Below are 112,867 nucleotides of genomic sequence, written 5' to 3'. Positions count from 1 at the left end.
CGTCCCAGCCGCCCTCGTTGAGCGCGCCGACGATCCGGTCCCGCGCCTCGGCCTTGGCCAGCGGGGCGACCGCGTCCTCCAGGTCGAGGAAGAACTGGTCGACCGCCAGCCCGCGAGCCTTGTCGATCATCTTCGCGCTCGACCCCGGCACCGCCAGGCAGCTGCGCCGCGCACCTTCCACCATGCTCATGCCAGGTGTCTATCACGCCGTCCGGCGAGCCGGGCCGGTTGTGCCTAGCCTGATCGACATGGTGGCCGTAACCAGGGTCTTCGCCGCCCGGATGGCGGGACTGTCCGTGTTCGGTCCGGACGGCGAACCCATCGGGCGGGTCCGCGACGTGGTCGCCGCGCTCAGCGTCCGGCGGCAACCGCCGCGCGTCCTCGGGCTGGTCGTGGAACTGCCCACCCGACGGCGGATCTTCGTGCCGATGCTGCGGGTCACCCGCATCGAGGCCGCCGCGGTCACCCTCACCACCGGCTCGGTGAACCTGCGGGCCTTCACCAAGCGCCCCAACGAGATGCTGGTGCTCGGCGAACTGCTCGACGCCCAGGTGCGCATCGAGTCGGCCTCGGCGGTGCTGGTCGACTCCGCGCTGGAGCAGACCCGCACCCGCGACTGGCAGCTGACCAAGCTCGCGGTCCGCGAGCGCACCGGCCGGCTGGGCCGGCGCGGACCGACGAGGGTGCTGGACTGGGACCAGGTGGAGGGTCTGGAGTTCGCCGAGGTCACCGGCAGCCCGCAGGGCGTGCAGCAGCTGCTGTCGATGTTCGACACGATGCGCGCGGTCGACGTCGCGAGCACCTTGCACGAGCTGCCGAGCAAGCGGCGCTACGAGGTCGCCGAGGCGCTCGACGACGAGCGGCTGGCCGACATCGTGGAAGAGCTCCCCGAGGACGATCAGAAGGACCTGCTCGCCTACCTCGACGACGAGCGCGCCGCCGACGTCCTCGAAGCGATGAACCCCGACGACGCCGCCGACCTGCTCGCCGAACTGCCCGAGATCGACAAGGTCCGGTTGCTGGAGCTGATGGCCCCGGAGGAGTCCGAGCCGGTCAAGCGCCTGCTGGAGTTCTCCGCCGACACGGCGGGCGGGCTGATGACGCCGGAACCGCTCGTGGTCACGCCGGACGCCACCATCGCCGAGGCCCTGGCGATGGCCCGCAACCCGGACCTGCCGATCGCGGTGGCCAGCATGGTCTTCGTCTGCCGCGCGCCCAGCGCCACCCCGACCGGCCGCTACCTGGGGTGCGTGCACCTGCAGCGGCTGCTGCGCGAACCGCCGTCCACGCTGGTCGCCGGCGCGCTGGACACCGACCTCGCGAGTCTGCCGCCGCTGGCGCCGCTGTCGGAGCTCACCCGCTACTTCGCCGCCTACAACCTGGTGTGCGGGCCGGTGCTCGACGACGAGGAGCACCTCATCGGCGCGGTCACCGTCGACGACCTGCTCGACCACCTGCTCCCCGGTGGATGGCGGCAGAGCGGCCTGCCCGACCGGGAACCGGAGGAGCCGACGTCCCAGGAGGCCCGCTAATGCCCGAGCTGCTCACCCACCGCCGGCTGGACCAACCCCGCGCCGAACGCCGGTTGAACGTCTCGTTCGACCCGGAGATGTTCGGGCGGTTCTCCGAGCGCATCGCCCGATTCCTGGGGACCGGAAAGTTCCTGTTCTGGATGACGGTGCTGGTGATCAGCTGGATCGCGGTGAACCTGCTCGCGGTCGGATACGCCTGGGACCCCTACCCGTTCATCCTGCTGAACCTGTGCTTCTCCACCCAGGCGTCGTACGCGGCCCCGCTGATCCTGCTCGCCCAGAACCGGCAGGACGACCGCGACCGGGTCTCGCTGGAGGAGGACCGGGCGCGGGCGGCGCAGACCAAGGCCGACACCGACTACCTGGCGCGCGAACTCGCGGCGCTGCGGCTGGCCATCGGAGAGGTCGCCACCCGCGACTACATCCGCAGCGAGCTCGACCGCCTCCGCGAGGAGATCCCCGGCCTGGAGAGCCCGCAGGAGAAGCGCAGGGCCCGCACCGGCCGGGGGCACACGTCATAGCCCGGAGTCGAGATCGGCGAAGAGCTCGACGATCGCCGGAGCCGTGACGCGGTGCTCGGCGTACTCGGCGCGGGTGAACCAGCCGAGCTCGGCGATCTCCGCCGAGGCGACCGGTTCGCCGTCGACGGCGCCCGTGTAGCAGGCGAGATCGACCTGGACGCCGTCGCCGCGGCCGACCGCGTCGGTGCGGTAGCGGGCGAAGAACTCGGGTTCGCGCAGGACGACGCCGAGCTCTTCGGCGACCTCGCGGTGCAGCGCGTGCTGCTCGGTCTCGCCGGGTTCGATGGTGCCGCCGGGCAGGTAGAAGGCCACCTGGTCCTGGGAGCGCACCAGCAGCAACCGCTGGTCCACGTACCGCACCAGGCCGACCGCCTTGATCGGGGAGTTCACCCGCTCATGCTTGCGCACGCTGACCGGGAGGCGAGGGCACACCCCCGTCCGCGAGGCGTTCGCAGGCGCGCACCAGGGTCTCCAGCTCGCCGTCGGCGGCGTCGAGGAAGTAGCGCGCGACACCGTGCCGGTGGGTCGACGCGGCCATCCGCAGCCGTCCCTCACCTCGTTCGGTGATCACCGCCTGCACGCCGCGCCCGTCGGAGTCGACCCGCACGCGGCGGACGAGTCCGAGTCTTTCGAGCCGATCGACGAGTCGGGTCACCCCTGAGCGGGAGAGCAGCACGACATCAGCGAGTTCGGTCATCCGGAGCCGTTGCTCCGGCGCTTCGGTCAGCGCTTCCAGCACGTCGTAGGCGGCCAGCGTCAGCCTTTGCTCGGCGATCAGATCGCCTTCCAGGCAGCGCGTGACCCGGGCGTGCGCGCGCAGGAAACTGCGGTACGCCAGCAGTTCGTTTCGAGTCGGTAATCGGTCCAGAGCCGTCTCGGCCACGTGACGGATATTACTGTCCGCATCCCCTTGACTCCGCAGCGCCCCGGCCAAGAACACCGGGTGACGGTCCTACCGGCGGCGATGGTGTTGGCCGTCGTGGGCTACTCGTCCGTAACATGGGAATTGCCGATTGGGGGTGTGAGACCCTTTTCTGGTTCGGCGGGATTCGTTCCCGTCCCCACCACGTTCACCAACGCTTGTCGAGGTAACCGTGACCAGTACGCAGTCCGCACCGACCGAGGAAGCCGTCCGCCAGGCCCTCACGAAGGTCGAGGACCCGGAGATCCGCAAGCCGATCACCGACCTGGGCATGGTCAAGGGCGTGTCCATCGGCGACGGCGGGGCGGTCGAGGTCGGGGTCTACCTGACGGTCCAGGGCTGCCCGATGCGCGAGACGATCACGCAGCGGGTGACCGACGCCGTCTCCGCCGTCGACGGCGTGTCCTCGGTGCAGGTCGAGCTCGACGTGATGAGCGACGAGCAGCGCACCGAGCTGCGCCGCAGCCTGCGCGGCGACGCCGAGGAGCCGCGCATCCCCTTCGCCGAGCCGGGCTCGATGACCCGCGTGTACTGCGTGGCCTCCGGCAAGGGCGGCGTCGGCAAGTCCAGCGTCACGGTCAACCTGGCCGCCTCGATGGCCGCGCGCGGCCTGTCCGTCGGCGTCGTCGACGCCGACATCTACGGCCACTCGGTGCCGCGCATGCTGGGAGCCGGCGGCAAGCCCACCCAGGTCGAGAAGATGATCATGCCGCCGCAGTCGCACGGCGTGAAGGTCATCTCGATCGGCATGTTCACCCCGGGCAACACCCCGGTGGTCTGGCGCGGGCCGATGCTGCACCGCGCGCTGCAGCAGTTCCTCTCCGACGTCTTCTGGGGCGACCTGGACGTGCTGCTGCTCGACCTGCCGCCGGGCACCGGCGACGTCGCGCTGTCCACCGCCCAGCTGATCCCCAACGCCGAGATCCTGGTCGTCACCACCCCGCAGCAGGCGGCCGCCGAGGTCGCCGAGCGCGCCGGTGCGATCGCCATGCAGACCCGCCAGCGGCTGGCGGGCGTCGTGGAGAACATGTCCTGGATGGAGATGCCCGACGGCCAGCGCATGGAGGTCTTCGGTTCCGGCGGCGGCCAGATCGTGGCCGACTCGCTGAGCCGCGCGCTGGGCACCGAGGTGCCGCTGCTGGGCCAGATCCCGCTGGACCCGAGGCTGCGCGAGTGCGGCGACGCGGGTGAGCCGCTGGTGCTGCAGGAGCCGGACTCCCCGGCGGCTGCGGCGCTCAGCGACATCGCCAAGCGCCTCGGCACCCGCGCCCGCGGCCTGGCGGGCAAGCTCCTGTCGGTCTCGCCGGCCTAGGCTTTCCTTCCTTCGGCGAAGGCGGCAGCAGCCGCTGTCTCAGGTGTGGGACTCAGCTCGCACCGCCGCGGGTTCTCAGTGAAACGTCAGCGCTTCGCGACGGCGAGGAGACCTGGCCCGGTCGGCAACGTCACCGGGACCAGGTCCTCGTCGTCCTGCACGGCTTTGACCAGCGCGCGGACGGCCGCGGCCAGCGCGCTGCGGTTGTCGTGCTCGCCGCCGAGCTGGACCCCGGCGAACACGATGACCCCGCCGGGCCGCAGCAGCCGCGCGCCCAGCTCCAGGTAAGCGGGGTAGTCGGTGCTGGCGACGCCGACCGACACCAGGTCGTAGCCGCCTTCGGTCAAGCGCGGCAGCATCTCCACCGCGCGCCCGTTGATCAACCGCGTGCGCGCGGGCGCGATGCCCTCCTCGCGCAACGCGGCCCGGGCCGTGCGGTGGTTGGCCGGATCGCCGTCGATCGAGGTCAGCACGCCGTCGGGCAGCATCCCGCGGAGCAGCCAGCGGGCGCTCTCGCCGGATCCCGTGCCGATCTCGACGACGGCCTTGGCCCGCAGCGCGGCAGCGAGGAACCGCAGCACGTGCAGCGACGACGCACCGACCGGCTGGCCCTGCGGACCATCGCCGATCGGGCGGGCACGTGCCTGCTCACCCACCTCATCGCCGCTCATCGAGTAGCGGGCCACCGACCTCTCGGGTATCACAACGCGAAAGGTTATCGGCGTTCCGCCCGCAGATGATGTTTCCGGACGACATCGTTAGACGGCCGTTTCCATGTGCGACATTCCGTCACGCAGGGTGATCAACGGTGCAGGGCCGAGCGGGTGAGAGCAGCCTCACCCAAACTCTCAGGCCCTTCTCAGGCCGCTTTCATGCCGGTTTCACCAGGGAGGACGACAGTGGCGTCACAAACCGACACCCATCGGCGTCTCACCGGTGAACGGGGCGCGGGAACAAGGCTCCCGCCCCAGTCGTTCTGGTAGATGCAAGCCCACAGGAGGTGGCTTTTCGCCCGATGGCAACACAGCCGATGAGCGTGGCCCCCGGCACCGACCGGTCCCACGAGAAGAGCGTTACGCCGAGCACCGTCTCGCCCGGCGCGGAGGAAGCGGCCTGGACCCCGCCCAGCTGGGATGAAGTGGTTCGGCAGCACGCGGACCGGGTCTACCGGCTCGCCTACCGCCTGTCCGGAAACCAGCACGACGCCGAGGACCTCACCCAGGAGACGTTCATCCGGGTGTTCCGCTCCCTGGCGTCCTACAAGCCGGGCACGTTCGAGGGCTGGCTGCACCGGATCACGACCAACCTGTTCCTGGACATGGCCCGCCGCAGGTCCCGCCTGCGCATGGAGGGCCTGCCGGAGGACACCGACCGGTTGCCCGGTGGCGGTCCGACGCCGGAGCAGGTCTTCCACGACACCCACCTCGATCCCGACCTGCAGGCAGCGCTGGACCAGCTTCCGCCGGAGTTCCGCGCGGCCATCGTGCTCTGCGACGTCGAGGGCCTCTCCTACGAGGAGATCGGTACCACCCTGGGCGTGAAGCTGGGTACCGTGCGCAGCAGGATCCACCGCGGGCGCCAGATGCTGAAGTCCACGCTCGAAGCGCGTCGCGAACAAGCCGGGAGGATTGACGGATGACGGTTCTGCGGGGGTGGGGGCTGTCCGAGCAGCACCTCGCGCTGGACGCTCTCGTCGCTTTCGTCGACGGTGAGCTCAGCCCGAGCGCCCACGACCGCGCGGTGGCCCACCTGGCCGGATGCCCCGCGTGCACGGCGGACGCCGCCGCTCAGCGGCAGGCCCGCGCGGCGGTCCGCGCGGCCGACACCCCGTCGGTCTCGCCGGAGCTCCTGCAGGCGCTGCAGGCCATCCCCTCCAGCGCCGAACTCCCCGCACAGCCCGAGAACCTCGCTCTGACCGAGGACGGCCAGCTCGTCACCGTGTCCCGCCCGGAACGCCTGAAGCGCTTCGGCAGCGGTCCGGTGCTCGGGTCGTCCACGCCGCTCGGCGGCTCGCACCAGCCGCTGGGAACCAGCGTCACCTCCTACGACGACCCGCCTGAGGACTCCGCCGACCGGCGGGCCTCGCGGCGCACCAAGCAGGGCGCCGGCGTCGTGTTCTCCGGGCTGGTGCTCGGTGCTCTGGCGTTCATGAACCTGCCCATCACCGACGAGGACGGGCACCCGCTGCCGGGCGCTCCCGTACCGCTTCCCGGTGGTGCCTTCACCAACGCCGTCATCCCGGCCGCGGGCAACACCGCGCTGCCGTCGGAGAACGTCCCGGCGAGCTCGACCGCGCCACCGAAACCGCAGGTCGCAGCCGTTCAACCCGCACCACCCGCGTCCGCCCCACCCGCTGTCGCCTCCACCGCGCCGCCCAACGAGTAGCGGGCTGGCGATTTCGCGCCCACTCCACGCGGACTTCACCGAGCTGCGGGCAAGATGGGGTCGTCGGCACCATGCCGGTGAGGCGGGCCGTGCGCCCGTGTGATCCACTCGAAGCGACGAGCCCGATCGGACAGCCCGGGGAGCGATGAGCGACCAGCCAGGAACGCCCGCGCAGGGTCCCGACGAGCGCCGGGACGGCCCTGCACGAGGCCAGCAGGGGGCAGAGCCGGTGCACCCGTGGCAGGGCGGCGCCATGACGAGCCGCGGCGTGCCCGCGGACCAAATCGGTTCCGCTCCCGCCCGGTCCCACGACAGCAACGGGCGCACGCCCGATCGGCTCCAGCCGCGCCCCCTGGATCGGCCCGAGGTCGACCCGTCGCAGCGCAACGCCTTCGCCCGGCCTCATGGCGTGTCGGGCAGCTTCGATCCCCACGAACACGGTCTGCCCGCGCGCGGCATCGAACAGGCCCCTCCCCCGCCGGATGCGCTGGTGCAGGCGTTCGGCCGCCCGCCGCAGAGCAGCGACCCGCTGCAACGCGCGCCGGGCGAGCAGCCCATGACGGCGGAGACCGAGCCCGACCCGGTGCTGTGGAACTCCGGCGACCGGGACCCGTGGCGGGACCCGACGGCCGGCGCGATCCTCGGCCCGCCGGCGGTGTCCGAGGAGCAGCCCGACGACGACGGCGAACGCGAACGGGGGCCGCTGCTCAGCGCCCGAGAAGTGATCTTCGGCCATCGCGTGCACCCGCGCGCGCTGGCGATCCTCGGCGTGGTCGCGCTGCTCGTCGGCCTCGTGGGCGGTTTCCTCGGCCGGATCACGGCCGAGGAGGGGAACCCGCTGGTCAACCCTGATGTCACGCTCGCCGAGGTCGATCAGGGCTCCGGTGACCGGCCGCGCGGCGCGGTGTCCCAGGTGGCGCAGCGCGTGGTTCCTGCGGTGGTCTCCATCGAGGTCCGCATCGGTGGGCAGGGCGGTTCCGGTTCGGGCGTGGTCATCGACGGCAACGGCTACGTGGTCACCAACAACCACGTCGTCTCGATGGCCGCCGACACCCCGAACGCGCAGGTCTCGACGGTCTTCCACGACGGCACCCGGGCCCCGGCGAGGGTCGTGGGCCGGGACGTCAAGACCGACCTCGCGGTGCTCAAGGTCGAGGTCTCCAACCCGACCGTCGCTCAGCTCGGCGACTCGGACGAGCTGCGGGTCGGCGACGACGTCATCGCGATCGGCTCGCCGCTGGGCCTGGCGGGCACCGTCACCACCGGCATCGTCAGCTCGGTGCACCGGCCGGTCCGGCTGGCCGGGGAGGGCACCGACACCAATGCGGTCATCGACGCGATCCAGACCGACGCCGCCATCAACCCGGGCAACTCCGGTGGCGCGCTGGTCGACGGATCGGGCGCGGTGGTCGGCATCAACAGCGCGATCCGCACGCTCGGTTCGGGCGGCGAGGGCGGCTCGATCGGACTCGGGTTCGCGATCCCGATCGACGACGTCCGGCGCATCGCGCAGGAGCTCATCCGCACCGGCACCGTCCGGCACGCCGATCTCGGCGTCAACGTGAAGTCCGTCAGCGACGGGCTGGCCGACGGCGCTCAGGTGCAGAACGTGCAGGACGGCAGTTCCGCCGCAGGTGGCGGGATGGCCGAAGGCGACGTGATCATCAAGGTCGGCGACCGCAAGGTCGGTAGCGCCGACGAACTCATCGTGGCAGTGGACCGGCACCAGGTCGGCGACCGCGTTCCCGTGACCGTGGTCCGGCAGGGCCGCGAGCTGGTGCTCGACGTGACGCTGAAATGACCGATCACGAAGGCGTGAACGGCGAGCCACCGGGAGGACACGGCGTGAAGTTGCGCCAGTTCCCCCCTTCGACCGCCGTCACCCGGTCGGTACGCTGGCGATGTCGGCAGCTCGGCGTCGGTTCGCGAGCCACGAGGATCCCAGAGGAGTCGAGAGGTGTTCGATAGCGTCGGCTGGCCCGAGATCCTGATCCTCGCGCTGGTCGGGTTGTTCGTGCTCGGCCCGGAGCGGTTGCCCGAGGGCGCGGCGTGGCTGGGCAAGGCGGTCCGCCAGGTCAAGGAGTACGCGACCGGTGCCCGCGAGCAGATCCGCTCGGAGATCGGCCCGGAGTTCGACGAGCTGAAGAAGCCGCTCGACGAGCTCCGCAGCGTCCGCAACTTCAACCCGCGCACGGCGGTGACCAAGCACCTCCTGGACGGCGAGAACCCGTTCGAGGAGTTCAAGAAGAACTCCTCCCCCCTCAACGGCTCCGCCCCCACCAGCACCAACGGCAGCACCCCAGCGGCGGCCCCCAAACCGGTCGAACGCCCCCTCTCCCCGGGCGAACGCCCCCCGTACGACACAGACGCCACCTGACCAGGCGTTCTCCTCCGTCCCCAGCGGGCACGCCCGTCCCGTCGGACCGATTTCAATGGAAACCCGGGTCCCGATTTCAGTGGAAGTCCGGGGACCGGACTTCAGTGGAAACCCGGGGTCTGATTTCCACTGAAATCGGGTTAGCCGCGCGGGGCGGGGCCGGGGCGGGAGAACAGGACTGCGATTCCGGCCAGGGCGAGCCAGGCCGTGAGCAGGAGGGTCATGCCTGACCAGCCCCAGGTGCCGTAGGCGATGCCCCCGAGGACTCCGCCGATGCTGCTGCCGCCGTAGTAGGCGAGCTGGTAGAGGGCGGACGCCTGGCCTCGGGCCTGCTTGGAGGCCCTGGTCCCGACCCAGCCGTTCGCGACCGAGTGGGCGCCGAAGAAACCTCCGGTGAAGATCACCAACCCGACCAGGATCACCGGCACCGAGTCCGGCAACATCAGCAGGAGCCCGGCGACGGTGACCGCGAGACTGCTCAGCAGCACCCGCACGCGCCCCCAGCGATCGGCCGCGCGCCCGGCCACCGCCGAGGTGACGGTGCCCGCCGCGTAGGCGAGGAACGCCAGCGCGGCCAGCGCCGGGGGCAGCAGCAGCGGCGGTGCCGTGATGCGGAAGGCGAGGACGTTGTAGACCGTCACGAAGCTGCCCATGCCCAGCGCCGCGACCAGATACGGCGGGTGGAGCTCGGGGTCGCGCAGCGCCGCGCTCAGGCCGCCGAGCAGCGGTTTCCACCGCAGCGGTTGTCTCTGGTGGTGCAGTTCGGACGGGAGCAGGACGACGAACGCGACGGTGCACACCGCGGCGAGCAGGGCGACCGCCAGCACACCGCCGGACCAGCCCCAGAAGTCGCCGACGATGCCGCCGAGCAGCCGGCCGGTCATGCCGCCGATGGTGGTGCCCGCGACGTAGAGGCCGACGGTGGTGCCGAGCCGCACGCCGCCGGTCTCGTCCGCCAGGTAGGCGGTCGCGACGGCGGCGAGCCCGGCGATGGCCGCGCCCTGCACCAGCCGGAGCCCGACCATCAGCGGGAACGAGTGCACCCACGGCAGCACGAGGCCGAGGACTTCGGCGATGACCAGCGTCGTGATCATGGTGCGGCGGCGGCCGATCGCCTCGGACAGCGTGCCCAGCGGGATCGCCGAAACCGCCAGACCGAGCGTCGCGGCCGACACCAGCAGCGCGGCCGCACCCGGGCTCAGGCCGTACTCGTCCGCCAGCTGCGGCAGCACCGGCTGCGGTGCGTAGAGCAGGGCGAACAGTGCCAGCGCGCCGAGCAGCAGCGCGAACCGGATCCTCCGCAAACGTCCAGCCGACACCATGGTTTAGACGTTAAACACCAACGATCACCGACGCCCGCGAGCGTGCCGGTCATCACCGGTGGCGAGCGACTCAGGCCAGCGAAGCGGCCAGCTCCGCGAGGGTGCGAGCGGCGAAGCCGGTGCCACCGACGGTCACCTCGGAGTAGTCCTTGTCGGCCCGAGCGGGACCCGCGATGTCCAGGTGCGCCCAGCGGGCACCGCTGGTGAACTCGCGCAGGAACAGCGCGGCGGTGATGCCACCGGGACCCGCCGGGGTCTGCTTGACGTCGGAGAGCGAGCCCTCGACGGCGTCGGCGTGGTCCTCCAGCAGCGGCATCCGCCACCAGGTCTCGCCGACCCGGGCGCCGGCCTCGGTGATCCGCTCGGCCAGCTCGTCGTCGGTGGCCAGCAGGCCGCCGGTGCGCAGCCCGAGCGCGACCTTCATCGCCCCGGTCAGGGTCGCGACGTCCACCAGCAGATCGGGCTGGAGCTTGTCGACGGCGTAGGCCATGGCATCGGCCAGCACCATCCGCCCCTCGGCGTCGGTGTTGCCGACCTCGGTGGTCTTCCCGCCGTAGTGCCGCACGACGTCACCCGGCCGGTACGCGGACCCGGAGACGTGGTTCTCGGCGGAGGGCACCAGACCGGTCACCTTCACCGGCAGGCCGAGCCGGGCGATCGCCAGCAGCGCGCCGATGACCGCCGCGCCACCCGACATGTCGGTGCGCATCAGGTGCATGCCGTCGGCGGGCTTGAGCGAGATGCCGCCGGTGTCGAAGGTGATGCCCTTGCCGACCAGCACCAGGTGCGGTCCGGTCGCGTCCTGCGGCCGGTAGTCGAGCTGGAGCAGCCGCGGCGGGCGCGAGGAACCACCGCCGACCGCGAGGATGCCGCCGAAACCGTTGTCGGCCAGCCACTTCTCGTCCCGCACGGTCGCGGTCAGGTTCGGGACCGGACCCGCGAGCTCTGCGGCCAGCCCGGTGAACCATGCGGGGTCCTTGACGTTGGACGGAGCGTTGGCGAGGTCGCGGGCCAGCGCCGTGGCCGCCGCCAGTTCGCGCGCGCGGCGCACCGATTCGCGCAGCGCGTCGACGTCGGCGCCCTCCGGCGCGACCAGCAGGACCTTGCGCAGGCGCGGCGGCGCGGGATCAGCGGTCACCTTGAACCGGTAACCGCCGAGCGCCAGGCCGAGGGTCAGTTCGCCGACCAGCTCCTCGCCGGCGTCATCGGGCAGCCGGACCTGCAGGTAGTCGGCGTCGGACGCGTCGCCGAGATCACCGGGCTCGGAGTCGGCGTCGACAGCGCTGGAGAGGCGATCGCGCACCGAGCGGGCCAGCGCCGCACCAGCGGTGCGCCACTTCGCCGGCTCGCCGGAACCCACGCCGACGACCCAGCCGGTGCCGCCGGAGCGCAGCGGGAACGCCTTCGCGTCACCGGCCGACGCCGAGGCGCCGATCGCGGTGAGCACCTCGGCGTCCACAGAGAACGGTTCGGCCGCAGCGGCCAGGTCCGGGCCGGCCTCGCCGTCGAGGACCGCCGTCGCGCCAGGAACTCCGTCCCGCCACCGCTGCACCACGTCCACTTCGACCAGAGCGGTCGGGATCACGGGCAGCTCGGGCTCCACCCCGCGGGCGGGCTGGGCGGAACGGAACACGGAGGAACCGGGCACGAGTAGACCTTCCTGCACGGGACGGGCCGTGCGAACTCGAACTGGGGCCGACGAGAGCCCCGGCACCGCGCTCGGCACCGGGGCCCGACAGCGGCGAAGCGTTCTCACCACTCGTCGACGTGATCATGAGTTGTCGCCTCGGCCGGGAGGCGCCGTGACCGGGTCCGGCCGGCAGCGCGTCCCGGGCCGCCTGGCGGCCTCAGCCGGTAGCCGACTCCAGGGCGTCGCCCAGGTTCTTGGCCTCCTCGACCGACATCTCGACGACGAGCCGCCCACCACCCTCAAGCGGAACGCGCATCACGATGCCGCGTCCCTCCTTAGTCACCTCGAGGGGACCGTCACCGGTCCGGGGCTTCATGGCCGCCATAGCGTGCTCCCTCCGTGAAATCTTCCCCCGCTGGTCGCCACAACCAGTTCGGGTCCACGTCCATTCTCCCCTATCCCGAGGCATGGACGAAACCGAACCGATCAACTCGTGTCGCCCGTGCGCTGGTCGAATATCGCCGACGGCTGGCAGACTCACCGTTCGTGTGGGGTGTTTCGACGCCGTTCGGCACATCGCGGGAGGCCTCCGCGATCACCGTGAGGAGTCGTTTCGCTCCGGCGTGTCACCGATCTCGCGGCGGCCATCCCGTCGACCAGCGGGGACACCGTCCACCCGGGACGGCGCGCCGGCCGCGCGGTCCACAGTGGAAGTGCTCGCGCGACCCGCCACAACGGACGTCAAGGCAAGGAGCTTGGAGTGACCGACGTACTGCTGACCGAGGACACCGCGGGTGTGCGGCTGCTCACGTTGAACCGCCCTGAGTCGTTCAACTCGCTCAACATCGAGCTCAAGCAGGCGCTGCTGACGGCCCTGCGCGAGGCCGCGGCGGACGACTCGGTGCGAGCCCTGGTGATCACCGGCTCGGGCAAGGCGTTCTGCGCGGGACAGGACCTCAAGGAGCACATCGAGCTCCTGTCCACCGGCGACCCAAGCCCGCTGAAGACCGTCGAGGAGCACTACAACCCGATCACCAAGGCGCTGGCGACCATGCCCAAGCCCGTGATCGCCGCAGTGAACGGGACCGCCGCGGGCGCGGGCGCGTCGCTGGCCTACGCCAGCGACCTGCGGATCGCCGCGACCGGCTCGAAGTTCCTGATGGCCTTCGCCAACGTCGGCCTGTCGACCGACTCCGGCGCGTCCTGGACGCTGCCCCGGCTGATCGGCTACGGCCGGGCGATGGAGATGCTGCTGCTGGCGCAGCCGGTGCCCGCCGACGAGGCGCTGCGCATCGGCATGGTCAACCAGGTGGTCGACGACGCGCTGGCCGTCGCGATGGAGCTGGCGACCCGGATGGCGGCGGGCCCGACCTTCGCCTACGCGCGGATCAAGGAGGCCGTCCAGGCCGCCTCCGCCGAGGCCCTCGACGAAGCGCTGGCCGTCGAGGCGGGCGCCCAGAACGAGGCCGGCCTCACCGCCGACCACAAGGAAGCGGTCGCCGCCTTCGTCGAGAAGCGAACCCCGAACTTCACCGGTCGCTGACCCGCCGACTCACCGGTGGTGACGGATTTCCACTGAAGTCCGGAACCTGATCTCCACTGAAATCGGGGACCCGACTTCCACTGAAATCGCGTCACCGCCGGGGTCAGGCTCGCCAGCAGTTCTTGAGGTGGTCGTCGACCATGCCGGTGGCCTGCATGAGGGCGTAGCAGGTGGTGGGGCCGACGAAGACGAATCCGCTGCGCTTGAGCTCCTTGGCCATGGACTTGGACTCGTCGGTGATGGCGGGGACGTCGCCGAGCTTGACCGGGCGTTCGGCGTCCGGGCGCGGCGGCGGGGCGAACGACCAGAGGAGCTCGTCCAGAGGCCGGTCGAGCTCCAGGACGGCGCGGGCGTTGGTGATGGCGGCGTCGATCTTGGCCCGGTTCCGGACGATGGAGGCGTCGCCGAGCAGCCGCTGCCGATCGTCCTCGCCGAACCGGGCGACGGCGGCCGGGTCGAAGCCCGCGAACGCTTCCCGGAAGGCGGGCCGCTTGCGCAGGATCGTCAGCCAGGACAGGCCGGACTGGAACGACTCCAGGGTGATCCGCTCGTAGAGCTCCGGCTCACCGCGCAGCGGAACGCCCCACTCCTGGTCGTGGTAGGCGGCGTAGTCCGGCTGCCCGGCGCCCCACGGGCACCGCGCGCGACCGTCCTCGCCGACGACCGCCGCGCCGTCACTCATCCCCGGCACCGCCCTCGGTCACCGCGCTGCGGGCCTTGTCGAGCTCCTGCCCGGCGACGTCGAGCTGGCGCTCCAGGACCGCGACGCGGCCGTGCAGCTCGTCGAGCTCGCCGGCCAGCCGGTCTAGCACCCAGTCGACCTCGGTGACCTTGTAGCCCCGCAGGACCTGCTGGAACCGGACCGCGCGCACGTCGGAGCCTTCGACGTCGGCGGAGGGCAGCCGGGTGGGCGTGGAACCGGGCGGCAACGGCGCGAGCTGCTCGCCGCGTCCGAAGACCAGCGAAGCCAGCAGGTACACCACGGCCGCGACCGCCAGCACCACGAACAGGTAAATGAGCGCACTAGCCACGAACCAATCGTGGCACGGCCCACCGACCGTCCGTCACACAGCCGGAGCGCGAATGCGAGCAGCGCGGTCGACGTCCGCCGCGCGGGCGGCCGTCAGGTCTTGGCCGGGGCGGTCAGGACACCTTCGATGGCGTGGGTGAACTCCCGCCAGGCGCGGCGTTCGGCCCGGAGGGTGTGGGATCCCGCCTGGGTGAGCCGGTAGGTGCGCCGCTGGCGTCCGCCGACGGTGCTCCAGGAGCTCTGCACGAAACCGGCTCGCTCGAGTCTGCGCAGCGCCGGGTAGACCGTGCCGGTGGGCAGGTCGAGGGCGCCACCACTGCGATCCTGCAAAGCCTCGATGATCGCGTAACCGTGCAACGCCTTGCCGTCGAGGGTGGCCAGGAGCAGGGCGTCCAAGTGGCCGCGGAGCGCGTCAGCCTTCACAGGTAGTGACTCTACGGATATTTGCCTGCACTGTCACCGCCTCCACACAAGAGGACCAAGGTCCTTTCGCGATCACGACCCGCATGATGTGAATCACAACAACGTGAGTCGGCCGTTCGGGTGGCGCGAACCCGAACGGAGGCTCCCGATCGGCTGAACCGAGCACACTCGGAGATCGAGAAACGGAGACCCGCTCTCCCCGGCCGATCCGATCAGGAGCCGATACCCGTGGCCGACCGCGAAGCCGAAACGACCAACGGCGCCGGCCTGCTCGCCCGGAGCGCCCCGAACCGCCGGGACGACCCCGAGCACGCGGCCCAGCTGTCCGCGCTGGACCAGATCCGCGTCTACCTGAACTCCCTCGTCGAGGTCCTCGACCAGCACCCCGAGCCGGGCCTGGGCCTGGACGAGGCGAAGTGGCGGCTCGCCGAGCTCGTCGACGAGCTGGCCACCGAGCGTCCCAGCGCTCCCCGCGTCCAGTCGTTCTGGATCCGGCTCGCACCGGTGCTCGGCGAGGTCCGCCCGGACATCCCGCTGCCTGCGCTCACCCACCTGATCCGCACGGCGGTCGGGGCGTCCTGATCTCGCTCAGCCGACCAGGGCGTCCAGCGCCTCGTCGACGTCGGCGGTCACGGTCAGCACGTCCAGCGAGCTCTGCGAGGCGAATCCGCTGCGCACCATGCCGTTGAGCCAGTCCAGCAGGCCCTCGTAGTGCCCGTCGGGGTCCAGCAGCACCACCGGCTTGCTGTGCATGCCCAGGTAGCGGGCGGTCCAGATCTCGAAGAGCTCCTCGCAGGTCCCGATGCCGCCGGGCAGCGTCAGGAACGCGTTCGCGTGGGCGTCCATCAAGCCCTTGCGCTCGCGCATGGTGTCCACGACCAGCAGCTCGTCGGAGTCGGTGTCGCCGACCTCGCGGTCGACCAGCGCGCGCGGGATGACGCCGATGGTGCGACCGCCGTCGGCGCGGACCGCGCGGGCGATCTCACCCATCATCGAGACCTTGCCGCCACCGGAGACCAGGGTCCAGCCGCGCTTGGCGATCTTCCGGCCCACCTCGGCGGCCAGGTCCAGGTACTGCTGCGGCACCGGCCCGGACGCGCAGTAGACGCAGACCGAAACATCCGTGCTCAATGCGCCGCCTCCCACGCCTCGTACGCCTCCTGCACGATCGACACCGCGTCGTCGATGTCGTCGGTGACGTGCAGCAACGACATGTCCTGCTCGCCGATCTTGCCGCCTTCGAGCATCCGGTCGCGGATCCAGTCGTACAGGCCCTGCCAGTAGTCGCTGCCGAACAGCACGACCGGGAACTTGGTGACCTTCTTGGTCTGCACCAGGGTCAACGCCTCGAACAGCTCGTCCATGGTGCCGAAACCGCCTGGCAGGCAGATGAACGCCTGCGCGTACTTCATGAACATCGTCTTGCGGACGAAGAAGTACCGGAAGTTGACACCCAGGTCCACCCACGGGTTCAGGCCCTGCTCGAAGGGCAGCTCGATGCCCAGGCCGATCGACAGGCCACCGGCCTCCGAGGCGCCGCGGTTGACGGCCTCCATCGTGCCGGGGCCGCCGCCGGTGATGGCCGCGCAGCCGATGCCCGCGAGCGCCCGGCCCAGCTCCACGCCGGAGGCGTACTCGGGGTGCTCCCGCGGGGTGCGGGCGGAACCGAAGACGGTGACCGCGCGCGGCACCTCGGCCAGCGCGCCGAAGCCCTCGACGAACTCGGCCTGGATGCGCAGCACCCGCCACGGGTCGGTGTGCACCCAGTCGGAGGGACCTCTGGAGTCCAGCAGGCGCTGGTCGGTGGTGGTCGGCTCGCTCAGCCGCGAGCGGCGCAGCACCACGGGGCCGCGTTGCTTCTCGTGCGGACGTTCCGCACCGTTGGGTTCACCCCACTGGCCATCGACTGTCATGGCGTCGAGCCTACGCACGCACCGATCGTTCTCCGAACCGCCCCGCCGCTGGACAGCCCGGCGAAATGCCTGTTCACGGGGGATTCACAGGGCGGTCTCGCGGCGTACGATCGAAAGAAAAGATCTAGCGGCGCCGGCGACGCGAGCCGGGCGCGACACGCAGATCTGCTCCGCGATCTACGCAGGCGTTCGGGCGCCGTCGGGCCGTTCCTCCGCGAGCCCGGGAGCCGGTCATGCTCATCGAACTGCTCATCGCCATCCTCGTGGTCGGTGTCGTCTGCGTCGCCGCGAGCACCAAGGTCATCAAGCAGTACGAGCGGGGCGTGGTGCTCCGCTTCGGTCGGCTGCAGGAACGCACTCGCGGCCCTGGCATCACCATGATCATTCCCGGGGTGGACCGGCTGCGGAAGGTCAACCTGCAGATCGTCACGATGCCCGTGCCCGCGCAGGAGGGCATCACGCGCGACAACGTCACGGTCCGGGTGGACGCGGTGGTCTACTTCCGGGTCGAGGACGCGGCGCGCGCCGTGGTCAACGTCGAGGACTACCTGTTCGCGGTGGGGCAGGTCGCGCAGACCTCGCTGCGGTCGATCATCGGCAAGAGCGACCTCGACGACCTGCTGTCCAACCGCGAACGGCTCAACCAGGGCCTGGAGCTGATGATCGACAGCCCGGCGCTGGGCTGGGGCGTGCACATCGACCGGGTGGAGATCAAGGACGTCTCGCTGCCGGAGTCGATGAAGCGATCCATCGCCCGTCAGGCCGAAGCCGAGCGCGAGCGCCGCTCTCGGGTGATCTCCGCGGACGGCGAGTACCAGGCCTCCCGCAAGCTCTCCGACGCCGCGCACGTCATGGCCGACACCCCGGCCGCCCTGCAGCTGCGGCTCCTGGAGACGGTCGTGGAGGTGGCGGCCGAGAAGAACTCGACCCTGGTCCTGCCGTTCCCGGTGGAACTCCTGCAGTTCGTCGACCGCATCCACCAACCGGCCGGTGAGAAGCCCCGGATCCCCGCGGAGGAACCCGAAGAACCCGAGGCCCCGGAGCTCACCGAAGCCGAACGCCAAGTCGCCGAACTCCCGGAAGAACCCGCCCCAACACCGGCCCTCCCCAAGCAACGCGTCACCGAGGAACCCACCGAAACCGAGGTCCTGGGCACGGCCTGACCCGCTCACACCCCTTCGGTGACCTGAATACCCCGGTAATCAGGGCACCGATTACGGCGGTATTCGGGAACCAACCCGGATTACTCCGGTAATCGGGGACCTGAATACCGCCGTAATCCGGTTGCCCCTGGGGGTGTCGGGTTAGGAGAGGAAGCGGTGGAGGGTGGTGGTGCAGTGGCGGATCTCGGTGGTGCGGACGTGTTCTTGCTGGGTGTGGGCGAGGGTGGGGTTGCCGGGGCCGAAGTTGACCGCGGGGAGGCCGCGGGCGGCGAAGCGGGCGACGTCGGTCCAGCCGAGCTTGGCGACCGGCTCGGAGTTCGACGCCTCGACCAGCTGAGCGGCGGCCGGGGACGTGAGACCCGGGAGGGCACCCGCTGACAGGTCGGTGACCACGACCTCGTAGCCGGAGAACAGCTCCCGCAGCTCGGCCTCGGCCTGCTCGGCGGACTTGTCGGGGGCGAAGCGGTGGTTGACGGTGACCACGCAGGAGTCCGGGACGACGTTGCCCGCGATCCCACCGGTGATCTTCACGGCCTGCAGCCCCTCGCGGTACTGGAGCCCGTCGATCACCGGGTTGCGCGGCGTGTGGTCCACCAGCCGCTGCAGGATCGGCTGCGCCGCGTGGATGGCGTTCTCCCCCATCCACGCGCGGGCGGTGTGCGCGCGTGTGCCGGTCGTGCGGACCTCGACGCGGATGGTGCCCTGGCAGCCCGCCTCGATCGCCGCGTTCGACGGCTCGCACACCACCGCCAGATCGCCGTCGAGCCATTCCGGCAGCTCGCGCTCGATGCGGCCGAGACCGTTGCGCTCGGCCTCGATCTCCTCGCAGTCGTAGAACACGAAGGTCAGGTCGTGACGCGGTTCGGTGAGCGTGGCCGCGAGGTGCAGCATCACGGCGTCGCCGCTCTTCATGTCGGTCGTGCCGCAACCGTGCAGCAGCTCGTCGTCACCGGATCCGGTGCGCCGCGAAGGCAGGTTGTCGTTGATCGGCACGGTGTCGAGGTGCCCGGCCAGCACGACGCGGGTGTCGCGGCCGAGGTGGGTGCGGGCCAGCACGGCTTCGCCGTTGCGGACCACCTCCAGGTGCGGGGCCTGCGCGCGCAGCGCCTCCTCCACCGCGTCCGCGATGTTCTTCTCCGACCCGGAGACGCTGGGGATGTCCACCAGCGCGGCGGTCAGCTCGACGGGGTCCGACGTGAGGTCCAACGAAGCGGTCACGACCGGCAGGCTACCCCGCTGACCTGCGCGGGCCGCATCGGCGGGAACCGGATCGCCGGAACCCCCATCGAACCGATGATCAGCGGGCTAGGCTCCCGCATCGAACTGGTGGGCTCGCGGAGGCTGACATGGGGTTGAGGGCGGAACCGGAAGCGCTGCACCAGGCGGGGCGCAGCGCGGACCTCGCCGGTGAGCAGGCGGCGCGGATCAAGCTCGGCGAACCGGCGGCGGACATCGCCGAAGCTCTCCCCGGCGGGAAGAGCGAGGGCGCGGCGACCCGGGTCGCCCAGAGCTGGCAGCGCGCGCTCACGACGTGGAGCGAGAAGGCGACCGCGCACGGCGAATCGCTGGCGGCGTCCGCGAAGACCTACGAGCGCAGCGATTCCGACAACGCCCGCTCCATCGACGCGGCCGGGCGGTGAGCGGGATGGTCAGCTACGCCGACGTGCGGCGCTGGAACGCCGACCGCCTCGACGCGGTGCACGGCGATCTCGGCAAGCGCCGGGACGACCTGATCAACCTGCAGGACGAGCTCGACGGCGCCCGCAACCCCGACGGCTGGACCGGGGAAGCCGCCCAGCGCTCCGCCGAGCAGCACCGGCGGCTGCTGGAGGAGATGCGCTCGCTGGTCGCCGAGGTGGCGACGGTCCGGGCGGCGGTCGCCACCGCCGCCGACGACGTCGCCGCGCTCAAGCGCCGCGTCGACACCACCGACCACGAGGCCCAGGCCCACGGCTTCCAGATCACCGAGGACGGCGGCGTCCGCGACGTCGCCCCGCCCCAGGACGTTCCGGCCGACCAGCTGGAGCAGGTCAAGGCCGAGCGCACCCGCGTGCGCGACGACCTGGTCGCCGAGATCGAGAAGATCCTCGACCAGGCCGAAGCCATCGACGCCGCGCTCGCCAAGACCCTCACCGCAGCGGACGAGGACCAGATCAAGCCCGGCAAGGGCACATCACTGGCGGACGCGGCCGAGACGGACGAGCTGCAGGCGCTCGCCGCCTCCGCCGGAAAACCGCCGCACAACACCGCTCAGGCCAACGCCGACTGGTGGAAGTCGCTGTCCGACGAGCAGCGCTCGGCTCTGCGGGAGAACCCGCCCGCGTGGCTGGGCAACCGCGACGGCATCCCGGCGGTCGTGCGCGACGCGGCCAACCGCGCGAACCTCGACGACACCCGGGCGCAGCTGCGCGGCGAGCGGAACCGCTTGGCGCAGGGCGGGATCAGCGAGGACGAGCAGGAGAAGGCCGACCAGATCGACGCGAAGCTCAATGGCCTGGACGCCGTCGAGGACACCATCGCCCGCGACGACCGGCAGCTGCTGGTCCTCGACGCCGGCGGTGAGCGGCTGAAGACCGCCGTGGCCGTGGGCGACGTGGACACCGCAGACCACGTCTCGGTGTTCACCCCCGGGTACACCACCACCGTCGAGGGCAGCTTGAAGGGCGCCGACGCCGAAACCCAGGAACTGGTCGCCGAATCCCAGCGGGAGATGATGCGCTCCGGCAAGGAGGGCGAGGTCGCCGGTGTGTTCTGGCTCGGCTACGAGGCCCCGCAGGAGTCCGAGAACACCGACCTGCTGGGCGATTCCGTCGCCAGCTCGAAGTCGGCCGAGGAGGGCGGGGCGAAGCTCAACGAGTTCTACAAGGGCATCAACAGCTCTCGCGAGACCGACCCGCACCTGACCGCGATCGGGCACTCCTACGGCTCCTCCACGACCGGCTACGCGCTGCAGGGCGGTGGGCACGGCGTGGACGACGCGATCATCTACGGCTCCCCCGGAGTCGGCACCAACGACATCGAGGACCTGCACGTCCCGGAGGGTCACACCTACCGGCTGGAGGCCAAGAACGACCCGGTCGCCGACTTCGCCCGCTTCGGCGGCGACCCGTCGCACATGGACGGGTTCACCGATCTGTCGACCGAGAAGTCCGACGAGGGCGGGCAGGTCACCGGGCACAGCGATTACCTCGACCCGGACACCACCAGCCAGCACAACATCGCCTCGGTCGTCGGCGGCGTGCCGGAGAACGCGGTGGAGGGGAAGACCGACGGCGTGGGCGACGGTGTGTCGTACGTTCCGCACCAGGTCCAGGAAGGCGCTTCGGCCGTCCAGGACTGGGGCAGCGACCGGGTTTCGGACATCAAGGACCTGTTCTCATGAGGCGATTCGCCACACTGATCCTCAGCGCCGCGCTCCTCTCCGGGTGCGCGGTCGGCGGACCCGATGGGGGAAGCATGGAAGACCAGCTCAACGCACTGCGGCAGCGACCCAGCATGGAGGAGGTCGCGGCCGACTACGACCGGATGCAGCAGGAGCTGCGGGAACGGCTGGTCGCCGAGATCGGGCTGCCGGAGTTCACCGACGAGGGCAACACCGGTGAGTCGGCGTGCCCGGACTTCGCCGACGTGCGAGGTGCCGAGCAGCGCACCCTGGCCACGTGGATGCAGAAGGGCGGCATCCCGGACGAGCAGTGGGCGCGAGCTCTGCGGATCGCCACCGAGGTGGGTGCTTCTCGCGGGTTCACCGAGCTGCACGTGGTCACCGACCGGCCGGGCGACCACAAGATCGAGCTGCACAACCCCTACGGCGCCCGGTTGCAGCTCGGCGCCGCCGCCAACACGGTTCTGAGCGTGCGGACCGGGTGCCACCTGCTGCAGTCTGCGAAGGGGTGAGGTCGTGAGCGCGCCCGACACCAGCGGCCGCACGGCGGCGGTGGTCTTCGCCGTGCTGGCCACGCTCGCGGCGCTGCCGATCGCGGCCTTCACCGCGTTCATCGGCATCTGGAGCGCGGCCGTGCCCTGTCACCCGGGCGGGCAAGGCGGCTGCACGCCGGCTGGGGCCGTCACGGCGGTGTCCGTGCTCGTGCTGCTGGCCGGGCCGGTGTTCCTGTGGTTCCGGGTCCGGCGGCCGGGCTCGACGGGCACCGCGGTGGTCGTCGGGGTGGTGGGGCTGGTGGTCGGACCGCTGCTCGCGCTGGTGCTGATGAGCGTCGTGCTGAACCTGTTCGGTTGAGTGTCGAGGCTCACAGGGAACTCAGAGGGGTGCCGGGTCGGGCCAAGATCGACGATCCGGCATCATTTCTCTACGTCCGGATCTACGTCCGACCGTGACGGGGGTACCCGTGTTGGACCCGCGAAGTGCGCTCCAGCAGCGTCCGAGCATCGAGCAGATCAGCGCGCAGTACGAGCAGATGCAGCAGCGCCTGCGCGACCTGCTGGATCGCCTGGTCGGGCCGTTGCAGTGGACGGTGTCGTCTCCCGAGACGAAGGTGGGCTGCTCGGAGTTCGCCGGTGCCGACGCCGAGAGCCGGGTGTTGGAGTCCTGGCGGGCCGCGCAGCCGGTCGCCGACGTGGACTGGCCGAGCGCGGTGTCCATCGTCCGGTCGATCACCGCGGAGTACGGCTTCGGCGAACCGGAGATCATAGTCAACCGCACCGGCGACCACGAGATCACCGGCAACGACTCCTACGGCGGGGTCTACACCTTCGGCACCTCGCGCGGCACGATCCTGACGGTCACCACCGGGTGCCACCTCCCGAGTGCGCTGAAGAGCTGAACGCCCCACCCCGTGCGGGCCGAGCACCGCGTTGCCGATTACCGTTTTGGTCATGAGCGCGAACATCCCCGACCCGCAGACCACGGGTGCCCACGGCGTGGGCCTGGCGACCGTGACCGACGACGGCACGGTTCTCGACACCTGGTTCCCCACCGTCAAGCTGAACGAGTCGGGCCAGTCCGGCACGACCAAGCTGACCGCGGAGCAGGCCGCCGAGTCCCTCGGCGAGGCCGGTGTCGCGCTGCTCGGGCGGGATGACGCCCGCGGCGTCGAGGTCATCGCGGTCCGCGTCGACATCGCCAAGCTCGCCGACGCCCCGGCCGACGCGCACGACGTCTACCTGCGGCTCCACCTGCTGTCGCACCGCCTGGTGCACCCGCACGGGTTGAGCCTCGACGGCCAGTTCGGCCTGCTCGCCAACGTCGTGTGGACCAACCACGGGCCGTGCCCGGTGGAGGGCTTCGAGGCGACCCGGCTGCGGCTGCGTGCGCGCGGCCCGGTGACGGTCTACAGCATCGACAAGTTCCCCCGCATGGTCGACTACGTGGTGCCCTCCGGCGTGCGCATCGGCGACGCCGACCGGGTCCGGCTGGGTGCCCACCTGGCCAGCGGCACGACCGTGATGCACGAGGGCTTCGTGAACTTCAACGCCGGGACGCTGGGCGCGTCCATGGTGGAGGGCCGCATCTCGGCCGGTGTCGTGGTCGGCGACGGCTCGGACGTCGGCGGTGGCGCGTCGATCATGGGCACGCTGTCCGGCGGCGGCAAGGAGGTCATCTCCATCGGTGAGCGCTGCCTGATCGGCGCCAACGGCGGCATCGGCATCTCGCTGGGCGACGACTGCGTCGTCGAGGCGGGCCTCTACGTCACGGCCGGCACCAAGATCACGCTGCCGGACGGCACGCTCACCAAGGCAGCCGAGGTCTCCGGCAACGACGGCCTGCTGTTCCGCCGGAACTCCACCACCGGCGCCGTCGAGGTCACCGCCCGCTCCGGCGGCAAGGTGGAGCTCAACGCCGCCCTGCACGCGAACGACTGACCTCTGCCGCTGGTCGTCTTGCACAGCGGTGCGGGTAGCGGAACCTGAGACACCGCCATGCGCCGGATCCCGGACTGAGAAGGGCCCCTTCCACCGCAGGTGGGAGGGGCCCTTCCTGTTGAGTTTGGTCCGTTCGGAGCAGCCTGTCGGGCGAGTTGTCCGTTTTAGCATGGGGGATGGCTGTTTCCCGGCTTCTCGAGGACGTGCTCTCCGCTGAGCCCGTGGAGGTGGGGCGCGGGGCGTCGATCGCGGCTCACGTCCGCGCCGGGCTGGACGCGCGGTTGCGCGCGCTGCGGGCGCACGAGGCCGGGACGCGCGTCGGGGAGGATCCCGAGGAGCTGCACCAGATGAGGGTGTCGGTGCGGCGGATGCGCGCGATGCTGCGCTCGGCGCGGCCGTTCCTGGACCGCGACGAGTCCGAGCCGCTGCGCGCCGAGCTGGGCTGGCTGGGCAGGGCTCTCGGCCCGGTCCGGGACCTGGACGTGCTGCTGGAACGGCTCCGCTCGGAGTTCACCGGCCTCCCCGAGACCGAGCGCAGCGCCGCCGAGCAGCTGGTCTCCGGCCTCGACGCCGAGTACCTGCGGGCCAGGGACGACATGCTGGCAGCGCTGGACGGCGACCGCTACCAGGATCTTCTGGACCTGCTGGCCCGTGCCACGCGGGAACTTCCCGGCCGGGGCTCCGATGTGGACGCCGCGGCGCAGCTGCGCCGCCTCGTGCGGCGACAGTTCGGCAAGCTGCGCAAGGCCGTCGAACGGCTTCCGTACGAGCCCCCTGATGCCGAGCTGCACGCGCTGCGCATCGACGGCAAGAAGGTCCGCTACACCGCCGAGCTCGCCGAACCGCTGCTGGGCGCCCCGGTGAAGCGGTTGATCAAAGCCACCAAGGGCTTCCAGGACGTCCTCGGCGAGCACCAGGACGCCTGCGTCGCGGAGGAGCGGATCCGGGCGCTGCTCGACGGCTTCGGTCCGCGCCCGGATGCCGGAATCGCCTTCGCCGCAGGACGTCTCGTGGAACGCGAGGAGGTCCGCAAGGCCGACCGCCGCGCCCGGTGGCCGGAGGCCTGGAACACCCTCAGCGGAGCCGCGGCCGAGGTGTGAGACCGACCGGCGGTTCTGTTCCGAACCGACCGGGCACGAGGGACATGATCATGGGGCGGTTCGGACCAGAACCGCCCGATCAGGCATCCAAGCGCTTCGCCGCGGTGGCGATCCGCTCGTCGGTGGCCGTCATCGCGATGCGGACGTGGCGAGAGCCGTCAGGCCCGTAGAACGTGCCCGGCGCGGCCAGGATCCCTCGCTGCGCGAGCCACTCCACCGTCGCCCAGGCGTCCTCGCCCCGCGTCGACCACAGGTACAGCCCGGCCTGCGAGTGCTCGATGGTGAACCCGGCCGACTCCAGCGCGGGACGCAGCACCGCGCGGCGGGAGGCGTAGAGCTCGCGCTGAGCCGAGACGTGCTCGTCGTCGCGCAACGCGGCGGTGACCGCCTCCTGGACCGGGCGCGGAACGATCATCCCGGCGTGCTTGCGCAGCTCCAGGAGCCGCGCGACCAGCACCGGATCACCGGTGACGAACCCGGCCCGGTAGCCGGCCAGGTTCGACGACTTCGACAGCGAGTGCACGGCCAGCAGGCCGTCGCGCGCGGCGCCGACCGAGGGGTGCAGCACCGAGACCGGCTCGGCGTCCCAGCCCAGCGCCAGGTAGCACTCGTCGGAGGCCACCACGGCGCCCATGTCCTGCGCGGCGCGCACCATCCGGCCGAGCTCGTCGGCGGTGAGCACGCGTCCGGTCGGGTTGGACGGCGAGTTCAGCCACAGCAGCCTGGTGCCGGCGGGCGGCAGCTCGCCGGGGGCGAGCCGGACGACCTCGGCACCGGCGATCTTCGCGCCGACCTCGTAGGTCGGGTAGGCCAGGTCCGGGATGGCGACGACGTCGCCGGGCCGCACGCCCAGCAGCGTCGGCAGCCAGGCGACCAGTTCCTTGGAACCGATGGTCGGCAGCACCGCGTCCGGTTCCAGACCGGTGATGCCGTAGCGCCTGCGCAGCGACTCCACGGCCGCTTCGCGCAGGGCCGGTGTGCCGTGCGTGGCCGGGTAGCCCGGCACTTCCGCCACGGCCGACAGAGCTTCCTGGAGCTTCGCCGGAACCGGGTCGACCGGGGTGCCCACGGACAGATCGACGATGCCGTCCGGGTGGGCGTTGGCGGTCGCCTTGTGCGGTGCCAGCGAGTCCCAGGGGAAGTCAGGAAGCCGTGGCCCGGACGCGGCTGCGCCCGGGCCGGTCACGGAACTCATTCGCCCTGAGGCGGCAGGCTCGTGATGGGCTCGACGTCCTTGCTGACCTTGCCCACCTTCGCAGCTCCACCCGGCGAGCCGAGCTCGTCGAAGAAGTCCACGTTCGCCTTCGTGTAGGCGGCCCACTCGTCCGGCACGTCGTCTTCGTAGTAGATGGCCTCGACCGGGCAGACCGGCTCGCAGGCACCGCAGTCGACGCACTCATCGGGGTGGATGTAGAGCATCCGCCCGCCCTCGTAGATGCAGTCGACAGGGCACTCTTCGATGCATGCCTTGTCGAGCACGTCCACGCAGGGCTCGGCGATCACGTAGGTCACGGTTGCACTCCTGCTCGAAGCGTTGTCCAACGCACGCTCAGGCATCTCCTGGCGCGACTGCTGACAGTATCTCTCGGACCCCCCTGAGCGCGTAACTGGTCCCACAGCTCGGGAGTCCCATCGACTCTACGTCGCATGCGTTAACGGCGTAAACCGTTCTGGTGCAACCACTCCGCCCCCTTCCGGCCGATGCGCTTGAGGGACGAACGTTCCCCCAGGTAACCACCGACAACACCCACCACGGGGAGGTTCCCGAGGAGCTGGTGGTGCAGCCGTCCCTGGGGTCTCTTGTCGAGTTCGGAATCGAACTCCCACACCGCACGTGCCATGCGCCACACCGTGCGCACGACGGCCTTCACGGTCGCTTTACCATGCTTGCGCTTCGAGGCGTCGATGTCCTCGGTGAGCTCTTGCGTGCGCGCGTCGTCCTCGGCGGACCCCGCGGATCCTGCGGACCCGGAGGCCAGCTCGCGGCTGATCTTCCGGCCCAGCAGCACCTCGGCGATCAGCTGGACCTTGACGGCTGAATCGGTCACCCCGTGCTCGCCCGCGATCGCGCACAGCACCAGGCTCTGCCCGGTGATGCCCAGGGCGTTGCGCATCGGCAGCCGGGAGGTGATCGCCCCGCCGAACCGGGGCAGCCCGGCCGCCAGCGCCAGGAACCGGCCGACGCGCAGCGTCCACCAGTCGCAGCGCTCGTCGACGCTCATCGCGTCCCAGGTGGAGCTGCCGGGCAGCTGCATCGAGTCGAGCTGCCGCAGCAGCTTGTGGATCGCCCCGTCGCCCAGGGCGTCGATCTCCCGCCCGCGCAGCCGAACCGGGTCGGCTTCGCGCAGCGCGGCGAGCACGGGCGTCGCGGCCCGCACGAACGGCCGCAGCACGGCTGCGACGCGTTCATCGGTCAACACTTCGGCCATCGGTCCTCCCGGCTTCCATTCTGCCGAACCGAGGCCGACGACCGGGTGCGAGAACGCGGTGTTCGCCCACACGAAAACCGCCGTACTCCCCGGGGGGTCAGCGCGCGGGTTTGGCGAGGACGATGCCGAGCATCATGGCGCTGGGCAGGGCGCCTCCGGCGATGAGCAGCAGGGTGCGCCAGTCGCTGCCGAGCAGCACGACGTCACCGCCGGGCCCGAACACGCCGAAGACCAGCACCACCGCGAACCACAGCACCAGCGGTGCCCCAGCGACGCGGCGGCTCCGGGAGATCCGGCCGGCCTCGGCGACCAGCAGCGGAGTCGTCACGGCCGCCACGGCGGCGGTGATCGGGAACTGCACCGAGCCGATGTAGAGCGGCAGGTACAAGAGCTCCAGGATCGCCAGCAGGGCCGCGTCGAGCAGCAGGAAGCCGAACAGGATCATCTCCCGACGCGTCACCGGTCCCCCACCGGTTCGGTGCCGCTCACCCCGAGTCCGCCGAACAGGTCCGCCTCGCAGCCCTCGGACGGGCCGGTGGCCAGCACGTAGTGCTCGCTGCTCAGCACGGGGTGCGCCACGCCGTTGGACAGCGCGTAGGAGGCGACGCCGTCGCCGTTGCGCCACTGCTCGACCCAGACCTTGACCTGGGTGCCGTGCGCCCGCAGCGCGCTGATCTTGGCGGGCAGGTGCTCGGCGATGTCGATGACGGTGGTGATCGTCTCGTCGGCGACGCTGGCCAGCTCGTGCGGTTCGGGCAGGTCGAAGGGCAGATCTTCGGCGCGCGCGAGGTCGGCGAGACCCGCGGCCAGCGCATCGCGCGAGGGCACCGCGTAGAACAGCCTGTCCACGTCCGGGGCGCGGTCGACCGCGGCGCGCGTGATCTCGTGGGCGCGGACGTGGTCCGGGTGCCCGTAGCCGCCGTCCTCGGCGTAGGTCACGACGACCTGCGGCTTGACCTCGTCGAGGATGTCCGCCAGCGCCGCGACCTGCGGCTCGCGGTCGCCGATGGCGAAGGCGCGCGGATGGGCGTCGGGGCGGGAGGTCGCCTGACCGGGCTGCTCCCAGAGCATCCCGGAGTCGCGCCACCGGCCGACACCACCCAGGAACCGCTGGTCGGCGACCCGCAGCGCGGCGCAGGCCGAGCGGAGCTCACCGACCCGGTAGCCGCCGAGCTGGTCGGCCTGATCCGACACCAGCCCCTGCAAGCTCTCCGGGATGACCTCGCCTTCCTCGCCGAGGGTGCAGGTCACCACGTAGACCTGCACGCCGCGGGCGGCGTAGCGGGCGATCGTCCCGCCGGTCCACAGGGTCTCGTCGTCTGGATGCGCGTGTACCAGCAGCAACCGCGGTGGGGCCGTCAGCGTCACCGGTCCAGCCTAATCGGCACCCCTCAAGCGACCGCCAACGCCCACCCAACGTCAGGCAAGCACCGAAGGTGCTTCCTCAGTACCCCACCCGAGCAACCGGCACCGCCGCGGGTTCTGACACGTCTTCTGGGGAGGACAGCCGCAGCGCCGCGTATAGACATACTCAAGTCGCGGATCCCGGACCCAGAAGGCGTGTCAGGTTCCGCCACCCGCACCGCCCAGCAAAAAGGCCACGGCCTCTTCGAGAGAGAATTAATAGCCGTCGTTCTCAGCTGGTGTTCCGAGCCACTGGGCGGCCGTCGAGAACGGCCCGGCGAACCCGTTGCCCGCCTGGACGCCGGTGGCCTCGTTGCTCAGCGCCAGGACCTGCGCCTGCTGGTAGAGCGGCAACGCGATCGCGTCCCGCCACAGCACCGATTCGACGTTCGCCGACGCCTGCTGGAACGACATCCGGCCGGAGAGGGCCGCGTCGATCGTGGGCTGCAGGAGCTCGTCGCAGAAACCGGCCGCGTTGTAGGGCAGCGGCTGCTCGCTGTCCGGGTCCACACCCGGACAGCCGTAGGACGAGGTCATGGTGGCGGCCGGATCGCCGCCGGCCGGTCGCGGCGCCACCGCCATGTCGACGGTGCCCGAGGTGCCCGCCTCGGCGGAGTGCGGATCGGTGGCGAGCATGTCGCCGAAGAGCTGATCCCCGGTCGGCGTCACCACCGTGGCCTGGATGCCCTGCGCGCGGAGCTGCTGGGCGGAGGCTTCGGCGATGCTGATGTAGCCCTCGTGCTCGAAGGGCGCGGCGATCACCAGGTTCAGCGGACGTCCGTCGCGGATCCACGAACCGCCCGTGCGCTGGTACCCCGCCTCGGTCAGCAGCCGCTCGACCTGCGCCGGATCGGGACGCTTCGGCAGCGCCCCCGCCGGTTCGGTCGGCGTGTAGCCGTGCTCGGACGGCGCGAGGACCTGCGCGTGCGCCTGCAACTGCTCGCCGGGCCCGCCGCCGGTTCCCGCCTCGATCAGCGCGGGGCGGTCCAGCGCGGCCAGCACGGCCCGCCGGACCTTGACGTCGGCGAGCGCGCGGCTGTCCTGCCGCAGCAGCATCTCCATCGTCGCCGGGCGCGGAACGGTCATCATCTGCACCTGGTCGCCCAGGTCGCGCAGCGACCGCACGGTGCCGGCGTCGGCGCTGAACAGCGCCAGGTGGCTGTCTCCGCTGCGCAACGCCTCGACCTGGCGGGCCTTGTCGATGGCGCGCAGCACGATCCGATCGGACTGCGCGGGCGGACCCCAGTAGCGGTCGTTGCGCTCCAGGATGATCTCGCCGCGGTCCAGGTCGACCTGCCGGATCGCGAACGGCCCGCCCGAAGCCGGGTAGCCGTCGTCGAGGACGGTTCCCCAGCCGCGCGGCGCGGCGCGCAGCAGGTGCGCGGGCAGCAGGTTGTTGAACAGCGTCTGCCATCCCGCGAAGGGCTTGCTGAAGGTGACGTCGACGGTCTTGCCGCCCTGCCTGGAGGCGACGTCGTCGATCAGCCGGTAGCCGGCCGGGTCCGCCACTCCGGGCTGCGAACGGAGCTGTTCCCACAGGTAGACGAAGTCCTCGGCGGCGATCGGGGCGCCGTCGGACCAGCTGGCCTGCCGCTTGATCCGGTACCGGACGGTGAACTTCTCCGCGTCCGGGACGACCTCGGCGGACTCCATCAGGTTGGTGTCCAGCTGCAGCGCGCCGTCCTGGCCGGGCCGGAACACCGACGGCAGCATCAGCCCGGCGAGCGCGGAGCTCGTCGGCGACAGGTCGGCGAGCGTGTGCGGGTTGAAACCGCCCTCCAGCTCGTCGACGCCGACGACGACCTCGATCGGCATCGGCTGCGCAGGAGTGCTCGTGCTGGGTTCGCTGGTCGTCGGGCTCGGCTCCACCAATTGCGGTGGTGGAGCGTCCGTGCAGCCCGCGACCAGGCTGACGACGGTCACCAGCAGGGGAACCGCGCCCAGTGCGCGGCGTCGACCCTGGGTCACGCCGAACCTCCCCTCACATCGGCCGCCGGAGGATCACCCCGGGCCACGCGCCGCGGGTCCGGACGACACCGTCCGAACGCAGGACGCGCGAGAGCCCCCCATGGTTCCGCAAGCGATCCGATGATCGTCCCTGGGGTCCATCAGCGCCAGCCGCCACCACCATCTAGGCAGCGACAGCGCTGTCAGCCGAGCACAGAACCGTCAGGCAAGCGCCGAAGGCGCCCCTCCACCCCACCTGAGCAACTCGCACCGCCGGGGGTTCTGAGCGGCTTCGTGGCGAGCACGCCGCGACGCCGATGTCCACACCCCGGCTAAGCGGAATGCGTCAGGAGTGGCGCGCGGAGTCCACGAAGCCGCTCAGGTTCCCCCACCCGCACCGCTGAGCAACCCAGCCATGCGGGTCAGACAAAGATCAGCCGTTGTCGCGGGCCTTCTGGCGGGAGCGCTCGCGGCCTCGGGTGGTGCTGTCCAAGGTGATCTTCCGGACGCGGATGGCCTCCGGGCCGACCTCGACGCACTCGTCGCCGGAGCAGAACTCCAGGGCCTCCTCCAGCGAGAGGGTGCGCGGCTTGGCCAGCTTCTCCAGCTCATCGGCGGTCGAGGACCGCATGTTGGTGAGCTTCTTCTCCTTGGTGATGTTCACGTCGAGGTCCTCGGCGCGGGGGTTCTCGCCCACGACCATGCCCTCGTAGACCTCGCTGGTGGGCTGCACGAAGAACGAGCCGCGGTCGGCCAGCTGCAGCAGCGCGTAGTTGGTGGCCGGGCCGGACCGGTCGGCGACCAACGAGCCGCTGTGGCGGGTGCGCAGTTCGCCCACCCACGGGAAGTAGCCCTCGAAGACGTGGTTGGCGATGCCGGTGCCGCGCGTCTCGGTGAGGAACTCGGTGCGGAACCCGATCAGGCCGCGCGAGGGGATCACGTAGATCAGCTTGATGCGGCCGGTGCCGTGCCCGTCCATGGTCTCCATGCGGCCCTTGCGGCCGGCCAGCAGCTGCGTGACGGCGCCGAGGTGCTCCTCGGGGGCGTCGATGGTCAGCCGCTCGAACGGCTCGCACAGCTTGCCGTCGATGGTCTTGGTGACCACCTGCGGCTTGCCGACGGTGAGCTCGAAGCCCTCGCGGCGCATGTTCTCGACCAGGATGGCCAGCGCCAGCTCACCGCGGCCCTGGACCTCCCAGGCGTCGGGCTTCTCGGTCGGCAGCACCTTCATGCTGACGTTGCCGATCAGCTCGGCGTCCAGGCGCGCCTTGACCTGCCGGGCGGTGATCTTGGAGCCGCCGTTGCGACCGGTCAGCGGCGAGGTGTTGACGCCGATGGTCATCGAGATGGCCGGGTCGTCGACGGTGATCCGCGGCAGCGGCTTCGGGTTGTCCGGGTCGGTGAGGGTGTCACCGATGGTGATGTCCGGGACGCCGGCGATGGCCACCAGGTCACCCGCGGAGGCCTCCTCGGCGGGCACGCGGGTGAGGTTCTCGGTGATCAGCAGCTCGGTGAGGCGGACCTTCTCGACGCTGCCGTCCTCGCGGCACCAGCCGACGGTCTGGCCCTTGCGCATGGTGCCGGAGTGGATCCGGCACAGGCCGATGCGTCCCAGGAACGACGAGGCGTCGAGGTTGGTGACCAGGGCGCTCAGTGGCGAGTCGAAGTCGGCGACCGGTGCGGGCACGTGGTCCAGCAGGACCTTGAACAGCGAGTCCAGGTTCTCCTCGGCGGGCAGTTCGCCGTCGACGGGCTGCTCCATCGAGGCGCGGCCGGCGCGGGCGGAGGCGTAGACGACCGGCAGGTCGAGGATGGCCTCCATGTCCAGCTCGACCTCGCCGTCGAGCTCGCTGGCGAGCTCCAGCAGCAGGTCGTGGGCTTCTTCGACGACCTCGGCGCAGCGCGCGTCGGGGCGGTCGACCTTGTTGACGACCAGGATGACCGGCAGCTTCGCGGCCAGCGCCTTGCGCAGCACGAAGCGGGTCTGCGGCAGCGGGCCTTCGCTGGCGTCGACCAGCAGGGTCACGCCGTCGACCATCGACAGCGCGCGCTCCACCTCGCCGCCGAAGTCGGCGTGGCCGGGGGTGTCGACGACGTTGATGGTGACCGGACCGTCTTCGGTCTCGCGACGGATCGCGGTGTTCTTGGCCAGGATCGTGATGCCCTTCTCACGTTCCAGGTCGTTGGAGTCCATGACGCGGTCGACGAGCTCGGCGCGTTCGGAGAAGGCACCGGACTGGCGCAGCATCGCATCGACCAGGGTGGTCTTGCCGTGGTCGACGTGCGCGACGATGGCTACGTTGCGCAGATCACTGCGCGTGGGGGCGGCGACGCTGGTGGCGGACACGCGGGTACTCCATGGCTCGGCGCGGAAAGGTCGCGGCGGTTCGTCGATGTGATGCACCGCTGGGCGATGGCACCGGATGCGGATCTCCCCGCATGGCGCCTGCTGACTTCCAGGCACCGGCCGCGGCTCCACTGCGCCGCTGCTGCGGAGCTCATTTCGGGCGGCACCCCGCGGTTGCGGGGGCGCTACGTCGACACGCGGCCCCCTCCAGGGTAGTGCAAGCACATCGCGGACCGACGCGCACGTGCGCAGCGCAACAGCGAACAGTCGGCGAACATCAAGTTCGCCAGGTCGGGTTAGGTTCACCTACGCTCGGCCACAACCCCCGTCCCCAGCGCCGGAAAGAAGCACCGTGGGCAAAGGCACCATCAAGGTCAAGAAAAAATGTTGCCATTCGCAACCACCGTGCAAGAGCTGCCCCATCGTGGCTCTGCGCAAACTGCTCAAGGATCAGAAAGCGGCGGAGGTCAAAAAGGCTCAGAAGAAGGCCAAGAAAAAGGACGCGAAGTGACCCGGCCGCGGCGCCGGCGCCGCGGCCCGGGACAGGTCGGCCGCTACCGCTGAGCGACCGTGGTGAGCGGGTCCGCGTACGCGGCGAGCTCCGGGATCGTGCGCAGGGCCTGGAACTCGACGACCTCGTAGCGAACCAGCTTGTGCAGGGCGAACGGGTCGGTCGCCAGGATGGCGTCCAGCCTGCCGCGGGACATCGCACGAGCGATGATCACCGCCCCGTTGCGCGGGTGCCGGTGACCAGCGGCGATGAAGTCGCCTGCGTCGTAATGCTGGGTGACCCATTCGTAATGATCGACCAGTTGGGCGTCTATATCCGATTCTGGCGCGGTGTATTGCAGCAGCACTACAAACATTCTTTCAATGTAACTCCCCCACCTGGCGTTTGCCGATCAATTTCGCCCGTTGAATCCAACGAGAACAAGATCAAAAATCCGAAAATCGGACTCCCCGCCACACACCCCGCGAAACCCCTCACTCACTCAGCGCAACCACTTCCACGAAGGTCGGACCCGGGAACGGGTGGAACCCCTGGCGCCCGCTGATCACCACCGTGCAACTTGGCCGCATGGGTACTGTTGTGATGCACAGCGAAACCGAGTCCCAGGTCGTGAGGAGTGCCGCCGTGGCAGCACCGGCATTCGGCCCGGAAGGTCCGTTCGACCCGCTCGTCGACCTCGACGGGCTGTGGACGCCTGAGCTCGCCGACAGGTACCTGCCGATCCCGGGGATGCCCCCGGCCAAGTACGAGTGCCTGGACGGAAAGCTGATAGTGAGCCCCTACGAAGGTTCCGCGAACGTCTACGCGGCGGATGAGCTCCGCCTGCGGATGCGCGAACCCGCTCGCCAACTCGGCGGCGCTGCCTACACGACCTTGAACGTCGAGATGCCGTCGCTGTCGTCTCTGCGCTGGGTCCAACCGGGCTTTTCCGTGCTGCGGCGACCTGCCGCCGGACGCGTGTGGATCCCTGCCGAACAGGTGCTGCTCATCGGCGAGTGCGTGTCGAGGTCCAGTCGCCGCACCGACCACATCGACAAGCCTGCTGAGTACGGCAAGGTCGGCACCGTACTACATGAGAGTCAACATCTCCTACGAGCGCGAACGCGCTTGCGTAGAACTGCTGAAGCTGGTTGATGGCGAGTATCGCGATCACGCCAAAGCGCTCAACGGTCAGCGCTTCCAGACCGACCTGCCCTTCCCCCTGACCTTCGATCCCGCGGAACTACTCGAACTAGGCGCCGAGTAGTTCGCGCAAGGTGTGCAGGAGGACTCGGTCGGTTTCGAGCCAGTCGAGTGCGGGCAGCTCACCGGCGCTCACCCAGCGGACGTCGCGGTGCTCGACCGCCGTGGGCTGCTGGGCGGGGTCCTTGAGCTCCGCTGTGTGGATGCGCAGCAGCATGCCGTTGTCCAGGGGCACGTCGGTGCCGAGGCGGCCGGTGGGACGGACCTCGACGTCGAGCTCTTCGCGGCACTCGCGGACCACGGCGTCGGACTCGTCCTCGCCGGGTTCGACGCGCCCGCCCGGCAGCTCCCACTGACCGGCGTGCGAGGCCGGGTAGCCGCGCTGCTGAGCGAGCAAACGTCCCTCGTGCACGATCGCGGTCCCCACGACGATCTTCCGCACCGCCCAGGACTCCGCGAGTTCGCGGACGGCGCGGATGCGAGCGGCCAGCACGTCGAGCACCAACCGCCGGCCCACGGCCACGTCGCCGAGCCTGCCCAGCGGGCCGAACGGGCTCGTCCACCGCACCGAGTCGGTGAGCAGCGTGCGCGGGCCGACCTGGGCCAGGACCGCGTCGTGCCGCAGCTGTGCGAGCGGCCCGGCGACCAGCACCGAGCTCAACCGGTCGGCGTCGGCGCGAACGATGCGCGTGGTCAGGGTGAACGCGGAGAGCCGGAACGCGAGTTCATCGCCGGGCACCAGCAGCGAATCCGGGCTGGTCAGCGACCGGCCGCGAATGCCGAGGTCGGCCAACCCCGTCTCAGCCGTCCGGGTGTGCCGCAGCGCGGCCCCCACGGTGGCCAGTGGTGCCTCGATCAGACCGGTACTCCGCAGAACCGCCACGTTCACGAATCTTGCCCGACGTCAGCGCGCGGCCGGCCAGCGGACCTCGATGCGCGCACCGCCCGAGGGCGCCTCGCCGGCGCGCACCGATCCGCCGCGCCTGCGCACGGCCTCGGCCGCCAGCGCCAGGCCGAGCCCGGCACCGCCGGTGCTGCGGGCCCGGTCCGGTTCGACGCGGTAGAAGCGGTCGAACACGCGCGGCCGGTGCTCGGCCGGGATGCCGGGACCGTCGTCGTCGACCAGCAGTCGCACGCCCATTCCCGGCTCGGCCTGCACCGACACCCGCACCGACGTCCTGGTGTAGCGCTGGGCGTTGCCGATGATGTTCTCCAGCACCGTCGAGACCTCGGCGGGCGCGGCCAGCACGAGCACCGGGTCCTCGGGCACGTCCAGTTCGACGTCGCTGCCGAGCCGTTCGGCCGCCGTGCGCGCTGCCGCAGCCAGGTCCACCGGCCGGGTCGGTTCGACCTCGCGCTCCGCGCGGGCGAGCGCGAGCAGGCTCTCCACCAGAGTGGACAGCCGCTGCGCTTCGAGGGCGATGTCCTGCAGCGTCTCGTGGGCGATGTCCGGGTCGGGGTGCATGACCGCGACCTCGGCCTGGGCGCGGATGGAGGCGACGGGGTTGCGCAGCTCGTGGGCCGCGTCGCCGGTGAACCGGCGCAGCCGTTCGGTGTCGGCGTCGCGGCGGGCGAGCATCGCGTTGAGCTCTTCGGCCAGCGCCCGGATCTCGTCGGCGGCCTCGGGGACCGGGAGCCGCTCGCCTTCGGGCAGGCCGGCGGCGGCGCTGCGGATCCGGTCGACCGGCCGCAGCGACCGGTGCACGACCAGCCAGGTCGCGAAGCCGACCAGGGCCGCTGCCAGCACCGATCCGAAGCTGAGCAGCTTCCCGGTGCGCCCGGCGGTGTCGGCGAAGCCGACCAGGCGGGCTTCGGCGGCCACCAGCAGGTGCCGGCCGCCGGGGTCGGTGACCGGGACGCCTCGCCAGCGGTGCAGCTCGGCGGGTGCCTCGAAGTCGAGCACGCCGCTTCCCGCGCTCAGCTCGGCGATCTGCCACTCGCTCAGGTTGGCGCTGGGCAAGCCGTCGACCGGCTCCCCGTTCTCGCCGAGCACGCGCACGTCGGGCCGGCCGACGACGGGCGAACCGGCGGCGACGTGGCTCGCGGTGCCGCCCGCGATGCGCTTGAGGTCCGCGTCGACGGAGTCGATCAGCAGCCAGCTGACGATCCCTGCCCCGGCGTGCGCGACCACTCCGAGACCGATCAACGCGACGACTGTGGCCACGACGCTGGTGCGGAACTGGATGGTGCGGCGCTGCCACCAGCCGCGCAGCCTCCTGATCATGCTTCGGCGCACACGCGGTAGCCCTGCCCGCGCACGGTCTGCACCAGCTCCCCGGCCCCCACGGCGGTGAGCTTGCGGCGCAGGTAGCCGACGTAGACCTCGACGACGTTGCGGGTGACGAACTGCTCCTCGCCCCACACCATGCGCAGCAGGTCGTCCTTGGGCACCACCGACTCGGGGTGGCTGGCGAGCGCGACGAGCAGCCCGAACTCGCGCGGCGAGAGCGTGACGGGTTGGCCGTCCCAGTGCACCTCGCGGTTGCTGCGGTCGATCTCCAGCGCCCCGACCCGCAGGCACGCCTGCTGGCTCGCGTTGTCGCGCCGCCGCAGCAGCGCCCGCACCTGAGCCACGAGCACCAGGAAGGAGAAGGGCTTGACCAGGTAGCCGTCGGCTCCGAGATCGAGCCCGTCGGCCTGGTCGACCTCGCCGCTCTTGGCCGAGATCAGCAGCACCGGCGTGGTCACGTCCTGCTCGCGCATCCGCTCCAGCACCCGGTAACCGGACATGCCGGGCAGCATGACGTCGAGCAGCACGACGTCGAAGGCACCGGTCATGGCCAGGCGCAGCGCTTCGGGCCCGTCGGCGGCGACGCTGACCTCCATGCCTTCCGCGGACAACCCGCGGCGCAGCGCGGTCCGCACTCCCGGCTCGTCGTCGACCACCAGAACCCGAGGCAACATGGTGACCAGCATGCCGACCGCCACCCGCCGCGAGCATCCGGTCTCAGCGCCTTCTCACAGTGATCGGACCAATTCTCAGCTCGATCTCAGACTGGGCACGTCGCAGGCGGTCGATTCGCTCTCACTCGGGCACCATGAGGACATGACCGAACTCCTCACCGACGCGCAGATCGCCGAGGCGCTGGAACACCTGCCGGAGTGGCACCGGGACGGCGACAACATCGTCCGCGTGGTCGACTTCCCCGGGTTTCCGCAGGCCATCCAGGCTGTCATGCGCATCGCCGAGATCGCCGAGAACGAGAACCACCACCCCGACATCGACATCCGCTTCAACAAGGTGACGTTCTACCTGTCGACGCACTTCAAGGGCGGCATCACGAGCAACGACACGTCGCTGGCGCAGGAGATCGACAGCGTCGTGGAGCAGTTCGGGTAGGCCTGAACGGCCTGCCTAGCCCTCGACCAGGTCGGCGACTTCGAAGGCGCAGCCCCAGGACAGGCCGACGCCGCAGCCGGCGTGGCCGTAGTCGTGGATGATGCGGGCGCCCTCGTAGTGCTCGACGTCGACCCGCACCGAGTCGCGGCCCGGCCGCAGCCCGACGGTCTCCTCCAGCACCTCGGCGTCGGCGAGCCGCGGTTCGAGCTGGGCGACGCGGCGGCGGATCCGCGCGCTGACCTCGGCTCGCGGTGTCCGCCGCCAGTCGTGGTCCACGGCGATGCCGCCGAGCACCACCCGATCGCCGTGCGGCATCCACGACGTGAACTCGCCGCCCTCGCTGAGCTCGATGAAGTACTCGTCGATGCCGGGGTTGCGCACCACGACGTGCTGGCCGAGCACCGGGTGCACCCCGGGGTCGCCGACGAGTTCGTGCGCTCCGACGCCGGTGCAGTTGACGACGATGTCCGATTCGGCGGCGGCGTCGGCCAGCGACGGCACGGACGCCAGCAGGATCTCGCCACCGGCCGCCTGGAACCGGGCCAGGAGGTAGTCGAGGTAGCGGGGCATGTCGATCAGCGGGACCGTGCCCCGGTAGCCCCAGACGAAGCCCTCGGGCAGCTCCTGCTCGCCGCATCGATGCAGGTCGGGGATCAGCTTGGTTTCCGGCGGGACGACGTCGCCGAGATCGAACCGAGCAGCCATCCGGCCGGGGGCCAGGTGCACGCCGGAGTCCTCGTCGCGCGCCAGCGCGGTGAACTCGGCGTGCGAGAGGGTCGCCCAGTAGAGCACTCGTTCCGGTGGTTTGAGCCGCGCCGGGCCCCACATCGCCCCGGCGACCGCCGAGGTCGTCTCGCGGGGCCGCTCAGCGGTGCGGATCCGCACTTGCCGACCCGCTTCGGCCAGCACGACCCCGCAGGTCAGGCCGTGCACGCCCGCGCCGATCACGAGTACCGGACTCACCCGTCCGACGCTAGCAGTCCCGTGGTGGGACGGAACCCCGAAAGGCCCCGGGTTCACCCGGCCGCCGGTCAGCCGTCGTAGTCGCGGAGGTGGTCGGCCAGTTCGGTCAGCACGTCGGCCAGCCTGTGTCGTTCGCTCCGGGAGACCTCGCCCCTGGGCAGCCGGAAGGCCACCCGGTCGAGCTCCCACTGGGCTTCCCGCAGCACCACGGCGAAGTTCGCCGAACGGCACATCGGCCTGCCGATCCTCCGGTTCTCCTCGATCATCACCGCTCCCCACCCCAACGTCGGTCGTACCACGATGCTGCAGGTCAGCAGGGGTGCTGCGGCAGAGGTGAAGAACGTTCCCGCGCTGAGTAGATGTACGCCGAGCTCTCCCCCGATTCCGCCCAACCCGGACGGAGCAGAGCGGGCAGAGCCACGGTTTCGCCGCAGTCCGAGCCCGTGCTCATGGCTCAGCGGAGGCCGTGTTCGTGGAGGGTTTCGGTGAGGATGCGGATGGCTTTCGGGCCCACTCCGTGCAGTGCGAGGAGATCTTCGTCGGTCCAGGTGGCGAGCTGGGCGAGCGTGGTGACTCCGGCGCCGTGCAGGGCTCTCGTCGCGGGACGGCCGATCGACGTGGGCAGGTCCGAGTCGGCGGGATCAGCTTGCTGTGCCCGAACCAGGCTCTCGGGCGCGCGGCAACTCCAGGCCAGGCGGATCAGCTCGTTGAGGTCCTTGCCGTTGATCTCCGCCAGCGGCACGGCGATCCCGAACGGCTCGCCCGCCCGCGCCAACCGCTCCCCCGGAACCTTCGCCAGGAACGCCTCGGCGTCCTCGTCGGTGAGCCACACCTGAACGACGCCTTCTCCGGTCAGCGACGCGAAACCCTTGCCCCGCACCGAGAACGACAGCGTTCCGAGGTGGCTCCGCTCCTCCACCTGGGGCAACCCCAAGGCCGCCTTCCGCAACTGCGTCTTCGACGTCATCGCCCCTCCCGCGCTCCAAGCACGTCCTAGGAGAACACACCGCAGCAGCGGGAACGGCCGCCAGTGATCCCCCGTGCGGCGAGGGCCTGGCCAGGGCTTCAGGGTCGCTTCGGAGAGGACCCCGGGACCGCTGGAGCGGCGTGGCCGCCCCTCCCGGTGGCTCGGCAACGGGGTGACCTGCGGCTTCGCCTGGCCAGTGTGGTGCGCGCCGGTCTCGCATACTCGTGGGATGGGTCCACGACGGCGAGGACGGTTTTCCCTGCTGGGACGCCTCTACGCACTCGTCGGGGCACTGATGGTGGTGACCGTGGTGATCACCGGCGGGATGTTCGCCCTGCGACAGCGGGTCGAGGACTCGACGACGAAACTGATCACCAAGGTCGTGCCCGCGCAGAACGGCACCGCCAACCTGGTCACCACCTACGCCCAGCAGGAGAACCGCGTGCGGGCGTTCCTGCTGACCGATGACCCGGCCTTCCTCCAGGCGTACGCAGCCGACCAGGCCAACGCCGCCCAGTTCCACGACACCGTGGGGCGTCGACTCGCCGACGACCCCGAGGTGCAGGACCTGCTGAACCAGGTCGACGCGGCCGCGCAGGAATGGCGGCACGAATCCGTCGAGCCGCTGATCGCGCGAAGCCGCAGTCCGGGTCCGCTGAACCTCTCGACTCCCGAGAAGGAGTCCGAACAGCAGCACGCCGCCGTGCTGCGGGGCGAGCTGAAGGAGCTGAGCACCCGAGTCGACGCGATCGAAGCGGCGGAAGAAGCCCGAGCCGCGGCGGCGCGCACGGCCGCGAACTGGCTCACGCTGGCGCTCGCCCTGGTCGGCCTCATCTCCTGGGCGACGGCGATCCTGCTGCTCCGCAACTCGCTCACCCGCCCGCTGCGCACACTCGTGTCGCAGGTCAACCAGGTGTCGGAGGGCGATCTCGACCGCCCCGTCCACGAGGCCGGCCCGCCCGAGTTGACCGCGGTCGCGCGTGCGGTGGAGACGATGCGCGCGCGCATCCTGAGCGAAACCCGCCACATCGCGCGGATGCAGCAGGAGCTGGCTCGCCACGAGAAGGCGGAGCGGCACCGGGCGGAGCAGGACTTCTCGACGGTGGTCGACACGCTCGACGAAGGCGTCGTCGTGCTCGGCTCCGCGGGCATCATCGAGTCGGCCAACCCGGCTGCTCGACGCGTGCTCGGCGCACGCGAATCGGAGATCGTCGGTTCCGTGCTGGCCTCCTGGCGCCTGTACGACGAATCCGGGGCAGCGCTGCGGCTGGAGGGTCGCGTACCGGTGTTGAACTCCCAGGTGGTCCGCCTCGAACGAACCGACGGCCGCATCGCTTGGTTGGCGGTCACCTCTCGCTCGTTGAACACCGCGACGGGAACGCCTTCCAAGGTCGTCGTGTCGTTCACCGACATCACCGAGCGGCGCGCCGCCCAGAACCGCTTGGAGCACGAGGCCACCCACGATCCGCTGACCGGCCTGGCCAACCGCACGCTGGTGCTCCGGCACCTGGAGCAGGCGCGACACCAAGAGCAGCCGATGGCCGTGCTGTTCCTCGACCTGGACAACTTCAAGATCATCAACGACTCGCTCGGGCATGGCGTCGGCGACGCCGTCCTGGACCACGCCGGGCAGCGGCTGGTGCGCGCGACGCCTCCGAATGGCCTGGTCGGTCGACTAGGCGGCGACGAATTCGTGGTCCTCGTCAACGACGAGAGCGATCACCACGCGCTCGCCGAGCGCTGCACGCGCCTGCTCGACGCCCTGACCGAACCGATCCGAATGCAGGGCAGAGCGCTGCACGTCAACGGCAGCATCGGGATAGTCGTGGCCCTGCCCGGCGATGACCGATCCGGTGAGGACCTCCTGCGCGATGCCGACGTGGCCATGTACCAGGCCAAGACTCGGGGTGGCGGGCGCCACGCGTTCTTCGACGTGGTGCTCCGCAAGCGCGTGCAGCGGCACATGGATCTGGAGCAGGACCTCCGCCACGCCGCGGGACGGGACCAGCTCTGGGTGGCCTACCAGCCCGTCGCCGATCTGCGCACCGATCGCACCGTGGCCGCGGAGGGATTGCTGCGGTGGCGCCACCCGGTCCACGGCCCGATCTCACCCGCCGAGTTCATCCCGGTGGCCGAGGAGAGCAACCTGATCAACTCCATCGGCGCCCACATGCTGCGCTCGGCGACCCGCGAACTCGCCACCGAGCGCGAGCGACATCGACTCGACCTGACGCTCAACGCCAACCTCTCGCCGCGCCAGCTCGACGACCCCGGCCTGCCGAGCCTCGTGCAGCACGCCCTCGCGGATTCGGGCCTGCCCGCCCACGCCCTGTGCCTGGAGATCACCGAGGAGGCGATCATGCACGACCCGACCGCGGCAGCGCGCGTGCTGGAAACCTTGCGCGAGTTGGGCGTGACACTGGCGATCGACGACTTCGGCACCGGCTATTCGTCCTTGGCCCAGCTCCGCCGGCTCCCGCTGGACACCCTCAAGATCGACCGATCCTTCATCACCGACCTGAGCGACTCGGAGGAGCTCCAGGTCATCGTCACCAGCATCATCACCATGGCCCACGCGATCGGCCTCGACGTCGTGGCCGAAGGCGTCGAGACGGCGCAGCAGCTCGACTTCCTCCGCGACATCGGCTGCGACCACGTCCAGGGCTACTACCTCAGCAAACCCGTCTCCCTCGACGAACTGCTGACGTCCGCGCTCACACTCCCCACGGGCTGACGCCGACTCCACCAAGCCGCGAGGACGTGCGGGTGAGCGATCTCGACGTGGCAGGTCATGGCGTCGAGCCCCATCGTGTCGAGGTCGACGAGAACACGTCCGCAGCGAAGGCCACCGACCGGGCACATCCACCACTCGCGGTCGTCGAGAACCGTGAGCTCCAGGTCGATCATGAACCCGCCCACCGCGATAGCCGCCATGGCCGAATATTAGATAGCACTAGATAGCTACGGCTAGTATCGGCGCGGCCTAGTTAGCTCTATGGGATTAACGTCGCGGTATGAGTTGGGAGAGCCGCGCTGATCGTGTCGACCACGAGTCGCCCGAGTACGTCTGGCAGCAGATCGCCGACGACCTCCGCGCCGACATCGAGTCCGGTGAGCTGTCGGCCGGGTCCAGGCTCCCCAGCGGCCCCGAACTCGGCGAGATCTACGGCGTCGCCCGCCTGACCGCGATCAAAGCGGTGAACGCGCTCCGGGACGAAGGCCTGCTCAAGGTCCTCTCCGGAAAAGGGACGTTCGTCGTCCCGAAGAAGTCGTAGGCGATGAGCTCGACTCAGTCGCCGGTGTAGTTCTCCGGGCCGATCTCGGTGACGGCCGCATCCGCCGCAGCGTCGGTGGCGGTCTCCGTGTCGGGAGACGAGCTCAGGTTCACGTACAGGGCGACGGCGTGGACGACGTACCGGTGGTCGTAGCTGACGTAGCTCTCGGTCCGCGCCCGCTCGTAGCCGTCGCAGGCGTCGCTCCCGCGCCCCTCGTTCGGGCACCAGATGCCGAAGTCCCACGAGCCTCCGGCGACGATGCGCTCCTTGACCGCCTTGGCCGTCGAGGTGTCGTCGAAGCGGATGACCTGGACCGACACGAGCACGTCGGCGTCCTCCGAGACGTCGCCCGATTTCAGGTAGTTCCCGGTGACGGTCAGATCGCAGTCGTAGCCGCTCAGCACTCGCCGGACGTCGTCGGACATGTGAGAAGCGTCCGTGCAGCCGTGCACCCCCGATGCGACGCGGGTGTAGCCGACCCCGCGATCGTCCTCGAAGTCGTCGGGCAGCAGAGCAGCGGTCGTGAACGGGGTTTCGTCGGTTGCCTCCTCGTCCGGCGATGCGGTCTTCGTCGGCTCGGTCGTGTAGGTGCGCGTCGGCTCGTAGGTGGAGCTCGGCTCGTCGTCCTCGCTGGTCACCGAGGCTCTCGACGGCTCGGCGGACGAGGAGGGGCTACCGCCCAGAGCGTTGTCGAGCGCGTTGCCCAGCTGCCCGATGTTGGAGAACCCCAGGAAGCCGAGGAGGGCCACCACCGAGCCCACGGCTCCGATGATCGCGACCCACCTGGGCGTGTCAGAACCTTTCGATCCCGACCGCTCGCCGTCATCGCCCTCCGGCAACGCCCCGCACCCCCGCCCAGCCAAAACCGATGGCACACCGCCGTTCTCGGCAGGAGGCTAGAGCAACTCAGGGACGAAAACAGGCGTTTCCCCCAAGATCAGCCACTCGGAGGCTCCCACGACGCAGGACCGGACCGATCCGGCCTGAGCAACCTTCGTGCCGACATCGAGTCCGGTGAGCTGTCGGTCGGCTCCCGGCTGCCCAGCGACCCCGAACTCGGTGAGATCTACGGTGTCGCCCGCCTGACCGCGATCAAAGCGGTGAACGCGCTCCGCGGCGAAGGTCTGCTCAAGGTCCTCTCCGGGAAGGGAACGTTCGTCTCCCCGAAGAAGTCGTAGCCGCGCGGCCCTCGTTCGCGGACCTGGCACGGAGTCCGGCGTGATGCCCGACCAGAGCGAGCTATTCGGCCCTGGTGAACGTCCACAGCAGGAAGTAGACGATCACGCCGGCGCCCCCGGCACCGGCGGCCAGCACGAACAGGAGCCGCACCAAGCTCCTCGGCAGCCCTAGTCCGTCGGCGACCCCAGCGCACACGCCGACGATCCAGGAGCCCCGCTTGGGGCGGGTGAAGCGTTCAGCCATGCCCACACCATAGGGGGATGCCGCTGATCTCGATCACCACCCGCTCCAGAGCGGGGCGACCAGGGCAGAGCAGACGTTGAAGCGGAACTACTACCAGCGGATTCGCTACCAGCAACTTCAAGCTCGAACACTGTCTGACCTGGCAAGACGTTGCTCTTAACTTCTCGTCGTTTTGCGGCGGTTTTCGCTGCCCTGACGAACAACTGACGAATGGCACCGCTGCACCTGTGCCCGACGGCTAGGTGTACTGATCACGGAGGTTGTGAACGGGTAACACGGGGTCGGATGATCTTGGAATGAGCGAGGACCTCCGGGTTCGGTGTGGATCACCACATCACGCACCGAACAGCCAGGAGGTCCTCGTGCCCCACCGTAATGCCCCGCTGACGGAGACCGGCAGGCTACGCCTGGCCCGGTGTGTCGTGGATGATCGGTGGCCGCTGCGGCGGGCGGCCGAGCGTTTCCAGGTCTCGGTGGGTTGCGCGAAGCGGTGGGCGGATCGCTACCGGCGTGACGGCGAACCGGGCATGATCGATCGCTCCAGCCGCCCGCATCACAACCCACGGCGTGTTCCCACTCGAACCGAGCGGCGGATCATCAAAGTCCGGGTGCTTCGGCGGTGGGGCCCAGCCCGCATCGCCGGTCTGCTGCGGCTCAATCCCTCGACCGTGCACCGGGTGCTGGTGCGCTACCGGGTCAACCGGCTGGCGCATATGAACCGGGCCACCGGGCGCGTGATCCGCCGCTACGAATACCCACAGCCGGGTGGGCTGGTGCACGTCGACATCAAAAAGCTGGGCAACATCCCCGACGGAGGCGGCCACAAAGTCCACGGACGCGCCACCGGCGGCGGCACAACACCCGCAGCCGACCCATCGCCAACAACAGCACCAGCCCGCGGACGAAGCTGGGCTATACCTACCTGCACACCGCTCTGGACGACCACAGCAGGTTGGCCTACACCGAAATCCTGCCCGACGAAACGAAAACCACCGCCACAGCTTTCTGGAAACGAGCGCAAGCATGGTTCGCGGCAGCGGGCATCGATATCCAGCGAGTCCTGACCGACAACGGCGCCTGGTACCGATCCCACCCCTGGAAAGAAGCGCTGCACACGGCCGGAATCAGCCACAAGCGGACCCGCCCCTACCGGCCCCAGACCAACGGCAAAGTCGAGCGTTTCCACCGCACCCTGCTCGATAAATGGGCCTACGCCCAGCCCTACAGCACCGAGACCCAACGGCGCGCCGCCTTGCCCGGCTGGCTCCACGGCTACAACCATCACCACCTGCAAGGGAGGGCCTCTGTCCTCACCCCGTCGACCTGGCTTAGCCCTCATCAGCCCGTGTCAAGGGGGCAACCGGCGATGTCAGCGGGAGACGCCGGCACTCAAGCTCGCCCCCTTGACGCGGGCTGATAGCCCTCGTGGAGGTCGATGGGGTGAGGACAGAGCAGCCACGACCGAACCGCAGCCGATATGCCTGTCCCCTCACCCTGTTGGCCTGCCCGTCCGGCGAGGACATCTCTTTATGCGGCCCTCTTCGGCTTAATTTTCTGTTACTCCCGTGGCGGCAGCGTATGGGGTCAGCTGCCGGGCCAGCTCCTCGCGTATGGCCGGGCCGCGGAATGTGGAACGTTCCGGGGCTGGGCGGTGTCCGGACATCACGTCCCTGGCGAAGCGCGCCACGGTACGCGGCTCGGGAACCCGGTCATAACTGCCGAATTCGGCTATCATCTTCGGCGCTTCGGCCGGGTCGGTTTCGGCCATCACCGACCAACCCTGCTGTTCGCTCCAGACAAGCATTAGATCCTCCCTAGGCCGTTCCGCTGCGCGGTGAGCCAACCCGAGGTAGGCCGTAGCCGTGTCACTGATCTCAAAGCTCGTGGCCTCGATGGGAACCTCCAGCGCCGCGGCGACCGCCTGGACATATCCGTCCAAGCCTCGCTCTAATGCCCACGCTGTTTCTGATGGACTGACCATGGCTTCAGCTTAACTGTGTCAGTACATGGCAACTGGGGAGTGCGGCGCCCGTTGGCAGCTCCGCAGACTCAAGCTGGCAGCTGAGCGCGTTGCCCATCAAGGGCGGTCAGCGGCCCCTCCGCGGCGCCGGGCCCGCTTGCCTTCCGGTCTGGACGGCGCGCGGGGTGCCGGAGGCGGGCCCCCGGCGGGGCCCCGCTGCGCCGACCTCGGAAACTGCAGGCAGGCGGGCCTGCATGGCCCGCCCTTGATGAAGTAGAGAAGCTCTGAACACGCGTGCAGCGCATCAAGTGTGCTACTTCGCTTGAAGGGTAACACGCTGGCTTCAGATGACGGGTAACAGTGCCGACAGACCGATTGTGGCTGTCCGTATCGGCTCTACCGCCTGCGTCTGGTGGCGTGCGCCCTGGTCCTAGTGGTGTCTCACTAGCGGGTCCCTTTCCGGGGCATCGGTACATGCCAGGAAGCGATGGCTATTCCGGGCTCGGTGATGGCAGCAGTCGGAGGGCGGCTTGGCGAGCGCGGTGGAGGGGTTCGGCGCTTTGCCGTAGTGCTGCGGTCACCATGGCTCCCTCCAGCAGGAGGAACCACTCGTCGGCGACCTCCGCTGGATCGGTGCATCCTGCTTCGGTGGCGAAGGATTCGAGGTAACGCCGGATGCCCTCTTTGTGGTCGCTGATGATGGCGCGACCGGGATGGTCGGGGGTGGTGATCTCGGTGGCGGCGTTGACGAAGCCGCACCCACGGAACCCGCCTTCCAGTGCCCAGGCCTGGTATGCGTCGAACATCGCCTTCAGGCGTTCCTCTGCGCTCGTACGCCCGGCGAGGAACTCATGGAGCTCGGTCCACCACCGTTGGTCACGGGCGCGCAGATGCGCTGCCACAAGACCGTCTTTGGAGCCGAAGTGGGCGTAGAGGGTGACCTTGGTGACCGCTGCTTGCTCGGCGATCGTGTTGACCCCTGTCGCTCGGATGCCCCGCTCGTAGAACAACTGCGAAGCAGTGGCCAGAATCCGATCCCCCGCCGGGGACGTGCCCCCGGACCTTCGTTGTGTGGATGCCACCGCAGCTCCGTCCCGGCATCGTTTGGGAACTATACAAACCGGTATGTACTCTAACGTTCTGGAAGCTGACTCGCCAACCGAGGGAGGACTCGTGACCACTCGCCCGCACGCCGTTGCTTTCGATGTGCTCGAAACCCTGTTGAACCTGGACCCGCTGCGCGAACGGCTGGAGAAGATCGGCCAGCCTGCGCAGCTGTTGCAGCCGTGGTTCATGCGTTTCCAGCGCGACTCCATGGCGCTGACCCTCAGCGGGGATTTCGGGACGTTCGAGTCGGTGGCACGACAAGCGTTGCGCACCGACACCGAACACACCGCGACCGAGGCAGACATCGACTACGTCCTGGAGGGATTCGGTCAACTGCCCGCACACCCCGATGCCGAACCCGCGCTACGACTGCTGTCCGAAGCCGGACTGCGGGTCGGCTGCTTGACCGTCGGCAGCGCACAGAACACGGCACGGTTCCTGGAACAAGCGGGACTGGCGCGCCACGTGGATAAGATGATCACCGCAGAGCAGGCCGGCATCTGGAAACCCGCCCCTTCGATCTACCGCGTGACCGCCCACGAACTCGGAACATCACCGGACAACATGGCGCTGGTCGCGGTGCACGCCTGGGACTGCCACGGAGCCAAACGTGCCGGTTGCCTCGCTGGTTGGTGTGAGCGACTGGAAGGCCGCTATGGCGACGTCTTCACCGCGCCCGACGTAAGCGGTCCCGATCTTGTCCAGGTCGCTGAACGCCTCTTGCAACTCCCCGCAGCCTGAGCCCCACGTCAGGGGTTCCCCTCCCATGTACGAGAAGGGAAAACCCCAGTCCTCGATCCGGTCGACGACAGCATCGGGGTTCAGCGCCAACATGCGGTCGTGCTTGTGGGGCTTGTTCGCGTAGCCGATCGACATGGTTCCGGCGGTCTTTGCTGCCTGGATGTCGCTCAGGGAGTCGCCGATCATAACGCATTCGTTGGCGGGCCGGCCGAGGGTCGCGATCGCTTCGCGAAGCAACGGGGGGTTCGGCTTCATCCGGCCCGGATGGGCGTCACGGCGTGCACTGACCCCGAGCACGTGCTGATTCAGTCCGGCTCGGTGCAGGTACGCCTCCACGGCCGCGTGCGAGTTGTTCGAGACAATGACGGTGGCAAGCCCCGCCTCTGACAGATTGGCCAAGAGGTAACAGGCTCCGGGTATGCCGGGGGCGCTTGTGACAAGCTTCAAGTTCGAGCTCACGAAGTTGAACCTGCCGACCTCCGCTGAGGTCAGAACGCTCCTTGAGAGCTCCGAGTGGGTACCCGCCCCATCAGAACACCGTTGGCTACTGGTGGCGGAAGACCCGTAAGACAGCGAAGTGCGAGGACGTGCGGCTTCATGACCTACGTCACTTCTACGTCGCCGCTGGCTGCGATGTCGTGACGGTTCAGCGGGCTCTTGGCCATTCCAGCGCCACCATCACACTGAACACTTGCGCCCAGCTGTGGCCGAGCGCGGAGGACCGCACGCGAAATGCGGCGGCTGGACTGATCGGCGAAGTCCTGAGGAGCGAGCAGGCCACCGAGCGAGGTGACGAGGAGTCTCCTGATGGGATGCCAGTGCCCGCTTGAGCCACGGCTCGCAAGACGGCCCGGGCCCGACCTCCACGCCAGGAGTGCGGGCCCGGACTTCGTCGTTGGCAAGGTCGGGCTGATCGTACGCTGACGAACGACTGACGAACGCCGTCACACTAGATGGCCCTCACCTGCAAAAACGACTCAAACTAGACGTTGAAGCGGAACTCCACGACGTCTCCGTCGACCATGATGTAGTCCTTGCCCTCCATGCGGACCTTGCCCGCGGACTTGGCGTCGGCCATGGAGCCTGCGGCGATGAGGTCGTCGTAGGAGACGATCTCGGCCTTGATGAAGCCGCGCTCGAAGTCGGTGTGGATCACGCCTGCGGCCTGCGGGGCGGTCGCGCCCTGCGGGATCGTCCAGGCGCGGGCCTCCTTGGGGCCTGCCGTGAGGTAGGTCTGCAGGCCGAGCGTGTGGAAGCCCGCGCGGGCCAGGGCGCTCAGGCCCGGCTCCTCCTGGCCGATGGACTCCAGCAGCTCCCGCTGCGACTCCTCGTCGAGCTCCATGAGCTCCGCCTCGACCTTGGCGTCCAGGAATACCGCGTCAGCCGGGGCGACCAGCTCGCGCAGCTCCTTCTGCTTGGCCTCGTCCGACAGCACGCCCTCGTCCGCGTTGAACACGTACAGGAACGGCTTGGTCGTCAGCAGGTTGAGTTCCCGCAGGTCGGGGTCGTCCTTGCCGATGCCCGCGGCGAACAGCGTCTTGCCGTCCTCCAGGATCGTCTGCGCCTTCTTGACGGCCTCCAGCGCGGGACGCTTGTCCTTGTTCGTCCGCGCTTCCTTCTCCATCCGCGGCAGCGCCTTCTCCAGCGTCTGCATGTCGGCGATGATCAGCTCGGTGTTGATCGTCTCGATGTCGCTGGACGGGTCGACGCGGCCGTCGACGTGCACCACGTCGGGGTCGTCGAAGACGCGGATGACCTGGCAGATCGCGTCGGCCTCGCGGATGTTGGCGAGGAACTTGTTACCCAGGCCCTGCCCCTCCGAGGCACCCTTGACCAGGCCCGCGATGTCGACGAACGAGACGGTGGCGGGCACCGTCTTGGCGGAGCCGAACACCTCGGCCAGCTTGTCCAGCCGGGCGTCCGGCAACGGCACCACACCGACGTTGGGCTCGATGGTGGCGAACGGGTAGTTCGCCGCGAGCGCGTCGTTGCTGGTCAGCGCGTTGAACATGGTGGACTTGCCGACGTTGGGCAGACCGACGATTCCGAGGGTGAGACTCACGCCTTGGGAGTTTAGGCGTTCCGCTCCCGGACCATCGGGCCCGGTCGTCCCCGCCGTGTCCGATTCCCGCTAGTAACCGCTCCCCCGCGCTGGGAACATCGAGGTCGTGCTGGTGGAAACAGAGGATGCGTTCAGGGCCGTGGCCGCGCGTGACGCGCGGTTCGACGGCTGCTTCATCCACGCCGTGCGGTCGACCGGGATCTACTGCCGACCGTCCTGCCCGGCTCGCACGCCCAAGCGCAGCAACAGCGAGTTCTACCCGACCGCCGCTGCCGCGCAGGCCGCCGGGTACCGGGCGTGCCGCCGCTGCCTGCCCGACGCGGTTCCCGGATCCCCCGAGTGGGATCTGCGTGCCGACCTCGCCGGGCGCGCGATGCGGCTGATCAGCGACGGAGTCGTCGACCGCTGCGGGGTGCAGGGGCTGGCCGACAAGCTCGGCTACTCCGAGCGGCACCTGACCAGGGTGCTCACCTCGGAGCTCGGCGCGGGCCCGCTGGGGCTGGCGCGGGCGAACCGGGCGCACTCGGCGCGGGTGCTGATCGAGACGACCGACATCTCGTTCAGCGACGTCGCGTTCGCGGCCGGCTTCGCGAGCCTGCGGCAGTTCAACGACACGATGCGGGAGATCTTCGGCCGCACGCCCACCGAACTGCGCGGGCAGAAGCGCGGTGCGCCCAGCGGGGCGGGGACCGTGCGGCTGCGGCTGCCGTTCCGCGCGCCGTGCGACATCGCCGGTGCGCTGCGGTTCCTGGCCCGCCGGGCGCTGACCGGGATGGAGGAGTCCGGTGACGGCTGCTACTCGCGGTCGCTGCGACTCCCGCACGGCACCGGCATCGCCACGCTGCGCGCTGCCGACAAGCACGTCGCCTGCACCCTGCGGCTGTCCGACCTGCGGGATCTGGGTAGCGCGGTGGCCAGACTGCGCCGGTTGCTGGACCTCGACGCAGATCCGGTCGCGATCGGCGAGGTGCTCGGCTCCGACCCGCTGCTGCGGGAATCCCTCCACCGCTCCCCCGGCATCCGGGTGCCCGGGGCGGTGGACGGGCTGGAGATCGTGGTGCGGGCGGTGATCGGCCAGCAGATCTCGGTCGCCGCCGCGCGCTCGACCACTGAACGGCTCGTCACCGAGCTCGGCGATGAGCTGCCGCACCCCGAAGGCGGGGTGACCAGGCTGTTCCCCACCGCCGAGGTGCTCGCCGAGCACGCGGCCGCAGCGCTGCCGGGCCCCCGGCGACGTGCGGAAACCGTGCGGGACGTGGCCGCCGCCGTCGCCGAGGGGCGGCTCGCGCTGCACCCCGGGCGCGACGAGGCGGAACTGCGCGAAGACCTGGAGCGCATCCGGGGCGTGGGCCCGTGGACGTCGAGCTACGTGGTGATGCGGGTGCTCGGGACCCCCGATGTGCTTCTTTCCGGCGATCTGGCCCTGAGGCGGGGTGCGGGGCTGCTAGGAATCCCCGAAGAACCCGCCGATCTGTCCGCGCACGCCAGGCGTTGGAGCCCGTGGCGCTCCTACGCCGGTGTGCTGCTGTGGGAGGCCGCGACCAACGGCCCCGCGACACGGCAGAAACCTTTCGAGAACTGGGAGAAATCGTGATCAAGTGGTCCACTGTGGAAACTCCGGCGGGACCGTTCTGCGCGGTGGTCGACACCGACGGCGTCGTGCTCGCCTCCGGCTGGACGGCCTGGACCGATGACCTGCTACCGCAGGTCGCGCCGTCGCTGATGTTCGAGGAGCTGGTGCAGGTCGACGACCTCGGCCCGGTGACCAAGGCGATCACCGCTTACCACGAGGGTGATCTGCAGGCCATCGACGACATCCCGGTCAGCCAGCACTCCGGTCCCTACCTGCAGCACGCGTGGAAGGTGCTGCGCACCGTCACCCCCGGAAAGCTCTTCAGCTACTCCGAATTCGCCGGTCTCACCGGAAAGCCCCGCGCGGTCCGGGCCGCGGCGACGGCGTGCTCGCGCAACGCCGCAGCGCTGTTCGTGCCCTGCCACCGCATCGTCCGCAGCGACGGATCGGTGGGCGAGTTCCGCTGGGGCTCCGACCGCAAGAAGTGGCTGCTCGAACACGAGCGCCGCAACTCCTGAGAACTGTTGAAATGCGGCGTAGCCGTTGCCTCAGGTGTGGGACTCAGCTCGCACCGCCGCGGGTTCTCAGCGGTTCTCTGGGGCCGGGCGCCGCGACGCCGTGTATTGGCGTACATCAGGAGTGGCGCCCGGTTCCAGGGGGCCGCTGAGGTTCCGCCACCTGCACCGCTGATCAAGCGCTGCCCTAACCATTAGCCGACAGTTCCAGGCTTGAGCCGTGGCGGGACTTGCGGACCCTGAGGCGAACGGCGATGCGCTGGCGCATCTCCTCGACGTGGGAGACGAGGCCGACGACCCTGCCACCTGCGCGGAGTTCGTCGAGGGTGTCCATGACCAGGTCCAGCGTGTCCGCGTCGAGCGTGCCGAAGCCCTCGTCGATGAACAGCGTGTCCAGCAGCGCGCCACCGGTCTCGGCCGCGACGACGTCGGCCAGGCCCAGCGCCAGTGACAGCGAGGCCAGGAACGATTCGCCGCCGGAGAGGGTCTTGGCCGGACGGATCTTGCCCGAGTAGTCGTCGAGGACGTCCAGGCCCAGACCGCCGCGCGTGCCGCGAGCACCGGCCGCGTCGGAGTGCACGAACGAGTAGCGGCCGTCGCTCATCCGCTGCAGGCGACGGGTCGCCGCGACCGCGACCTCCTCCAGCCGGGCCGCCAGGACGTAGGCGCGCAGCGACATCTTGCGCGCGTTCTGGCCGCGCCCGTTGACCACGTCCGCCAGGGCCTCCAGCTCGGCGTGCTCGGCCATCGCCGGCCCCAGCTGCGCCCACGCCGAGCGGAGCCGTCCGCCGAGATCGGCGAGCTCGGCGTGCCGCTGCTCGGAGCGGTGGGCCAGCGCCGCCGCGCGCTCGGCGGCTTCGCGGGCCACGGTCGCCGCTTCCGACGCCCGCTCCAGGCCGACCTCGGTGTCCGGGTCCACGCCGAACAGCTCGGCGCTGGCGAGCGCGTCCCGGGCGCCCGCTGCGCGGCGGTCGACCTCGGCCAGCGACTCGTCCAGTTCGGTGAGGCGCCGGTCGTCGCGCTCGGCGGCCAGGGCTTCGTCGACGTTCGCGAAATCCGCTGCGGTGGCGGCTTCGGCGAGCGCGGTGCGTGCTTCGGCTAGGCGCAGCTCGGCGTCGTCGCGGGCCGTGCGGGCGGCGATGAGCCGTTCCAGCCTGTCGGCGACGTCGAGCAGGTGCGCGCGGCGGTCGGCGATGCTGTCGAAATCGCCTCGCCCGTCCCGCAACCGGGCCTCGCGCTCCTGGATCGCCTTGGTGAGCGTGCTGTTCTCGCTGCGCGACGCGGCGATCTTGGTTCGCAGCGCGGAGATCTGCTCGCCGAGCTCGTCGGTCGCCGATTCCAGCTTGGTCAGCTCGGCCTCGCGCCGGGCGATGTCGGCGGCGGTCTCGCTCAGCCGGTTCTGCTCGGCGCGCAGCTGCTCCAGCTCGTCGGCCAGCTCGGACTCGGTGTGCTCGCCGAGGCGTTCGCCCAGGTTGGCGAGCTGCTGCTCGGCCTGCTGGGCGGCGGTCGTGGCGCGTTCCCGATCGGTCTGCGCTCGCTGCTCTGCGGCCTGGGCGGCGTCTTCGTCCTCGGCGCGAACCTGGTCGTCGACCGGGAGCTTCGGGTCGGGATGTTCCGCCGAGCCGCAGACCGGGCACGGTTCGCCGTCGGCGAGCCGGGTGGCGAGTTCGGCGGCCATGCCCGCCAAGCGCCGGGAACGCAGGTCCTGCAACCTGTCGCGGGCCTGCTGGTGGGCGTCGACGGCCTGCTGCGCGCGGGTCTTCGCCGATTCGAGTTCCCGCTGCGCAGCGGGGATCTCGCGCGCGGTGGTCAGCAGGGCGGTGACCTCGGTGCCCCGGGTGCGCACGGTTTCCAGACGGACTTCGGCGTGCTTGGCCTCGTCGACGCGCTTGCGGGCCTCGGTGATGCGGTCGGGCAGACCGTCGCGCTGGGCGACGAGTTCGGTCTCACGCTTCTCGTCCGCCGTGATCGCGGCGGCGAGTTCGGCGAGCTTGCGCTGGTCGGATTCCTGTTGCTGCGCTTCGGGAATCAGCTGCGCCAAGGCGCCGGCCCGCTCGCGCTCGGCGCCCGCGCGGGTGCGCAGCTCGTCGAGCGGCGTCGCGGGGTCGACCTCGCAGCGGTCGGCCCAGGTGGTGACCTCGGCGTGCGCGCGGTCGCGCTCCTGCTCGGATCGATCGGCGGCACGGCGCGAGGAGATCACCGGGACCGCGCGGGTGGCGGCGGCGCGCTCGGCCCGCCAGGCGTCGTGCTCGGCCTGCTTGGCGTCGATGTCGGCGAGCGTGGCGTTGGCCTGGCGGACGCGGCGGACCTTCTCCGCGAGCTCGCGGCGCTCGGTCAGCGCCGCTTCGGCCTGGTCGCGTTCGCGGCGGAGCCGGGTGTGCTCGGCGCCGGTGTTCTCCAGGTCGCGCAGGGCCTGCTTCTCGATGTCCTCCAGCCAGTTCTCGTCGCCCACCTCGGAGGTCTGCGGAGCGCCGGACACCTGCGAGATGCGGGCGTTGAGCTCGCGGACCTGCTGCGACTGCGCTTCGACCTCGCGACGGCGCTCGCGGCGGCGCTCGGTGAACCAGTTCTCGACCTGGCCGAACCGCTCGGTGCCGAACAGCCGCTCCAGCAGCTTCTCGCGTTCACCGGTGTCGGCGCGCAGGAACTTCGCGAACTCGCCCTGCGGCAGCATCACGACCTGGAAGAACTGCTCGACGCTCATGCCGAGCAGCCGCTGCACCGTGCGGCCGACCTCGTCGATGCGGGTCAGGCCCTCCGGCGGCTGCGCGTCCGGCGTCCCGCCGATCCAGATCAGCGACGCCTTCGCCTGCTGGGTCGTGTAGCCCTCGCCGCGCTTCTTCGGGCGCTGGTACTCCGGGCTGCGTTCCAGCCGCAACCGCTGGCCCTGGATCGTCAGCTCCAGCACGACGCTGGTGTTGACCTCGTCGGCGGCGGTGTCGCAGCGCAGTCGCTTGGCGTCGTTGCGCGCACCTGGAACGGCGCCGTAGAGGGCGAAGGCGATGGCGTCGAGCAGCGTGGTCTTGCCCGCGCCGGTGTCGCCGTGCAGCAGGAACAGCCCGTCGGCGCCGAGCTGGTCGAAGTCCACGACCTGGTGGTCGCGGTACGGGCCGAAGGCGGTGACTTCCAGGCTGTGCAGCCTCATTCGGCCCCCTCGGCGTTGGTGACCGCGTGCAGCGCCTGGTCGAGCAGCGCGCGCTCGGAAGAGTTGGGTTCGGCTCCCCGGCAGTCCTCGACGAACCGGGCGGCCAGCGAGTTGTCGTCGCGGCCCCGGACGATCTCGGCGTAGCGCAGCGGCGCGGTGGCCTTGCCCGCCGCCGGTCGCCACTCCAGGTGCACCGCGTGCGGGAAGCGTTCCTGCAGGCGGCGCATGGCTTCCAGCGGGCGGACCTCGTCGGTCAGCGTCGCCGAGACGTAGCAGTCCTCGACCTCGGCGTGCTCGGGGTCGGCCAGCAGGTCGTCGAGCTCTCCTTCGATGGTGGCCAATCGGCGCGGGACCGGCAGCTCGCGGCGTCGCACCTCGGTGAGCCCGTCGGCGCCGAGGTCGACCAGCCACACCGACTTGTGGTGCCTGGCCTCGGAGAACGAGTAGGCCAGCGGGCTGCCCGAGTAGCGCACGTGCTCGGCGAGGGTCTGCGGACCGTGCAGGTGGCCGAGCGCGACGTAGTCGACGCCGTCGAACACCGAGCCCGGCACCTGCTCGACGCCGCCGACGGCGATGGTGCGCTCGGACTCGCTGCCCTCGCCACCGGTGACGAAGGCGTGCGCCAGCACCACCGAACGAGTCCCCTGTGGACGGTCGCCGAGGTCGGCGCGGATGCGGTTCATCGCCTCGGTGAGAACCGCGGTGTGGCCGCGGCTTTCGATCTCGGCGCTCGCGCCGGGCGCGTCGGCGCTGGCCTTCAGCGCGTGCTTGGCGGGGTCGGGTTCGAGGTACGGGATGCCGTAGAAGGCGACCGGGCCGTGCTCGTCGTCGATCAGCACCGGCTCGTGCAGCCGGTCGATGCGGGTGCGCAGGTGCAGGCCGCCCGCGGCGGCGAACTCGGCGAACGCGCCGACCCGGGGCGCGGAATCGTGGTTGCCGGAGGTGATCACCAGCTGCGCGCCGGTCTCGCGCAGGCGCGAGAGCACGCGCACGCAGGTCTGCACCGCCTCGCCGGAGGGCACCGCCCGGTCGTAGAGATCACCGGCGACCACCACGACGTCGACCTGCTCCTCGGTCACCAGCTCGGCCAGTCCGCCGAGCACGGCTTCTTGATCTCCGAGCAGGTCACGGCCGTGGAAAGTCCGGCCCACGTGCCAGTCCGAGGTGTGCAGTACCCGCATGGCACCCAAGCTAGCGGCGCCGCGATCAACGACGCTCGACCCCCCAGGCCACTTCGGCGTGTCGCACCACAGCGTGATCCGATGTTCACCAGACGCGATCAGATCCCACCCGCCAGGGTGAGCCATTCGAATTTCGCGCGAAATTGGAAGGCCAAAGCTCGGACTCGAATTTCGCGCGAAATTCGAATGGCCTGCGCGCCTCGGGTGATCTTGTCGGAGGCGTCTTGGATGATGCGGGGAACGTCTCACGGATGGAGGTCGTGTGGGGACTGGGGTTCTGGTCGGGTTCGTCGTCGTGCTGATCCTGCTGGTCGCGGCGGCGTTGTTGCTGATCTGGCGGCTCTACAGCGACAGCGCGCGCCGTGCCGACGAGGCGATGCGGATGGTCGAAGCCGAACGGGCCCGCAGCACCGCGCAGCAAGCGGCGCTGCGCCGCTACGAGGTCGCGTTCGCCTCCATCACCGGCCGCGGTGAGCTGGGAGAACAGGTCCTGGTGGAGACCGCGCGGTCGCTGGGACTGCGGGAGGGCATCCACTTCACGCTGCAGACCGACCTGGCGGGCGGCGGCGCGGCACGCCCGGACATGGTGCTCGAAGTCGGCGGCGGCCGGCAGGTGCCGGTGGACTCCAAGGCCAGCCTCGCGGTGTGGGCGGAGGCGATGGAGACCGACAACGCCGAGGAGCGCGCCGACGCCCTGCGGGTGCACGTGCGCAACATCCGCTCCCGGGCCACCGAGCTGGCGAGCAAGGGGTACCAGCGCTGGGCTGACGCGATCTACGGCTCGATCATGTTCGTGCCCTCCGACGCCGCCGTCGTCGCGGCGCTGGACACCGACCCGCAGCTGCTGTCGTGGCTGCTCGGCAAGCGGGTCTTCCTGTGCGGCCCCACGGGTTTCGCGGTGCTGGCCTCGGCGGCGATGTTCGCCTCGACCGAACGCACCCTCGCCGAGGACATCGAGCAGGTCCGCAGCCAGGCGGTCCGTTCGCAGCGCGCGGCCTCCAGCGCGGTGGACGCGGTCAACCTCTCCAGCACCCACCTGCAGCGCTTCGTCTCGGCCCGGCGCCGGGAGCTCGACGCCCTGGAGACGTTCCGGAACTCGGTGCAGCCGCTCGCCGAGACCGCGGGGTCGGGCGACATCGCCGAGATCCGCCGGGAGGACGACGCCTCCCTCAACGGGGCCGACGTCACCCAGAACTGAGTCGCTCGTCCTCCGGGAAGCGGGCGATTTTGCTTCTTGCCCGGTCAGTTCGGACCAAAACCGCCCGTGGGCTACACGTGCGTGCGCACGAAGGCGTCGAGGGTGTCGACGATGAGCGCGGTCTGCGGACCTTTGCCGAAGCCGTGGTCGAGGCCCTGGTAGGGGTGCATCTCGGCGGTGACGCCGCGGCTGCGCAGCGCCGCGGCGAAGTCGAGGCTCTGGTCCAGCGGCACCAGCGAGTCCGCGGTTCCCTGCTGGATCAGGAACGGAGGTTCGTCGCCGGAGATGTTGCGCCCCGGGCTGGCCGCGTCGGCGACGTCGGGGCAGTCGACCGGCATGCAGCCGAGCAACCCGGTGATCGCGCGGCGCGCGTAGTCCTGCAGCTGCGGATGTTCGTGCTGCGCCTCGGCGCTGAGATCGCTGGGGCCGAACCAGTCGACCACCGCCCGGACTCCCGTCAAGCCGCCGCCGGGCTTGGCCGGGTCCCCGGCCACCGCCCCGAGCTGCGCGACCAGGTGTCCCCCGGCCGAGGCTCCCCACAGGCCGACCCGGTTCCGGTCGATCCCCCACCGCGAGGAGTTCTCCTGCAACCAGCGCACCGCATCGGCGACGTCGACGAACTGCGCGGGCGACCTCGCGACCCCGGTCAGCCGGTAGTCCACCGTGGCCACGGCGTAGCCGCGCTTTAGAAGCCGTTGCGCCGCTAAGGATTCCGGCGCGGACGGATCGGCGTCGAGGGTGCGGACGCCCGCGTCCCAGCCGCCCCCGTGCACGTAGACGACCAACGGTGTCGCGACCCCCGCGCGCGGCGGCAGGTACAGGTCCAGGCGCAGCGCCCCGGTGTCGCGCTGGGCGTAGACCTGGTGCCGGAACACCTGGTGCGCACCCAGGTCACGGACCGGCAAGGCAGGCGAGACACCGGCTTCAGACCGCGAACACCCGGCAACCACCAGCGCAACCAGCGCCAACCCGGCCGCGAGAACACGCCGTGCCACCGCGACCTCCCACGATCTCGCACCGCATCACCCAGACGAGTGAGCTTAACAAGATCTCACGCCCCGCACCCCCAACCCCGAAAACCGCCGTAATCAGACCCCCGATTACTGCGGTATTCCGGTCCCCGATTACCGGGGTAATCCGGGCAGGAACCGGTTGGGTGCGGGTTTGTCGATCTTGTTGGGACCGAGGGTGAGGTGGTCGGAGAACTCGTGGGGGATCTGGAGGACGGTCGGTGCGGGTCAGGGGTGTTGGTCGGCTGCGTGTTGTTCTGCGGCCAGGAAGTGGGCGATTCGGGTCGTTGAGTCGTACAGGTCGCGGTAGTGGCGGTAGTAGTTCTCGTAGCGCTCGGTGTTGTCCGGGTTGGGCCGAACGGTGTCCACGATCGGGTTCCAGGCGTCCGGGTCCACCGCCGTGCCGGTACCGACACCGGCCAGCAGGGCGTTCCCGTAGGCAGCCCCCACGGTCTCGGCGGGGATCTGCTGCTCCTTGCCGGTGATGTCGGAGACGATCTGCGTCCACAACCCGCCCTGCGTGCCACCGCCGACCGCAACCAGCCGCCGCGCGGAACCACCCGCCTGCCCCATCGCCTCCAGGTTGTGCCGGACGCCGAAGGAGATCCCCTCCAACGCCGCCCGGTACAGCTCGGCACGACCGTGCTCCAAGGTCAGCCCGGCGAGCACGCCGCGCGCCGACGGGTCGAAGATCGGCGTGCGCTCCCCGGCGAAGTACGGCAGCAGCAGCAGGCCTCGCGAGCCCGCCGGGACCATCGCGGCCTCCGAGACGAGCTGCGCGAAGTCGCCGTCGACGAGCCCGCGCAGCCAGTCGGTGACCGCACCGGAGGTCGCCATGCCGGCGGCCAGCGTGTAGGTGTCGGGGAAGGCTCCGCAGGTGCCCCACAGCGCCGGGTGCGGCGTGACCTCGTCGAGGACCTCGACGAAGAACATCGTGGTCCCGTACATCAGCATCACGTCACCCGGAGCGCGCACGCCGACGCTGGTCGCCTCGGCCCAGGCGTCCACCGTGCCCGCGGTGACCGGGAGTCCCTCCGGCAGACCGGTTTCGGCCGCGGCCTCCGCCCCGACGCGACCGACGACCTCGGTCGGCCAGGCCAGTTCCGGCAGCGGCAGGTCGGGTGCGACGCGGGCGGCCCAGTCGGCGGACCAGTCCCGGGCGCGCAGGTCGTAGATCGGGTCGCACTGGCTGGCCGAGTGGTGGTCGAGCACGTACCGCCCGGTCAGCCGGTGCACCAGGTACGAGCTGCACATCAGCAGCATCTCGGTGCGCCGGTAGACCTCCGGCTCGTGCTCGGCCAGCCACCGGATCTTCGGCCCCACGGCCTGGCTGGACAGCGCCGAACCACCGCGCCGCAGGATCTCCTCGGCGCCGAGTTCGGCGGTGAGCTCGTCGATCTCGTCGGTGGCGCGGGTGTCGACGCCGTAGAGGATCGCCGGGCGCAGCGGTTTTCCGCTGCCGTCAGCGGGCAGCAGCACCGGCCCGATGCCGCTGACGCCCAGGCCGGCGAGCTCGTAGCCCTCGGCGGCGGGCAGCAGTTCCCTGGTCAGCTCCAGGAAGTCCGCCCACCACACCGATTCCGCGTCGTGCTCCACCCAACCGGGGTGCGGGTGCGAGGTCTGGTGCGGTCGGCTCGCACGCGCGACGATCTTGCCGGTGGCGTCGACCAGCACCCCCTTCGAGCTGGAGGTGCCGATGTCGATGCCGAGCAGGACCGCCTGTGAGTGCTGAAGCCGGTCCGCACCGGCTTCAGCACTCACGACCCCGACCCCCGGCTCCACTCGTCCAGGCGGATGTCCAGCTGTTCGGCCACGGCCCGCAGCGCGGCCCGGTGATCACCGGGCACGGCGTGGATGTGGTTCGCCCCGAACTTCGACAGGAACACCTCGCCCGGCGCGTCCAGCCGCGCGAACGCGTGCGGCCACTCCGGTGTGGACTGGTCGACGAGGGTCTTGTTCGTCGCCTCGTCGTAGTTCTCGAACTCGCCGAGCATCAGCTGGAGTCGGTACTCGCCGTTCTCCCTGGTCAGACGGCCGAGCGTCATCTCTCCCGGGGCCGCGATGTGCTGCACCGAGGCGCCGCCCGCGGGGAAGAAGAACACCTCCGGGTAGAAGTTGACCTTCGACAGGTTCTCGGCCGGGTCGTCGCTGCGCGCGGCGTACCAGGTGGCGTGCTGGCCAGAGTTGCACAGGTCCCAGATGTCGCGGTCGGCGTGGTAGTGCCGGACGTCGGCGAACAGCACCGGAGTCCCGGAGATCGCCTTGAACAGCTGCATCGTCAGGGCGCCGTCCATGTCGGCCTCGGTGGCGCACACGTGCGGCTGCTTGGGGCCGTTCCAATCGTAGGGGTCGTTGAGGAACGCCTCGGTGACGTCCATCGTCGCGAAGTTCTCGGTCAGCTCGGGCTGCGCCTTGATCCCGGAGAAGTCCAGCGCGCGCTCGTCGATGATGTCCCGGATCGCCAGGTAGGAGCGGATCTGGCGTTCGAGCAGCTCGGGGGTCAGCTTGTCGCCGTCGTAGTGCACCCCGGCCGCGTGCTGCTCGATCCACTCGCGGGCCTTCTTCGCTTCGGCGCCGTCGGCCTGCTCGGCGCGCAGCACCAGCTCGTACTGGTCGATCTCCTCGACGTCGACGCCGAACTTGCGCATCCACTGGTCGGTGTTGGCGACGGCGGTGTTCATGCCCATCGGACGCCCGCCGAAGCGGCCGAAGGTGGAGCCGTGCAGCGAGCTCACCGCGGCCGACGCCTGCGCGTGCACGCCGATCTTGGCGGCCAGGTCGCCGTCGTCGGGGGCTCCCCAGGCGCGGGTGTGCTTGCGGCCGATCTGGTCCAGCGCGCCACCCGCGGCGAACATCCCTACCAGGCCGGGCTCGGTGGGGTCGGTGCTGGCCACCAGCACCAGCGGGCTTCGGGTGGCGTCCGCGGCCAGCATCGTGAAGTGCGGGAACGACCAGACCGCGTAGTAGAAGACGGTGACGTCCACGTCGGCCGCCGCGACCTCGCGGGCGACGGAGACGGCCAGGGAGTTGGTGGCGACCAGATCGCCGCCGACGACGACCTCGTGGCCGGCCGCGCGCAGCGAGGCCACCAGAGCGTCCTGTTTGGACTGGATGAACTCGGCGTTGCGGGCGTGCACGTGACCACGCCCGTCCGAGATGCTGACGACACCGATGCGAGCCACAAGTTCCTCCAAGTTCGCTTCACAGACGGCGTTGACTGCTGCTGAACCGGCGGTGCGCAGATGCTCGGCCGAATCACCTGGAAGACCTTGCGAACCAGCGCGAGCAATCGTTTTCTCGGACGCTATTCTGGCCTAATACGGGCTGTCAAGGCGGGTGGCGCACCGTCACTCGCCCAGCGGTGAGGGAGGAAGTCGTGGCGACGATCAGCGACGTGGCGACCCGCGCGGGAGTGTCCACGGCCACCGTCTCCCGGGCGCTCAACGGCAAGGAGACGGTCGATCCGGAGCTCGCCGGGAGGGTGCTCGCCGCAGCCGAAGAGCTCGGGTACCGGCCCAACGGACCCGCCCGCAACCTGCGGAAACAGGAAACCGCGGTGCTCGCGTTGATCATCTCCGACGTGGAGAACCCGTTCTTCACCGCGATCGCGCGAGGCGTCGAGGACGTCGCGCACGAGGCCGGTTACTCGCTGGTGCTGTGCAACTCCGACGACACCCCGGACAAGGAGCGCGAGTACGTCGACGTCGCGCTGCAGGAGCGCGTGGCCGGGGTGCTGCTCTCGCCCACCGGCAGTACGGGCACGGCCGAGCTGCTGGCCAGGCACAGCACGCCGGTGGTGGCGGTGGACCGACCGCTTCCGGACCGCGCGAGCGACACGGTGCTGGTCGACAACCGGCTGGCGGCCAAGCACGCGACGCTGCACCTGGCCGGGCAGGGCTACGGCCGCATCGGCTGCCTGACCGGCCCCAGCGGCGTGCCCACGGCCGACGACCGGCTGGCCGGCTACCGCGACGGGCTGCGCGCGGCGAAGCTGCCCGGCTCCACCTCGCTGGTGCGGCGGTCGAGCTTCAAGGCCGACGGCGCGCAGCAGGCCGCGCACGCGCTGCTCAGGCAGAACGACCCGCCGGACGCGCTGCTGGTCGGCAACAGCGCGATGGCCGTCGGCGTGCTGGAAGCCTTAGCGGCGCTGAAGCTCAAGCCGGGCCGCGACGTCGGAGTCGTCGCCTTCGACGACGCCCCCTGGACCACGCTGCTCGACCCTCCGCTGTCGGTCGTCGCCCAGCCCGCCTACGACATCGGCGCGCTGGCCGCCCGCCTCGTGCTCGACCGCATCTCGGGTGACCGCGAGGAAACCTCCACCACGACCCTGTCCGCCCACCTCGTCGTGCGCGGCAGCTCCTCCCGCTGACCGGCGGTTCTGCTCCGAACCGACCGGAGATCGGTACCCGGGTCTGGGAGCCGGGTACCGAACTCGCCGATGATCAGTTCGAGCTCGACAGGAGACCGTCGTTCTCGCTGGTCGACGGCTCACTCGTACCCGGCTCCCGTGGTGCCGAATCCGTGGGCGTTGGTTCCGCGGAGGTCGGTTCGCCCGGGTCCTGCGGGGCCGTCGGAGCAGGCTGCGACGGGGGCTGGCTCGGGGCCTGTGGCTCCGGCGGGAGGGCCGGCGGGACCTCCGGTGGCGGCGGGCCCGTCGGCAGGCTGCGCCCGGCCGGAGCCCCGTACCAGTAGGCCGTGGAGCTGTAGTCGCCCGGTTCGTCGTTGGCCGGGCCGTGCTCGATGCCCGCGACCAGCCCGTTCCGGAAGGACACCGCGTCACCCATCATCAAGCGGTAGGCGCCGGTGCAGTCGAACTGGCAGCCGTCCTGGTTCACCTCGTGTCCGGGGTTGCCCGCCTGCGGCATCGAGAACGTCGTGCCGAACCGGAAGTACCAGCCCGACTCGTAGAAGTCCTCGCTCCCGGTCCCGTGCCACGCGGGTTCCTGGGCTCCGTCCACGTAGAACCGCTCGTCGCCCTCCAGGTAGTTGCGCGGGTTGGACGCCGTCTGCCTTGTGGAGTGTGGCAGCACGCTGTCCTTGGTCTCGTTGAGCGGGATCTGGCCGCGCATGGTGTGGGTGACCCCGTAGAACGTGCCCGCCCCACCGGGATCGAGGAAGTTCCAGTCCTGCCCGGGAGTCGTGGCGCCGCGCTTGTGCGTGGCGTGGAAGTGGCCGCTGCCCTCGTCGACGCCGCCGGGCCCGGTGACGACCTCGGCCGCGGCCCCCTCGATCGGGATCCCGCCGGCGTTGACGATCTCGACCTTGGCGCTCTCGTTGAACGGCATCGGCCACCACGACGTGTACCAGCCGTCCTGCCCGGGATCGACCGAACTCATCATGGTGCGCACGTCGTACTCGCCGAGTCCGGTGCCGAAGAACTCGCCGATCGGCGCGTCCACAGTGGTCTCGCCGTCGAAGGTGATGCGCAGACGCGCGGAGGACAGCACCTCGTCGGAGGCCGCGACCTGCTCGGGCGGGGTCGTGTACCGCCCGAACAGCTGCGAGCGCTCGAAGACGGGGTTGTCGATCTGGTAGTCGTGCGCGCTCTCCTCGCCCGGGTGACCGGGGCCGAGGTCGAGCACGTCGGTGCGCACCCACTCGCCGTTGACCAGGCTCTGCACGTCGTAGCGGAACTCGTTGACGTCCAACGAGGACGAGACGAACCGGTTGTCGACCTCGATCGAGGACTCCCCGGCGGTGACGTCCGAGGGCACGTCGATCGACTGCACGCCCCACTGGCCGGGAGCGGCCGCACCGCTGCGCCACTCGCCCACCACCTCGCCGTTGACGGCCATGCTCGCGGCCTGGTCGGCGACCTGCGGGTCGAACCGCCGGATCACGCGGACGCCCTCGTTGTTCGGGTCCACGCGCATCCGGAACCGGCTGCCGCCGCCCTGCCCGAAGGCCATGCCGTCGTCGACGACCTGAGGCGCCGCCACCACCTGCGGCAAGCGCACCCGCAGCTGGTTGATCCGCGCCGGTCCGCTCACCTCGGCGACGGTGTGCGCACCGCCGGGTGCCAGGCCGAAGTCGCTGCGCACCGGCGTTCCGGCGGTGGCGTTCTTCGGGTCGGCCACGCCGAAGCCCTGCATCTTCGTCAGCACGTCGGTGGCCGGGTCCGAGGGATCGAAGGTCTCCACGCCTTCCGCGTCGGGGAAGGTCCGGTAGTTCACGTGGTAGAAGTGCGGGTTGTTGCGCACGGTCACGCGCATCGATTCGCGGAACGGCATCGGCACCTTGCTGACCACACCGCCTGCCGCGTCGTCGGCGTTGCCCACCAGCGGCCACACGAACGGCGCTCCGATCTTGCCGCTGACCACGTCGGCGAACGGCGCGTCGAGCACCGTGCGGCCGTCGAGCTCGACGACGATGTTGCCGGTGGCCGTCACATCGCCCATCGGCTCGCGGGTGCTCCACAGGCCGGAGATCTCACCCGGCCCGGTGTGCTCGGCGATCACGCATCCCTGCGCCGATTCGCGCAAGCAGGAGTAGGTGCCCTCGAATCCGTCGTCGTTGCCGCCGGACCGGTCGTAGCTGGAGAACTGCATGGACTGCTCGGCGCCGCGCAGCCGCGGCATCCCGTCGAGGTCTCGGTAGGAGTCCCAGCCGACCTGGCCCTTGCTCGGCGGAGCAGGTTGCTGGGCGTGGGCTCGGACGCTCGCGAACCCGGCGTCGGCGACCACCGCGGCAGCGGCGAGCGAGAAGACACCCAGGTAGGCGGCAAGCCGGCGGGCCCGCCGGCGGGCGTCGCTTCGCGACGGTGCGGAGCGTTCTGTCATCGTGCTCGCCCTCCCCATGCGGACAGCGCTGTCCACCGCAGACAGTTCTGCCGCTGATTCCGGTTCCGGTGAATCGTGATGCGCTCTAACTCAGTGGTTTCCAACCGACTCGGACCCGGCAAGATCTCAAAGCGCGATCTAGCGCAGCGTAAGAAATGGCCTCCCGGACGGCAACCAAACAACAGGCACGGAATAGTCATCGATACGCGAATTCACTCAATAAGATGGTCTCTGGTGTGTCGTACTCACGACAGCCGCCAACCAGGTGTTTCTGTTGCCGGGCAGTGGAATTCGGTGTATCGAACCAGTGCTCCGGATTCCGCGGCGCGAAAAGGCCGCAGCACTCGAAACGAGCGCTGCGGCCTGTTTTCGGCCCCGCATGGCGCGACCCTTTACGCGCCTACTCCTAAAACCCGAAAAATTTCGCGTCCGCTTCGGGCTCTAACCCTGGTTGAGTCGGCCGTACACCTCGGCCGCGTTGTCCTTCGTGATCAGTTCCGTTCCCAGGGTCTGGGTCTTGGGCACCTGCTGGCAGTCGACCAAGATCTTCTTGGCCGCCTCGACCGCCTCCGCGCCACCCGTCGGGTAGAGGTTCGTGGCCTGCAGCCGGCCCTCCTCCACCGCCTTGATGCCGCCGGAGGGGATCGGCAGGCCGTCGATGCCCACGAACTTCAGGTCCGGGCGGTTGGCGGCCTGCGCGGCCAGCCAGGCGCCCTCGGCCATCGGATCGTTCTGCGAGTACACGGCCTGGATGTCCGGGTTGGCCTTGAGCAGCGCGTCCATCTTCTGCTGGCCGACCGAGCGCTCCCACTCGCCGTCGGCGGTAGCCACGACCTCGATCTTGGAGCCCGCGATGCCCTGCTTGAAGCCCTCTTCCCGCTCAGCGGCCGGGGTCGAGCCGGACAGGCCCTTGATCTGCACGATCTTGCCCCCCTGCGGCAGCAGCGTGGTCTTGAAGAACTCGCCCGCCTGCTTGCCGATGGCGACGTTGTCCGCGCCGATGTAGGTCGTGTACGCCTCGCCGTCGACCTTGCGGTCCAGCACCACGACCGGGATGCCCTGGTTGTAGGCCTTGCGCACCACGTCGGTCAGCGGTGCCGCCTCGTTCGGCGAGATCATCAGCAGGTCGACCTGCTTGGTCATGAAGTTCTCGACGTCGGTGACCTGCTTGGAGTTGTCCTTCGCGGCGTCGGAGAACTGCACCTCCTCGAACTGCGGGACCTTCTCCGCGGCCTTGCGGATGTCGTCGTCCATCCGCACCCGGTAGGGCTCGGCCAGGTTCGCCTGGCTCATCCCGATCGTGTACTTGCCGTTGGCGCCCTGGCAGTTCTTCGTCGGGTCCTGGGCCTGGACCTGCCCGGTGTTCTCGCTGGTCGTCCCGCAACCGGCGGCGGCGAACGCGACCGCGGCGCACGTGATTGCGACCAAGGACTTCGTTGTCTTGCGCATCGTGCTCCCTTCGGTAGATCTGCCTCAGGCCGTGGGGCGCAGGCGCTGCAGCGCCGCCGCCGCGACGATCACCAGACCCTTGATCAGCAGTTGCAGATCGGTGTTGACGCTGTTCAGGCTCAGGATGTTGTTGAGGATGCCGAGCAGCAGAGCACCGGCGATGGTGCCGATCACCGAACCCCGGCCGCCGGCCAGGCTGGTGCCGCCGACGACCACCGCGGCGATTCCGTCGAGCTCGTAGGCGGTTCCGTCGTTGGGGCTGCCCGCGTTGAGCTGACCGGCGTGCACGATGCCGGCCAGCGCGGCGCAGAACCCCGCGATGACGAAAGCGACGATCTTGACCCGGTTCACCGGCACGCCCGAAAGCCGAGCCGCCTTCTCGTTTCCGCCGATCGCGTACAGGTGCCGGGAGTAGGCGCTGGAGCGCAGGAACAGGATCGCGATTACGGCCACCGCGGCGAAGATCAGCGCCGGGATCGGCACCACACCACCGAAGGTCCGCTCCCCCAGCAGCGAGAACAGCATCGGGGCCTGCCCCGGGCCGTCGCCGTAGGAGATCTGCACGGTCTCGCCGCCGGACCACATGCGCGCCAGGCCGCGCGCGATCTGCAATCCGGCCAGGGTGACGATGAACGCCTGCACCCCCAGCAGCGCCACCGCGGCACCCTGCAGGAAACCGAAGACGATTCCGGCCAACAGCACGACGAGCACCGTGGCCCACACGCCGTAGCCGCTGTTGACCATGAGCACCGCGGAACCGACCGCCGCCAGCCCCAGCACCGACCCGACCGACAGGTCGATGCCGCCGATGAGGATCACGAAGGTCAGCCCGATCGCGATGATCCCGATCTCGGAGACCGCGCGCACGATGTTGAACAGGTTGTCGCTGCTCAGGAACAGGATCTGGCCGTCGTTGCGGGGTGAGAAGATCACCGCCGCGATGAACACCGCGACCAGACCGAAGAAACTCTGGAACTTGAACAGGGTCTCGACGGTGTCGGTCCGCTTGGAACGCTGGGCGGGCAGGTCTCCGGGCACGGGCCGCTGCTCCGTCTGATTGCTCAATTCGCACCTCCCCCGGTGCTCTGCCCGGTGCCGACCGCCGGCCCCGGTGGATTCCCGTTCCGATCGCCCATCGCGGCTGCCAGCAGGTCGGCCTCCCCGGCATGAGCGGTGTCGAACTCGGCGACGCTGCGCCCGGCGCGCAGCACGACCACCCGGTGGCAGACCCCCACCAGCTCGGGGAGTTCCGAGGAAGCCAGCAGCACGCCGATGCCACGACCCGCGATGTCCGAGAGCAACTGGTAGATCTCCGCCTTCGCGCCGATGTCCACGCCCCGCGTCGGGTCGTCGAGCAGCAGCAGTCGGGGCTCGGTGAGCAGCATGCGCCCGAAGACGACCTTCTGCTGGTTGCCGCCGGAGAGGGTGCCGACCGCGTCGGAGATCTGGCCGAGCTTGACCTTGAGCTGGTCGACGCTGCGCCGGGTCGCGTCGAGTTCGGACCTGCGGCGCACCATTCCGGCGACACCCAGCCTGTCCAGCACCGACAGCACGGTGTTGGCGGTGACCGAGTGCCCGAGCACCAGCCCGGAGCTGCGCCGGTCCTCCGGCACGAAGGCGATCCCCGAGCGCAGCGCCTGCCTCGGCCCTGCCGGGCGCACCGGCTTCCCGTCGAGCGAGACCTCACCCTCCCAGGTCCCGGACGAGCCCGCGCCGTAGAGCGATTCGAGCAGTTCGGTCCGCCCGGCTCCGAGCAGTCCGCACAGCCCGACGATCTCGCCGCTGCGGACGGTCAGATCGATGCCGTCGGGCTCCCTCCTGCCGACCCGCGCGCGGCGGGGGTGGACGACGAAGCCCTTGACGCTGAGCAGTTCTTCACCGATGTCGACGGTCTGCGAGCGGAAGCGGGTCTGCACCGTGCGGCCGACCATCGCTTCGGCGGCTTCCTCGGCGGTCATCGCCTGCGCGTCGAACTCGGCGACCTTGCGGCCGTTGCGCAGCACGGTGGCGCGGTCGGCGACCTGACCGATCTCGTCCATCCGGTGCGAGATGTAGACGATGCCTGTGCCGGTGCGGCGCAGCTCGCCGATGACGCCGAAGAGCCGGCCGACCTCCGTTGTGGACAGTGCCGAGGTCGGCTCGTCCATGATCAGCACCTTGGCGTCCAGCGACAGCGCGCGGGCGATGGTGACCAGCTGCTGCTCGCCGACCCGCAGTTCGCCGACCGGCCGGTTCGGGTCGAGGTCGATTCCGGTGCGCCGCAACAACTCCCGGGTGCGCTCGGACATCGCGCGCCGGTCCACGGTGCCCAGCCGGGTGCGCGGTTCGCGCCCCAGGTGGAGGTTCTCGGCGACGCTCAGGGCCGGGACGAGGTCGAGCTCCTGGTGGATCATCGCGACCCCGGCGTGTTGGGCGTCCGCGGGTTTTCCGAACTGGACCGGGTGACCCTCGATGGTGATCCCACCGGCGTGGTCGGTGATGTCACCGGAGAGGACCTTCATCAGGGTGCTCTTGCCCGCCCCGTTCTCGCCGAGCAGAGCGTGCACCTCGCCGCCGCGAACCGTGAGGTCAACCCCATCGCAGGCGAGCACACCGCCGTAACGCTTGGTGATGCCGGTCAGCTCGACCAGCGGTGGCGCCGTGTTCATTCCGACCCCCGTCTCGTCACTCACGCAGGCGAGAAAACGATTGCTCGGACGCTAAGATGGCCGCACTCCCTGTGTCAAGGCTCACAAGCTCGACCGAGGGATACGGCATCCATTTGGCTGCACGAAGATCACGTGACGATCACGCCGCGTCGTGTCGAAACCATCACCCGACGTGGGCTAATGCGCCCGTTCCCAGAGAGGGCTCTCGCGGTGAGGTACTGGACCGTTACCGTTGGGGATTGTGACCGCGATCCGCGAGAGCCAGAGCGCTTCAACTTCCGGTAATGGCGCGCCCGAATGGGGTGCGCGCTCCGCGTTCAGCACCAACGGGGTGCCGCTGTGGGGCGCCGTGCTGCTGGCTGCCGTCCCGACCGCGATCGGCACCGTGCTGGACACCCTGATCTGGAAACAGCCCGGATTCATCTTCAAGACCTGCTTCTTCCTCGGTTGTCTGGCTGCGGTGCTGCTGGTGCAGCGGCGAAGCGTGTTCGGTCCGATGGTGCAGCCACCGCTCGTTCTCGGCATCGTGATGCCCGTGCTGGTGCTGATCGCCGGAGCCGGGAGCACGTCGGGCGCGGGCATCATGGGCAAGGCGCTGTCGGTCGCGCGCCCGCTGATCACCAGCTTCCCGATCATGGCCGGGGCCACCGCGGTCGCGCTCGGCATCGGGCTGCTCCGGATGTTCGTCACGCAGAAGGTCGAGACCGACGAAGACTTCGACCTCGGCGTCGACCCCGACGCCAAGACGAAGAAGGCCAGACCCGTTCCGCCGCCCAAGAAGTCCGCGCGGGACGAGGCACCGCGCAAGCGCCCGGCTTCGGATCGAGACCGCAAACCCCGCGGCGACCAGCGCAAACCCCGCGACGAGGGCCGCGGTGGCGACCGCCGTGCCGAGCCCCGGCAGCCCCGGGGCACCGGGCCGCGCGAGACCCAGGGACGCCCGAAGGGCGACGCCCCGCGCCGCGGCGACGTGCCCGGACGTCCTCGCCCCAACGACCCGCGCGCGGGAGGACCCCGTCCGCCCCGCCAGGGCGGCCCAGGACGCCCGCGCCCGCCGGAACCGCCACCCGGGGGCCGCCCCCGGCGTCCCGGCCCGTAGAGACGCGAAAAAGCCGCCCGGCTCCAGGAACTCGGAGCCGGGCGGCTTTTCGCGTGAGGTCAGCTCAGCGGACGCTCCGGGGGTTGTCCTTGTTCTCGTCGAGGTCCTTGCGGAGCTCGCGGGGCAGCGCGAAGGTGACCTTCTCGTTGGCGGTCGTGACCTCTTCAACGTCGCCCCAGCCGCGCTCGGCGAGGTGGTCCAGGACCTGCAGCACCAGCACGTCCGGGACGGACGCACCGCTGGTGACGCCGACCGTGGTCACCCCGTCCAGCCAGGCGTCGTCGATCTGCGACGCGTAGTCGATCAGGTGCGAGTCCGACGCTCCGGCCTGCAGCGCGACCTCGACCAGCCGCTTGGAGTTCGAGGAGTTCTGCGAGCCCACCACGATCACCAGGTCGCACTGCGGGGCCATCACCTTGACCGCCTGCTGGCGGTTGGAGGTGGCGTAGCAGATGTCGTCGCTGGGCGGGGCCTGCAAGGTCGGGTACTTCTCGGTGAGCTGGTCCACCCGCTCCATCGTCTCGTCGACGCTGAGGGTGGTCTGCGACAGCCAGACGACCTTGCTCGGGTCGCGGACCTGCACCTTGTCGATGTCCTCGGGCTTGTCCACCAGCTGCACGCGATCGGGCGCCTCACCGGCGGTGCCCTCGACCTCCTCGTGGCCCTCGTGGCCGATCAGCAGGATGTCGTAGTCGTCGCGCGCGAAGCGGTTGACCTCCTTGTGCACCTTCGTCACCAGCGGGCAGGTGGCGTCGATCGTGCGGAGCTTGCGCTCCTCGGCCTCCTGGTGGACGGCCGGGGACACGCCGTGCGCGGAGAACACCACGAGCGCGCCCTCGGGCACCTCGTCGGTCTCCTCCACGAAGATCACGCCGCGCTCGGTCAGGGTGTCCACGACGTGCCGGTTGTGCACGATCTCCTTGCGGACGTAGACGGGCGGGCCGTAGGTTTCCAACGCCTTCTCGACGGTGATGACTGCGCGGTCGACACCTGCGCAGTAACCACGGGGCTTGGCCAGCAGGACCCGCTTGGTCCGGCCGGCGTCGTCAACGGGGTCGGGTTCGAGGTCGCGGGCCTCAGGCGTGGTCGTCATGCCATCAAGGGTACGGATCCGCGCCTGCCCGCTCTGCCTCCGGTCGGTGCTCACTGTCACTCCATCGAGGGGTCTCTCGCGGTTCTGCCGGGCGTCGGTCCTCGGTCACATTCCGGCGTTGAACCGATGGTCTGGCGGCCACTTCTGCGGCAGGCTGGGCGCATGTCAGTGTTCCCCTTCCCGGTGCGGGTGGCGGCCGGTCTCGCGGCGACCGCCGTCGAGCAGGCCCGCGCGCTCCCGGCCACCCTCCTCGGCATGCCCGTGACCGTCGCCAGCCAGGCGTTGCAGGCGTCGATGCGGGTGCAGCAGCACATCACCGAGCTCGCGATCAAGGGCGACGAGGCGCTGTCGGGCCTGCGCACGCCGGAGGAAGAACCGTCGTGGGCGACGTTCGACGAGGACATCGCCGCGGGACCGGAGGTGGTCGTCGAGCCCGAGGGCGAGGAGAACTCGCTGCTCGCCGACTACGACGCGCTGAGCCTCCCCCAGCTGCGCGGTCGCCTGCGCTCGTTCACCGAAGACGACCTCGCCGAACTGCTCGCCCACGAGGAGCGCAACCAGCAACGCCCGGACTACCTCCGGATGCTGCGCAACCGCCTCACCCGCCTAAGAGATCAGTAGACAAGCACCGAAGGTGCTTTCTCCTTCACCACCTGAGCAGCCGGCACCGCCGGGGGTTCTGAGCGGTTGCGTGGCGAGCACGCCGCGACGCCGCGTATCGACATACTCAAGGAGTGGCGCGCGGAGTCCACGGAGCCGCTCAGGTTCCCCCGCCCGCACCGCCAAGCAGAATGAGCCGGAACCACCACCGAAAGAGGAGGAACGCTGAGTTCGCCTACTAGTGCTGAGGAACCTTGGCCGGTGCGGACGGTGGCCCGCAAGATCGCCGACTGGATCAACCGGCTCGGACAGATCTGGGTCGAGGGGCAGATCACCCAGATCTCGATGCGGTCCGGCGCGCAGACGGCGTTCCTGACGCTCCGCGATCCCTCCGCGGACGTGTCGCTGACCTTGACCTGCTCGTCGTCGCTGCTGCGCAAGATGGACCCGCCGCTGACCGATGGCAGCCGGGTCGTGGTGCACGGCAAGCCGACCTTCTTCGTCGGTCGCGGCACGCTGAGCCTGCGGGTCGACGAGATCCGGGCCGTGGGCATCGGCGAGCTGCTCGCCCGCATCGAACGGCTCCGCCAGCTGCTCAAGGCCGAGGGCCTGTTCGACCCTGCCCGCAAGCGGCCGCTGCCGTTCCTGCCCAACCGGGTCGGCCTGATCACCGGCCGCGCCTCGGCCGCCGAGCACGACGTGCTGACCAACGCGCAGCTGCGCTGGCCGGCCGTGCAGTTCGAGATCCGCAACGTCGCCGTGCAGGGCACCAGCGCGGTGCCGCAGATCCTGCCCGCGCTGGAGGAGCTCGACCGGATGCCCGAGGTCGACGTGATCGTGCTGGCGCGCGGTGGCGGCAGCGTCGAGGACCTGCTGCCGTTCTCCGACGAGGCGCTGTGCCGGGCGGTGTCGGCCTGCAAGACCCCGGTGGTCAGCGCGATCGGGCACGAACCGGACTCGCCGCTGCTCGACCACGTCGCCGATGTGCGCTGTTCCACACCGACGGGTGCGGGCAAGCGCGTGGTGCCCGACGTGGCCGAGGAGGGCCAGCGCATCCGGCAGCTGCGCGACCGGGCTCGGCGGGCGCTGCACGGATGGGTGGATCGGGAGCGCAGGCTGCTCGACCAGCTGCGCAGCAGGCCCGCGCTGGCCGACCCGCACCGCCCGCTGCAGCAGCGCTCCGAGCAGGTCGCGATGCTGCGCGAACGCTCCCGGCGGGCGATGAGCACGGTGCTCACCGCGGAGGGGCACGCGTTGAGCGCTACTCGATCACGCTTGACGACCCTGGGCCCTGCGGCCACTCTGACTCGTGGATACGCGATCGTGCAGCGCATCGAGGAGACCGACGAGGTCGACGGGGTGCTGCGCTCCGTCGATGACGCGCCTCCGGGCACCCGGCTGCGGGTGCGGGTCGCCGACGGCGCGGTCCACGCCGTCGTGCCGGACTGACCAAGGAATTCCACGTGCACCCGAAGCAGGAGCCCTCGTTCCTCCCCCTCACCGTGGGCGCGGCGCGCAGCGCGGAGCGGGCGGGCGAGGTCCGGCGCTGCGCCGAGGCCGCCGAGGTCACGGCGGAGGGGACCTGGGCTGCGCTCCTCGGCGGGTGCGATTCGGCCGAGCGCAAGGACCTGCCCGGCAGGCTGCGGGCCTTGATCGACGCGACCTCGGGGTACGTGGGCCCCACCTGGTGGGCTGCGTCGGCCCACCGACGTAGGGTCGCGGAGGCCCAGCTGCGCATCAACGACGCGGTGCGCGAAGGTGACGGCGCGGAGTTCGCCGAGGCCTTCGTCGGCTACGACCAGGCGATCGCCACCGCGGTGGTGTCCGTGCGAGCGAATGTGGAGAGCCCCACCCCGTGACCGAGAACCAGCAGGACGAGCACTTCGACCCGGTCGCCGAGCACCCGGAGGTCGCCGAGCTCGGCTACGAGGACGCCCGCGACCAGCTGGCCGAGGTCGTCAAGCAGCTGGAGGCCGGCGGGCTGTCCCTGGAGGACTCGCTGGCCCTCTGGGAGAAGGGCGAAGCGCTGGCGGCGGTCTGCGAACGCCACCTCGCCGGTGCCCGCGAACGCGTCGAACGCGCCCTCGCCGCGGTCGAAGACGACTCCTGAGGCACCCTCACCAGGCCTTTTCGAATTTCGCGCGAAATTCGAAATGAGTCACCCGGCCGCGTGACTTCGCAGGGGCGGAGTCGTTTCAGCTGATCCCCGGCGCCGTCAGCGCCGCTTCGGCCAGGGTGCGGAACTCCGCTTCGCCGGCGTTGCCGGTGATCAGCAGGCGGACTCCGTCGCGCTCGGACACCCACGCCTGCTCGTCGCGAACGCCCTGGTAGCGGATCCACTGGCGGCCACCGGCCTCGACGGTGCCGAGCGCCTGCGGTGCCCGCCGCGTCTCGCCCGCGACCAGCTCCTCCTCGGTGGCGTTGGACTGGGCCAGGCGCAGGTACTGCGCGTCGCCGGTCAGCCAGCCGACCCGGACGACCTCGGTGTGCGAGGGCAGCGTGGTGCTGCTGCTGGAGTTGGCCCGCCAGCTTGCGGGCAGCTTCGGATCGACCACCGGGAAGTCCACTCCGGCGGCGGCGTCTTGAAGCTCGGCCTGAACGTTCACCGTGGGCACCGATCCGTTGTCGACCGTCGGGCCGGTGGGAGTGAACGAGCACTGCGTGAACAGGCCTGCGATGCCGAACGAGACCAGCACCAACGGCAGGATGGCGAAGAGCATCGCCGACATCGTCCGCGGCGGGCGGGACGGAGCCGGTTGCTGGTTGCGGGGTTCAGCCACGGCACCCATGCTCTCACCGGCAGCACCGCAGCTCAGCGGGCAGGGGCAGAGGGAGTGGGCTGCCCCACGCGAGTGATCCCCGAACCCCGATGATCTGGGAAGATCGCAGCCAACAAGCCTGAGCGCGGGGCGTTTTCCCGCCGGACTCGGGCGGTACCGACGATGCCTCACAACGGGGAGGGCGCGATGACGCAACGACACCCGGAAGCACCCGATCGCAACTTGGCGATGGAACTCGTCCGCGTGACCGAAGCCGCGGCGATGGCCGGTGGTCGCTGGGTCGGCCGCGGCGACAAGAACGCGGGTGACGGAGCCGCGGTGGACGCCATGCGCAAACTCATCGGCACCGTGTCGATGCGCGGCACGGTGGTCATCGGCGAGGGCGAGAAGGACGAAGCGCCGATGCTCTACAACGGCGAGGAGGTCGGCAACGGGGAAGGCCCGGAGGTCGACGTCGCCGTGGACCCGATCGACGGTACGACGCTGCTCAGCAAGGGCATGCCGAACGCGCTGGCGGTGCTGGCGGTGTCCGAGCGCGGCACCATGTTCGACCCGTCCGCGGTGTTCTACATGGAGAAGATGGCCGTCGGCCCGGAGGCCGCGGGGGTCATCGACATCAGCGCCCCGATCTCGGAGAACGTCCGCCGGGTCGCCAAGGCCAAGCACGTCGACGTATCCGACGTGACGGTGTGCGTGCTGGACCGGCCGCGGCACGAGCAGCTGGTCAAGGAGGTCCGCGAGTCCGGTGCCCGCGTGCAGTTCATCTCCGACGGCGACGTGGCGGGCGCGATCGCGGCGGCTCGCCCGAACAGCGGCGTGGACATGCTGCTGGGCATCGGCGGCACCCCGGAGGGCATCATCACCGCGTGCGCGCTGAAGTGCCTCGACGGTGAGATCCAGGGCCGGTTGTGGCCGCGCGACGACGAGGAGCGGGCGAAGCTGCGCGAGGCCGGGCACGACCCGAACCAGGTGCTGACCACTTCGGACCTGGTGCGCGGCGACAACATGTTCTTCGTGGCGACCGGCATCACCGATGGCGCGCTGCTGCGCGGCGTGCACTACCGCGCCGACCGGTGCACCACGCAGTCGATCGTGATGCGGTCGAAGTCGGGCACGACGCGCGTCGTGGACGCCTCGCACAAGCTCACCAAGCTGCGCGAGTACGCCGACGTGGACCTGGGTGAGAGCGACGAGTAGTCACCCTTATCGGGAATCCGGGAAAAACCGGCTCAACCGGTCTTGATCAAGGTGGTGGCCTGCGGATTGTCCGCGGGCCACCACTCTTTCGGTCCGCCTCCTACGACCTTCGTCGGTACGCCAGGAGTCGGGGGCGCCGTTAGCGTCAGCGGCCAGCCGGCCTTCGGAGCCGGGATACCCGGAGGATTCGACACACATGCGCATTCGTTCGGCTCTCATCTCCGCGGTCGCCGCGGTCAGCGCAGTGGGCGCGCTGAGCATGCCCGCCGTCGCCGCCGGTGACGACGTCGACCCGATGATCATCGGTGGTCACGACGCGACCGAGACCTACTCGTTCATGGTTTCGCTGCAGCAGCAGGGCAGCCACGTCTGCGGCGGCGCGCTGATCAAGCCGGACTGGGTGGTGACGGCCGCGCACTGCGTTCAGAGCGGCGGTGACTTCACGGTCCGCGTGGGCAGCAACGACAACACCACCGGTGGCGAGGAAGCCGCCGTGACCAAGACCCAGGTGCACGACACCGCCGACCTCGCGGTGCTGCAGCTGGACAAGCAGCTGTCCGCCGCGCCGATCTCGATCGCCGCTGAGTCGGGTCCGGCCGGCACCCCGAGCCGCATCATCGGCTGGGGCCAGACCTGCCCGGAGACCGGCTGCGGTGAGGTTCCGTCGAACCTGCAGGAGCTCGACACCAGCATCGTCGACGACGCCGGCTGCACCGGCATCGACGGCGCGGGCGAGATCTGCACCGACAACCCCGGCGGCAACTCCGGCGCCTGCTACGGCGACTCGGGCGGCCCGCAGATCAAGGGCACCCAGGGCAGCTGGGAGCTGATCGGCGCCACGAGCCGCTCCGGCAACGGCGACTCCACCTGCGCCACCGGCCCGTCGATCTACACCGACGTGACCGCCTTCGCCGACTGGATCAACCAGAACACCGGCGGCTGACCCGTTCAGCAACCCTGACGCGGCACCCGGGACGTCGTTCCCGGGTGCCGTTTCCACGTTCGGGGCCCAGACGGCGTTCTGCCACGAAGGACGAGCAGAGCCCTCAACCGAGGTTCGAGGAGTGCCCGGGGAAGAGGTGGGCGTCGGGGTTGAGCTCGACGGCGATGTTGTTGACCGCAGTGGCGGCTTCGCCGAAGCCGGTGGCGATGAGCTTGACCTTCCCCGGGTAGGCGGCGACGTCGCCTGCGGCGTAGACGCGGGCGCGGCTGGTGCGCATCGTCGTGTCGACCAGGATCGAGCGCTTCTCCAGGTCCAGGCCCCAGGATTCGATCGGGCCGAGATCGGCGGTGAAACCCAGTGCCGCGACGACGGTTTGCGCGGGCAGGACGCGTCGTTTCCCGTCGACGTCGATGGCCACCTCGATCAGTCCGCCCGCGTCGCCGCGGATTTCGGCGACCTCGGCCGGGACGATCAGCGGAACGCCCAGCTGCTCGACCTTGGTGATCAGGCCCTCGTGGGCGCGGAAGCGGGTCCGCCGGTGCACCAGCGTCACGCTGCGTGCCACGGGTTGCAGCGCCAGCGCCCAGTCGAACGCCGAGTCACCACCGCCGACGACGACCACGTCGTGCCCGGCGTGCGCGGACAGCTCGGGGATGAAGTGCACGACGCCCTTGCCGATCCACTCGCCGCCCGCGGGAAGCGGTCTCGGGGTGAACTCGCCGATCCCGGCCGTGACCAGCACCGCCCCGGCCCGGACCTGCTCGCCCTCGCCGACGTCGACCAGCAAGCCGCCGTCCACATCGGACAACGAGACGGCTGGGCGCCCGAGCAGGTAGCGCGGGCCGTACTGGTCTGCCTGCTCGACCAGCGCGGCGATCAGGTCGCGCCCTCGGATCTCCGGGAAACCCGCCACGTCGAAGATCATCTTCTCCGGGTACATCGCGGTCACCTGGCCACCCGGCTCCGGCAGCGCGTCGACCAGCGCCACCGACATCCCGCGAAACCCGGCGTAGTAGGCGGCGAAAAGCCCGGTCGGACCGGCACCCACCACCAGCAGATCGACCTCGTGCGCCATCTCGGCATCCCGTCGCAGGCCTTGTGATACGGATCTCAGGCTAGTCGGATCCGGCCGATGTGTCCGCCCTTCGCCGATGCTGGTCCGATCAGCGCAATTCGCTGCAGCGTGCGGCGGTACCTGGCCCTCCACCCCACCCCTAACTTCCGGGGGAAGGGGATCACGTCGGGGAGGGAAAGCTCTGTGAAGAAATCATCCGCGCTGCTCAGCGGCATCGCCGCGCTGGCGCTCAGCGCCGGCTTCGCGCCTGCGGCGCAGGCCATCGACAACCCGGGGGCGCTGATCGTCGGCGGTCACGACGCCACCGAGTCCTACGAATGGATGTCCTCGCTGCAACGATCGGGGTCGCACAGCTGCGGCGCCTCGCTGATCGACGAGCAGTGGGTGCTCACCGCGGCGCACTGCGTCGCCGACGCGGCACCGGCCGACCTCGGCCTGCGGATCGGCAGCCCGACCTGGAGCAGCGGCGGAACCGAAGCCGGTGTGTCCGAGGTCGTCGTGCACCCGGACTACGAGACCAACAACCCCAACGGCGACATCGCACTGCTCAAGCTCAACAAGGCGGTGTCCGAGACGCCGATCGACATCGCCGACGCCTCCGGCGCCGACGGCACGCCGTCGCGGATCATCGGCTGGGGCGTGACCTGCCCGGTGCGCGGCTGCGGCGAACCGCCGGAACAGCTGCAGGAGCTGGAGACCCAGGTCGCGCCTGACGCGGGCTGCACGCTCAGCTCCATCGACGGCCCCACCGAGATCTGCACCTCCAGCCAGGAGCCCCTGGCCAACGCCTGCTTCGGCGACTCCGGCGGCCCGCAGCTGGAGGGCACTCCCGGCGACTGGAAGCTGACCGGCGTGACGAGCCGTCTCGGCAGCCCGGTCCCGGTCTGCGGCACGGCTCCTTCGGTCTACACCGACGCCACCGCCTACAAGGACTGGATCTCCTCCACCATCGGTTGATCCCCGCGGCGAAGCCCGCTCCCGATCTCCGGGGGCGGGCTTTGTCAGATCTGCCACCTAGATCGTTCCAGATCGGTCATTTCCTGAGGGAACGCCCGGCCCGTGGGGCGTGCCACGCTGACCCGGCCGGTTGATCGGCGGGACACTTCGAACATGGCTGAATCCCAGTACCGGATCGAACACGACACGATGGGCGAGGTTCGGGTGCCCGCCGACGCCCTCTACCGGGCGCAGACGCAGCGGGCCGTGGAGAACTTCCCGATCTCCGGCCGGGGCCTGGAGCGCGCGCAGATCCGCGCGCTCGGCCTGCTCAAAGCCGCCACCGCCCGGGTCAACGGCCGGTTGGGGGTGCTCGACGCCGACATCGCCGAGGCCATCGCCCGCGCCGCCGACGAGGTCGCCGAGGGCGCGCACGACGAGCACTTCCCGATCGACGTCTTCCAGACCGGCTCCGGCACGTCGTCGAACATGAACGCCAACGAGGTCATCGCGACCCTGGCCACCCGCGCTCTCGGCCGCGACGTGCACCCGAACGACGACGTCAACGCCTCGCAGTCGTCCAACGACACGTTCCCGACGACCATCCACGTCGCCGCCACCGAGGCCGTGCTCGCCGACGTCATCCCGGCCCTGGAGCACCTGGCCACGACGATCGAGGGCCGCGCAGCCGGGTGGACCGAGGTCGTCAAGTCCGGCCGCACGCACCTGATGGACGCCGTGCCGATCACCCTCGCCCAGGAGGCGGGCGCGTGGGCGTCGCAGGTCCGCTACGGCGTCGAGCGGCTGCGGACCGGCCTGCCCCGGCTGGGCGAGCTGCCCATCGGCGGCACCGCCGTGGGCTCCGGGCTCAACGCGCCGGAGGGCTTCGGCCGGGCCGTCGCCGAGGAGCTCGCCCGGGTGACCGGTCTGCCGCTGACCGAGGCCCGCGACCACTTCGAGGCGCAGGCCGCGCAGGACTCCGTGGTGGAGACCTCCGGTCACCTGCGCACGGTGGCGGTCAGCCTCACCAAGATCGCCAACGACCTTCGCTGGCTGGGTTCCGGCCCGCGCACCGGCCTCGGCGAGCTGGCCCTGCCGGACCTGCAGCCCGGGTCGTCGATCATGCCGGGCAAGGTCAACCCGGTGATCCCGGAAGCGACGCTGCAGGTCGTCGCCCAGGTCATCGGCAACGACGCGGCGGTGGCCTTCGCCGGATCGCAGGGCAACTTCCAGCTCAACGTGATGCTGCCGGTCATCGCCCGCAACGTGCTGGAATCGTCCCGGCTGCTGGCGGCGGTGTCGCGGCAGCTGGCCGACAAGGTCTTCGCCGACGTGCAGGTCAACACCGAGCAGGCCCGCGCCTACGCCGAGGGCTCGCCGTCGATCGTCACGCCCCTCAACCGCTACATCGGCTACGAGGAGGCCGCCGCGGTCGCCAAGCAGGCGCTCAAGGAGCGCAAGCCCATCCGCGAGGTCGTCCTCGAACGCGGTCACGTCGAGTCCGGCAAGCTCACGATCGAGCAGCTCGACGAAGCCCTGGACGTCCTCCGCATGGCCCACGGCGGCTGACGACGCGCTGGTGCTTCCGCGAATTGTCGGAGCGGTGCGCACCATGGAGGCGTGGTGCTGCTCTCGGACGTCGTCGCGGCCTCCGCCGAGGTCGCGGCGACGTCCTCGCGCAAGGCGAAGACATCGGCGATCGCCGCGCTGCTGCGGCAGCTGGAGCCCGCGGAGGTCGCCGCGGCCACGGCGCTGCTGGCGGGCGAGCTCCCCGGCGGCCGGGCCGGAGTCGGCTGGTCGACGCTGTCCGCGTTGCAGGTCCCGCCTGCGACCGAACCCGGGTTGACCATCGGCGAGGTCGAAGCGGCGGTCGGCGAAGTGCGGACGATCAGCGGCTCGGGGTCAGGGCGACGACGGGCCGACGCGCTGAGCGCGCTGCTCGGGCGTTCTACCGAGGCGGAGCAGTCGTTCCTGCTGCGCCTGCTGGGCGGCGAGCTCCGGCAGGGCGCGCTGGAAGGCGTGATGGTCGAGGCCATCGCCGCGGCGGCCGAGGTGCGCACCGAGGCCGTGCGACGCGCGTTCATGCTCTCCGGCAGGCTCCCCGCGACCGCCGAGGCGGCGCTGATCGGCGGCGAGTCCGCGCTCGCCGAGTTCCACCTGGAGCTCGGCCGCCCGATCCGCCCGATGCTGGCATCACCAGCGGAAACCCTGGACGCCGCGCTGGCCGAGCTCGGTGGGTGCAGCGTCGAGCACAAGCTCGACGGCGCCCGCATCCAGGTCCACCGCGACGGCGACGAGGTGCACGTCTACACCCGCACGCTGCGCGAGATCACCAGCAACGTCGCCGAGCTGGTGGAGCTGGTGCGGGGCCTGGACTGCCGCTCGGTGGTGCTCGACGGCGAGACGCTGGCCCTCGACGACGCCGGACGTCCCCGCCCGTTCCAGGAGACGATGGCCCGCTTCGGCGCCCAGGAGCAGCGGGCCGAGCTGCTGCACCCGTACTTCTTCGACTGCCTGCACCTGGACGGGTCGGACCTGCTCGACCGGCCGCTGGCCGACCGGCTGAAGGCGTTGGAGCAGGTCGCGGGCGACCACCGGATCCCGGGCGTCCTGTCGCCCACCCCGGAGGACGCCGCCGCGCTGTTCGACGACGCGCTGGCGCACGGCCACGAGGGCGTGGTGGTCAAGGAGCTCGACTCGCCGTACGCGGCGGGCCGGCGCGGCAAGGCGTGGCGCAAGGTCAAGCCCGAGCACACCCTCGACCTGGTCGTGCTGGCCGCCGAGTGGGGCCACGGCCGCCGCCGCGGCTACCTGTCCAACCTGCACCTGGGCGCCCGCGACACCGACGGCGGCCCGCCGATCATGGTCGGCAAGACCTTCAAGGGCCTCACCGACGAGCTGCTGGCCTGGCAGACCGCCGAGTTCCAGCAGCGGGCCACCGGAGGCGACGACTGGACGGTGCGCGTCGTCCCGGAGCTGGTGGTGGAGGTCGAGCTCGACGGGGTGCAGACCAGCAGCCGGTATCCCGGTGGAGTCGCGCTGCGCTTCGCCCGGGTGCTGCGCTACCGGCCGGACAAGGACGCGGCCGAGGCGGACACCATCGAGGCGGTTCGCGGGATGCTCCGCGGCGGGTGAGATCCTGGGGGCATGAGCAGCGAGGACTTCGACGCCGTCGGTTCGATCGACATCGGACCGGGAACCATCGACCCGCGTGACTTCCAGCAGCGCGAGTCATCGGTCGAGCTCGACCACTACGTCGCCGTGCTCCTGCTGGAGGCCACCAGCGAGGCGACCGGCCACAAGCCGCTCTTCGAGGAGTCGTTCGTCCTGCTCACCGCCGAGTCCGAGGACGAGGCCGCCGAGAAGGCCAGGGAGTACGGCAAGCAGCAGGAGACCAGCTACCAGAACGAGAACCACGACGTGGTCAACTGGAAGCTCAAGCAGATCGTCGAGGTCAAGCCCCTCGAGGACGCCACGTTCGACGACGGCTCCGAGCTCTACAGCCGCTTCTTCCGCAACTACGACGCCTACCGGTCCTTCGAACCCCTCACCGAAGAGGACGTCTGAGGGCACCGCTCATGGGGCCGTGACCTCGAACGCCCCTTGATCAGGTGATCTGGAGGGCCCGGTGGCCGCTCGGGGCACGTATCGTGGTGCGACGTGCAGTTCTTGAACGGGCAACAGCCCTCTACCGACCTGACCTACGACGACGTCTTCCTGGCGCCCCGGCGCTCCGGAGTCGAGTCGCGCTTCGACGTCGACCTGGCGACCTGCGACGGCACCGGCGCGACCTTGCCGATCGTGGTCGCGAACATGACCGCCGTGGCCGGCAGGCGCATGGCCGAGACCGTCGCGCGACGCGGTGGCCTGGTGATCCTCCCGCAGGACGTCGACCCGAGCGCGGTCGCCGAGATCGTGTCCTGGGTCAAGACCAGGCACCCGCTGTGGGACACGCCGCTGGCGTTGCACACCGACGACGCGGTCGCCGACGCCCTGAACCTGCTGCCCAAGCGCGCCCACGGCGCCCTGGTGGTGGTCGACGACGAGGACAAGCCGCTCGGCGTCGTCGACGAGGCCGCCTGCACCGGTGTGGACCGCTTCGCGCGGGTCGGCGAGGTCGCCGACGCCCACCCCGTGGTGCTGCCGCTGGAGACGGACTCGCGCGAGGTCTTCGAGCAGCTGCACAAGCAGGGCCGCAACGTCGCGATCGCGGTCGACGCCGAAGGCCGGCTCTCCGGGATCATGACCAAGAAGGGCGCCCTGCGCGCCGCCATCTACACCCCCGCTCTCGACGCCGAGGGCCGCCTGCGGGTGGCCGCCGCGATCGGCGTGAACGGTGACGTCGCCGCCAAGGCGTCCGCGCTGCTGGCGGCCGGGGTGGACACGCTGGTCGTGGACACCGCGCACGGTCACCAGGAGAAGATGATCGCCGCGCTCAAGGCCGTCCGGTCCGCGAGCCCCACCGTCCCGGTCGTCGCCGGCAACGTGGTGACCGCCGAGGGCGTGCGCGACCTGGTCGAGGCCGGGGCGGACGTCATCAAGGTCGGCGTCGGGCCGGGCGCGATGTGCACGACCCGGATGATGACCGGTGTCGGCCGCCCGCAGTTCTCCGCCGTCGCCGAGTGCGCCGCGGAAGCCCGCAGGCTCGGCAAGCACGTGTGGGCCGACGGCGGCATCCGCCACCCGCGCGACGTGGCGCTGGCGCTGGCCGCCGGAGCCTCGTCGGTGATGGTCGGATCGTGGTTCGCCGGGACCTACGAGTCCCCCGGTGACCTGCAGCGCGACGAGCACGGCAGGGCTTACAAGGAGTCCTTCGGCATGGCCTCCAAGCGCGCCGTGTCGGCCCGGACCCGCACCGACAGCGCCTACGACCAGGCCCGCAAGGGCCTGTTCGAGGAGGGCATCTCCAGCTCCCGGATGCGCATCGACCCGCAGAACCCGGGCGTCGAGGACCTCCTGGACCAGATCACCTCGGGTGTCCGCTCGTCCTGCACCTACGCGGGCGCGCACACCCTGGAGGAGTTCCACGAGCGCGCCCTGGTCGGCATCCAGTCGGCCGCCGGCTTCGCCGAAGGCCGCCCGCTGCCGTCGGGCTGGTGACGATCTCGCGCGAGGTTCGACCCCGACCGGCGGACTCGAACCTCGCGCGAACGTCGACCGCGTGACGTGGGGAGGGCGCCTTTGGCGGAGGCGTCCTCCCCACGACCGCGTCAGGGCGTGTGGTCCCCTTCCAGCAGCTCGGTGACCAGGGCCGCGATCGGGCTCCGTTCCGATCGGGTCAGCGTCACGTGGGCGAACAGCGGGTGGCCCTTGAGCTTCTCGATGACCGCCGCGACGCCGTCGTGGCGGCCCACTCTCAGGTTGTCCCGCTGCGCGACGTCGTGGGTGAGCACCACCCGCGAGTTCGCGCCGAGCCGCGACAGGACCGTCAGCAGCACGTTGCGCTCCAGCGACTGGGCCTCGTCGACGATGACGAAGGAGTCGTGCAGCGAACGGCCGCGGATGTGGGTCAGCGGCAGCACCTCGAGCATGCCGCGATCCATGATCTCTTCCAGCACGTTCTCGCTGGCGTGCGCGCCGAGCGTGTCGAAGACGGCCTGCGCCCAGGGCGCCATCTTCTCGCCCTCGGAGCCCGGCAGGTAACCGAGCTCCTGCCCGCCGACGGCGTAGACCGGCCGGAACACCACGACCTTGCGGTGCTGCTGGCGTTCCAGGACCGATTCCAGGCCCGCGCACAGCGCCAGCGCCGACTTGCCGGTACCGGCGCGGCCGCCGAGCGAGATGATCCCGACGTCGGGATCCATCAGCAGCTCCAGCGCGATCCGCTGCTCCGCCGAACGACCGTGCAGCCCGAAGACCTCGCGGTCGCCGCGCACCAGCCGGACCTGCTTGTCCGCGGTGATCCGGCCCAGCGCGCTCTGCTGTCCGGCGAGCATCCGCACACCGGTGTTCGGCGGCAGGTCCCGCGCCTCCTCCAGATCGGCGACGCCGTCCTTGAACAGCGAGTCCACCGAGTCCGAACCGACGTCGATGTCCGCCATGCCGCTCCAGCCCGACGACACGACGTCCTGCGCGCGGTACTCCTCGGCGGCCAGGTTCACCGACGCGGCCTTGACCCGCAGTGGCATGTCCTTGGTGACCAGCACGACCTCACGGCCTTCGGCGGCGAGGTTGAGCGAGCAGGCAAGGATGCGGGAGTCGTTGGAGTCCGTGCGGAAGCCCGGCGGGAGCACCGACGGGTCGGAGTGGTTCAACTCCACGTGGACGTTGCCGCCCTCAGGGTTGACCAGCACCGGGTGGTCCAGTCTGCCGTGCTTGATCCGGAGATCGTCGAGCACGCGCAGCGCCTCGCGGGCGAACCAGCCGAGTTCGGGGTGGTGGCGCTTCCCCTCCAGCTCGGAGATGACCACCACCGGGAGCACCACGTCGTGCTCGGCGAACCGGGCCATCGCCCACGGATCGGACAGCAGGACCGAAGTGTCCAGGACGTAGGTGCGGACCTCGGAGTCACCGCCAGGTGCGGTGTGCGCGGGCGCGTCGCTGCGGACGGCTTCGTGCGCCTGAGGCTGGGAACGTCGTGCGGTCACGGCTACTCCCTCGCGGACGTGCCGAACACGCCCGCTCGTCGGTGGGCCGGGCCTGCCCCCGTCGTGCTCCCGCTGGACCGTCCGGTCCACCGACGCCACGCGAGGGCCGGGCACCGACCCCCTCCGCGACCAAGGTGGACGTGTGAACGTCCGCTCCAGCCAACAGCCACGATCAGGGCCTCCCGGACGGGCCGCGTTCGGACGTGCAAGAGAAGAACGGCCCGTCACCAGCGAACGCTACCTTCGAGATCGCTCTTCAGCAGACAGCCACTTAGGTGATTCGAATCATTCCCGCGCTCACCGCGCGCTACTAGCCTGTTTCCGCAGGTCAGAAGGTAAATAGAAGGTTTCCAGACGATTCGTCAGCAGGTCAGGAGGCGTCCCTCGGCCGCGACGAGAACGAACTCAATTCAACACTCCCGGTTAGCTTCGCTGCTCTTTTCGGGTGAAATTCAGGACCGCGCGCGTGCCGCGATCTCCGCGCGGAGGACCTCTGGTACAAGCGCCTCGTCAAGCAATCGTCGGTAACGATCGGCGCTCGATGTGCCGTCCGGGTGGTCCGACAGCCACCGCCGCAGCAGGCGGAACCCCTCGACGTAGGTCGTGGTGTAGGACCGCCACAGCGGGTCGCGCATGAACCTCACCAGGTGCCGCGCCCGGCCTTCCGGCATCAGCAGCCAGCGGCGCAGGTGATCGACCGCGTCCTGCTCCGGCCTCCCCCGCGCGTGCAGCATCAGCATCGCGTCCTGCCGCACCGGCAGCAGCCGGATCAGCACCGCCTCCAGCCGCTCGGCGAGCTCTCCGTCCACCGCGATGCCCAGGTCGGCGAAGATCTCCGCCGTCCACGAACCCCAGCCCTCCCCCACCGCCGCGCGCAGGCCCAGGTCGGCGAGACCTTCGGCGAGCACGCACTGCGGGGTGTTGACCAGGAAGATCGCCTGCTCCGGCTGGGTGCGCGCGATCCCGGCGGCCTTGCGGCAGTGCTCGGTGTGGTGACCCGGGTAGGACTCGTGGGCGATCAGCTGCGGCAAGGTCGACGCGCGGTGACCGATGTCGGCGTTGACCGACACCCGCGACCGGAATCCGCCGAGGTACTCGTTGAACCCGCTCCACGGTCGATCGGTGACGATCCGGTACCGCACCAGCTCCTGCACCGGCAGCCCGAATCGGGCGCGCACCCGGGAGCGCAGCGCACCGGACACCGCTTCCAGGCAGACCTCCAGGCGCTCGCGCGGCAGCCGGTCGCGGCGCCGGACGGCCGCGAGCCGATCGGCCAGCGCCCCGGTCCCCGGCAGCAACGCGTCGAGTTCGCGGTGGGCCTCCCGGTACTCGTCGGGATCGCCGAGCTCCGGGCTGACCTGGAAGCACGCCCGCACTTCCGCCGGGAACGACATCTCCTGACCGGCGATCCGCAGACCGATCGCCTCCAGCGCGGTGAGCTGAGCGTCGAGGAACCGCCGCCGGGGTTCGGCCAGCCCGCAACCGCCCAGCTCGTCGCGAAGCTCGCGGGCTCGCGCGACGAGCCGCAGCGGGTCCGGACGAGGTTCGTGGCGCACCCGCAGCCGCAGCCCCGGGTCTCCCGCGTAGGAGTCGACCAGGCCCGGTTCGAGCCGGTCGAACCGCAACCCGAGCCGGACGTAGTCGGACACCAACCGCGCTGAGTCCACGCCTGGACGGTACGCGGTCGGACGCGCGCCCGATTTCACCGAATTCATCGCCCCTGAAGAGTGCTGGGCTTTTTCGGCGAATACTCGCGAGTACATTAGCCCTGGAAGGGATAGTACACACAATAGTGGTATCCAAGTATCGCGTTCCGCAACCCCTGGTTACGTTTCAAGCCAGGTGCTTCACTCGCTCCGGAGTTCACTCTTTCCGGACAGAAGCACGCACTTGCTCAACTCATCTCATCAAGGAGCAAAGCTGTGCTGAAGAAAGCAGTGATTGTCGCCGGTGCCGTCGCCGGCCTGCTGGCCCTGGCCCCCGTCGCCAACGCCGACAGCGAGGACAACGACGGCATCAACGTCCTGAACGACAACAACGTCAGCGTTCTGCCGGTGCAGGCCTGCGGCAACAACGTTGGCGTCCTGGGCGCCGCCATCCCGATCGGCTCGCCGCAGAACGTGGAATGCGTCAACGCCCCGATCCTGGACCACCCGAGCGCGGGCTGACGGCTTCGCCGACGAGGAAGGAGCGCCGGAACCAGCCGGCGCTCCTTTTTCGTGCGCGCGCATTCCGCGTCTACCAGCGATTCATGGATCCGGATTCACACAATGGTGTTACGGAATTTGGGCAACGGGCATGTTCGCTGTAGTTTGCGTCCGGAACACACCACGCTCTGTCTCCCAACAGGGATTTGGACAGAGTCCGTTGGTGTGAACTCCGAATCCCGCGGAATTCCTAAAGGAGAGTGACCCAAGTGCTGAAGAAGGCAGCGATTGTCGCCGGTGCCGCCGCTGGTCTGCTGGTCCTGGCGCCCGTCGCCAACGCCGACAGCGAGGACAACGACGGCGTGAACGTCCTCAACGACAACAACCTCAGCGTCCTGCCGGTGCAGGCCTGCGGCAACAACGTTGCGGTGCTGGGCGCGGTCGTTCCGATCCTGTCCCCGCAGACTGCGGAATGCGTCAACGCCCCGGTTCTGGACCACCCGTCCGCCGGCTGAGCGAGCTGATCGCAACGGAAAGGCCAGGTCGTCACCGACCTGGCCTTTCCGCTCGCTCGAGGTCAGCGGCCCAGGCGGCGGTGGCGCACCGCGTAGTCGCGCAACGCCCGCAGGAAGTCGATGCGGCGGAACTCCGGCCAGTACGCCTCGGTGAACCAGAACTCCGAGTGCGCCGACTGCCAGAGCATGAAGCCCGACAACCGCTGCTCGCCCGAGGTGCGGATGAGCAGGTCCGGATCCGGCTGGCCGGAGGTGTAGAGGTGCTCGGCGATGTGGTCGACCGTGAGCACCTCGGCGAGCTCTTCGATCGTGGTCCCGGCCTCGGCGTGCTGCTGCAGCAGCTTGCGGACCGCGTCGGCGATCTCCCGCCTGCCGCCGTAGCCGACCGCGACGTTGACCTGCATCCCCGTCCGGCCCTCGGTCCGCAGCGCACCCGCGGTCAGCCTGGCGGCGGTCTCGGTGGGCAGCACGTCCAGCGCACCCACGATCCGCACCCGCCACGACTGGCCCGGACTCGTGAGCTCGTCGACCACCCCGGCGATGATCTCCATCAGGGCGTTGAGCTCGGCTTCGCTGCGGTTGAGGTTGTCGGTGGACAGCAGCCACAGGGTGGCCACCTCGACCTGCGCCTCCTCGCACCAGCCGAGCATCTCCGCGATCTTGAGCGCGCCCGCCCGGTGCCCGTGCGCCGCGTCCAGACCGGCTTCCTTGGCCCATCTGCGGTTGCCGTCCAGGATGACGCCGACGTGCCTGGGATGCTGCAGGCCATCGAGCTTCCGGCTGAGCCGTCGCTCGTAGACCGAGTACATGAGTTCTTTCAACCGAACCTTGAGCGTCACGCCAGATGAGACTACGCGGATGCGGATGACCATCGGCGCCGAGCCCAAGCGGCGCAGCCGCTTTCTCCTCTCACCACCTGAGAGTCCGCACGGCCACTGGTTCGAGGTCTCGACCGGTCGCACCGGACGCCGTGAGACGACCCCGGAAGCCTGGTTTGCAACAGAGGTCACAGCGAACCAAACCTACGGTCCCGTAACCTTTGTGGCGTGAGCAACGCCGTATCTTCCCGAGTCCCGCACGCGATCGTCAAGCCGCGCATGCGCGGCTGGATCCACTTCTGGTCGCTGCTGGCGTTCTTCGCCGCCGGCGCGACGCTCATCTCGCTGGCCGCCTCGACCGTGTCGGCTGAGGCAGCGCTGGGCACATCCATCTACTCGGCGACCGTGCTCGGCCTGTTCGGCGTGAGCGCGCTGTACCACCGCAAGACCTGGAACTCGGTCGGCGCGCGCACCTGGATGCGACGCCTCGACCACTCGATGATCTTCCTGTTCATCGCAGGCACCTACACGCCGCTGGCGATGATCGCGCTGCAGCCGACGACCGGCGCCATCGTGCTCGCCGTGGTGTGGGCGGGCGCGCTCGGCGGCGTGATCCTCAAGCTGGCCTGGCCCAACGCGCCGCGCTGGGTCGGCGTCCCGGTCTACATCGCGCTGGGCTGGGTGGCCGTGTTCGTGCTGCCGGACCTGCTGGAGAACGCGGGCGCGGCGGTGCTGGTGCTGCTCATCGTCGGCGGCGCGCTCTACACGGTCGGCGCGATCTTCTACGCCACCCGCTGGCCGGACCCGTGGCCGAAGACCTTCGGCTACCACGAGTTCTTCCACTCGACGGTCACCGCGGCGGCCGTCTGCCACCACGTCGCCATCTGGCTCGCGCTCTACGCCTGAGCGAGCTTGTCCGCCAGTTCGACGGAGGTCGTGACGGGGCGGTCGCACACGTAGCCGTGGCAGACGTAGGCGGCCGCGGCACCGTCGACCAGGGGCCGGTCGGCCAGGAGGGGAACTCCGGCAGCTTCCGGCGTCGAGGCGACCACGACCGTGCCGCCCGGGCCCCGGTGGTGGGCCGTCGCGAGGAGTTCGGCCCGCGAAGACGCGTCCGGCCCCACGACGGCGACCTGCATCGGGCCCTGGGCGCGGGCCTCGGCGACCGCCAGCCAGTGGCCCGCGAAGCGGGGCGCGCGCTGGGCCAGCAGTCCCGCCCGCGACAGGGCCTGCTCGGCGGCGGTGCGGTAGCGGCCGGTGGACTCCGGTCCGACCAGGGCCGATGCCGTCAGCAGCGCCGAGGTCAGCGCCGCGGCGCCGGACGGGCTGGCGTTGTCGGTCGGATCCGAGGGCCTGCGCACCAGCGCCTCCGCATCGGCGGCGGTGTCGTGGAACGTGCCCGGGTGGTCGGCGTCGGCGAACTGCTCCAGCGCGACGTCGAGGAGCTCGCACGCCGTGGTCAGCCAGCGCGGATCGGCGGTGGCCTGGTGCAGCGACAGCAGCCCGTCGGCGAAGCAGCCGTAGTCCTCCAGCACCCCGGCGGCCGTGCCCGCGACTCCGTGCCGAGAGGTGCGCAGCAACCTGCCGTCGACCAGGTGCTTCGACAGCAGCAGCTCGGCGGCAGCTGCGGCGGCCTCGATCCAGGACGGTTCTTCCAGCGCGGTCGCGGCTTCCACCAGCGCGGTGATCGCCAAGCCGTTCCAAGCGGTGACGACCTTGTCGTCCTCACCCGGCTGGGGGCGCTGCTCCCTCGCGGCCAGCAGGCTCTGCCGCACCCGCGCCCAGCGGGCCCGGTCATCGGGGTCGCTGGGCAGCTGGAGCGTCGACGTGCCCTCCTCGAAGGTGCCCTCCGGGGTCACCAGGAACAGCGACGCCGCCCAGTCGCCGTCGGACTCGCCGAGCACCTCCCGCAGCTGCTCCGGCGTCCACACGTAGGTCAGTCCCTCGACGCCCTCGGTGTCGGCGTCCAGCGACGCCGCGAACCCGCCCTCCGGCGTGCGCAGGTCGCGCAGCAGGAACCCGGCGGTCTCCCTGGCCACGCGCGCCGCCAGGTCGTCGCCGAGCCTTCCCAGGTGCGCGTACGCGCGCAGCAGCAGGGCGTTGTCGTAGAGCATCTTCTCGAAGTGCGGCACCACCCAGGCGGCGTCGACGCTGTAGCGGGCGAAACCGCCGGCCAGCTGGTCGTAGATGCCTCCGCGCGCCATCGCCGCGCAGCAGTCGCGGGCCAGTTCCAGCGCCTGCTCGGACCCGGTGCGCTCGTGGTGGCGCAGCAGGAACTCCAGCACCATCGACGGCGGGAACTTCGGCGCGTCGCCGAAGCCGCCGCGCTCGTGATCGGATTCGGTGCGCAACCGGCCGACGGCGCCGGTCAGCACCTCGTCGTCCAAGATCGACTCCGGCAGCGGTGAGCGCTGCGCGTTGAGCTGCTCCACGATGCGGCTCGCGGCCTGGCGAACCTCCTCGCCTCGCCCTTCCCACGCCTCCGCGACCGCCGAGAGCAGCTGCTGGAACGACGGCATCCCGGGCATCGGCGACGCCGGGTAGTAGGTGCCGCAGTGGAACGGTTCGCCGTCGGGCGTGAGGAAGCAGGTCATCGGCCACCCGCCCTGGCCGGTCATGGCCTGGGTGGCCTCCATGTAGACGGCGTCGATGTCGGGGCGTTCCTCGCGGTCCACCTTCACGTTGACGAAGCGCTCGTTCATCAGCCGCGCGGTCTCGTCGCCCTCGAACGACTCGTGCGCCATGACGTGGCACCAGTGGCAGGCCGCGTACCCGACCGACAGCAGCACCGGGACGTCCCGGCGGCGGGCCTCGGCGAACGCCTCCGGACACCACGGCCACCAGTCGACCGGGTTGTCAGCGTGCTGGAGGAGGTACGGACTCGTCGCGTCCGCAAGCCGATTCGCCATACGCCCACCTTCCCATCTCGATCTTCCGAACGCACTGGTGAGGGTGGTGCCGACCGGAATACCGCAGCAATCCGCCCGCGGAATACCCCGGTAATCAGATCCCCGAACACGGCGGTGTTCCGGTCAACAGGTGCAGAACGGGGCCACCCGGTTTCCCAGGTGGCCCCGTTCGGAATCGGGTCTCAGTCGGTTTTCGCCTGCGAGGGGTTGGAGGGGGTCTCCTCGGGCGCCGGGGTCTCGGTGGCCTCGGACTCCTCCGCCCGCTTCGCCGCTTCGGCTTCGGCCCGTTTGACGTGGGCCGGGGCCGCGGCGTTGGCCTTCTCCTCGTCGAAGACGACCGGCAGCTTCTTCAAGTGCTTGGTCATCGAGCGGATCAAGAACACCACCGCGATGGCGAACACGATCAGCAGCACCAGGCCGAGCGGCGAGGACTTGCCGAAGTCCTCACCCTGCCCGCCCGGGTCCTGCGGCGGCACCGGCGCCTGGGCCAGCACCAGTGCGACGGTCTCCTGGGCACTCATGCGCACACCTTCTCCTGCACGCCGGCGAACAGGTCGTCCTCCGGCAACGTGGTGTCGACCAGCGAGCGCACCAGCTCGTAGTCCTCGGTCGGCCACAGCTCGCGCTGCACGTCGCACGAGACCGCGAACCAGCGGCTCGTCGGGTCGATCTGGGTCGCGTGGGCGCGCAACGCGTCGTCCCGCTGCTCGAAGTATTCCCCGCACGGCACGCGCGTGGTGACCCGGTCGTCCGGGTCGGGCCGGTCCTGGGAGTCCCAGCGCGCCAGCCAGTCGGTGTAGGGCGATTCCTTGCCGTCGGACAGCAGCGACTCGTGGAACAGCTGCATGCGCTTGCGGGAGAAACCGTGCGAGTAGTACAGCTTCAGCGGCTGCCACGGCTCGCCCTGGCCCTCGTAGAGGTCGGGGTCACCGGCGGCGTCGAAGGCCGCGACGGAGACCTCGTGGCACCGGATGTGGTCCGGGTGCGGGTATCCGCCGTTCTCGTCGTAGGTGATCACCACGTGCGGGCGGAACTCCCGCATCACCTTCACCAGCTCGCGGGTGGACTCCTCGATGGGCACCGTGGCGAACACGCCCTCCGGCAGCGCCGGCAGCGGGTCGCCCTCCGGCAGCCCGGAGTCGACGTAGCCGAGCCAGCGGTGCTCGACGCCGAGGATCTCGGCGGCCTTGGCCATCTCCTCCCGGCGCACGTCGGTCAGGTTCTCCACGACCTCGGGCCGATCCATAGCCGGGTTGAGGATGCTGCCCGCTTCACCTCCCGTGCAGGTGACCACCATCACGTCGTGGCCCTCGGCCACGTAGCGCGCGGTGGTCGCGGCCCCCTTGCTGGACTCGTCGTCCGGGTGCGCGTGCACCGTCATCAGTCGCAGCTTGTCCGCCATCGCCCGCTTGTTCCTCCCGCTAGTAGCAGCATCCGCCCTGTGCACGGCTCCTCCGCGTCGACGGCCCCGCCGTCTCCTCCGCTGGGCGCTCCAGGGATACTCAACGTGGATGTCGTCCTCCATTGTTCCCGGTGGAGCCGACATCCCGGCCGTCACCCCTTGTGGTTCCGGCCGCAGATCCACCGCCCGCGTCGAAAGGCCGCCGTGACGCAGCAGCAGGTCCCGCAGGACCGGTACGGCTCGCGCGCTCGCAGCGCGCGCACTCGTCCCGTCCTCCGCTGGGCTCTGCTCGCCGTCGTGCTGCTGGCTCTCGTGGCCGTCTCGCTCATCGGCTACCGCAACCTCGGCTCTGCTCCGATCGAAGGCAAGCAGGTCGCCTTCGAGGTGATCGACGATCACTCCGTTCGGGTCACCCTGGAGGTCCAGCGGGACGACCCGCAGCGGCCCGCCGACTGCGTGGTGCGGGGTCGCGCCGAATCCGGCGAGGAGGTCGGCAGGCGCGAAGTCCTGATCCATCCGGCGAACGGCGTGAGTCGGCAGGACACTGTGCTTCGTACATCCACCCGAGCGACCATCGGGGAGGTGTACGGCTGCACTTACAACGTTCCTGAATATTTGTCCACTCACACGCGGCCAACCGGGTGAAGCGCCCCGCTGCACGTCGGGCGCGAGGAGAATCCGGTCCCTTTGCGTGCTGATTCGTGCTATCGTCGAGCGCAGCACGGCCCCCGCTGAGGGCCGTGTTTTTCCGTTACTTGGCATTGGCTGAGAAAAGGACGGAATTGCAATTTGGCCCGTTGTGAGTGCGGGCCGGAAGTCGACGAGGAGTGGTGACCGTGAGCGAGACCCAGGTGACCTGGCTGACCCAGGATGCTTACGACCGGCTCAAGGGTGAGCTGGACGAGCTCGTGGCCAACCGCCCGGTGATCGCCGCGAAGATCAACGAAGCCCGCGAGGAGGGCGACCTGCGGGAGAACGGCGGGTACCACGCCGCTCGCGAAGAGCAGGGTCAGATCGAGTCTCGCATCCGCCAGCTGCAGGAGCTGCTGCGCACCGCGCAGGTCGGCGACGTGCCCACCGAATCCGGCATCGCCAAGCCCGGTTCGGTGCTGACCGTCCGCTACGACGGCGAGGACGAGACCGAGCAGTTCCTGCTCGCCAACCGCGAAGAGGGCGCGCACGGCGACCTCGAGGTCTACTCACCCAGTTCCCCGCTGGGCAAGGCTCTGCTGGACGCCAAGGAGGGCGAGAGCCGGGAGTACGAGCTGCCCAACGGCGGCAACATGAAGGTCACGCTCGTCAAGGCCGAGCCCTTCAACGGCTGATCTTTCATTCCGGACTTCTTTCGCGCGCAGCCGCTGGAGTTGCCGCGCGCCTTTGTTGATCTGGCTTCACCTGGCATTGCGGGTGAAACCGTTCCGACGGTTTCACCGCAATTAAGAATCGATACCGGGCTTGTGCGCTCGGTCCGCGGGCGTTCCGGATTCCGGGACGCCCGCTCGCTTTTCCCCGGAAAGTCGGTGCAGCAGCGGACGCACTCTCGGCGGCACGGGCGTGGACAAGGCGATGGACGTCGAAGTGCGCCGAACACCGGGCACTCCGACGACCTCGTCGATCACGCGCTGCAGGTCGTCGTTGGACCGGGCGACCATGCGCACGAACAGGTCTCCCTGACCGGTGGTGGCGTGCACCTCGCAGACCTCGTCGATGGCGGCCAGCTGCTCGGCGACACTCCCGCGATGCCCCTGCGCGATCTCCAGGACCGCGAAGGCCGTCAGCCCGTAGCCCATCGCCGCCAGGTCCAGTTCGGGCGGGAACCCCTGCAGGACGCCGCGCTCGACGAGCCGGTCCAGCCGGGCCTGGACGGTGCCGCGCGCGACACCGAGCCGGCGCGAGCACTCCAGCACGCCCAGCCGCGGCTCGTCGGAGAGCAGCAGCAGCAACCGGGCGTCCAGTTCGTCGGGACCGCTGGTGGCAGCCACGTGAGCGCTCCTCTCAGCGACGGGCGAGGATCGTGTGCCCGGCTACTTCGAGCTGGGCGACGACGTACTCGCGGTGCTCCTGACCTCGGGTTTCCAGCGAGACCTCGACGTCGACCTCGCCGAGCGCGAGCGCACCGGAGATGCGCGAGTGCTCGATGTCGATGACGTTGGCGTTGAGCTCGCCGAGCTTGGCGAGCAGGCCCGCCAGCGACCCGGGCCGGTCGGGCAGCCGGACGCTCAGCGACAGGTAGCGACCCGCCGAGGTCATCCCGTGCTGGATGAGCTGGAGCAGCAGCAGCGGGTCGATGTTGCCGCCGGAGACCACCGCGGCGGTCGGTGAGACGACCTGCTCGGGGTGTTCCAGCAGGGCCGCGACGGCGGCGACCCCGGCGGGCTCGACGACGAGCTTGGCCCGCTCCAGGCACAGCAGCAGCGCGCGGGACAGCGACTCCTCGCTGACCGTGAGGACCCCGTCGACCAGCTCCGACACGTGCGCGAACGGCACCGCGCCCGGTTCGCCCACGGCGATCCCGTCGGCCATCGTCTGGGTGTCGGTCAACGGCACGGGTTTGCCCGCGGCCAGCGAGGGCGGCCACGCGGCGGCCTGCTCGGCCTGCACGGCCAGGACCTTCACCTCGGGGCGGATCGCCTTCACCGCGGCGGCCACGCCCGCGACCAGCCCTCCCCCGCCGGTGGGCACGAGGATCGTGCGCACCTCGGGCAGCTGCTCCAGGATCTCCAGACCAACTGTGCCCTGACCTGCGACGATGTCCGGGTGGTCGAAGGGGTGGATGAACTCGGCGCCGGTCCGCTCGGCGTGCTCCTTGGCCGCAGCGAGGGTTTCGGCGAGCACGGCGCCGTGCAGCGTGACGTGGGCGCCGTAGGACTTGGTCGCGGCCAGCTTCGGCAGCGGTGCGCGTTCGGGCATGTAGACGGTGGCGGGGATGCCCAGCAGCTGCGCCGCGAGCGCGACGCCCTGGGCGTGATTGCCCGCGCTGGCGGCCACCACACCGGCCGCGCGGCGCTCGGCGTCGAGCCCGAGCAGCCGGACGTAGGCGCCCCTGAGCTTGAACGAGCCGGTGCGCTGGAGGTTCTCGCACTTGAGGTGGACTTCGCCGCCGGTGTGCTCGCCGAGCACTCGGGAGTGCTCCATCGGGGTCCGCCGGGCCACCTTGGCGAGCAGGGCGTCCGCTTCGCGGATTCGGTCGAGGTCGACGAGCTTCATGGGCCAATCGTGCCACCGCCGATCTAGGGGTACTAGGCGTGCGCCGAAGTCCCCTCGCGCAGGCGCTGCCCAGGCGTTCGCCGGAGGGGCGAGAGGGCCCTGCCGTTTCGAATCCGACCCCAGCGCGGCACGTTCGGTACGCTCAGTCGGCAGCACGGTCACCGAGCGCGAGGCGCGCACCGACACACCGCATGGAGGGCAGCATGGCGCAGCCGAGCAACGGCGTGTTCCCGCTGCTCGCCGGCATGATCACTGCGGCGACGCTGTCCGGTGCGGCAGTCCTGGTGGTGCTCAACTCCGGCTGCGAGGACCCGGGCTCCTACCGCGAGCACGACGGGGTCGTGGAGCTCATCGGCGGCTGCCTGCGGCCGAGCGACCTGCCGGTCGCCCCGCGCGAGCCCGCCGATTCGACGTCCTCGGGCAACTCGGACCCGTTCGTGGCCAGGTGACGGTCGCGCCCAGGAGCGAATCCCGGGCACGACCGCCCGCGTGATCAGCCGAGCGCGGCCAGCAGGTCCTCGACGAGGTCATCGGCCTCTTCGATGCCCACCGACAGGCGGACCAGGTCCGACGGGACCTGCAGCATCGAACCCGCCGTGCTCGCGTGCGTCATCCGTCCCGGGTGCTCGATCAGCGACTCGACGCCGCCGAGGGACTCGGCGAGGGTGAACAGCCGCGTGCGGGAGCAGACGTCCAGGGCGGCCTGCTCGCCGTCGGCGTGCAGGAACGAGACCATGCCGCCGAAGTGCTTCATCTGCTTGGCGGCGACCTCGTGCCCGGGGTGCTCGGGCAGGCCCGGGTAGAGGACCTTGGCGACCTTGGGGTGACCGCTCAGCGCCGCGACGACCCGCTCGGCGTTCGCGCTGTGCCGCTCCATGCGCACCGCGAGCGTCTTGAGACCGCGCATCGTCAGGAACGCGTCGAACGGGCCGGGCACCGCGCCCGCGCCGTTCTGCAGGAACGCCAGCTGCTCGGCCAGCTCGTCGTCGGAGGTGACCGCAGCGCCGCCGACCACGTCGGAGTGCCCGCCGAGGTACTTGGTGGTCGAGTGGACCACCGCCGTCGCGCCGAGCTCCAGCGGCTGCTGCAGGAACGGCGAGGCGAAGGTGTTGTCCACGACGAGCTTCACGCCCGCGTCGGCGGAGATCTGCGCCAGGGCGGCGATGTCGCCGATGTTGAGCAGCGGGTTGGTCGGCGTCTCCAGCCAGACCAGCTTGGTGTTCTCCTGGATCGCCGCGCGAACGGCGTCCACGTCCGACACCGGGGCGGGCGTGTAGGAGATGCCCCAGCCGGAGAGCACCTTGTCGATCAGCCGGAAGGTGCCACCGTAGGCGTCGTCCGGGATCACCAGGTGGTCACCCGGGCGCAGCACGGACCGCAGCACCGCGTCGGTGGCCGCCATGCCGGAGGCGTAGGCGCGCGCGTGCCTGCCGTTCTCCAGCTCAGCCAGGCAGCGCTCCAACGCGGTCCGGGTCGGGTTGCCGGTGCGGGAGTACTCGTAGCCCGAGCGCATCCCTCCGACGCCGTCCTGCGCGTAGGTCGAGGTGGCGTGGATGGGCACGATCACCGAACCGGTCGTCGGGTCTGCCTCCTGGCCCGCGTGAATCGCGCGGGTGGCGAAGCCGTCACTCATGTGGAGCAGCGTATTACTCCAGCGCAGATCCGCCGACCCGGGCCCGAAAAGCGAAGTGCCCCCGAACCTGGGCGGTCCGGGGGCACTTCGACGTTGAGCTCAGCTCACCACTGCGGCGGCTGCGGCGGCTGACCGGGCTGCTGCGGGTAACCGCCCTGCTGCGGGTAACCACCCGACTGCGGGTAGCCCTGCGGGGGCTGCTGCTGGCCGTAGCCCTGCTGCGGGGGCTGCTGGCCGAACTGCTGCGGCTGACCGAACTGCTGCGGCGGTCCGGGCTGGCCGAACTGCTGCGGCGGCTGCTGCTGACCGAAGCCCTGCTGGCCGTAGCCGCCCTGCGGCTGGCCGTAGCCACCGGCCTGCGGCGCCGGGGCGCCCGCGAGGGCGTTCATCCCCGCGGTGGTGGACGGCAGCCACCACAGCACCAGGATCGCGATTCCGACCAGCAGACCGACGATCCCGGCAACCGGGCTGACGAACAGGTTGATCAGACCACCGATGAGGCCCAGACCGGCGAACACGGTGACGAGGATCCGGCCCCACTGCTTGCCCTGACCGCCCGAGTAGGCGGCGAAGATCCACACACCGCAGAAGATCAGCGCCACGACGATCGTGGCGATCCCGACGCCCGGGACGTAGGACATGGTCATGATGCCGCTGATGATGGAGCCGATGAGGCCCAGCGCGGCGAGACCGATCGTGACCCACTGCGCGATCGGCAGGGTCGAGGTCCCGCCCTGAGCCGACCCGCTCTGGCCCGGGAGGCCGCCGGCCTGCGGGGGCGGGAAACCGCCCTGGGCCTGCGGAGCCGGGAAGCCGCTGCCGGGAGTGCCCGGCTGCTGCTGCGGCTGCGCGGGGAATCCGCCGGGCTGGCTCTGCGTGCCGGGCTGCTGGTACATCGGCTGCGGGGGCTGCATCGACGGCGGCACCATGGCCGTCGCGTCCGCACCGCCCTGCTGCTGACCACCGAGGCCGGGCTGCTGGTACATCGGCTGCGGCGGCTGCATCGACGGCGGCACCACCTGGGTGGAGTCACCGCCCTGCGGCTGGCCTGCGGGCCGGACGACCTGCGTCGACTCCGACGGAGGCTGCTGCCCCTGCGACTGGACGGGCCGGACGACCTGGGTCGAGTCACCGCCCGCCTGGTTCTCGTCCTGGGGGTCCATCCGGTTCGAGATCGGATCCGAACCCTGCTGACCGCCGTCCGGCGGCTGCGGAGAGCTCATCGGGTACTACTCCCTTGCGGCGTCCAAAGTCCTGGGCATACTTCGGCCCTACGCTATCTGATCAGGCCCGAGCGCAGGTGTTGTTTCAGCACCAACTCGTCATCGACCCGCGATGAATCCGAGCACATCCTGGCGGGTCACGACCCCGGCGGGCTTGCCGTCGATGAGCACCATCGCACCGTCCGCGCCGGTCAGCGCCGACATGGCCGAGCTGATCTCCTCACCTGCGCCGATGGTCGGCAGCGGCGGCGACATGTGCTGCTCGACGGTGTCGGCGAGTTGCGCGCGGCCCGCGAACAGCGCGTCCAGCAGGTCCCGCTCGTTGACCGCGCCCGCGATCTCGGCGGCCATGATGGGCGGCTCGGCGCGCACGACCGGCATCTGCGAGACGCCGAACTCGCGCAGGATCGCCACGGCCTCCGCGACGGTCTCGCTGGGGTGGGTGTGCACCAGCTCGGGGATGGTGCCGTCCTTGCGGCGCAGCACGTCACCGACCCGGCCACCACCGACGTCGGGCGAGAGGAAGCCGTAGGAGGCCATCCAGGAGTCGTTGAAGATCTTGCCGAGGTAGCCGCGACCGCCGTCGGGCAGCAGCACCACGATCACGTCGTCCGGGCTCGCGGTCTCGGCGATCTTGAGCGCCGCGGCGACCGCCATGCCGCAGGAACCGCCGACCAGCAGCGCTTCCTCGTTGGCCAGGCGGCGGGTCATCTGGAAGGACTCGGCGTCGGAGACCGGCACGATCTCGTCGCAGATCCCGTTGTCGTAGGTGGTCGGCCAGAAGTCCTCACCGACGCCCTCGACCAGGTAAGGACGGCCGTGACCGCCGGAGTAGACCGAGCCCTCCGGGTCCGCGCCGATGATCTTGACCTTGCCGCCGGAGACCTTCTTGAGGTACTCGCCGGTGCCGGAGATCGTGCCGCCGGTGCCGATGCCGGCGACGAAGTGCGTCACCTTGCCCTCGGTCTGCTCCCAGACCTCCGGTCCCGTGGAGTGCACGTGGGACTCGGGGTTCTGCGGGTTGGCGTACTGGTTGGGCTTCCAGGCGCCGTCGATCTCCTCGACCAGGCGGTCCGAGACGCTGTAGTAGGACTCCGGGTGCTCGGGCTCCACAGCGGTCGGGCACACCACGACCTCGGCGCCGTAGGCCTTGAGGACGTTGCGCTTGTCCTCGCTGACCTTGTCCGGGCAGACGAACACGCAGCGGTAGCCCCTGCGCTGGGCGACCATGGCCAGGCCGACACCGGTGTTCCCGGACGTCGGCTCCACGATCGTGCCGCCTGGCTTGAGTTCGCCGGAAGCCTCCGCGGCTTCGATCATTCGCAGCGCGATGCGGTCCTTCACGCTGCCGCCGGGATTGAGGTACTCCACCTTCGCCAGCACCGGGGTCTTGCCGGTGGCCACCGCGTTCAGCCGGACCAGCGGAGTGTTGCCCACCAGTTCGGTGACGTGCTCGACGTAGTCCACGCCTCGTCCTCAGTCGTCGGTCGGTCCCGCCCGGCGGGTCTCCGGCGCGGGTGTGATGCCGAGCGTAATCGCCTGTTCAGGCGCTAACCCAGGGGACCTTCCGGACGACACACGGTCAGGGAAGTTTTTTCGGGTCGGTGGCGTCTATCCAGTAGCGGGGTGTAGGCGTTTCGCCGAGCGCATTCCTGGTGGGAGGGGTCTACATTCCCAGTCCCCGGGGTGGTGGAGGGAGGGGCCGAGATGATCGCGACGAAGGCTTTGCGGCTCGCACTGCTGGCCGCAGGTACCGCGGGTGGCCTGTCCGGAGCGGCCTACGGCCTGCTCAACGGTCAGGCGGGGCACGCGCGAAGGGTCATCGGACCGCCGATCGCCGATCCGCTCCGCGCCGACGGCGTGCACCTGCCCGCCGGTGTCGGTCCGGTGCCGCGCAGCGAGGTCCCCGAGGGCGTTCGGCCGCTGGAGATGGCGGTGCTCGGAGATTCCTCCGCGGCGGGACTGGGTGCGAACTTCCCGAGCGAGCTGCCCGGTGTCCGGGTGGCGCAGGGCTTGGCCGAAGAGCTGGACGGGCCGGTGGCGCTGACCACGCACGCCATCGTCGGCGCGACGACGCGGGAGCTGTCCGCGCAGGTCGACGCGGCCCTGCGGCAACCGCCGGAGGTGGTGCTGATCATCATCGGCGCCAACGACGTGACCTCGAAGATGCCGATCTCCCGGTGCGCGGAGCTGCTCGCCGAGCAGGTCCGGAGGCTGGTCGAGGCGGACGTGAAGGTGGTCGTGGGCACCTGCCCGGACCTCGGTTCGATCCGGCCGATCCCGCAGCCGCTGCGCTCGGTGGCCAGCCGCTGGAGCATCGCGCTGGCTCGCGCGCAGCGCCGCAGCGTGGAGACCTCCGGTGGCTACGCGGTGCCGCTCGCCGATCTGCTCTCACCGGAGTTCCTGACCCGGCCCGCGGAGTTCTTCAGCCCGGACCGGTTCCACCCGTCCGGCGCGGGCTACGAGGCCGCCGTGGAGATCCTGCTCCCGGTCATGTGCATGGCCATCGGCGTCTGGCAGGGCGGCCCGCTGCCGCCGGCCCCGACACGGTCGGAAACGGCCGAGGCTCGCAGGCCCACCAGCCGCATCGTCGCCCACCTCAACCGCCACCTCCACCTCCGCGCACCCGACCGCGGCCTGGGCTGATCGGACTTCAGTGGAAATCGGGTTCCTGATTTCCACTGAAATCCTGTTGAACCTGAGGTACCGACCGGTTGGTATGGGGGTTGTCGGTGAGTGGCGTCACGGCCAAGATGGACTCAACGCCCTTAAAGTGACTCGTCAGTAACGAACTTTCGCGCCCCGGCGAACGAAGGAGTTCCCCATGCCCGAAGCAGTCATCGTCTCCGCCGCGCGGTCCCCGATCGGGCGCGCCGGCAAGGGATCGCTGAAGGACATCCGTCCGGACGACCTGACCGCCCAGATCATCAAGGCCGCCCTGGACAAGGTCCCCGAGCTCAACCCCGCCGAGATCGACGACCTGATGCTGGGCTGCGGTCTGCCCGGCGGCGAGCAGGGCTTCAACATGGCCCGCGTGGTCGCCGTTCAGCTCGGCTACGACCAGCTGCCCGGCACCACCATCACCCGCTACTGCTCGTCGAGCCTGCAGACCACCCGGATGGCGCTGCACGCCATCAAGGCCGGTGAGGGCGACGTGTTCATCAGCGCCGGTGTCGAAGCGGTGTCGCGCTTCGCCAAGGGCTCCTCCGACTCGCTGCCGGACACCCACAACCCGCTGTTCGCCGACGCCGAGGCCCGCACCCAGCAGACCGCCGAGCAGGGCGCGGAGAACTGGACCGACCCGCGCGAGCTCGACCTCGTGCCGGACGTCTACATCCCGATGGGCCAGACCGCGGAGAACCTCGCGCGCCTCAAGGGCGTCACCCGCGACGAGATGGACGAGTTCGGCGTCCGCTCGCAGAACCTCGCCGAGAAGGCCATCGCCAACGGCTTCTGGTCCCGCGAGATCACCCCGGTCACCACCCCGGACGGCACCGTCGTCTCCGCCGACGACGGCCCGCGCGCGGGCGTGACCAAGGAGGGCGTGGCCGGTCTCAAGCCCGTGTTCCGCCCCGACGGCCGGATCACCGCCGCCAACTGCTGCCCGCTCAACGACGGCGCCGCGGCGCTGGTCATCATGAGCGACACCAAGGCCAAGGAGCTCGGGCTGACCCCGCTGGCTCGCGTCGTGTCGACCGGCGTGTCCGGCCTGTCGCCGGAGATCATGGGCCTGGGCCCGGTGGAGGCGTCGAAGCAGGCCCTCAAGCGCGCGGGCATGGGCATCGACGACATCGACCTGGTGGAGATCAACGAGGCGTTCGCCGCGCAGGTCATCCCGTCCTACAAGGACCTGGGCATCCCGCTGGAGAAGCTGAACGTCAACGGTGGCGCGATCGCCGTCGGCCACCCCTTCGGCATGACCGGTGCCCGCATCACCACGACGCTCATCAACTCCCTCCAGTTCCACGACAAGCAGTTCGGCCTGGAGACGATGTGCGTCGGCGGCGGCCAGGGCATGGCCATGGTCCTCGAACGCCTCAGCTGACTTACCTCAGGTTCCGCACTCGTCTTGCTTGGCGGTGCGGGTGGCGGAAACCCCCGAACGGGAAAGCACTGAGGCCCTCCTGCTCCGGGCACGCCGACTCATGTATGCCCAATACACCACGTCGACACGTCCTCACAGGAGGACCACCTCAGAACCCGCGGCGGTGCCAGGTGAGTCCCCACCTGAAACAGCGGCTACCGCCGCAACCAATTAGCCACTTACGAAAATGGCCGCCACCCCGAGGGGTGGCGGCCATTTTCGGGTCTTGCGGGCTCCGCGTCAGTCGCTGCTGGAGAAGTAGGACAGCAGGCGGAGCATCTCGAGGTACAGCCAGACCAGGGTGGTCATCAGGCCGAAGGCGATGTACCAGGCGAACTTGGCGTCCACACCGCCGCGGATCGCCTTGTCGGCGGCGTCGAAGTCCAGCAGGAAGCTGAACGCCGCGATGCCGATGCACAGCAGGCTGAAGCCGATGCCCAGCGGGCCCGCCTCGCGCAGGCCCAGACCGCCCTGCATGAAGAAGCCGGCGACCAGGTTGACCAGCATCAGGACCGCCGCACCCGCGATGGCACCGATGATCCACTTGGTCAGCTTCGGCGTCACCCGGATCGCGCCGGTCTTGTAGACGACCAGCATCGCGGCGAAGACACCGAGGGTCCCGATGATCGCCTGCGTGATGATGCCCGGGTTGAACATCGACGCGAACAGGTAGCTGATGCCGCCGAGGAAGACGCCTTCCAGCGCCGAGTAGGCGACGACCAGAGCCGGCCGGACCTTCTTGGTGAAGATGATGACCAGCGAGATCACCAGGGCGACCAGCGCCGCGGGCAGCGCCAGAACGACCGCGGGCGGACCGGCCAGGAAGGTCAGCGTCGCGGTGATCACCGCCAGCACGAGGGTGATCGCGGTCTTGGTGACCACGTCGTCGATCGTCATCGGTCGCGCGGCCTGCGGGGGAGCAGCCGGCGCCTGGCCATAGGACGACTGCTGGCCCTGGCCGTAGTTGAAGTTCGCGTAGCCACCGGCCATTTCCGGCAGCTTGCGGAACGCGGGGTTGCTCGTTGTGCGCAACTCATCCTCCTGGGCGTTCTTGCGCCGTCTCCAGATCCAACGACCGGTGGTCCCGATCGGTTCCCGGTTCGGTAAAACCGGACTTTACCGGACGCGAAAGGCCGGTGGACACAAGATCCACCGGCCTTTGCTCACACGTTGCCTAACGCCGCTTCTTGGCTCTGGACGCCTGCTTGCCAGGGCGGTTCTTCGGCTGGCTCTTCTTCCCGCCGGGTTTGCCACCGGGTCGCTGGCCGGGGGCGGGCTTGGCCGGCTTGGCCTCGGTCGCGGTGGCCGTGGCCGACTCGCCCTCCGAGGCGGTCTCGGCCTTGTCGTCGCGGACCGGCTTCTGCCCCGGCTTGGGACGAGGCGTGGCCTTCTTCGCCTCGATCTCCTTCTGCCGCTCGCGCTCCTGCTCGGCGTCGATCTTCTTGGTCAGGAAGTGCTGCTGGCCCAGCGTCCAGACGTTGTTGGCCAGCCAGTACAGCAGGACGGCGATCGGCAGGAACCAGCCGGAGACGATCGCACCGATCGGCGCGATGTACATCATGAACTTGGCCATCATCGCCGACTGCGGGTTGGCCATCGAGGCGTCCGTCTGCTTCTTCACCGACAGCCGCATGGTGAAGTAGGTGGCGACCGAGGCGATCAGCATCAGCGGGATGCCGACGATCATCATCGAGGTCCGGTCGGTGCCGAACAGCGCCAGTTCCGACGCGGGCTGGGTGATCCAGTTCGACAGCTTCGCACCGAAGATGTCGGCCTGGATGAACGAGTCGACGCCCGCCTTGTCGAAGATGAAGTTGCTCTGCGCGCCCGGGTGGAAGTTCCGCAGCACGTGGAACAGGCTCAGGAAGACCGGGATCTGCAGCAGGGCGGGCAGGCAGCCGCCGAGCGGGTTGACCCCGTGCTCGGACTGCAGCTTCTGCATCTCCTGCGCCATGCGCTGGCGGTCGTTCTTGTACTTCTCGCGCAGCTTCTGGATGTGCGGCGCGAACTTGGCCATCTTGCGGCCCGCGCGCATCTGGCTCAGCGCAGGCTTGATGAGGACCACGCGCAGCGTGAAGACCAGGAAGAACACGGCCAGGGCCCAGGCGAAGCCGTTGTCCGGGCCGAGCACGGTGCCGAAGACCTTGTGCCAGAACCACAAGATCGCCGATACCGGGTAGAGGATGAAGGAGAAGAAACTTTCCACTCAGCTACTCCTGGTCATGGGCCGCTGGGGGCGAGCGCCCGACGTCGTTTCCATCCGGCGCAACCCGGGCCGTGCGTGCGCGGCAGAACCCGCCTGAAACGCAGGTCCGGCCAGTTCAAGGGTGCCATGCCCGGACACCGGACGGCTGTGGCCCCCTGGCAGTCCACCGCGACCGAGTCCGATCACGGAACGTTTTCCCTGGTCACGCTGTCAGGTGACCGGACCCGGCGCAGACCGGGCCCGGTTCGACCCAGCGTCACCGCCGCAGTGCTCGCGCGATGATCCGACCGGCGAACAGGTAGATCAGCGCGGCCAGTCCGTAGTTGAGCACCAGACCGATCGTCGCGTCACCCGGGGTGAACACGTCACCGAGGCCGAGCACGAAGAACTTCGCGGTGCCGTAGGTGAAGGCGACGAAGTCGTTGCCCTGGTTCGCGCCGGTCACCGAGAAGATGATGTGCAGCACGAACACCAGCGCGATCAGGGCGCTGAGCACCTGGACCGTGCGGCCGATGGCGTCCGCGCTGGGCCCGCGGAACCCGTCGCGGTCCCGCCGGTCGTAATCGCGGTCGCGGTCCCGCTCGCGGCGGTCGTAGTCGCGATCGCGGCGGTCGTAGTCGTCGCGGTACCGGTCCCGCTCGGGCTCGCGGTAGTCGTACCGGTCGTCGCGGTAGTCGTAGGGGTCGGCGTACGGATCGTCCCGATAGCCGTCGACGCGCTGGTCGACGCGAGTCTCCGGGTACGGGTTGTTCGCCGGCGGCTGGTAGCCGGGCATCCCGCCCGGCGGCGGCTGCTGGGGTGGCATCGGCTGCTGAGGCGGCATGGGCTGCCCGCCCATCGGCGGCTGCCCCGGCGGACCGGGCTGGTATCCCGGGGGCATCTGCTGCGGAGCCGGTCCGGGCGGCATCTGCCCCGGCGGGCCCTGCTGCGGCCTCGGCTGACCGCCCGGCGGTGGTCCCGGCGGCGGGCCGGGAGGCGGTCCGGGCTGCTGATGGCCGCCTTGCGGCGGCCCCGGCTGCTGCGGTCCCTGCTGCCCCGGTCCCGGCCGTCCGGCCCGGGGGTCTCGCTCGTAGGCCATGAGGGCGCATTGTCGCTGCTGACCCGGCCGGGGCGAAACCCCCGCGGGGTAATCGCCACCCCACCGCGTCCTGATCGAGCGTCGAGCGCAGCTCGGTGTTCACCGAACCGAAACCGGAACGGCATCCCCCCAGCACGAAAAGTCCTCACCAACAAGCCGAACCGCGAAGATCACCCGAACGAGTTGTCCGAAATGCGCGGATGAAGGAGGTAAGAGAGGGAATGACCCGTTAGATTGGAAAAGTGCCCCCGGTCGGGTTCGAACCGACACTCTGACGATTTTAAGTCGTCTGCCTCTGCCAATTGGGCTACGGGGGCCAGCCTTGAGACCGGCACGTGTGCCGGTTCGCCACTACGACGCGGCGAGACCGCCTAAGGTTCCCGCGCGCGGGCAGATTCCACACCCTCGTGATCTGGTCACCAGCTGCCCCATTCACCCACCGCCGCCGACTTCGCCAGCTCGTCGAACCGCGAGCGCACCCAGTCGTGCACCGCGCCCGAGACGTCCTTGCTGTCGGCGCGCTGCTCGAACCAACGCCAGTCGCAGTTGACGTTGACCTCCAGGAACACCCACTCGTCACCCACCCGCAGCAGGTCGAAGCCGGCCACGTCCAGCCGCCAGCGCTCGCACAGGCGCAGCAGCCGTTCGACCAGGCCACCGGGCACGTCCACGGGCTCCACCACGACCGATTCCGGGTCGACCCACAGCTGAGCCGGGTCGAGCTTGTGCACCCGGAAGCCGATCGCGCGCTCCCCCACCACGAACACCCGCAGCTCCTCGTCCGCGTCGAGGTACTGCTGGACGAGCACAGGGGCCGGCTCGCGCGACTCGCCACCGGTGCGGCGGATGTCCAACGGCTGCGGGAAGAGCCCGCGCAGCGCGCCGGGTTCGGGTTCGAGCATGTGGTGACCTGCGGTCTTGACGATGCACTGCGCGCCACCGGGGCGGCTGCGTCCGGGCATAGTGGTCACGGAGGTGCGCGGCACGCGCAAGCCGACCGACGCCGCGCCCTGAAGCTGCGTCAGCCGGTCGAGCACTCCACCGGACGGCCCCGTGTTCACCTGGTCCCAATCGTCCCTCGTGGTCAGCCAGTTGCCGACCGCGTGCCACTGCTCACGAACATAAGCCCCGTAGACCGTTGCGGGATCAACGGGTACGGCGGTCATGTCGAAGTGTCGCCGCCAGATGAGTACCGGGCGCAAGAGCCAGCGGTGGAATTCGATCAGAGGAGTATCAGCGTGCACCGTCAGTGGTAGGTCCAGGCAGCGGTCCGCGTCGATGCGCACCATGCGGACGTCGTGCTCGGCCAGCGCGAGGGAGAGCTCGTTCATCTCCATGTCGGTGGCGCGGGAGAGCACGAGCACGCAGGGCACCGGGTCGCCGGGCTCCTCCTCGACGAGACCGGCCTGGTACATGCGTTCCTGGAAGTCCAGCGGAATGCCGGGCGCGCGGACGAAGTAGTCCTGTCCTTGCAGCAGCACCGGCGTCGGGCGGAGCTCAGGCTCGGCCCGTTCCTTCTGGTCAGCGGGCCGGTCCTCGGCCGCGCTCATGATCAGTCGTCCTTCTTCCGGAACACCTTCGACGCTTCGGCGTAATCCGCTTCGAAATCCGCGATCGGGCCGTCCTGAGCGTCCCCGCTGCGCAGGATCGCTGCCAGCTCTTTCAGCGTCAAGGGATTCACCCCTTCCCCCGCGTGACGCACCCTTTCAGGTGAAGACCCGACGCGGGTCTTCGTTTTCCCGCTACTGATTGTCAAGGATACCGGGGACCTTGTCCACCGCTTGGACGAGGATCTTGGAAACAGGAAGGCCGCGCGTCATCGTCGACGCGCGGCCTGAGTGTCGTTCGGCTCGGTGAGGTCAGCTCGCAGCGGCCCGCTCGAAGGCAGCCCGCGGGTTCTCGATCTGGCCCATCGACACGGCTTCCCGCTTGAACAGGAAGGCCAGCGTCCAGTCGATGACGATCCGCATCTTCCGGTTGAACGTGGGCATCCGGCTCACGTGGTAGCTGCGGTGCATGAACCAGGCGACGAAGCCCTTGGCCTTGAAGCCGTAGACGTCCGCGACACCCTTGTACAGACCCAGCCCGGCGACCGAGCCGGCGTACGCGTGCCGGTACTCCTTGGTCGCCTTGCCCCGCAGGGAGGCCAGCACGTTCTTGGCGAGCTGGTCGGCCTGGCGGACCGCGTGCTGCGCGGACGGGGCGCAGGTCGCGGCCGGGTCCTCGTCGGTCTTGGACAGGTCCGGCACCGCGGCGACGTCACCGGCGGCCCAGACCCCGGGCAGACCCTCGACCTGCATGTGCGCCGAAGCCTTGACCCGGCCGCGCTCATCCAGCGGCAGATCGCTGTTCTTGACCACGGGGTTGGCCTTCACACCCGCGTTCCACACCAACGTGTCGGTGTCGAACTCCGTGCCGTCGGACAGGACCGCGTGACCGCCCTCGACCGACTTCAGGAAGGTGTTCAGGTAGACCTTGATGCCGCGCTCTTCGAGGGCCTTGACGACGTAGACGCCCATCTTCTCGCTGACCTCGGGCATCACCCGGCCAGCGGCTTCGACGAGCACCCAGGACATGTCGTCCGGCTTCACGTTGGGGTAGTCACGGCTCGCGTAGCGGGCCATGTCCTCCAGCTCGGCCAGCGCCTCGACGCCCGCGAACCCGCCACCGACGAAGGTGAAGGTGAGCAGCCGCTTGCGCAGCTCCTCGTCGTCGGTGTTGGCCGCGGCGTCCATCTTGGCCATCACGTGGTTGCGCAGGTACGTCGCTTCGCCCACGGTCTTGAGCCCGATGCCTTCCTCGGCGAGGCCGGGGATCGGCAGCAGCCGGGAGACCGAGCCCAGCGCCACGACGAGCACGTCGTAGGCGAGCGTCTCGGTCCCGCTCTGCGGGTTCTCGATCGTGACGAGCTTGTCGTCGTGTTTGATCTCGGTGACAGATGCGGTGATCACATGGCACCGCTTCAACACTCGTCGCAGTGGCGCTACCACGTGGCGGGGTTCAACCGAGCCCGCGGCCGCTTCCGGTAGGAAGGGCTGGTAGGTCATGTGCGGCTGAGGATCGACGACCGTCACGGATGCCTCACGACGCCCCAGCTTCTTCTGCAGCTGAAGTGCCGTGTACATGCCGACGTAACCGCCGCCGAGGATGAGAATCCGCGTGGGATCGGATTTACCAGCCATGACTTTATCGTCGCACCACATACCGTGACCGCGCTGCAGCTACCCCCCTTAATGTGACGCCAGTCGCGAGTGGCATCGATCACGATCAACGCGCGGTAGGCGACCATACGCGCTGCGTACGCGCTCTGTAACGAACAAGCGCGGAGGGCGACATCGACCAGACGTCGCCTCTGATGTCAGGGGGCCTGGTTCCGCTCACCCTACCGAATCTTCGGCGAGAGCCGCCAAGCCCGCACCATTTCTTGATCAAGTTGACCTCGACCTGCGTCGACACGTCAAAAAGCGGCAACACCCCGGAAATCCTGCGTGTCGATCAGGCGTCCCTGGCGATCCGTTCCAGCCGGTCGCGGTGATCCCGCCACTGCTGCTGGTCGTCGGTGGTCATGTTGTCGTTGCCCGGTCCGCGGCCGACGGCCCCGTCGATGAGTTCGCGGACGATGTCGAGGTGGCCCGCGTGCCTGCCGGTCTCCTGGATCATGTGCACGAGGATCCGGTGCAGCGTGACGCCGCCGCTCGGCCACCAGGGCACCGATCCCCGCGCGTCGAGGTCCAGGGCGTCGATCGTGCTGTCCGCGTGCGCGCAGGCGCGGCGGTAGAGGTCGAGCACCCAGGCGCTCGACTCGTCCGGGGCGGCCCACAGATCGGCGTTGAACTCGGCGCCCGGCTCCATCCACGGCGTCGGGATGCCCGACGGGCGCCGAAAGACGTCCCCGAAGTAGCCCAGCTCCATCGTCGCCAGGTGCTTGACCACGCCCAGGACGTTGGTGCCGGTCGGCGTCATCGGCCGCCGCAGGTCGTACTCGGAGAGCTCCTCCACCTTCCACAGCACGGCTTCCCGGCCTTCTCGGACGTAGTGCTGCAGAGCGGCTTTCGCATCAGATCCGGTCACAACGCCAGAATCCCACCCGTTACCGACATCGCACGCCGTTCTCACACCTCGCGAACGGCGAGGTCTCATGGGCGGAAGGAATGTTCGGTGAACTGGCCGCAGGCGTGGAAACCCAGGCGTCGGTACACCGGTTCGCCGTCCGCCGACGCCTGCAGCACGGCGACGCGATGACCTCGCTCCCGGGCCGCGTGCAGCGTCGCGAGCGTGATCGCTCCGCCATGGCTGCGGCGGCGGTGAGCTGCCAGCGTGCAGATGTTGTAGATCCCCGCGACGCCCGCGTGGAGGAAGACCTCGGCCGAGCAGATCGGGCGCCCTCGCACGTAGCCCACCAGGTAGCGCGCGGGGCAGTCGTCGCCCAGCACCTGCGGCGCGGCCTGGGCGAAGAACCGGCGCACCGCGTCCGCTTGCGGCGTCCAGTTCGCGGCGAGGACGGCCGCGTAGTCGGCGAGCTGCTCCCGAGTGGTCACCAGCTGGATGTCGAGTTCGCCCACCGCCTGCACCGGGTGGTTGGGCAGCTCCGCCCACATCGCCGTTTCCCGTTCGGCTGCCACCACACCCGCGGCCGACAGCCGGTCGCTGAGGTCTCCGGGTTCAGAAGCGGGACCCACCCACCAGGAGAACGGTCTGCCGGACGCAGCGCGGAACCGCACGGTCTCGTCGATCCGCGCGGTGGCGTTGTCGCTGGTGAAGCGTGCTGCGGCAACGATGTTGAAGGTGTCGTCAGCGAGACCGCTGTCCGCGATTAGCACGTCCGCGCCGTCGACCACCACCGCGCCTGACATGGATCGGTGCGCATGAGCCGCGTGCTCGGCGAGATTGCTCTCCATCCTGACGAGAAGCTCGGCATCGTCCGAGGCCGCGGGGTCCAACGGTGTCACGGTGACCGATTGCAGCACACCGGTTCAACCTGTTTTTCGCCCTCAACGCCTCACCCCGCGGTGCCAGGGTCCCGCCGGTAGGTGGCCGGGGAGGTGCCGACGACCTGGGTGAAGGCACGGGTCAGGTGGGCCTGATCGCTGAAGCCGAGCTCAGCGGCGAGCTCGGACCAGTCGACCGGTTCGCCGGAGTGGGCGGCCGCGGTGGCGTCGAGGATGCGGGATCGCTGGATGACCCACTTGG

Annotated in this window: 111 protein-coding genes, 1 tRNA gene and 2 pseudogenes (2 of these 114 only partly in view); 49 read left to right on the top strand and 65 right to left on the bottom strand. The window is 70.0% G+C overall.

Annotation, left to right across the window (positions count from 1 at the left end; translation table 11 throughout):
• Positions 1-190, bottom strand: partial view of a CoA ester lyase gene (locus tag AB0J78_RS15195; protein WP_363789524.1) — the 5' end (the start) only. The gene continues 770 nt to the left of window position 1, outside the view; the window shows 190 of its 960 coding nt (coding positions 1-190); it begins with the start codon at positions 188-190; the stop codon falls past the left edge of the window.
• 58 nt (positions 191-248) lie between these two features.
• On the opposite strand from AB0J78_RS15195, the gene AB0J78_RS15190 reads away from it, so the two are divergent.
• Both AB0J78_RS15190 and AB0J78_RS15185 read left to right on the top strand, forming a co-directional pair.
• Complete coding sequence (locus AB0J78_RS15190; protein ID WP_363789523.1) at positions 249-1,532, top strand: CBS domain-containing protein; 1,284 nt, start codon at positions 249-251, stop codon at positions 1,530-1,532.
• A complete protein-coding gene (locus AB0J78_RS15185; protein ID WP_363789522.1) occupies positions 1,532-2,053 on the top strand; it encodes a DUF1003 domain-containing protein in 522 nt (173 codons plus the stop codon). Before AB0J78_RS15190 ends, AB0J78_RS15185 begins: the two co-directional genes overlap by 1 nt.
• On the opposite strand, the gene AB0J78_RS15180 is transcribed toward AB0J78_RS15185, so the two are convergent.
• Together AB0J78_RS15180 and AB0J78_RS15175 are read right to left on the bottom strand one after the other, a co-directional pair.
• Positions 2,048-2,443 (bottom strand): NUDIX domain-containing protein, encoded by a 396-nt coding sequence (locus AB0J78_RS15180; protein ID WP_363789521.1) that lies wholly within the window; start codon positions 2,441-2,443, stop codon positions 2,048-2,050. The genes AB0J78_RS15185 and AB0J78_RS15180 overlap by 6 nt on opposite strands.
• Before the next feature lie 4 nt (positions 2,444-2,447).
• On the bottom strand, positions 2,448-2,936 hold the full coding sequence (locus AB0J78_RS15175) for a MarR family transcriptional regulator (protein ID WP_363789520.1): 489 nt from the start codon (positions 2,934-2,936) through the stop codon (positions 2,448-2,450).
• A gap of 211 nt (positions 2,937-3,147) precedes the next feature.
• Here AB0J78_RS15175 and AB0J78_RS15170 point away from each other — a divergent pair, with 211 nt between their 5' ends.
• A complete protein-coding gene (locus AB0J78_RS15170) occupies positions 3,148-4,287 on the top strand; it encodes an Mrp/NBP35 family ATP-binding protein (RefSeq protein WP_363789519.1) in 1,140 nt (379 codons plus the stop codon).
• Positions 4,288-4,373: 86 nt separating this feature from the next.
• Here AB0J78_RS15170 and AB0J78_RS15165 read toward each other — a convergent pair whose 3' ends face one another.
• Positions 4,374-4,991, bottom strand: coding sequence for a class I SAM-dependent methyltransferase (locus tag AB0J78_RS15165; protein WP_363789518.1), 618 nt, complete (start codon positions 4,989-4,991; stop codon positions 4,374-4,376).
• 311 nt (positions 4,992-5,302) lie between these two features.
• On the opposite strand from AB0J78_RS15165, the gene sigE reads away from it, so the two are divergent.
• The 4 genes from sigE (at position 5,303) to tatB (ending at position 9,049) form a co-directional block, all read left to right on the top strand.
• The gene (sigE, locus tag AB0J78_RS15160) at positions 5,303-5,926 is read left to right on the top strand and encodes an RNA polymerase sigma factor SigE (RefSeq protein WP_235875309.1); all 624 of its coding nucleotides are present in this window, start codon (positions 5,303-5,305) and stop codon (positions 5,924-5,926) included.
• Positions 5,923-6,672 (top strand): zf-HC2 domain-containing protein, encoded by a 750-nt coding sequence (locus tag AB0J78_RS15155; protein WP_363789517.1) that lies wholly within the window; start codon positions 5,923-5,925, stop codon positions 6,670-6,672. Before sigE ends, AB0J78_RS15155 begins: the two co-directional genes overlap by 4 nt.
• Positions 6,673-6,817: 145 nt before the next feature.
• Positions 6,818-8,473: a trypsin-like peptidase domain-containing protein gene (locus AB0J78_RS15150; RefSeq protein WP_363789516.1), complete on the top strand. Its 1,656-nt coding sequence runs from the start codon at positions 6,818-6,820 to the stop codon at positions 8,471-8,473.
• Between the two features lie 156 nt (positions 8,474-8,629).
• A complete protein-coding gene (gene tatB / locus AB0J78_RS15145; RefSeq protein ID WP_363789515.1) occupies positions 8,630-9,049 on the top strand; it encodes a Sec-independent protein translocase protein TatB in 420 nt (139 codons plus the stop codon).
• A gap of 140 nt (positions 9,050-9,189) precedes the next feature.
• Here tatB and AB0J78_RS15140 read toward each other — a convergent pair whose 3' ends face one another.
• The 3 genes from AB0J78_RS15140 to AB0J78_RS15130 all read right to left on the bottom strand — a co-directional run bounded on the left by AB0J78_RS15140 (position 9,190) and on the right by AB0J78_RS15130 (position 12,386).
• A complete protein-coding gene (locus AB0J78_RS15140; protein ID WP_363789514.1) occupies positions 9,190-10,371 on the bottom strand; it encodes an MFS transporter in 1,182 nt (393 codons plus the stop codon).
• Positions 10,372-10,441: 70 nt separating this feature from the next.
• A complete protein-coding gene (locus AB0J78_RS15135) occupies positions 10,442-12,019 on the bottom strand; it encodes a M17 family metallopeptidase (RefSeq protein WP_363789513.1) in 1,578 nt (525 codons plus the stop codon).
• 199 nt (positions 12,020-12,218) lie between these two features.
• Positions 12,219-12,386, bottom strand: a complete 168-nt coding sequence (locus AB0J78_RS15130; protein WP_009949794.1) for a DUF3117 domain-containing protein — start codon at positions 12,384-12,386, stop codon at positions 12,219-12,221.
• A gap of 375 nt (positions 12,387-12,761) precedes the next feature.
• Here AB0J78_RS15130 and AB0J78_RS15125 point away from each other — a divergent pair, with 375 nt between their 5' ends.
• A complete protein-coding gene (locus AB0J78_RS15125; protein ID WP_363789512.1) occupies positions 12,762-13,544 on the top strand; it encodes an enoyl-CoA hydratase-related protein in 783 nt (260 codons plus the stop codon).
• A gap of 103 nt (positions 13,545-13,647) precedes the next feature.
• Here AB0J78_RS15125 and AB0J78_RS15120 read toward each other — a convergent pair whose 3' ends face one another.
• The 3 genes from AB0J78_RS15120 to AB0J78_RS15110 form a co-directional block, all read right to left on the bottom strand.
• A complete protein-coding gene (locus tag AB0J78_RS15120; protein ID WP_363789511.1) occupies positions 13,648-14,226 on the bottom strand; it encodes a DNA-3-methyladenine glycosylase I in 579 nt (192 codons plus the stop codon).
• Positions 14,219-14,575 carry a DivIVA domain-containing protein gene (locus AB0J78_RS15115; protein ID WP_363789510.1) on the bottom strand — a complete coding sequence of 119 codons (357 nt, stop codon included), beginning with the start codon at positions 14,573-14,575 and terminating at the stop codon, positions 14,219-14,221. The genes AB0J78_RS15120 and AB0J78_RS15115 overlap by 8 nt, the downstream gene beginning before the upstream one ends.
• A gap of 92 nt (positions 14,576-14,667) precedes the next feature.
• Positions 14,668-14,997: a helix-turn-helix transcriptional regulator gene (locus AB0J78_RS15110; RefSeq protein ID WP_363789508.1), complete on the bottom strand. Its 330-nt coding sequence runs from the start codon at positions 14,995-14,997 to the stop codon at positions 14,668-14,670.
• A gap of 228 nt (positions 14,998-15,225) precedes the next feature.
• On the opposite strand from AB0J78_RS15110, the gene AB0J78_RS15105 reads away from it, so the two are divergent.
• Entirely contained in the window at positions 15,226-15,579 is a 354-nt protein-coding gene (locus AB0J78_RS15105) for a hypothetical protein (RefSeq protein ID WP_363789507.1), read from the top strand.
• 6 nt (positions 15,580-15,585) lie between these two features.
• Here the strand turns inward: AB0J78_RS15105 and AB0J78_RS15100 are convergent, their stop codons facing one another.
• Both AB0J78_RS15100 and AB0J78_RS15095 read right to left on the bottom strand, forming a co-directional pair.
• Entirely contained in the window at positions 15,586-16,128 is a 543-nt protein-coding gene (locus AB0J78_RS15100) for a TIGR00730 family Rossman fold protein (RefSeq protein WP_363789506.1), read from the bottom strand.
• Positions 16,125-16,910: a TIGR00730 family Rossman fold protein gene (locus AB0J78_RS15095; protein WP_363789505.1), complete on the bottom strand. Its 786-nt coding sequence runs from the start codon at positions 16,908-16,910 to the stop codon at positions 16,125-16,127. The genes AB0J78_RS15100 and AB0J78_RS15095 overlap by 4 nt, the downstream gene beginning before the upstream one ends.
• A gap of 233 nt (positions 16,911-17,143) precedes the next feature.
• Between AB0J78_RS15095 and AB0J78_RS15090 the strand changes: the two genes are divergently transcribed.
• Positions 17,144-18,073 (top strand): slipin family protein, encoded by a 930-nt coding sequence (locus AB0J78_RS15090; RefSeq protein ID WP_363789504.1) that lies wholly within the window; start codon positions 17,144-17,146, stop codon positions 18,071-18,073.
• 141 nt (positions 18,074-18,214) lie between these two features.
• Here AB0J78_RS15090 and dapE read toward each other — a convergent pair whose 3' ends face one another.
• Positions 18,215-19,291, bottom strand: coding sequence for a succinyl-diaminopimelate desuccinylase (gene dapE / locus AB0J78_RS15085; RefSeq protein WP_363789503.1), 1,077 nt, complete (start codon positions 19,289-19,291; stop codon positions 18,215-18,217).
• Positions 19,292-19,419: 128 nt separating this feature from the next.
• On the opposite strand from dapE, the gene AB0J78_RS15080 reads away from it, so the two are divergent.
• From AB0J78_RS15080 to AB0J78_RS15050, 7 genes are all read left to right on the top strand, one after another.
• On the top strand, positions 19,420-19,713 hold the full coding sequence (locus tag AB0J78_RS15080; RefSeq protein ID WP_363789502.1) for a hypothetical protein: 294 nt from the start codon (positions 19,420-19,422) through the stop codon (positions 19,711-19,713).
• Between the two features lie 5 nt (positions 19,714-19,718).
• A complete protein-coding gene (locus tag AB0J78_RS15075; RefSeq protein ID WP_363789501.1) occupies positions 19,719-21,455 on the top strand; it encodes an alpha/beta hydrolase in 1,737 nt (578 codons plus the stop codon).
• Positions 21,452-21,967 carry an LppA family lipoprotein gene (locus AB0J78_RS15070; RefSeq protein WP_363789500.1) on the top strand — a complete coding sequence of 172 codons (516 nt, stop codon included), beginning with the start codon at positions 21,452-21,454 and terminating at the stop codon, positions 21,965-21,967. The genes AB0J78_RS15075 and AB0J78_RS15070 overlap by 4 nt, the downstream gene beginning before the upstream one ends.
• A gap of 4 nt (positions 21,968-21,971) precedes the next feature.
• Positions 21,972-22,307 (top strand): hypothetical protein, encoded by a 336-nt coding sequence (locus tag AB0J78_RS15065; RefSeq protein ID WP_363789499.1) that lies wholly within the window; start codon positions 21,972-21,974, stop codon positions 22,305-22,307.
• Between the two features lie 109 nt (positions 22,308-22,416).
• Complete coding sequence (locus tag AB0J78_RS15060; protein ID WP_363789498.1) at positions 22,417-22,851, top strand: LppA family lipoprotein; 435 nt, start codon at positions 22,417-22,419, stop codon at positions 22,849-22,851.
• Positions 22,852-22,903: 52 nt separating this feature from the next.
• A complete protein-coding gene (gene dapD, locus AB0J78_RS15055) occupies positions 22,904-23,890 on the top strand; it encodes a 2,3,4,5-tetrahydropyridine-2,6-dicarboxylate N-succinyltransferase (protein ID WP_363789497.1) in 987 nt (328 codons plus the stop codon).
• A 176-nt stretch (positions 23,891-24,066) separates the two neighbouring features.
• Positions 24,067-24,990 carry a CHAD domain-containing protein gene (locus tag AB0J78_RS15050; protein WP_363789496.1) on the top strand — a complete coding sequence of 308 codons (924 nt, stop codon included), beginning with the start codon at positions 24,067-24,069 and terminating at the stop codon, positions 24,988-24,990.
• 79 nt (positions 24,991-25,069) lie between these two features.
• On the opposite strand, the gene dapC is transcribed toward AB0J78_RS15050, so the two are convergent.
• The 7 genes from dapC to typA form a co-directional block, all read right to left on the bottom strand.
• A complete protein-coding gene (gene dapC, locus AB0J78_RS15045) occupies positions 25,070-26,185 on the bottom strand; it encodes a succinyldiaminopimelate transaminase (RefSeq protein ID WP_363789495.1) in 1,116 nt (371 codons plus the stop codon).
• The gene (gene fdxA / locus AB0J78_RS15040) at positions 26,182-26,502 is read right to left on the bottom strand and encodes a ferredoxin (RefSeq protein ID WP_363789494.1); all 321 of its coding nucleotides are present in this window, start codon (positions 26,500-26,502) and stop codon (positions 26,182-26,184) included. Before fdxA ends, dapC begins: the two co-directional genes overlap by 4 nt.
• A gap of 140 nt (positions 26,503-26,642) precedes the next feature.
• A complete protein-coding gene (locus tag AB0J78_RS15035; protein ID WP_363789493.1) occupies positions 26,643-27,419 on the bottom strand; it encodes a hypothetical protein in 777 nt (258 codons plus the stop codon).
• Between the two features lie 97 nt (positions 27,420-27,516).
• On the bottom strand, positions 27,517-27,879 hold the full coding sequence (locus tag AB0J78_RS15030) for a hypothetical protein (RefSeq protein ID WP_363789492.1): 363 nt from the start codon (positions 27,877-27,879) through the stop codon (positions 27,517-27,519).
• On the bottom strand, positions 27,876-28,787 hold the full coding sequence (gene mshB, locus AB0J78_RS15025; RefSeq protein WP_363789491.1) for an N-acetyl-1-D-myo-inositol-2-amino-2-deoxy-alpha-D-glucopyranoside deacetylase: 912 nt from the start codon (positions 28,785-28,787) through the stop codon (positions 27,876-27,878). Before mshB ends, AB0J78_RS15030 begins: the two co-directional genes overlap by 4 nt.
• 252 nt (positions 28,788-29,039) lie before the next feature.
• Positions 29,040-30,791, bottom strand: coding sequence for an ABC transporter family substrate-binding protein (locus AB0J78_RS15020; RefSeq protein WP_363789489.1), 1,752 nt, complete (start codon positions 30,789-30,791; stop codon positions 29,040-29,042).
• 412 nt (positions 30,792-31,203) lie between these two features.
• Complete coding sequence (typA, locus tag AB0J78_RS15015; protein WP_363789488.1) at positions 31,204-33,117, bottom strand: translational GTPase TypA; 1,914 nt, start codon at positions 33,115-33,117, stop codon at positions 31,204-31,206.
• A 352-nt stretch (positions 33,118-33,469) separates the two neighbouring features.
• Here typA and AB0J78_RS15010 point away from each other — a divergent pair, with 352 nt between their 5' ends.
• The gene (locus AB0J78_RS15010) at positions 33,470-33,628 is read left to right on the top strand and encodes a hypothetical protein (RefSeq protein ID WP_165943908.1); all 159 of its coding nucleotides are present in this window, start codon (positions 33,470-33,472) and stop codon (positions 33,626-33,628) included.
• Between the two features lie 43 nt (positions 33,629-33,671).
• Here the strand turns inward: AB0J78_RS15010 and AB0J78_RS15005 are convergent, their stop codons facing one another.
• Positions 33,672-33,983 (bottom strand): YciI family protein, encoded by a 312-nt coding sequence (locus AB0J78_RS15005; RefSeq protein WP_132678267.1) that lies wholly within the window; start codon positions 33,981-33,983, stop codon positions 33,672-33,674.
• Between the two features lie 269 nt (positions 33,984-34,252).
• On the opposite strand from AB0J78_RS15005, the gene AB0J78_RS15000 reads away from it, so the two are divergent.
• The gene (locus tag AB0J78_RS15000; protein WP_363789487.1) at positions 34,253-34,762 is read left to right on the top strand and encodes a Uma2 family endonuclease; all 510 of its coding nucleotides are present in this window, start codon (positions 34,253-34,255) and stop codon (positions 34,760-34,762) included.
• A 97-nt stretch (positions 34,763-34,859) separates the two neighbouring features.
• On the opposite strand, the gene AB0J78_RS14995 is transcribed toward AB0J78_RS15000, so the two are convergent.
• From AB0J78_RS14995 to AB0J78_RS14985, 3 genes are read right to left on the bottom strand one after another with little or no spacing between them, the layout of a single operon-like run.
• Complete coding sequence (locus tag AB0J78_RS14995) at positions 34,860-35,693, bottom strand: NUDIX domain-containing protein (RefSeq protein ID WP_363789485.1); 834 nt, start codon at positions 35,691-35,693, stop codon at positions 34,860-34,862.
• A gap of 21 nt (positions 35,694-35,714) precedes the next feature.
• A complete protein-coding gene (locus AB0J78_RS14990; protein ID WP_363789484.1) occupies positions 35,715-37,034 on the bottom strand; it encodes a HAMP domain-containing sensor histidine kinase in 1,320 nt (439 codons plus the stop codon).
• The gene (locus tag AB0J78_RS14985) at positions 37,031-37,714 is read right to left on the bottom strand and encodes a response regulator transcription factor (RefSeq protein WP_132619623.1); all 684 of its coding nucleotides are present in this window, start codon (positions 37,712-37,714) and stop codon (positions 37,031-37,033) included. Before AB0J78_RS14985 ends, AB0J78_RS14990 begins: the two co-directional genes overlap by 4 nt.
• A gap of 142 nt (positions 37,715-37,856) precedes the next feature.
• On the opposite strand from AB0J78_RS14985, the gene AB0J78_RS14980 reads away from it, so the two are divergent.
• Positions 37,857-38,150 (top strand): 4a-hydroxytetrahydrobiopterin dehydratase, encoded by a 294-nt coding sequence (locus AB0J78_RS14980; protein WP_363789483.1) that lies wholly within the window; start codon positions 37,857-37,859, stop codon positions 38,148-38,150.
• Between the two features lie 15 nt (positions 38,151-38,165).
• Here AB0J78_RS14980 and AB0J78_RS14975 read toward each other — a convergent pair whose 3' ends face one another.
• From AB0J78_RS14975 to AB0J78_RS14965, 3 genes are all read right to left on the bottom strand, one after another.
• Positions 38,166-39,113, bottom strand: a complete 948-nt coding sequence (locus tag AB0J78_RS14975; protein ID WP_363789482.1) for an FAD-dependent oxidoreductase — start codon at positions 39,111-39,113, stop codon at positions 38,166-38,168.
• Between the two features lie 68 nt (positions 39,114-39,181).
• Positions 39,182-39,379, bottom strand: a complete 198-nt coding sequence (locus AB0J78_RS14970) for a hypothetical protein (protein WP_363789481.1) — start codon at positions 39,377-39,379, stop codon at positions 39,182-39,184.
• Positions 39,380-39,567: 188 nt separating this feature from the next.
• Positions 39,568-40,080 carry a hypothetical protein gene (locus tag AB0J78_RS14965; RefSeq protein ID WP_363789480.1) on the bottom strand — a complete coding sequence of 171 codons (513 nt, stop codon included), beginning with the start codon at positions 40,078-40,080 and terminating at the stop codon, positions 39,568-39,570.
• Between the two features lie 229 nt (positions 40,081-40,309).
• Here AB0J78_RS14965 and AB0J78_RS14960 point away from each other — a divergent pair, with 229 nt between their 5' ends.
• On the top strand, positions 40,310-42,814 hold the full coding sequence (locus AB0J78_RS14960; protein ID WP_363789479.1) for an EAL domain-containing protein: 2,505 nt from the start codon (positions 40,310-40,312) through the stop codon (positions 42,812-42,814).
• A gap of 280 nt (positions 42,815-43,094) precedes the next feature.
• Positions 43,095-43,355 (top strand): GntR family transcriptional regulator, encoded by a 261-nt coding sequence (locus tag AB0J78_RS14955; protein WP_132678250.1) that lies wholly within the window; start codon positions 43,095-43,097, stop codon positions 43,353-43,355.
• A 14-nt stretch (positions 43,356-43,369) separates the two neighbouring features.
• Here the strand turns inward: AB0J78_RS14955 and AB0J78_RS14950 are convergent, their stop codons facing one another.
• Positions 43,370-44,116 carry a hypothetical protein gene (locus tag AB0J78_RS14950; protein WP_363789760.1) on the bottom strand — a complete coding sequence of 249 codons (747 nt, stop codon included), beginning with the start codon at positions 44,114-44,116 and terminating at the stop codon, positions 43,370-43,372.
• Here AB0J78_RS14950 and AB0J78_RS14945 point away from each other — a divergent pair.
• Positions 44,063-44,533 (top strand): GntR family transcriptional regulator, encoded by a 471-nt coding sequence (locus AB0J78_RS14945; RefSeq protein WP_363789749.1) that lies wholly within the window; start codon positions 44,063-44,065, stop codon positions 44,531-44,533. The genes AB0J78_RS14950 and AB0J78_RS14945 overlap by 54 nt on opposite strands.
• Positions 44,534-44,594: 61 nt before the next feature.
• Here the strand turns inward: AB0J78_RS14945 and AB0J78_RS14940 are convergent, their stop codons facing one another.
• A complete protein-coding gene (locus tag AB0J78_RS14940) occupies positions 44,595-44,777 on the bottom strand; it encodes a PspC domain-containing protein (protein WP_363789478.1) in 183 nt (60 codons plus the stop codon).
• A gap of 362 nt (positions 44,778-45,139) precedes the next feature.
• Here AB0J78_RS14940 and AB0J78_RS14935 point away from each other — a divergent pair.
• Positions 45,140-46,194, top strand: a pseudogene (locus AB0J78_RS14935) (IS481 family transposase).
• Positions 46,195-46,323: 129 nt separating this feature from the next.
• On the opposite strand, the gene AB0J78_RS14930 reads toward AB0J78_RS14935, so the two are convergent.
• Together AB0J78_RS14930 and AB0J78_RS14925 are read right to left on the bottom strand one after the other, a co-directional pair.
• Complete coding sequence (locus AB0J78_RS14930; RefSeq protein ID WP_363789477.1) at positions 46,324-46,758, bottom strand: DUF6292 family protein; 435 nt, start codon at positions 46,756-46,758, stop codon at positions 46,324-46,326.
• Between the two features lie 470 nt (positions 46,759-47,228).
• Positions 47,229-47,819 (bottom strand): helix-turn-helix domain-containing protein, encoded by a 591-nt coding sequence (locus AB0J78_RS14925; protein ID WP_363789476.1) that lies wholly within the window; start codon positions 47,817-47,819, stop codon positions 47,229-47,231.
• A 91-nt stretch (positions 47,820-47,910) separates the two neighbouring features.
• Here AB0J78_RS14925 and AB0J78_RS14920 point away from each other — a divergent pair, with 91 nt between their 5' ends.
• Positions 47,911-48,585: a haloacid dehalogenase type II gene (locus AB0J78_RS14920; protein ID WP_363789475.1), complete on the top strand. Its 675-nt coding sequence runs from the start codon at positions 47,911-47,913 to the stop codon at positions 48,583-48,585.
• A 60-nt stretch (positions 48,586-48,645) separates the two neighbouring features.
• Here the strand turns inward: AB0J78_RS14920 and AB0J78_RS14915 are convergent.
• Together AB0J78_RS14915 and ychF are read right to left on the bottom strand one after the other, a co-directional pair.
• Positions 48,646-49,044: pseudogene (locus AB0J78_RS14915) on the bottom strand (HAD-IA family hydrolase); the annotation flags it as partial.
• Between the two features lie 523 nt (positions 49,045-49,567).
• Positions 49,568-50,647: a redox-regulated ATPase YchF gene (ychF, locus tag AB0J78_RS14910; protein ID WP_363789474.1), complete on the bottom strand. Its 1,080-nt coding sequence runs from the start codon at positions 50,645-50,647 to the stop codon at positions 49,568-49,570.
• 139 nt (positions 50,648-50,786) lie between these two features.
• Here ychF and AB0J78_RS14905 point away from each other — a divergent pair, with 139 nt between their 5' ends.
• On the top strand, positions 50,787-52,241 hold the full coding sequence (locus tag AB0J78_RS14905) for an AlkA N-terminal domain-containing protein (protein ID WP_363789473.1): 1,455 nt from the start codon (positions 50,787-50,789) through the stop codon (positions 52,239-52,241).
• Positions 52,235-52,738, top strand: a complete 504-nt coding sequence (locus AB0J78_RS14900; RefSeq protein ID WP_363789748.1) for a methylated-DNA--[protein]-cysteine S-methyltransferase — start codon at positions 52,235-52,237, stop codon at positions 52,736-52,738. The genes AB0J78_RS14905 and AB0J78_RS14900 overlap by 7 nt, the downstream gene beginning before the upstream one ends.
• 184 nt (positions 52,739-52,922) lie before the next feature.
• Here the strand turns inward: AB0J78_RS14900 and AB0J78_RS14895 are convergent, their stop codons facing one another.
• The gene (locus AB0J78_RS14895; RefSeq protein WP_363789472.1) at positions 52,923-55,880 is read right to left on the bottom strand and encodes an SMC family ATPase; all 2,958 of its coding nucleotides are present in this window, start codon (positions 55,878-55,880) and stop codon (positions 52,923-52,925) included.
• Positions 55,877-57,061, bottom strand: coding sequence for an exonuclease SbcCD subunit D (locus tag AB0J78_RS14890; RefSeq protein WP_363789471.1), 1,185 nt, complete (start codon positions 57,059-57,061; stop codon positions 55,877-55,879). The genes AB0J78_RS14895 and AB0J78_RS14890 overlap by 4 nt, the downstream gene beginning before the upstream one ends.
• Positions 57,062-57,323: 262 nt before the next feature.
• Between AB0J78_RS14890 and AB0J78_RS14885 the strand changes: the two genes are divergently transcribed.
• Complete coding sequence (locus AB0J78_RS14885; protein WP_363789470.1) at positions 57,324-58,259, top strand: DNA recombination protein RmuC; 936 nt, start codon at positions 57,324-57,326, stop codon at positions 58,257-58,259.
• A gap of 71 nt (positions 58,260-58,330) precedes the next feature.
• Here the strand turns inward: AB0J78_RS14885 and AB0J78_RS14880 are convergent, their stop codons facing one another.
• The 3 genes from AB0J78_RS14880 to AB0J78_RS14870 all read right to left on the bottom strand — a co-directional run bounded on the left by AB0J78_RS14880 (position 58,331) and on the right by AB0J78_RS14870 (position 62,451).
• On the bottom strand, positions 58,331-59,164 hold the full coding sequence (locus AB0J78_RS14880; RefSeq protein WP_363789469.1) for an alpha/beta hydrolase: 834 nt from the start codon (positions 59,162-59,164) through the stop codon (positions 58,331-58,333).
• Positions 59,165-59,497: 333 nt separating this feature from the next.
• On the bottom strand, positions 59,498-61,030 hold the full coding sequence (locus AB0J78_RS14875; RefSeq protein WP_363789468.1) for an FGGY-family carbohydrate kinase: 1,533 nt from the start codon (positions 61,028-61,030) through the stop codon (positions 59,498-59,500).
• Positions 61,027-62,451 carry an L-fucose/L-arabinose isomerase family protein gene (locus AB0J78_RS14870; protein ID WP_363789467.1) on the bottom strand — a complete coding sequence of 475 codons (1,425 nt, stop codon included), beginning with the start codon at positions 62,449-62,451 and terminating at the stop codon, positions 61,027-61,029. Before AB0J78_RS14870 ends, AB0J78_RS14875 begins: the two co-directional genes overlap by 4 nt.
• Positions 62,452-62,645: 194 nt before the next feature.
• Between AB0J78_RS14870 and AB0J78_RS14865 the strand changes: the two genes are divergently transcribed.
• The gene (locus tag AB0J78_RS14865) at positions 62,646-63,638 is read left to right on the top strand and encodes a LacI family DNA-binding transcriptional regulator (protein WP_363789466.1); all 993 of its coding nucleotides are present in this window, start codon (positions 62,646-62,648) and stop codon (positions 63,636-63,638) included.
• Between the two features lie 73 nt (positions 63,639-63,711).
• Here the strand turns inward: AB0J78_RS14865 and AB0J78_RS14860 are convergent, their stop codons facing one another.
• The 4 genes from AB0J78_RS14860 to AB0J78_RS14845 form a co-directional block, all read right to left on the bottom strand.
• Positions 63,712-66,048 (bottom strand): glycoside hydrolase family 172 protein, encoded by a 2,337-nt coding sequence (locus AB0J78_RS14860; protein ID WP_363789465.1) that lies wholly within the window; start codon positions 66,046-66,048, stop codon positions 63,712-63,714.
• 441 nt (positions 66,049-66,489) lie between these two features.
• Entirely contained in the window at positions 66,490-67,497 is a 1,008-nt protein-coding gene (locus AB0J78_RS14855) for a substrate-binding domain-containing protein (protein WP_363789464.1), read from the bottom strand.
• 24 nt (positions 67,498-67,521) lie between these two features.
• Positions 67,522-68,535 carry an ABC transporter permease gene (locus AB0J78_RS14850; protein ID WP_363789747.1) on the bottom strand — a complete coding sequence of 338 codons (1,014 nt, stop codon included), beginning with the start codon at positions 68,533-68,535 and terminating at the stop codon, positions 67,522-67,524.
• Between the two features lie 23 nt (positions 68,536-68,558).
• A complete protein-coding gene (locus AB0J78_RS14845) occupies positions 68,559-70,145 on the bottom strand; it encodes a sugar ABC transporter ATP-binding protein (protein WP_363789746.1) in 1,587 nt (528 codons plus the stop codon).
• A 241-nt stretch (positions 70,146-70,386) separates the two neighbouring features.
• Between AB0J78_RS14845 and AB0J78_RS14840 the strand changes: the two genes are divergently transcribed.
• Positions 70,387-71,244, top strand: coding sequence for a DUF6542 domain-containing protein (locus AB0J78_RS14840; protein ID WP_363789463.1), 858 nt, complete (start codon positions 70,387-70,389; stop codon positions 71,242-71,244).
• 64 nt (positions 71,245-71,308) lie between these two features.
• Here AB0J78_RS14840 and AB0J78_RS14835 read toward each other — a convergent pair whose 3' ends face one another.
• Positions 71,309-72,337, bottom strand: coding sequence for a 4-hydroxy-3-methylbut-2-enyl diphosphate reductase (locus AB0J78_RS14835; RefSeq protein WP_363789462.1), 1,029 nt, complete (start codon positions 72,335-72,337; stop codon positions 71,309-71,311).
• A 162-nt stretch (positions 72,338-72,499) separates the two neighbouring features.
• Here AB0J78_RS14835 and AB0J78_RS14830 point away from each other — a divergent pair, with 162 nt between their 5' ends.
• The 4 genes from AB0J78_RS14830 (at position 72,500) to AB0J78_RS14815 (ending at position 75,047) form a co-directional block, all read left to right on the top strand.
• Positions 72,500-72,958 carry a lipid droplet-associated protein gene (locus tag AB0J78_RS14830; RefSeq protein WP_363789461.1) on the top strand — a complete coding sequence of 153 codons (459 nt, stop codon included), beginning with the start codon at positions 72,500-72,502 and terminating at the stop codon, positions 72,956-72,958.
• 204 nt (positions 72,959-73,162) lie between these two features.
• Positions 73,163-74,386 carry an exodeoxyribonuclease VII large subunit gene (xseA, locus tag AB0J78_RS14825; protein ID WP_363789745.1) on the top strand — a complete coding sequence of 408 codons (1,224 nt, stop codon included), beginning with the start codon at positions 73,163-73,165 and terminating at the stop codon, positions 74,384-74,386.
• A gap of 14 nt (positions 74,387-74,400) precedes the next feature.
• Positions 74,401-74,796 (top strand): hypothetical protein, encoded by a 396-nt coding sequence (locus AB0J78_RS14820; RefSeq protein WP_363789460.1) that lies wholly within the window; start codon positions 74,401-74,403, stop codon positions 74,794-74,796.
• Positions 74,793-75,047, top strand: coding sequence for an exodeoxyribonuclease VII small subunit (locus AB0J78_RS14815; protein WP_210971012.1), 255 nt, complete (start codon positions 74,793-74,795; stop codon positions 75,045-75,047). Before AB0J78_RS14820 ends, AB0J78_RS14815 begins: the two co-directional genes overlap by 4 nt.
• An 85-nt stretch (positions 75,048-75,132) precedes the next feature.
• Here the strand turns inward: AB0J78_RS14815 and AB0J78_RS14810 are convergent, their stop codons facing one another.
• A complete protein-coding gene (locus tag AB0J78_RS14810) occupies positions 75,133-75,726 on the bottom strand; it encodes a DUF4245 domain-containing protein (RefSeq protein WP_363789459.1) in 594 nt (197 codons plus the stop codon).
• Positions 75,727-75,903: 177 nt separating this feature from the next.
• Here AB0J78_RS14810 and glpX point away from each other — a divergent pair, with 177 nt between their 5' ends.
• Both glpX and AB0J78_RS14800 read left to right on the top strand, forming a co-directional pair.
• Positions 75,904-76,914: a class II fructose-bisphosphatase gene (glpX, locus tag AB0J78_RS14805; protein WP_363789458.1), complete on the top strand. Its 1,011-nt coding sequence runs from the start codon at positions 75,904-75,906 to the stop codon at positions 76,912-76,914.
• A gap of 196 nt (positions 76,915-77,110) precedes the next feature.
• Positions 77,111-77,857: a serine protease gene (locus tag AB0J78_RS14800; protein ID WP_363789457.1), complete on the top strand. Its 747-nt coding sequence runs from the start codon at positions 77,111-77,113 to the stop codon at positions 77,855-77,857.
• Positions 77,858-77,960: 103 nt separating this feature from the next.
• On the opposite strand, the gene AB0J78_RS14795 is transcribed toward AB0J78_RS14800, so the two are convergent.
• Positions 77,961-78,932, bottom strand: a complete 972-nt coding sequence (locus tag AB0J78_RS14795; RefSeq protein ID WP_363789456.1) for an NAD(P)/FAD-dependent oxidoreductase — start codon at positions 78,930-78,932, stop codon at positions 77,961-77,963.
• 183 nt (positions 78,933-79,115) lie between these two features.
• On the opposite strand from AB0J78_RS14795, the gene AB0J78_RS14790 reads away from it, so the two are divergent.
• From AB0J78_RS14790 to AB0J78_RS14770, 5 genes are all read left to right on the top strand, one after another.
• Complete coding sequence (locus AB0J78_RS14790) at positions 79,116-79,889, top strand: serine protease (protein ID WP_363789455.1); 774 nt, start codon at positions 79,116-79,118, stop codon at positions 79,887-79,889.
• A gap of 153 nt (positions 79,890-80,042) precedes the next feature.
• Positions 80,043-81,437 carry a class II fumarate hydratase gene (locus AB0J78_RS14785; RefSeq protein WP_363789454.1) on the top strand — a complete coding sequence of 465 codons (1,395 nt, stop codon included), beginning with the start codon at positions 80,043-80,045 and terminating at the stop codon, positions 81,435-81,437.
• A 51-nt stretch (positions 81,438-81,488) separates the two neighbouring features.
• Positions 81,489-83,003 carry an ATP-dependent DNA ligase gene (locus AB0J78_RS14780; protein WP_363789453.1) on the top strand — a complete coding sequence of 505 codons (1,515 nt, stop codon included), beginning with the start codon at positions 81,489-81,491 and terminating at the stop codon, positions 83,001-83,003.
• Positions 83,004-83,015: 12 nt separating this feature from the next.
• A complete protein-coding gene (locus AB0J78_RS14775; RefSeq protein ID WP_363789452.1) occupies positions 83,016-83,435 on the top strand; it encodes a DUF4288 domain-containing protein in 420 nt (139 codons plus the stop codon).
• 93 nt (positions 83,436-83,528) lie between these two features.
• Entirely contained in the window at positions 83,529-84,968 is a 1,440-nt protein-coding gene (locus AB0J78_RS14770) for a GuaB1 family IMP dehydrogenase-related protein (protein ID WP_363789451.1), read from the top strand.
• Positions 84,969-85,078: 110 nt separating this feature from the next.
• Here AB0J78_RS14770 and AB0J78_RS14765 read toward each other — a convergent pair whose 3' ends face one another.
• Both AB0J78_RS14765 and AB0J78_RS14760 read right to left on the bottom strand, forming a co-directional pair.
• The gene (locus AB0J78_RS14765) at positions 85,079-86,353 is read right to left on the bottom strand and encodes a PhoH family protein (protein WP_363789744.1); all 1,275 of its coding nucleotides are present in this window, start codon (positions 86,351-86,353) and stop codon (positions 85,079-85,081) included.
• A gap of 554 nt (positions 86,354-86,907) precedes the next feature.
• Positions 86,908-88,122, bottom strand: a complete 1,215-nt coding sequence (locus tag AB0J78_RS14760; RefSeq protein WP_363789450.1) for a DUF885 domain-containing protein — start codon at positions 88,120-88,122, stop codon at positions 86,908-86,910.
• Between the two features lie 255 nt (positions 88,123-88,377).
• Between AB0J78_RS14760 and AB0J78_RS14755 the strand changes: the two genes are divergently transcribed.
• Together AB0J78_RS14755 and AB0J78_RS14750 are read left to right on the top strand one after the other, a co-directional pair.
• Entirely contained in the window at positions 88,378-88,623 is a 246-nt protein-coding gene (locus tag AB0J78_RS14755) for a hypothetical protein (RefSeq protein WP_363789449.1), read from the top strand.
• Between the two features lie 248 nt (positions 88,624-88,871).
• Positions 88,872-89,117, top strand: a complete 246-nt coding sequence (locus AB0J78_RS14750) for a hypothetical protein (RefSeq protein ID WP_363789448.1) — start codon at positions 88,872-88,874, stop codon at positions 89,115-89,117.
• A 62-nt stretch (positions 89,118-89,179) separates the two neighbouring features.
• On the opposite strand, the gene AB0J78_RS14745 is transcribed toward AB0J78_RS14750, so the two are convergent.
• Positions 89,180-89,956: an isoprenyl transferase gene (locus AB0J78_RS14745; protein ID WP_363789447.1), complete on the bottom strand. Its 777-nt coding sequence runs from the start codon at positions 89,954-89,956 to the stop codon at positions 89,180-89,182.
• Between the two features lie 207 nt (positions 89,957-90,163).
• Between AB0J78_RS14745 and AB0J78_RS14740 the strand changes: the two genes are divergently transcribed.
• Entirely contained in the window at positions 90,164-90,841 is a 678-nt protein-coding gene (locus AB0J78_RS14740) for a hemolysin III family protein (protein WP_363789446.1), read from the top strand.
• Here the strand turns inward: AB0J78_RS14740 and AB0J78_RS14735 are convergent.
• From AB0J78_RS14735 to mca, 3 genes are all read right to left on the bottom strand, one after another.
• The gene (locus tag AB0J78_RS14735) at positions 90,832-92,844 is read right to left on the bottom strand and encodes a thioredoxin domain-containing protein (RefSeq protein WP_363789445.1); all 2,013 of its coding nucleotides are present in this window, start codon (positions 92,842-92,844) and stop codon (positions 90,832-90,834) included. The two genes, AB0J78_RS14740 and AB0J78_RS14735, sit on opposite strands and share 10 nt — an antisense overlap.
• Positions 92,845-93,026: 182 nt before the next feature.
• On the bottom strand, positions 93,027-93,365 hold the full coding sequence (locus AB0J78_RS14730; protein ID WP_363789444.1) for a hypothetical protein: 339 nt from the start codon (positions 93,363-93,365) through the stop codon (positions 93,027-93,029).
• Complete coding sequence (mca, locus tag AB0J78_RS14725; protein ID WP_363789443.1) at positions 93,362-94,246, bottom strand: mycothiol conjugate amidase Mca; 885 nt, start codon at positions 94,244-94,246, stop codon at positions 93,362-93,364. The genes AB0J78_RS14730 and mca overlap by 4 nt, the downstream gene beginning before the upstream one ends.
• 204 nt (positions 94,247-94,450) lie before the next feature.
• Here mca and AB0J78_RS14720 point away from each other — a divergent pair, with 204 nt between their 5' ends.
• Both AB0J78_RS14720 and greA read left to right on the top strand, forming a co-directional pair.
• Positions 94,451-94,891 carry a DUF4307 domain-containing protein gene (locus AB0J78_RS14720; RefSeq protein WP_363789442.1) on the top strand — a complete coding sequence of 147 codons (441 nt, stop codon included), beginning with the start codon at positions 94,451-94,453 and terminating at the stop codon, positions 94,889-94,891.
• 191 nt (positions 94,892-95,082) lie between these two features.
• Positions 95,083-95,571 (top strand): transcription elongation factor GreA, encoded by a 489-nt coding sequence (gene greA, locus AB0J78_RS14715; protein WP_207918450.1) that lies wholly within the window; start codon positions 95,083-95,085, stop codon positions 95,569-95,571.
• 111 nt (positions 95,572-95,682) lie between these two features.
• Here the strand turns inward: greA and AB0J78_RS14710 are convergent, their stop codons facing one another.
• Both AB0J78_RS14710 and ilvA read right to left on the bottom strand, forming a co-directional pair.
• Positions 95,683-96,228: an Lrp/AsnC family transcriptional regulator gene (locus AB0J78_RS14710; RefSeq protein WP_363789440.1), complete on the bottom strand. Its 546-nt coding sequence runs from the start codon at positions 96,226-96,228 to the stop codon at positions 95,683-95,685.
• A 13-nt stretch (positions 96,229-96,241) separates the two neighbouring features.
• Positions 96,242-97,453 (bottom strand): threonine ammonia-lyase, encoded by a 1,212-nt coding sequence (gene ilvA, locus AB0J78_RS14705; RefSeq protein WP_363789439.1) that lies wholly within the window; start codon positions 97,451-97,453, stop codon positions 96,242-96,244.
• Positions 97,454-97,656: 203 nt separating this feature from the next.
• On the opposite strand from ilvA, the gene AB0J78_RS14700 reads away from it, so the two are divergent.
• On the top strand, positions 97,657-97,902 hold the full coding sequence (locus tag AB0J78_RS14700; RefSeq protein ID WP_363789438.1) for a hypothetical protein: 246 nt from the start codon (positions 97,657-97,659) through the stop codon (positions 97,900-97,902).
• 44 nt (positions 97,903-97,946) lie between these two features.
• On the opposite strand, the gene AB0J78_RS14695 is transcribed toward AB0J78_RS14700, so the two are convergent.
• The 3 genes from AB0J78_RS14695 to AB0J78_RS14685 all read right to left on the bottom strand — a co-directional run bounded on the left by AB0J78_RS14695 (position 97,947) and on the right by AB0J78_RS14685 (position 101,776).
• Positions 97,947-99,086 carry a cystathionine gamma-synthase gene (locus AB0J78_RS14695; protein ID WP_363789437.1) on the bottom strand — a complete coding sequence of 380 codons (1,140 nt, stop codon included), beginning with the start codon at positions 99,084-99,086 and terminating at the stop codon, positions 97,947-97,949.
• Between the two features lie 104 nt (positions 99,087-99,190).
• Complete coding sequence (locus AB0J78_RS14690; RefSeq protein ID WP_363789436.1) at positions 99,191-100,309, bottom strand: hypothetical protein; 1,119 nt, start codon at positions 100,307-100,309, stop codon at positions 99,191-99,193.
• A gap of 99 nt (positions 100,310-100,408) precedes the next feature.
• A complete protein-coding gene (locus tag AB0J78_RS14685) occupies positions 100,409-101,776 on the bottom strand; it encodes a cystathionine beta-synthase (RefSeq protein ID WP_363789435.1) in 1,368 nt (455 codons plus the stop codon).
• A gap of 240 nt (positions 101,777-102,016) precedes the next feature.
• Here AB0J78_RS14685 and AB0J78_RS14680 point away from each other — a divergent pair, with 240 nt between their 5' ends.
• A complete protein-coding gene (locus AB0J78_RS14680) occupies positions 102,017-102,955 on the top strand; it encodes an SGNH/GDSL hydrolase family protein (protein WP_363789434.1) in 939 nt (312 codons plus the stop codon).
• 178 nt (positions 102,956-103,133) lie between these two features.
• Positions 103,134-104,354, top strand: a complete 1,221-nt coding sequence (locus AB0J78_RS14675; protein ID WP_363789433.1) for an acetyl-CoA C-acetyltransferase — start codon at positions 103,134-103,136, stop codon at positions 104,352-104,354.
• Between the two features lie 279 nt (positions 104,355-104,633).
• Here the strand turns inward: AB0J78_RS14675 and AB0J78_RS14670 are convergent, their stop codons facing one another.
• From AB0J78_RS14670 to AB0J78_RS14630, 9 genes are all read right to left on the bottom strand, one after another.
• Positions 104,634-105,425, bottom strand: coding sequence for a Bax inhibitor-1/YccA family protein (locus AB0J78_RS14670; RefSeq protein ID WP_363789432.1), 792 nt, complete (start codon positions 105,423-105,425; stop codon positions 104,634-104,636).
• 142 nt (positions 105,426-105,567) lie between these two features.
• Positions 105,568-106,599 carry a membrane protein insertase YidC gene (yidC, locus tag AB0J78_RS14665; protein WP_363789431.1) on the bottom strand — a complete coding sequence of 344 codons (1,032 nt, stop codon included), beginning with the start codon at positions 106,597-106,599 and terminating at the stop codon, positions 105,568-105,570.
• Between the two features lie 256 nt (positions 106,600-106,855).
• On the bottom strand, positions 106,856-107,677 hold the full coding sequence (locus AB0J78_RS14660; protein WP_363789430.1) for a hypothetical protein: 822 nt from the start codon (positions 107,675-107,677) through the stop codon (positions 106,856-106,858).
• A 243-nt stretch (positions 107,678-107,920) separates the two neighbouring features.
• Positions 107,921-107,994: transfer RNA gene (locus AB0J78_RS14655), tRNA-Leu, on the bottom strand.
• Between the two features lie 99 nt (positions 107,995-108,093).
• Complete coding sequence (locus AB0J78_RS14650) at positions 108,094-109,227, bottom strand: hypothetical protein (RefSeq protein WP_363789429.1); 1,134 nt, start codon at positions 109,225-109,227, stop codon at positions 108,094-108,096.
• Positions 109,228-109,536: 309 nt separating this feature from the next.
• Entirely contained in the window at positions 109,537-110,859 is a 1,323-nt protein-coding gene (locus AB0J78_RS14645) for an NAD(P)/FAD-dependent oxidoreductase (RefSeq protein ID WP_363789428.1), read from the bottom strand.
• 313 nt (positions 110,860-111,172) lie between these two features.
• Entirely contained in the window at positions 111,173-111,748 is a 576-nt protein-coding gene (locus AB0J78_RS14640; RefSeq protein WP_363789427.1) for a DinB family protein, read from the bottom strand.
• A 65-nt stretch (positions 111,749-111,813) separates the two neighbouring features.
• Positions 111,814-112,626, bottom strand: a complete 813-nt coding sequence (locus AB0J78_RS14635) for a GNAT family N-acetyltransferase (RefSeq protein ID WP_363789426.1) — start codon at positions 112,624-112,626, stop codon at positions 111,814-111,816.
• Between the two features lie 50 nt (positions 112,627-112,676).
• Positions 112,677-112,867: the final stretch of a helix-turn-helix domain-containing protein gene (locus AB0J78_RS14630; protein WP_363789425.1), read on the bottom strand. 610 nt of this gene lie beyond the right edge of the window; 191 of the gene's 801 nt are visible here — the last part of the coding sequence; the start codon falls outside the window, past its right edge; the stop codon is at positions 112,677-112,679.

It is taken from the genome of Saccharopolyspora sp. NPDC049426 (assembly GCF_040676935.1).
In the GTDB taxonomy this organism is placed as follows: Bacteria; Actinomycetota; Actinomycetes; order Mycobacteriales; family Pseudonocardiaceae; genus Saccharopolyspora.
This window is presented reverse-complemented; position numbering and strand designations above follow the sequence as displayed.

Excerpts from the sequence above, each read along its gene's own strand:
- AB0J78_RS14785 (WP_363789454.1), top strand. The coding sequence starts at position 80,043 with ATGGCTGAATCCCAGTACCGGATCGAACACGACACGATGGGCGAGGTT.
- AB0J78_RS14845 (WP_363789746.1), bottom strand. The coding sequence starts at position 70,145 with ATGAACACGGCGCCACCGCTGGTCGAGCTGACCGGCATCACCAAGCGT.
- AB0J78_RS14835 (WP_363789462.1), bottom strand. The coding sequence starts at position 72,337 with ATGACGACCACGCCTGAGGCCCGCGACCTCGAACCCGACCCCGTTGAC.
- AB0J78_RS14675 (WP_363789433.1), top strand. The coding sequence starts at position 103,134 with ATGCCCGAAGCAGTCATCGTCTCCGCCGCGCGGTCCCCGATCGGGCGC.
- AB0J78_RS14775 (WP_363789452.1), top strand. The coding sequence starts at position 83,016 with ATGAGCAGCGAGGACTTCGACGCCGTCGGTTCGATCGACATCGGACCG.
- AB0J78_RS15095 (WP_363789505.1), bottom strand. The coding sequence starts at position 16,910 with ATGACAGTCGATGGCCAGTGGGGTGAACCCAACGGTGCGGAACGTCCG.
- AB0J78_RS14660 (WP_363789430.1), bottom strand. The coding sequence starts at position 107,677 with ATGGCCTACGAGCGAGACCCCCGGGCCGGACGGCCGGGACCGGGGCAG.
- AB0J78_RS15070 (WP_363789500.1), top strand. The coding sequence starts at position 21,452 with ATGAGGCGATTCGCCACACTGATCCTCAGCGCCGCGCTCCTCTCCGGG.
- AB0J78_RS14855 (WP_363789464.1), bottom strand. The coding sequence starts at position 67,497 with ATGCGCAAGACAACGAAGTCCTTGGTCGCAATCACGTGCGCCGCGGTC.
- AB0J78_RS14795 (WP_363789456.1), bottom strand. The coding sequence starts at position 78,932 with ATGGCGCACGAGGTCGATCTGCTGGTGGTGGGTGCCGGTCCGACCGGG.
- glpX (WP_363789458.1), top strand. The coding sequence starts at position 75,904 with ATGACGCAACGACACCCGGAAGCACCCGATCGCAACTTGGCGATGGAA.
- AB0J78_RS15075 (WP_363789501.1), top strand. The coding sequence starts at position 19,719 with ATGGTCAGCTACGCCGACGTGCGGCGCTGGAACGCCGACCGCCTCGAC.
- AB0J78_RS15080 (WP_363789502.1), top strand. The coding sequence starts at position 19,420 with ATGGGGTTGAGGGCGGAACCGGAAGCGCTGCACCAGGCGGGGCGCAGC.
- dapC (WP_363789495.1), bottom strand. The coding sequence starts at position 26,185 with ATGAGTTCCGTGACCGGCCCGGGCGCAGCCGCGTCCGGGCCACGGCTT.
- AB0J78_RS14890 (WP_363789471.1), bottom strand. The coding sequence starts at position 57,061 with ATGCGGGTACTGCACACCTCGGACTGGCACGTGGGCCGGACTTTCCAC.
- AB0J78_RS14970 (WP_363789481.1), bottom strand. The coding sequence starts at position 39,379 with ATGATCGAGGAGAACCGGAGGATCGGCAGGCCGATGTGCCGTTCGGCG.
- AB0J78_RS14810 (WP_363789459.1), bottom strand. The coding sequence starts at position 75,726 with ATGGGTGCCGTGGCTGAACCCCGCAACCAGCAACCGGCTCCGTCCCGC.
- AB0J78_RS14990 (WP_363789484.1), bottom strand. The coding sequence starts at position 37,034 with ATGATCAGGAGGCTGCGCGGCTGGTGGCAGCGCCGCACCATCCAGTTC.
- AB0J78_RS14695 (WP_363789437.1), bottom strand. The coding sequence starts at position 99,086 with ATGAGTGACGGCTTCGCCACCCGCGCGATTCACGCGGGCCAGGAGGCA.
- AB0J78_RS14965 (WP_363789480.1), bottom strand. The coding sequence starts at position 40,080 with ATGACGTCGAAGACGCAGTTGCGGAAGGCGGCCTTGGGGTTGCCCCAG.
- AB0J78_RS15090 (WP_363789504.1), top strand. The coding sequence starts at position 17,144 with ATGCTCATCGAACTGCTCATCGCCATCCTCGTGGTCGGTGTCGTCTGC.
- AB0J78_RS14980 (WP_363789483.1), top strand. The coding sequence starts at position 37,857 with ATGACCGAACTCCTCACCGACGCGCAGATCGCCGAGGCGCTGGAACAC.
- AB0J78_RS14650 (WP_363789429.1), bottom strand. The coding sequence starts at position 109,227 with ATGAGCGCGGCCGAGGACCGGCCCGCTGACCAGAAGGAACGGGCCGAG.
- AB0J78_RS14690 (WP_363789436.1), bottom strand. The coding sequence starts at position 100,309 with ATGAGCTCTCCGCAGCCGCCGGACGGCGGTCAGCAGGGTTCGGATCCG.
- AB0J78_RS15120 (WP_363789511.1), bottom strand. The coding sequence starts at position 14,226 with ATGAGTGACGGCGCGGCGGTCGTCGGCGAGGACGGTCGCGCGCGGTGC.
- ilvA (WP_363789439.1), bottom strand. The coding sequence starts at position 97,453 with ATGAAGCTCGTCGACCTCGACCGAATCCGCGAAGCGGACGCCCTGCTC.
- dapD (WP_363789497.1), top strand. The coding sequence starts at position 22,904 with ATGAGCGCGAACATCCCCGACCCGCAGACCACGGGTGCCCACGGCGTG.
- sigE (WP_235875309.1), top strand. The coding sequence starts at position 5,303 with ATGGCAACACAGCCGATGAGCGTGGCCCCCGGCACCGACCGGTCCCAC.
- AB0J78_RS14700 (WP_363789438.1), top strand. The coding sequence starts at position 97,657 with ATGGCGCAGCCGAGCAACGGCGTGTTCCCGCTGCTCGCCGGCATGATC.
- AB0J78_RS14645 (WP_363789428.1), bottom strand. The coding sequence starts at position 110,859 with ATGGCTGGTAAATCCGATCCCACGCGGATTCTCATCCTCGGCGGCGGT.
- AB0J78_RS15150 (WP_363789516.1), top strand. The coding sequence starts at position 6,818 with ATGAGCGACCAGCCAGGAACGCCCGCGCAGGGTCCCGACGAGCGCCGG.
- AB0J78_RS14960 (WP_363789479.1), top strand. The coding sequence starts at position 40,310 with ATGGGTCCACGACGGCGAGGACGGTTTTCCCTGCTGGGACGCCTCTAC.
- AB0J78_RS15130 (WP_009949794.1), bottom strand. The coding sequence starts at position 12,386 with ATGGCGGCCATGAAGCCCCGGACCGGTGACGGTCCCCTCGAGGTGACT.
- AB0J78_RS14955 (WP_132678250.1), top strand. The coding sequence starts at position 43,095 with ATGAGTTGGGAGAGCCGCGCTGATCGTGTCGACCACGAGTCGCCCGAG.
- AB0J78_RS14930 (WP_363789477.1), bottom strand. The coding sequence starts at position 46,758 with ATGGTCAGTCCATCAGAAACAGCGTGGGCATTAGAGCGAGGCTTGGAC.
- AB0J78_RS14735 (WP_363789445.1), bottom strand. The coding sequence starts at position 92,844 with ATGGCGAATCGGCTTGCGGACGCGACGAGTCCGTACCTCCTCCAGCAC.
- AB0J78_RS14800 (WP_363789457.1), top strand. The coding sequence starts at position 77,111 with ATGCGCATTCGTTCGGCTCTCATCTCCGCGGTCGCCGCGGTCAGCGCA.
- AB0J78_RS15190 (WP_363789523.1), top strand. The coding sequence starts at position 249 with ATGGTGGCCGTAACCAGGGTCTTCGCCGCCCGGATGGCGGGACTGTCC.
- AB0J78_RS15155 (WP_363789517.1), top strand. The coding sequence starts at position 5,923 with ATGACGGTTCTGCGGGGGTGGGGGCTGTCCGAGCAGCACCTCGCGCTG.
- AB0J78_RS14940 (WP_363789478.1), bottom strand. The coding sequence starts at position 44,777 with ATGGCTGAACGCTTCACCCGCCCCAAGCGGGGCTCCTGGATCGTCGGC.
- AB0J78_RS14680 (WP_363789434.1), top strand. The coding sequence starts at position 102,017 with ATGATCGCGACGAAGGCTTTGCGGCTCGCACTGCTGGCCGCAGGTACC.
- AB0J78_RS14860 (WP_363789465.1), bottom strand. The coding sequence starts at position 66,048 with ATGACAGAACGCTCCGCACCGTCGCGAAGCGACGCCCGCCGGCGGGCC.
- AB0J78_RS15140 (WP_363789514.1), bottom strand. The coding sequence starts at position 10,371 with ATGGTGTCGGCTGGACGTTTGCGGAGGATCCGGTTCGCGCTGCTGCTC.
- AB0J78_RS15035 (WP_363789493.1), bottom strand. The coding sequence starts at position 27,419 with ATGGCCGAAGTGTTGACCGATGAACGCGTCGCAGCCGTGCTGCGGCCG.
- AB0J78_RS14985 (WP_132619623.1), bottom strand. The coding sequence starts at position 37,714 with ATGTTGCCTCGGGTTCTGGTGGTCGACGACGAGCCGGGAGTGCGGACC.
- AB0J78_RS14830 (WP_363789461.1), top strand. The coding sequence starts at position 72,500 with ATGTCAGTGTTCCCCTTCCCGGTGCGGGTGGCGGCCGGTCTCGCGGCG.
- AB0J78_RS14730 (WP_363789444.1), bottom strand. The coding sequence starts at position 93,365 with ATGAGTGCCCAGGAGACCGTCGCACTGGTGCTGGCCCAGGCGCCGGTG.
- AB0J78_RS15185 (WP_363789522.1), top strand. The coding sequence starts at position 1,532 with ATGCCCGAGCTGCTCACCCACCGCCGGCTGGACCAACCCCGCGCCGAA.
- mca (WP_363789443.1), bottom strand. The coding sequence starts at position 94,246 with ATGGCGGACAAGCTGCGACTGATGACGGTGCACGCGCACCCGGACGAC.
- AB0J78_RS15005 (WP_132678267.1), bottom strand. The coding sequence starts at position 33,983 with ATGTTTGTAGTGCTGCTGCAATACACCGCGCCAGAATCGGATATAGAC.
- AB0J78_RS14895 (WP_363789472.1), bottom strand. The coding sequence starts at position 55,880 with ATGAGGCTGCACAGCCTGGAAGTCACCGCCTTCGGCCCGTACCGCGAC.
- AB0J78_RS15050 (WP_363789496.1), top strand. The coding sequence starts at position 24,067 with ATGGCTGTTTCCCGGCTTCTCGAGGACGTGCTCTCCGCTGAGCCCGTG.